This is a genomic window from Haloarcula sp. DT43 (assembly GCF_037078405.1).
In the GTDB taxonomy this organism is placed as follows: domain Archaea; phylum Halobacteriota; class Halobacteria; order Halobacteriales; family Haloarculaceae; genus Haloarcula; species Haloarcula brevis.
Genome location: NZ_JAYMGZ010000004.1, coordinates 1 through 115,343, shown reverse-complemented (window position 1 = coordinate 115,343; position 115,343 = coordinate 1). Strand labels below are relative to the sequence as shown.

Here is a 115,343-nt window from a genome sequence, read left to right as displayed (position 1 = left end):
CAGCGGAGACGCCCAGCACGCCGGCGAAGACGCCGACGAGCGAGAGGCCGGCGGCGACGACGTAGGTCACGAGCGACACCTGTCCAGAGTAGAGGGCTTCCCGGGTCTGGCCGGGGAGCCGCGAGAGGTAGGTGTCGATGCCCAGTCCCTTGTAGATGAGGAACACGCCGACGGCGGCGGCGATAGCGCCGACGGCGATGGTCGGGCTGGTGACGACGAGCAACAGCGGGAACGCGAGCATGATGACCCCGACGGGGACCAGCACCGTCTTGCGCAGTTCCTCGTCGGCCAGGAACTGCTTGAGCAGGTAGTACGTCGACTCGATGTCCCGGGCCTGGCGGACGACGACCCGGTCGACGGCGTCGACCTTGACGCGGCTCTCGATGATGGGGACCAGCCGCTCGTCGTCGGCGCTGTCGACGACGACGACCGCGGAGTCGGGGTGGTGTTCGCCGACCAGGTCGTCTATCTGGCGGGCGATTTCCCGGTCGGAGCCGACGCTGTCGCTCCCGCCGCCGACGACGGCGAGGACCGGTTCGGAGCCGTCGGCTTCGAGTTCGTCGGCGACCGCGAGCCCCTCCAGAAGGCAGTTGACCCGGCTGTCCTCCGGGTCGATGACCCCCGTCTGCGTGATGAGTTCCTCGACCGCGTCGCGGCCGACGACGGGACACGCCGCTGTGGCCGGCCCGTCCCTGTCGATACACACCACCAGCGTACTCACACTACGGCGAAGGCGGTCCCCGAATAAAAAACCTCCCGAGCCGTCGCTTCGGCACGCGGTTTCGTCGTACTCCCACCTCGTCGTTGAGTGGTCTCACCTCCTCGCCTGCACACCGGTTTCCCACTCTCGGGCGCCCTCCGCGGTTCTAGAGCAGTGCTGTGTCACGGGCCCACGAGAATACCTCGCTCGACAACCCGCCGAAACTGGTCCCGGAACCGACGCCGGTAGGTGGGCCCGGTCCCACAGTCGATAGGTGTATAGTTATCGGATACGTGTAAGAAACTATTGAGAATGGTCCACCGACTAATCAATCGGTTTCCAACGCCGGCGAGAGAGCCGGTATATATTATCGCTATTGATGGTCAGAGTGGAGCCGGTATCCGACAGCGGTTCGAGCGCAGTGAACTGTCGAACCCGATAGAGATGGTCTCCCCCGAGTCGATTTCGGGGCTGGAGACAGCGACTGCCGCCGGCGTCGTCTGTCTCTGTGCCGCCGGGCAGTCGGGCCGCGACGCCGGGGGTGACGAGCACAGCGGGACCGGGCGAACCGGCGTCAGTTCGGTCGTCGGGGACGTCGTCTCGGCCGAGGTCGACTGTCCGGTCTTCGCCGTCGGCGAGCGCGTGGACGTCGCCGCCGCCTACGACGCCGGGGCGTTCGACGTCGTCCCGCTGGATTTCACGGAGCACGCGGGGACGGTCGTGGACAAGGTCGCGCAGGCGCTCAGCCGCACACAGAACGAACGGCTCCTGTCCGGTGTGGTCGACGAGGCCGCCGACGGGATACTGCTCCACGACCCGGACACCGGGGAAATCCTCGCCAGCAACGACCGGTTCTACGGGATGCTCGGAATGGACCCGGCGACGCGGGACCTCACGTTAGAAGACATCACCGGGCACGACAGCGAGTTCACGAGAGACAGGGCGGTTTCGCTGGTACGGCAGGCCGCCGACGGGACGCCGACGACGTTCGAGTGGCGGGACCCAACCAACGAGGGCCGGGACATCTGGGTGGAGGTGAAACTCGAATCGGCGCGACTGGCTGGCCGAGAGTACGTCGTTGCCGCCGTGCGCGACATCGAACAGCGGAAGGAGCGCGAGCGGGAACTCCAGGAGAGCCGGGCACGGCTCCGGCGGTTGCACGAGATTACGGCCGACCCGGAGATGGACCTCGACGAGCGGGTGCAGGAACTCCTCGCGTTCGGCGCGTCCGCACTCGATATGTCGGTCGGTTTCCTCTCCCGTATCGACGAAGCGGCGGGCGATTTCGAGGTCGTCGAAGCGGCGGGCGACCACCCGCTCATCCAGGCGGGAGCGGAGAGCGACCTCGGGGAGACGTACTGTCGGAAGGTCGTCGAGGGGGAGTCCCTTGTCGCCATCGACGACGCCGAAACCGCGGGGATGACAGACGACCCGGCGTACGAGAAGTTCGGGCTCGGCTGTTACCTCGGCGCGGAAATCGTGGTCGACGGCGACCGCTACGGGACCCTGTGTTTCGCCGACGAGTCCCCTCGACGGGAGCCGTTCTCCGAGACCGAGCAGGCACTCATCGACCACATGGCGCAGTGGTTGCGCCAGGAACTGCAACAGCGGGAGTACGTCCGCGAAATCAGGGCGTCACAGGAGCGGGAGCAGCGCGTCATCGAACGGGTCGACGACGCGTTCTTCGCTCTCGACACCGAGTGGCGGGTGCAGTACGTCAACGACGCGGGCGCGGCGGTGCTCCGCGACGCGATGGACGCGGAGTACGCCAGGGACGACCTCATCGGACGGCACCTCTGGGAGGAGATACCGGACGCAGTCGAGACGGCGTTCTACGACCGGTACCACGAGGCGTTGGACGAACAGCGGTCGGTGTCGTTCGAGGAGTACTACGAACCGCTGGACGTGTGGTTCGACGTCCGCGCCTATCCGGACGAAGACGGGCTCTCCGTGTACTTCACCGACGTCACCGAACGGAAGGAGCGCGAGCAGGAACTGGAGCGCTACGAGACGATTCTCGAATCACTGGACGACGCCGTCTACGCCATCGAAGCCGACGGCACGTTCACGTACGTCAACCGACAGTACGCGTCGATGAAAGGCGTCGACCGCGAGCGGCTGCTCGGGACGAACATCTACGACTGGGTCGACGACGAGACGGCGGCCCGGGCCGACGCGGTCCGGCGACAGGTCGAGGACGGCGAGCGCGACGTGGGCGTCCTGGAGTACGAGTTCCAGTCGGTCGACGGGGAGACGACGCCCGTCGAGATGCGGTTCGCCCCGGTGGGGGAGCCGGGCGGGAGTAACAGGCGCGTCGGCGTCATCCGGGACATCAGCGAGCGGAGGGAACGCGAACGGGAACTGTACATCAAGCAGCGAGCGCTGGAGGAGGCGTCGATTCCGCTGACGCTGAGCGACCCGTCGAAGGAGGACAATCCGCTGGTGTACGTCAACAAGTCGTTCGAAGAGCTGACGGGGTACGATGCGACAACGGCGACCGGCCGTAACTGTCGGTTCCTGCAGGGGCCGGACACAGACCAGGAGACCGTCGACGAAATCCGGGCGAAAATCGAGGCGGAGGAGGACGTCTCGACCGAGATTCGAAACTACCGGGCCGACGGCAGCGAGTTCTGGAACTGGCTCAGTGTCACACCGATTTACGACGAAGACGGAACGCTGCTTCGCTACCTCGGGAGCCAACGGGACGTGAGCGACCGCCGTCGGAACCGACGGATTCGCAAGGAGCTGTTGTCGACGACCAACAAGTTGCTGAACGCGGAGTCGCGGGAGCGGCTCGCGGAAATCATCTCCGAGGCGACGGCGTCGGTTCTGGGCTACGACCTGAACGCCGTGTACCTCCGGAGCGACGAACCGCAGGACTCGCAACTCACCGCTGTCGCGTGGCCGGACCGCATCGAGCGACTCTACGACGGCGCGCTCTCGCCCGACCCGGCCGGGCCGGTCAGAGAAGCGTTCGAAACCGGCGAGCCGGTCATCTGGACCGCCACCGACGACGAGAGGGCCGGCGTGACCGAGCGGTACAATCCGGTGTCGTCGATGCTGGTCCTTCCGCTCGGGGACCACGGGGTCCTCGCGGTCGGGAGCACGGACCGGGGGACGTTCGGCGAGGCCGAGAAGAACCGCGCGCGATTGCTCACGGTGAACGCGACCACGGCCTTCGACCAGGTGGAGCGCAGACAGGAGCTCGAACGGTACGAGACGGTCTTCGAGACGGTCCGCGACAAGCTCTACGTCATCGACAACGACGGGTACATCGAGATGGTGAGCCAGCCCCTCGCAGAGGCGGCGGGCTACGACGCGGATGAACTCCGCGGCCACCACGTCTCGAAGGTGTTGACCGAGGAGACAGTCGACGACGGTGATGCACGCATCCTCGACCTCCTGGTGACGCCCGACGCCGTGAGCAGTACCTACGAGGGCGTACTGACCTGCCGGGACGGCGAGCGGGTCCCCGTCGAAATCGAGCTGTCACTGCTCCCCTACGACGACCGGTTCCAGGGGACGGTCGGAGCCGTCCGCGACATCAGCGAACGACGCGAGCGCGAAGAGGAGCTCCGCGTCGTCCGGCGGGCGCTGGACGAGGCCGGTATCGGCCTGGTGATGTACAACGGCGCCGGCCGCTTCGAATACGTCAACGACCACTACGCGCGACTGCTGGGCCGGACGCGGGACGACATCGAGGGCGCGCACGTCCGGGAGACGTTCGGGGAACTGGAGCAGGAGACGTTCTCCGCGTACCGGGAGTCGTTCATCCTGGGGGAGACGCGAACCGACGAGACGGAGCATTACCGCGGCGACGGGTCGACGGTCCCCGTGGAGACGGTCACCACAGCGGTCGAAGTCGACGGGACCGAACACCACATCCAGACCGTCCGGAAGATAACGGAGCGACGGGAGCGGCGGCAACAGACCGAGGTCCTACAGCGGCTCATCCGACACAACCTCCGGAACGACCTGACAGTGATTCTCGGCCACTCCGAGATGCTGGCGGAGACCCTCGACGGGACGAACGCGGGGGCGGCCGAGACAATCAACGGGGCGGCGAGCCGGCTGCAGGGCCTCACGGCGACGGCCCGGCGGGCACAGGAAATCATCGGCCGCGAGATAGTGCGGAAACCCGTCGACGTCGTGCCACTCCTCGAAGACGAGATTTCGAGGCTCCAGTCCGAGTCCGAGGTGACTGTCGAGACCGACCTGCCGGAGACACGCTTCATCCTCGCCGACACCCCGCTTCGGCAGGCGTTCCGGCAGTTGCTCACGAACGCCGTCGAACACAACGACAGCGCGCGGCCGACCCTCTGGGTCCGGATTCGGGCCGCTACGGACCGGGCCGGCTGGGTCGACATCGAAATCGCCGACGACGGCCCCGGCATTCCCGACCACGAAGTGGCGACGCTGACGGCCGGCGAGGAGACGTCGCTGCAGCACAGCAGCGGCATCGGACTGTGGATTATCAAGTGGGTCGTCACGCGCTACGGGGGCGACCTGGAGTTCGAGACGCGGGACCGGGGCGGAAGTCTGGTCCGAATCAAGCTCCCCGTCGCGGACCGGCAGGCCGAGGCCACGGTCGACAAATCGTCGGCGGACGTCGACAGATGAGACGCCGGTCGAGCCCTCCGGGTGCGGCCGGCCGGGAGCGCGCTGTCGCCACGGTTTTGTGTTCGGGCCGGAGTTGACCCCGTATGTCGCTCCGGGATACCGTCGATTACACCGCCGTGCTCCTCGTTCTCGCCGGACTCCTCTTCTGTGTCCCGCTCGTGGACATGTGGCAAGACGTTACGGCCGGCGGAAAGTCACCCCTGTCGACGCTCCTGGAGAACTCGATAGTCATGGCGCTGTCGGGCGGGTTCGTCTGGCTGAGTCTCTGGCTCTCCCGGAACGACTGGGAGCGGGAGTACAGCCAGCTCGTGGCGCGCTGGTCCATCCTCGGGACGGGCTGTGTCGCGCTGGCCTACGGCTGGGTGCTGGGGTTCCAGGTCGTCTTCCAGAACGATTTGAAGCCCTACGTCATCGCCGGGGACGGCATCATCATCGGCGGACTCGTCCTGTTTATCGCAGGCATCTACAACGCGCGGAGCAAGCGCGAAAGCGCGGCCCGGGCCGTCGAGCGGGACCGGTTCTCGGCCCTCTTCGACAACACGTCCGACGCGATGATGGCCGTCGAGTCGGCGACCGACGGGGCGGTAATCGCCGCCGTCAACGAGCCGTTCCAGCGGGCGTTCGGGGGCCGGACCGTGGGGTTTGTCGGACAGCCCGTCGTCGAGACGGTTTCCGAGTGGCTCCTCGCCCCGGAGCCGGCGGAGCAGGCGGCCGAGACACCGCCGTCGACCCGACTGGAGACAGTCATCGGGGAGCCGGACGAACAGGCGGAGCTCCGCGCAGCGACGGCGGACGGCCCCCGGGACTATCTCGTCACTTACGTCCCAGTCGGGGCCGGTCCGGACCAACACGACGAGGCCACGGGGTTCGTCATGTTCACGGACATCACTGCACAGAAGAAGCGCGAACGGCAGTTCGAGACCGTGAGCCGGGGGGCGGAGGGCCTGCTGAACGCGCGCTCGGTCGAGGGCGTCGTGGCTTCGACCCGGACGCTCATCGGCGAACTGTTCGATACGCTCGCCGTCGGCGTGTGGGAGTACGAGCCGGAGTCGGGAGCCTACCGACCGATTATGCTCACCGTCGGCGAGGGCGATAGCCGCCAAATCGAGGGTGTCCCGCCGGTGCCGGCCGCGGAACCGGGACGGGCCAGCGACGAGGCGGTCGGCCCGGACGGCGACGGCGCAGGTCCGGAAATCGACGTGGACGCGGTCGGCGAGGCGCTCTCGTCGGCCGGGATTCAGACGCACAGCACGTCGGTCAGGGACCTGCCCGGTACCCACGTGCTCACCGTCAGCCGGCCCGGGCCGGAGCTTTCGGACACCGAGCGGCATCTGCTCGACCTCCTCGTGGCGAACACGCGAGCGGCGATACACCGCGTCGAACGGGAGGAGGCGCTCACGCGCCGAAACGACCAGCTGGAGTTCGTCAACAGCCTGCTGCGACACGACATCCAGAACTCGATGACGATTATCAGGGCCCGCGGGCAGGCCCTCTCGGAGTCGCTCTCGGGACAGGACGCGGAGTACGCCCGGACGGTCGTGGAGCAAAGCGACGACGTCATCGACCTCATCGGACAGTTCCGGGTCCTGCTCGACGCCCTGACTGCGGTCGGCGCGGAAAACACGGAACCGGTATCGCTCTCGTCGGTGCTCGAAGAGCGAGTGGACACGCTCGAAACCACGTATCCCGACGTCACGGTCGAGACCGACATCCCGGAGGGCGTCACGGTCGAGGCAGACGAAATGCTCGGCAACGTCCTCGGCAACGTCCTGGACAACGCCGTCGAACACAACGATAGGGCCGAGCCCAGTCTCGAAGTGTCGGTAACCGTGCGGGACGACACGACCGCCGTTCGGGTCGCGGACGACGGGCCGGGCGTCCCCGACGCCGAGAAGGAGACGGTCTTCCGGCGCGGCAATCGCGGTCTCAAGGACGCCGACATCGGCTCGGGCTTCGGGCTCTTCTTCGTCGACACGATGCTGGAAAAGTACGGCGGCCAGGTCGCAGTCACCGACAACGAACCGCGGGGGGCCGTGTTCACGCTCTCGTTCCAGACCGCCGACTGACACGCCGCGTGTTCCCGACTGTTATTTACGTCCGGGGGCTGATTGGTGCGATAGAGACGCTTGGTCACGGACATGACGACGGAACAGGACCCGGTCGTGCTGGTCGTCGACGACGACGAAAAGCTCTTAGAGACCTACGAGATGTGGCTCGCTGCGGACTACGACCTCCGGACGGCCGCGAGCGGGGAGGAGGCGCTCGAGAAACTCGACGAGGCCGTACAGGTAGTGTTACTCGACCGGCTGATGCCGGGGCTGTCGGGGGACGAGGTGCTCGACCGAATCCGGGCGTCCGGCGTCGAGTGTCAGGTGGCGATGGTGACCGCCGTCGAACCGGACTTCGACATCGTGGACATGCCGTTCGACGCGTACGTGCCGAAGGCGCTGGACCGCGAGACGGTGAGAGAGACGGTCGACCGGCTCGTCGCGCGCGCCCGGTACGACGGGACGCTCCAGGAACACTACGCCGTCGCGGAAAAGCTATCCACTATCGAGAGCCGGAAGTCAGACGCCGAAATGGCCGAGAACCAGGACTATCAGGAGCTCCTGGAGCGGTTCGACGAACTCGACGAGCGGCTGTCGACGCGGGCGTCGAACCTCGACCGTGAGGACATCGTGAGCGGTATCGGCGACGTACCGGACGTCGACGTTTCCGGGACGGACGAGAGGGATTCACAGGGGGACTCTGCATGACAGACACTACTGACGAGCGGCCGTATCGGCTTCTCAATACGCTGGACGACCTCGAAATCCCGGCCGGGACGAGCATCCTCGTCACCGCGTCGGAGCCGGCCGGAACGGAGTTCCTGTTGCGACTGCTCGCAGAAGGCCGTCGGGAGGACGAGAACCTGCTCGTGCTGACGACGGATACGCCGGCCGGGGACATCACGGCCGACATCGCGGCGGCGGCGGGCGACGGCGGCGACCACGACGGCAACACCCGGATTATCGACTGCCAGACCGAGTCCATCGCCGTCGAGGACGATGCCGTGGTCACCCAGGACGTCAACACCCCACGCAATCTCACCGACATCGGTATCGGATTCAAGGACGCGTTCGACGACTTCGACGCCGCCGAAATAGACCGCACCCGGTTCGGCCTGGTCTCGCTCTCGGTCATCCTCTCGTACGTCGACCAGGAGACCGTCTACCGGTTCTGTCAGACCCTCACCCGGGGCGTCGACCAGGAGAACGCGCTCGGGCTCTTCCTGCTCAACATCGACGCACACGACGACGGAACGATTAACACGCTGCGACGGGCCTTCGACGGCGTCATGACGCTTGACTCGACGGACGGGGAACTGTCCGTTCGCCTGTCCGGCATAGACGGGATAGCGGAGGACTGGCTGACAGTCGACGAGTAAGCGGTCCGAGGCCGGGAGACTATCGCCGGAACGAGAGCCCCTCGACGTCGCCGTCGACGACGCCGGCGACGCCGGCACCGAGCGCGTACGCGACCGCCTGTGCGCCACCGCGGAGTTTGCCCGCCAGCCCGCGCTCCGGTTCGTACTCCTTGACCGTCACCGGTTCGCCGAGCCGTTGCTCCAGGCTCGCCTCGACCTCGTCTCGCGTCCCGAGCCGGTCGACGAGCCCGCGCGCCTCCGCCTCCTCGCCGAGGAAGACGCGTGCCTCGGTGTCTTTGAGCGTCTCGACGTCCATCTCGCGGCCCTCGGCCACGGTGTCGACGAACTGGTCGTAGTAGTCGTCGACGATGCCCTGGAGGTACTCGCGCTCGTCCTCGGACAGTTCCTTCAGCGGAACGCCGGCGTCCTTGTACTCCCCGGCCGTGAACTGCTCGTAGGAGAGGCCGAGCCGGTCGGCAAGCTCCTTGGCGTTGACCCGCGAGCCGACGACGCCGATTGAGCCGACGATAGAGCCCTCCCGTGCCCACAGCTCGTCGCAGCCGGCGGCGATGTCGTAGCCGCCGCTCGCGCACACGTCAGTCGCGTAGGCGATGGTCGGGCCGTCGAACGCCTCGGCGGCGATGCGGATGTCCTCGCTGGGGACGATTTCGCCGCCCGGCGTGTTGAGCTTCAGGAGCAGCGCCTCCGAGCCGCGGTCGCCGTCGGCGCGTTCTATCTGCTCGACGATATCGTCGGCGGACGCGCCGACCGGCGGACTGGTGATGCCGCCGCCACCGTCGCGGCTAATCGGCCCCTCGACGGCGACCTCCGCGACGTTGTGTGCCGGCAACAGCGACCCGGCGACGTTGCTGCCGATGCGCAACGCCCCGAGGAGGAGGGCAAGCAGCAACAGGACGCCGAGCAGTTCCGCCAGGTCGTCCGGGACCACGACGAACAGGAACCACCCCGCAACAGCCGCGAGGACGCCGATACCCGCGACCAGGAGCCCGCGGACGATGTCGTCTGCGTCCGCCATTACTGATACATCCCGAGCGGCCGGGCGCTCGTGCTCTCCTCCTGGTTCTCCTGGAGCTGCTGTGCGAGCTGGGCCTTTGCCCGGCCGATTTCCTCGGCCTGCTCAACCAGCGCCTCCGTGTCGATCTCGAAGTCGGTCAGCGGACTGATACCCGTCCGGAGGAGCGCCCGCGCCGCCTCCGGGTCTGGGAACCGCTGGTCAGCCTCGACGACGAGCGCGATGCTGGTCAGGCCAACCCGCTGTGACTCGTGGACCAGCGCGCCGGTGGGGCCGGTAATCGCGCCGTTCTCGGAGGGTGGCTCGACGTTCGCGTCCTGCAACATCGCCGCCCCGTCGCCGGTCGAGACGCCGTACACGTCGGGAACGCCGTCTTTCTCGGCGGGGCGGCCGCTGAGGAATATCGGCGTCACGTCGTTCGCCTCGAACCAGCTCACCATACAGCCGGCGAACTCCTTCGCACCGGACGGGGAGACGGGCGCGTCGCTCTGGAGGACGAGCAGGTCACGGTCCGCGTCCGCGTACAGGCGGACTGGCGGGCGAACCTCCGGGTCGTCCGTCCCGTACACGGCGATTTCAGGCAACCCCTCGCAGTGGGCCGACGCGTAGTACGCCATCCCGTACGCGTCGACGAGGTGGTCGGCGGCTATCTTGCCGACCAGACCGACCCCCGGTAGTCCTTCGACCAGTGTCGGCGAATCGAGCGAAATGTCGTCGCGGTGGACCTGTACGTGTGCCATACCTCAGGTATCGGCCGCCGACGGCTTGAAAGCCATGGGCCACGGGCGTCCGAAACCCACAAACCGGCCGCAAGCGAACGCCGGACAATGGAACCACTCGACCGCTACCGTCCCATCGTCGACGACTTCGAGGCGTTCATCGACGCGTGTGAACGCCCGTTACCGTCGGCCGTTCGGGTCAACACCATCAAAGCAACCGTCGAGCGGGTCCGGACAGCGCTCGCCGACGCGGGCATCGCCCACACTCCCGTCGACTGGCACGACGGTCTGTTCGTCCTGCCGGAGGACTCCCCCGGCGCGAACTGGCCGTACTTCCACGGCTGGATTCACGGCCAGGAAGAGGTGTCGGCGATTCCGGCGACCGTACTGGACCCCCGTCCCGGCGAGCGGGTCTGGGACGCCTGTGCCGCGCCGGGCAGCAAGACGACCCAACTCGCCGCCCTGATGGACGACACCGGCGAGGTCGTCGCGACCGACAACAACCTCGGCCGCATCTCGGCGCTGCGGACGAACACCGAGCGGCTGGGCGCGACGACGGTGGCCGTCACCCACGAGGACGGCCGCAACCACTCGCTCAAGCCCTTCGGCGGCGAGGGGTACGACCGCGCGCTCGTGGACGTCCCCTGCTCCTGTGAGGGGACAGTCCGCAAGAACCCGGACACGCTGGAGGACTGGTCGCTCTCCCACGTCGAGGGCATCTCCGGCGTCCAGAAGGGCGTCCTCAAACGCGCCGTCGAGGTGACCGAGGCCGGCGGCACCGTCGTCTACTCCACCTGCACGTTCGCGCCGGAGGAAAACGAGGCCGTGCTGGACTACGTGCTAGACGAGGCGGCCTGTGACATCGTCGAGTACGACCTCCCGCTCGACCACGCTCCGGGCGTCACCGAGTGGCAGGACGAGACCTACGACCCGAGCGTCGCCGACGCCAAGCGAATCTACCCCCACCACAACGACACGGGCGGGTTCTTCTGTGCGAAACTGGAGGTGCGAGCGGAATGAGCGACCAGAGTACGGAGTTCACGCGGCTCCCCGAGTCAGACGACGAGCGCGAGGACCCCGAGCGGGCGACTCGCGAGGAGGTCCTCGACTTCTGGCAGGACCGCTTTGGTGTGCCGCCGGAGACCTTCGAGGAGCGCACATTCTGGGAACGGGGAGCCGGCAAACTGTGGCTGTACAGTGGGACTCCGCCGTCGCCGGTGGACACCGAAGGGCTGGGGATGACGTTCCTGCGGACGCGCCAGGAGCACTGGAAGCCGACGCTGGAGGCCGTCCAGCGGTTCGGCGACCGCGCCTCGAAGAACGTCATCCACCTCGGAGAGGAGGCCGCTCGGGCGTTCGTCGCCGGCGAGGACCGGGAACTCGACTGGGACGGCGACTGGGGGTACCTCGTCGTCACCCACGACCTCGCCGGCGAGACCGAACCGGTCGGCGTCGGCCTGTACGTCTACGGCGAACTCCGGTCACAGGTCCCGAAGGGTCGCCGTCGAGACGTCTGAGTTCACCGTCCGTGCCGGTACGGTCACCCGCTGGGCGACTGTGCGGCCGCCGCGCCCTGCATCGCGTACAACTCCGCGTACGTCCCGCCGTCGTCGAGGAGTTCGGCGTGGCTCCCCCGTTCCGTGACCTGCCCGTCCTCGACGGTGTAGATTCGGTCGGCGTTGGAGACGGTCGAGAGCCGGTGGGCGTGCGCACACGACTCGGTAACACAGTGCAGACCAAGCGGCTGCGAAACCTCGCGTTCACGACCGATTTACACGAGATACTCGACAGTTTCGAGACACACGGTGTGCGCGGGCTTCCGTTCAAGGGTCCGGCGCTGTCCGCCGCTGCCTACGGCGACGCGACGGTGCGTGAGTACAACGACCTGGACCTGCTCGTCCATCCGGACGACATCCCCACCGCCGCGGATATTCTGGAAGAGCGGGGCTACGAGTGGCGCGAGGACACACCGCGACTGGACGACGCCGCGCTGCTTGGCGGTCCCGTGACGAAGTCTATCGTGCACGAGTACGAGATGCGAGGGCCGGAGTTCGAAGCGGAGCTCCGCTGGCGGGTGGGCGACGCCGAGCGCCCCTTCTGCTCACCGTTCGGTGACCTCTGGGACCGCCGCGACACGGTCGCGGTCGGCGGCCAGCCGCTCCCGGCGCTTGCACCGTCGGACCGGCTCCTCGCGCTGGCGTTCCACGGAACCAAGCACCGCTGGTATCTCCTGAAGTGGCTCTGTGATTTCGTCGCCGCGCTGGAGTCGGCGACAGTCGACTGGACCCGCGTGTTCACCCGGGCGCGGGACGGTGGCGTCGAGCGGAAACTGTTGCTCGGGGCTGCACTCGCTCGCGACGTCTTCGACTACGACCTCCCAGCACCGGTATCGGCCCGCCTTCGCACGGACGACCGCGCCACCGAGCTAGCGGAGACTGCCATCGAGTCGCTGGTCAGTGAGGAGCTACGGGCACCCACACGGCTCGAGACCGTACGGTTCTACATAGCCTCCAGCGACTCGCTGACCGCGCTGGTGCCGTTTCTGCTCCGGTACTCGGCGCTGCATCCGACCTATTCGGAGTACCGGTTTTGCCCGCTCCCCGGTCCGTTGCACCCGCTGTACTACGTCATCTGGCCGCTCCGCACCCTCCTCGAAACGACATCGGGCCGTCGACAGCGGGCCGAGGGACCGGGCGACGGCCCGGCATGACGCCGAGTCGCTCCCCTCTGTCCACGGACGACTGCCCGCATGCGAAGCGGCCGCCCTGCTGTGTCCGACGGGCCACTCACTCCCGTGGTTCGATAGTCCCGCCACCGAGCCCCTCCCAGGCGACCCGATAGCCCAGTCGTGCGAGCGCCGCGCTGTCGTCCGCGATACCGCGGTCGGCCAGTCTGTCACTGGCCGTTTCGTAGTCCATCCCGGGCTGGATGTCCGCGGCCAGTTCCTCCAGCACCGCAGGGGCGACGAGGGTGCGGCCGACCTGTTCGTGGGCCGGGAAAGCGACGCCCTCCAACGCGTCCTCGCTGACGCCGTACTCGCCGGCGAGGTCGGCGAGCGAGACGACCGGGGCGTCGGGCCGGAGTTCGTCGGGGATGGCCGCGGCGCTCTCGCGCACCAGCCGTTCCTCGTAGGGCCGTAGCGCGTCCCGCACGGCTTTCACGCTGACCGTCCCGGCGTACGGAATCGCCCTGGCGTCCGTCGCGTCGATTTCCTCGCCGACGCCGAGGGACTCGTCGACGGCGACAAGCAGCTCCACGTCCTCCAGCGCGTCGAGGCGAGCGAGCTTCTTCTCGACGTACTCCGGCGTCCAGAACCCCATAATCTCGAAGAAGACGCGGAAGGGGGCCTCGTCCGCCCCGTCGGCCCCGCGCCCGGTCTCCCGAACCCCCGTGTCAGCCCCGGGTCGCCAGTCGAAGGCGAAGTCCGGGATGACGACGTGTTCGCCTGCGGCCAGAGGCTCCGGCTCGCGGACGAGGTCCCAGTCGAGGTCCAATGCGGCGAACCGGCCCGCGAAGTCCGCTTCGACGCCGCTGTCGTAGCTCACCTCCGTTACCGGGTCGACGCCCGGGACGGAGACGTCCCCGTCCGAGAGGGTGAGTTCCCGCTCGGTGCCCCGGTCGTCGATGGTCGCGGTCAGTTCCCACTCGCTCGCAGCTGCCACCGTGCGCAGGAGGCGGGCGAACCGGGTGCCGTACCGCCGCGTGTTCGAGAACAGCGCGTCCGGCCCCGTGACGACGACCTCCCGACCCGTCTCGGTCCGGCGAATCTCGTACAGCAGCCGGAGGCGTTTGACCGCCGAGACGAGCGCCTTCGGGTCCGACGACCGGACCCGGACCTCGGTCGCGTCGAACAGCGCCGTCTGCGCCAGCGAGAGGTTGTACTGGGTCCGCAGTTCGGCCGGCCCCCAGCGGGAGTCGATGTCGGCAAGCACCTGCCGGGACTCCCGGTCGGCGTACAGCGCGTCGGCCAGCGCCGCGGCGTCCGTGCCGAAGTGGGCGGCCGCCTCGGCGAGGGCCTGCTCGCGCTCGGCTTCGCTCACGACGCCGATGTCCGCGGCGGCTTCGAACACCCGGCGACGGGCGCGGACGGGGTCGACCGGGGCCCGCGTCTCGAAGGTGGCTTCCCGCTCGACGAGCTTCGCCAACCCGCGGACGAGCTTGAAATCGTCGGCCTCCCGCTCCAGGTCCGCGAGCGCGGCCGCCAGCGTCTCGCGGGGCTCGCCGACGTGACCCTGGTAGATGCCGAGCACGCGGGCCGTGAGCCGCTCCGCATCGGCGTCGGCGAACTGCAGGTGATAGCCGCCGCCGGCCCGCGAGACGCGCAGGAGGTCTTTCGTCAGCACACGCGCATCTCCGCGGCGGAGCGACAAAAACACGGGGAGTCGCGGCGGCACGCCCACCAGTGGGCGGGCGGCGTCACCCCGCCCTGTCCTCGAACGTGACTTCGACGGCGGCGTCGCTCTCGATGGCCCGGCTGATGGCTCGTTCGAGGTCAGCGACGAGGGCCGGATACGCCCGGTCGGCGGGTCGGCTGACCGTGACGGCGACCTCCCGGTCCAGCTGGTAGACCGAGACGCCGCCGAATCGGGTCCGCACCGACTGGAGTCGGAGTCGCTCGTAAGACGCCTCGGACAGCACGTCCGTGACTGCATCGTTGACGGACGTTTCGACCTGCATCTGCTGGGCGGTGACCGTCCCGGCACCGGCGAACGCGACCAGCAGCGCCAGGGCGGCGACGACGGTCGGCGCGTAGGTTCGGACCGTCTCGACTGGGGTGCGGTCGGTCGCCCAGTCCACCGGCCGGAATCCGAGTCCCCAGAGGACGAGAAAGCCGGTGAGGTTGATGGACGCGACGTTGACCAGCAGGAGGATGCCCGCCCCGAGCGCGACGGCCGGCAGTTCCCACGCGATACCGACGCCGACGGCCGCGGCGGCGGGGATGAGCGCGGCGGCTATCATCACGCCGACGAGCGAGACCGGTAGCGCCGTCGCCAGCCCGAAGGCTCCGGCGGCCCCCGCACAGAGCCCGACGGCCAGCGAGAGAAAGCCCGGCGAGATGCGCTGGGCGATCTGCTGGACCGTCGTGACGCGGAGCTGTCCGGGGACGAACCCGCTGTGGCGGATGAACAGGCCGAACAGGGACGCGCTTCCGATGGCGACGGCGAGCCCGAGCAGTTGGTCCCGGACGCCGTCAACGATGAGCCGGCGGTCGCTGAGCGTCGTCCCGACGCTGGCGATGAGCGCGGAACCGACCTGCGGTGCGATGACCATCGAGCCGACGACGATTGCCGGCGAATCCAGCACCAGGCCCGCCGTCGCGACGATTGCACTCAGCACCGTCATCCCGTAGTAGGTCCCCTGTCCGGGGTTCATGCCGACTGCGCGACCGCGGAGCTCGTCGTGGGAGATGCGGTCCTCGTGCTGGCGGGCGGAGTCCGACTGGTCCGGTCGGGCAGTCTCGGCGTTCCCGACGACGGTGTACCGGTCGGCGTCGAGCCCGGTCGCTTCGAGGTCGTCTAGGACCTCGTCGACGGCCTCCGGCGGGAGCGGAAACTGCAACAGCCAGGCCGTCCCGTCGTCGCTCGCCTCTTCGGTCCGGACGTAGCTGATGTCCCGGTCGGCCAGCACGTCGCGGACGCCGTCGAGGTTGTCGTCCGGGACGCGGATGTGTATCAGCCGCACTCGGAATCACTCTGTGACATCGCGTCTCTCTGGGTCTCGGCGGACGGGAGCATAGTTATCGAGGGGATAAGCGTGCGGCCAGACCCCGCCGACCGCGCACTGCTGGCTATCTGCGTCGCCTGGCGACCCGCTCCTCGGCGGTCCCCTCGGTCACGAGTTCGTACAGCAGGGCCCGCCTGCCGTCGGCTTTCGGCCGGAGAATCCGGCCGAGCCGCTGGGTAAACTCCCGCTCGGAGCCACTGCCCGAGAGGACGACGGCGACGTTCGCGTCGGGCACGTCCACCCCCTCGTCGAGGACGTTCGCCGTCACGACCCGCGAGTACGTCCCGTCGCGGAACCGCTCTAATATCTCCCGGCGCTCGCTCGCGCCGGTCTCGTGGGTGATTGCGGGAATCAGGAACCGCTCGGAGAGGCGGTATACGAGGTCGGTGTGAGCGGTGAAGACGATGATTCGGTCCCCGCGGTGGCGGTCCAGAATCGTCGCCAGCCGGTCGACCTTCCGCTGGGCGTTCATCATCACCTCGCGGGCGCGCTGTTTCGCCAGCAGCGCCTCTCGGGCCGCCGGGTCCGACCCCGAGCGCTTGACCAGTTCCTGGTAGTCGCTGCCCGACCGCAGTTGGATGCCCGACTGTTCGAGATAGTCGGTGAACGTCCCCTGGTGGGCCTCGTAGCGCTCGCGCTCGTCGGGCGTGAGCGACACCTCGATGCGCTTGATGTCGTAGTCCGCGAGGTGGTCGCCGGCCAAGTCGTCGACGCCGACCCGCTGGACGAGCGGCCCGACGAGGTCCTCGACGACTTCGTGCGCGCCGTCCGGTCGCTCGAACGTCGCCGTCAGCCCGAGCCTGGCCGGCGCGGCGAGCAGGCGGGCGATGTCGCGGTACCCCTCCCCGCCGAGGTGGTGGACCTCGTCGAAGACGACGAGCCCGAACCGGTCGCCGAGTTCGTCGGCCCGCAGGTACGCCGAGTCGTAGGTCGACACGGTGATGTCTTCGATTCGCTGCTCGCCCCCGCCCATGCGGCCGACCGGGCGGTCGAACTCCCGCTGGAGTTCGCGTTGCCACTGCTCCAGCAGGTCGATGGTCGGGACCACGACCAGCGTCGGCGTCCCGAGCGCGACCATCGCCGCGATGCCGATGACGGTCTTGCCGCTCCCAGTCGGCAGTTCCAGACACCCCCTGTCGCCGGCGTCGCGCCAGGCGTCCAGCGCCACCTGCTGGTACGTCCGGAGGTCGTACGCCGTCGAGAGCGACAGCGACGGGAGCGCGAAGACGGCGTCGTCGTAGGCCACGCCCCGCTCGCCGAGCGCCGCCACGAGGTCGGCGTACCGGTAGGCCGGCGCTCGTCCCGTCTGGGACCGTCGGTCGTACTCGACGCCGGGCAGGTCCGCCGGCGGGCCCCCCGTCACGCGGACGGTCCCCGACTCGTACGTCAACTCCAGCACGCCCCGAGGTTCGGCGGTCCGCCCGATAACGCTTTCGCGGACCGCAGGCTGAGGCCCCCGGACGGTTCCGTTCAGCGAACGAACGGGACGCTACCGAGTGAAACAACAGTACCGTTTACGTCCTCTCGCACCGTCTACTCCGAACATGGACGACGCGCGAACGCCACTGCTTGCCCTGTTTCTGTCGGTAGTGCTGACCATCGCCGTCCTCCCGGCGAGTGCGGCCGGCGTACAGACGACACAGGAGACCGTCACCGTCGCCAAGGACGGCAGTGCCGACTACCGGTCGATACAGGCCGCCGTCGACGCCGCCGACAGCGGTGATACTGTCGAGGTCCGACCGGGCACCTACTACGAAGAAGTCCGAATCAACGAGAGCATCACCCTCGTCGCACCCGACCGAGCGATACTCGACGGGTCGCGGTTCGCCAACGGGACCGGCGTGACGGTGACCGACGCCGCCGCCCCGACCGTCACCGGCTTCACCGTCCGGAACTACCGTCTCGGCGTCGCCGCCAACGAAGCTACCGGCGACTGGACGGTCACCGAAACGACCGTCATCGCCGCCGACGTCGGCGTCTACGCACCGAACGCGACCGGGAACTGGACCGTCGCCGACGTCGCCGTCGCCCGGACCACCTACAGCGGCGTGTTCGCCCGCGGAACCACCGGCGACTGGACGATTCGTGACACCCGCTTCGTCGACGTCGGCGGCGACGGCGCAGACGTCCGTCGGTCGACTGGGGACTGGACGGTCACGGGGGTCGTCGTCGACCGCGCCGGCGCTGACGGCGTCGACGCGTCCGGGACGAGCGGCGACTGGACCGTCCGGAACACGGATGTCCGGCGGAGCGGCACCGGCGTCAAAGCTATCGACAGCGACGGCGACTGGACGGTGACCGACCTGACCGTCACCCGGAGCGACACCGGCCTCGTGACCGCGTCCTCCGGCGGCGCGTGGACGGTCACCGACGCCACGCTCGACACCCGGGACGTCGGCGTCTTCGCCGCCCGAACGACCGGTGCGTGGTCGATTCGAAACGCGACCATCGAGAGCGGGCACCAGGGCATCCACGCGGTCACGACGAACGCGTCCTGGACCGTCAGCGACGCGACGATTACCGTGACTGCGGAGCGAAACGCCGTCGGTGTCGACGCCCGCTCCGCGAGCGAAGGCTGGTCGCTCGAAGACGTCAGCATCGACAGCCCCGGTATCGATGTCGCGGAGTGACGATTACGTGGCGACCCCCCGTCTCGGACTCCCAACCCCGCCGCCAAAACGAAGGCCTTAATTAAAGCACCCCCCTCTCCCGAAGTGCGGGACCGTGGGGTAGCGGTATCCTCGGCGCATGGGGTGCGTCGGACCTGAGTTCGAATCTCGGCGGTCCCATACTCTGTTTTATCAGATGCCGACACCTGTACGCTTAGGTGTGCGAGCGTTCAGATTCCTTCGACGATTCGTCTGGAATTAAGTCGTTCTTTAAATACCTCTGAGAACCATAATAAGTCTGTCAAGAAGCTACGGCTTCTGATCGAAATTCGGCGTCGTCAGCAGTGGCCGTATCCACCCTGTGCGTTCGTCCCTGCAAGCCGACTCGTTGAGGACGGTGCGACTGATTCAGAGGTGCGTCGTGCAGTCCAAGAAGTCGACGACGAACTCGTGCGAGGTGGTTCCGATGAGTGACGCGGAGAGTCACGTAGAGCCTGCTGAGGAAAGCGACGAGAGTGAGATACCGAACTCCGGCCCCAGTCCGGCACAACGTGGTTCGACCCCTGAGAACCTACCTGAGGAACACAGGCCGAACCTCCCACACGTCGCGGACGGCGAGAGTACCGATTGGTCTCAGTACACGGCCTATCGGTGCGCCCACTGTCACGACAACTGCATCAACAAGATCGACTCGGACTACGCCCGGGCGAGAGAGTGCCGCCACTGCTACGCAGTTCCGGTACTCGACCGACACAGCGTCGACGACCCGGCGCTTGATCGGTAACTCCTCTGTCCGACGATGTGCCGAGGAGAGGACAGGGGAGTACCCGCCGTAGGTAGCCGACCCACCGTCCGACCAACCCAGTTTGTCGGCGGCTTGACCCCACAGGTTCGCGTTCCGGGAGAGGAAACCCCCCTTGCGGGGGTTGACTCGACCTCGCAGCTGCGCGTCTCTGCCAGCCCCCACAGGCCACCGAAAGCGAGGGCGCGGGAGAGCTGGCACGCCCGGCAGCGCAGCGGAGCGAGCAGCCCGGACCGGGCCGCGAGCGCCAATCGCGGCCCGCACCTGCTCGACCAGCCGGCAGCGACCCCTTGCGGGTCGACCCGGAAGCCCGAGCGTTTCCCCCGAACCCGGCGGGTGAGGGGAATCGTTACCGCGTTCACCTGTCCGACCAATGCCGTTTCTGCCCCCGCGGGGTCCCACGCATGAACAGCCGCGTGGAGCCGCCGGGACACCTGGGCGGTCTCGACCTCGCGGACAGATGTAACACTCCCGTCTTAGCAGACCTCCTGGAAGAGCGCGACCTCCTCGGCCACGGCCAGTTGCTCGATGGAACACTGACCGAACGCGACGAAGATCGTGTACGCATTGCGAAGTTCATTGCGGCGCATCCGGAAGGTACGCCGCTGTCTCACGTCGTTTCGTACGCAGTGAAGGGAGTGTCGCCTGAGACGTGCGAGCGCGTCGACGGTTCGGACCCGGACTACCAGTTTGCATACCGCTTCATCGACGACCTTGTAACCGATGACGACCCGTACGTGCGGAAATCCCGGTCGTCAGGCGTTCTTTTCGTGACCCCGACACTGCGGCTTCTTGACTTGATTACAGAAGGCATTACTCAAACAACCCAGACAGAGGGCCTGACGTATGATCGTGAGTTCCTGCGTAATTACCTCTCTCGCGTCGATTCTGTAGATGATGACCTGCGGGAGCTACTGAAGGACGGTTTTACATCCTACCTGAACCGCATCAAGGATTACAAACTGCTGTTCGATGTCCACTTTGTAGACCGGCGCGGCGGCGAGTCAACACAGCGGATGACGAAGGACTACAAAACCCGGTTCAACGACCAAGGCCGCGTCTCCAAGCAGTTTGCCCGGTTTAATGATGCGCTGGAATACGGCTACGAGAACGCTGAGAACGCCGTGCTGGTGACGCTGACGACCGACCCGAAGCGCCAAGACTCGCTGCTTGATGGAATAGATTCGATAAACGAGAACTTCAACCGGCTGTTGTCGTATTTCGACTCGGACCCGTCGACGAAAGCCAATACCCGCGACCCGGATGTTCCCGGCTGGCGTCCCGATCTCGATAGTGAGGTCACCGGGCGACCGCGTGACCGACCGGACTACATCAAGGCGCTGGAGTTCACTGAGAAAGGATACCCGCACCTGCATGTGCTGTTCTTCGACGTGCCGACCCGCCAGCAAGACGGACTGCCGTGGCTGTGCGATAAACCGGAAGTAGCCGCGAAATGGGCCGACTACGGCCAAGGCGAGATCGTCGACGTATACCCGCTGACGTACCGCGACGACCTCGACGAGCTGGAACCAGAGTTCCAGAGCGACGAGGGCTTCGTCGACTGGTATCGCTTCGGTGACCACGATCACGGCGAAGAGTGGGTCCGAGAACGGACCCGTTCGCACGAGTTGATCGAGTTCGGCGACGACGGCCACGAAATGGAGTCAACCGCTGGTGCGTATCTCGGCAAGTACCTGAGCGCGACGTTCGGCTCGCTGCTTGACGCGACGGAGTCCTTTGAGCAGAGCGACGACGACCGAGAGACGTACGCTGACAAAGCGGCGACGTGGAAGCTCGCGCTGTACTGGGCGACGAACCGTCGGTTCTGGTCTTGTTCGGTTTCGATTACGGAAGGAATCGACCCGAACGATCACCTGCAAGACCCGGACGTGCGCGAAGCCGTCCGCTGGTGTTCGCTCGACTCCGTACAAGCCGCGAGCGAGAGCGAGATACGAAACGACCTCGCGCGTCGGCAGTGGGACGATCTCGACGATCTCGACGCTGCCGTAGAGCGCGCAATTTCCGATGTCGAACAGCCGCAGGTACGTTCAACGTTGCCTGAAGAGGCTACTTTCAGGTGTGTTGTTGACTACATCGGTGCCTATGCGTATTGGGACCTGCCGGATGATGCAACGGCAGACAGATTACAAGAATTTGAAGCCGTTGAGAGCTGTTCTGTAGTTAATGATAGACATTCAACCAATACTCATGATAAAATTCACCCAATTCTGGATGTGTGGAATTAGCTTGTCCCGATTTTTTATATAGAGCTAGCATCAATAATTGTTTAATGAATGAATCTACCTTTCATTATGATGGATACTTGGTATTTACTCCAGTTTTGATTAGGACGAAGAATATTCCTGCAACAAATATACCAAATATCGATGAGATCATATCACAACTACCTGAATTCCATTCTGGAGATCCATCAGCACCCGCTGAAGGGTTTGAAGAAATGAAGATTAGAAAATATATAGAAAATGATAATAAATTATCAGGGGCCATCAAAAGAGAATTAAAGGATTTGACTGCTGTCACATATAATGTCGAATCTTATCATGAAGAAACAGCATTTGTTGATCAAGAACGCAGGGAAGTCTATGTTCGAGAAGTAGAATCTGCTGAAGTGTATTTTTTTGATTCGAATATTGCGTTACTCAGAGGTAAGCAGTCGATTGTAAATCAAGCCATTAGTGCAATTCAGAGAGTGCATTCAGAAGAGATACTAATTGAGAATATCGAATTCACACCTGATTTCATGTCACACATATATGAAGAATTCAATGACGTATTTTCCGATAATATAATTCAGCCAAACGAGATTTCAGAAGTACAGTTTGAGGGGTTTGACAATATTTCCACGATGAAGATCTATTCCGGTGATTTGAAATCAGAACTGACCAACCGATATCAGAATATGTCAGAAGGGCAGATAAACTATATCACCGTGAAATATTATATTGACAATATAGACACAGCCATCCAAATTCAAAGTGATCGACTTCATGTGAAGGCGTCGGAGGGAGCCATATCAAGAATGACTGATTTGGCAAGAATGATTTATTCTATCTACTTTTGTAAGAGAATTTCCAATATTGCAGTAGAGTATGAGGGAGTCCAAACACGATAACCATGTCCCCTCGAATTATAGAATCTGTAATTACGAAATCACACAATCCAACATGGGGAAAAATAGCAGTTGGAACAGCAGGTCTTTCAGCTGTTGTTGGGTTAATATTGACAGAAACAGCTGCGCAAATAGTAACATTTTCAGTCGCAATTTTAGCGTTTATTATACCAATTATTATTCGCAAAACACAGAGTGGGATCAAGATAACTTGTCTTCAAACACGACCTCCCAACTCTGTAGAGAATCATCATAACGGACGATTTAGAGTATCCCACGGAATTGGCCACTTAGAAACGTATTTTGATATCCCAGATTGGGCCACAGAGTTTGATATATCTATAGAAAGTGATCCGGCAATTGACATTGTTCCTTGGGATAATAAACCCGATTCTGTCAGATTGGAGGGGAACCACCTCAAATCTGATCAAGATCTTAATGGATTCCCGATTACTCTCAAAATAGTGGGCGAACCGGATGAGATTGCAGAAGGAGAATATAAGTTAGAGTTCAAAGATATGAAGACTAAAAAGACAATAAAACGAATAGAATTAAAAGGAGATCCAGATCCTCCTGAAGATTTGGATACTGAGCAAATTGAACCGGAAGAAGCTGAAGAATGGGGTGTAGCCCAGTGACTTCAGTTTGTATTTTTGAATTTAGCCTTCTCAGTCGTTTGCTCGTTTTTTCCCCCTTTCTGAAAGCCACCAAACTAACACTTTACCGCCTCTCTTCGAGCATATAAATCCCTCTTCTTCCAGTTCCCGTAATCGAGGTAGAGTCCCTTGGTTTGAAAATCCGATAAGATTTGCGACTTCTCCAGTAAAAAGCACCGGATCAGAAGATTTCTCGAACACTCGTAATATCTCAATGTCGTCAATTGTTTCTTTACGTCCACCAGCCATATTTAATCCTATTTGTGAAACATAGCTGTTCAAAATATATCTGTGTTAGGGTCTTGAAGACAGTTAGTTTAGTAGAAACAACTAAGTTCACTCAATGTTATGCCCTGAGTAGGAAGCCACAGTAACTGAGAATTTAGCGGACCCGGTGCTGCAACACCGGCCCGCTGTGGCTCCCGTGGACCAAGCACGGAAGCATGTTGGCAGACACAACCGCGAGGATTAAACCCCTCGCTCGACCCCGCCGGAGGTTATCCGGCAGTCGTGTTAGTTTCTCAAGAGTGGATTCAGAAAGCCGGATAAACGCAGTAATCAGTGGGCCTAACCCCACGGTTCCACTTTCACCCAACCGAGACGGTCCGGTTTATACGTGCAATCAGCAGTCAGGAGTGGATGACTGCCCCGTCAAATCTGAAATCGGATTCGCTCGTCCGCCCTCGAAACAGAACCGGATGCCCCATCCGAGAGGGACACCGATGAGTGACGATCTCCAACCGCTTGCCCCGCGGCAAGCACTGGAGATGTGGATAGACCGGCAGAAAGCCGAGAAAGCCGACGAGACGGTTCAGAGCTACTACTACCGTGTTCGGCAGTTTGTCGACTGGCTCGACGAAGAGGGCATCGACAACCTGAACGACCTCACCGGGCGCGACGTGTTCCGATACGACTCCGACCGGCGTGCTGACGGGCTAACGAAGAACGCCCTGAACACGCAACTCGGGACGATCAAACTGTTTCTGGACTTCTGCGTCGACGTAGAAGCAGTCCCGCCGGTACTGCCCGCGAAAGTCGACGTGCCGACCCTCTCGAAGGCAGAACGAGCGAACGAGGAGAAACTGACGGCGAACCGTGCCGAGACGATTCTGCACAAACTGGAACAGTTCGACTACGCCAGCCGCGACCACATGCTGTTCGCGCTGGCGTGGCATACTGGTGCTCGACTCGGTGCGCTTCGTGCGCTCGACCTGGACGACTGCTACCTGACCGACGACGATCTCGACCGACTGGCCCACCGGGACGGACTCACCGACGAGGAACTCGAACAGTTCGACGTTCCGTTCGTCTACTTCTGCCACCGGCCTGAGACGGATACGCCGCTGAAGAATCAGGAGGATGGTGAGCGGCCGGTTGGCCTGTCCGAAGAGATCGGGCAGCTGCTCGAAGACTACATCGAGGTGACCCGCGTCGAGGTCGAGGACGAACACGGGCGCAAGCCGTTGTTCTCTAGCAAGCGCGGAACCGGTCGGATGTCGAAGGGCGCGATTCGCTCGCGTTTCAATATCATCACCCAGCCGTGCCGTTTCGGGACGTGCCCGCACGACCGCGATACGGAGACCTGCGAGGCGCTGGAACACGGCTACGAATCGCGTTGCCCGTCGGCCCGTTCTCCACATCGGATTCGGACAGGTTCGATTACGCATCACCGTGATGAAGGCTGGCCGCCGGAGGTGCTGGCCGAGCGTGTGAACGCGACCCCGGAGGTCATTCGGACGCACTACGACCAGCCGGACCTTCTGAAGCGGATGGAATCGCGCCGTAGCTACATCGACTAACCGCAGTTCACAGAGTACCCATGAGTCACAACCACGCGTACCCACGGATGAACAGCTCTAGAGACGAATCGCGGCACTCGGCGGTCCCACTTCATCTTTCCTCAGATTCCGACACCTGTACGCTTAGGTGTGCGAACGGCCAACTTCCTTCGAGTGTTCGGCTGAAATTTAGTCGCTCTTTAAATACCTTCGAAGTATATACTACTGCCAAGAAACGCACCTTTTCACCGGACTACGTCAGCGGTCTCTGGGGTGGTCGTTCGGGCAAGCAGGGACCCGCAGACAGTTATAGCGACATTTAGCCGACAGTAGCGAACGCTTTCCTTGGCAAACCCATACACACACGTTCTTATTCTCGATGGACTACGCACAGCTATGTGTGTACTGGCACACATACTCAGGGACGAATCGTCGCATAGAGGGCCAGCCGTCGCGGTAGGGGCTTCGATAACCTGCAGGTTCGTGTCGAGCTACACGTAACCGCCCTGTTCTCGATTCCGTGTCCGGCGCGTGACTGCCCCAACGTGGCGGCGTCTGGGGCGACGACGGGCGAGACCGATTTCCTCTACACTTTTGTGACGCCGATAGCAATCGGGGGGTATGGGAAAGGCAAACGACGTAGACTACGCTGACCTGCACGACCCGAACGCGGAGTACACCATGCGGGAGCTCTCCGCGGAGACGATGGGCGTCACTGCGAAGCGCGGCGGCGGCCGCGACGTGGAGATTACAGACGTACAGACCACGATGGTCGACGGGAACTTCCCGTGGACGCTCGTTCGCATCTACACGGACGCGGGCATCGTCGGCACGGGCGAGGCCTACTGGGGCGCGGGCGTTCCGGAACTCATCGAGCGGATGAAGCCGTTCGTCGTCGGCGAGAACCCCCTGGATATCGACCGCCTCTACGAGCACCTCATCCAGAAGATGTCCGGCGAGGGGAGCGTCGAGGGCGTGACCGTCACGGCTATCGCCGGCATCGAGGTTGCGCTGCACGACCTCGCGGGCAAGATACTCGAAGTGCCGGCCTACCAGCTGCTGGGCGGCAAGTACCGCGACGAGATGCGCGTGTACTGTGACTGCCACACCGAGGAGGAGGCCGACCCCGAGGCCTGCGCAGACGAGGCCCGCCGCGTCGTCGACGAACTGGGCTACGACGCCCTGAAGTTCGACCTCGACGTGCCCAGCGGCCTGGAGAAAGACCGCTCGAACCGCCACCTCCGCCCGGGCGAAATCCGACACAAGGCCGAAATCGTCGAGCGGGTCACCGAGGAAGTCAAGGACGAGGCCGACGTGGCCTTCGACTGTCACTGGACCTTCTCGGGCAGTTCCGGCAAGCGCCTCGCCGAGGCCATCGAGGAGTACGACGTGTGGTGGCTCGAAGACCCCGTCCCGCCGGAGAACCTCGAAGTCCAGGAAGAGGTCACGAAGTCGACGAACACGCCGATAACCGTCGGCGAGAACCGCTATCGCGTCACTGAGGAGCGACGCCTCATCGAGAACCAGGCCGTCGACATGGTCGCGCCGGACATGCCGAAGGTCGGCGGCATGCGCGAGACGCGGAAGGTCGCCGACGTGGCGAACCAGTACTACATCCCGGTGGCGATGCACAACGTCTCCTCGCCGATTGCGACGATGGCCAGCGCTCACGTCGGGGCCGCGGTCCCGAACTCGCTCGCCGTCGAGTACCACTCCTACGAACTCGGCTGGTGGGAGGACCTCGTCGAGGAGGACGTCATCGAGGACGGCTACATCGAGATTCCGGAAGAACCGGGGCTCGGGCTCACCCTCGACCTCGACGCCGTCGCGGACCACGTCGTCGAGGGCGACTGGGTCTTCGACGAAGCGTAACGGCGGTCCACCTTCTGGTGTTGATTGGACCGGGCGACGTGGTGGTCGCCCGGGGCGACGCGGCGGTGCGGTATCGAACTCTCCTCGCAGTTCCGTTTCGGAGCGATGTCCGACGGTGGCCCCGTCAGACAGAGCGGGGTCAGTCTCCGAACCGGTCGACGACCGCACCCCTGTCGATTTTGTCCGGGCCGCTTGTCGGCATCGTCTCGACGAACGCGATTTCGCGGGGGTGTTTGTACCGGGCCAGGCGGCCGTCGAGGAACGCTCGCAATTCCGCGAGCGTCAGCGGCCCGTCGCCGCCGTCGTCCGATGCGGCGGTCGCGGGTTCGACGACGGCCTTCCCGACCTGGCCCCACGTGTCGTCGGGGACCGGAATCACGACGACCTCGCCGACGGCGGGGTGGTCGGCGATGGCGTCCTCGACCTCCGCGGGGTAGACGTTCTCGCCGCCGCTGACGAACATGTGCTTGGTGCGCCCCTCGATGTAGAAGTAGCCGTCGGCGTCGACGCGGGCGAGGTCGCCGGTCGACACCCAGCCGTCGCCGAACGTCTCGGCGGTGGCCTCGGGGTCGTCGAGGTACCGGTCGGCGGCGTGGGGCGAGCGCAACTGGAGTTCGCCGACCGCCCCGCGTTCCACCGTCGGAGGGTCGGCGTCCGTATCGTCGCCGACTGCCACGACCCGCGCGTCGACGTGCATCGCCGGTTTGCCGACGGAATCGGCCTTCTCGCGGGGCCACCCCTCGGGCATCGCGAAGTTGTTCGGGCCGCACTCGGTGAGGCCGTAGCCCTGCGAGAGGTCGACGCCGCGGTCCCACCAGGCCTCCATCACGCTCTTGCGGCAGGGGCCACCGCCGGACTTGGCGAAGCGGAGCGTCGAGAGGTCCGTCTCCGGCCAGCGGTCGTGGTCGGCCATCAGCCGGAGCACGGCGGGGACGGCGACCAGCACCGTCCCGCCCTCCCGCTCGACGATGTCCAGCACGTCGCCGGGGTCGAACTCGCGGGCGATGACGACGGTGCCGCTCATATGCCACAGCGGGACGGTGAGAACGTTCCAGCCGCCGGTGTGGAACATCGGGAACACCATCGGCGTCACGTCGTCGGCCCGCAGGCCCCACGCCGTGATGGTGTTCAGGGAGTTCCAGACGACGCCGCGGTGGGTTATCTCCGTTTCCTTCGGCGTCCCGGTCGAGCCGCCGGTGTGGAGCAGGAGGTGCGTGTCGCCGGGGGCCGGGGCCGCCGTCTCGACGGGCGCGTCGTCCTCGGGGAGGGCCGAAGCGTAGGGCGTGCTGTCGAGCGTCGCGACCGAGGGCGCGCCGCCGGTGGCAAGATGGAGGAGGCGGGGAGCGGCCACGTCGGCGTTCTCCAGGGCGGTCGAGACAGTTTCGGCGAAAGGTGTCTCGACGACGAGGAGTTCGGGATCGACGCGGTCAAGGAGCACCGCGAGTTCGGGGGGTGCGAGGCGGTGGGACAGCGGGGCCAGCCGGCTGCCGGTCTTGCCGGTGGCGAAAAACAGGTCGACGACGGCGGGGCGGTTCCGCGAGACGACGGCGACGGTGTCGTCGCTGCCGACGCCGTCTTGCCGGAGCAGGCGAGCGGTCCGGTTCGCGCGCCGGTCCAGTTCGGCGTAGGTGAACCGCCGGCCGGTCGTCGCGTCCACCAGTCCCTCGCGGTCCGGGGTGAGTGCGGCCCGGCGGTCGCTCCAGGCACCGACCCACTCCTGTGGCGTGCGCTCAGACACCGTCGACGAACTCCCGAATCTGTGTGGTGACGCGCTCGTGCTCCTCGATGAACAGCAGGTGCGGGCCGCCGTGGACGGTGACGAAGTCGGCGTTGGGCAGCCCGCGGGCCAGCAGTTCCCCGTTCTCGTAGGGCACCACCTCGTCGGCGGTCCCGTGGATGACGAGGCACGGCTGCGTGATTTCACCGAGACGGTCCGACGCGTCGAACGCCTGGACCGCCGCGCCTTGCCACTCCAGTGCCCGGTCGCTGGCGTCGCTGTCGATGCGCCAGTCGACGATGCGTTCGATGAGGTCCTCGTGGGCGTCGATGAACGCGTCCGAGAGCGCCGGCCGCATCTTGTACCGCCGGAGTTCCCGCTCGCCGAGGCCCTCTGGCACGTCGAACATCCGCTGTTGGGTCTCCTCGGGAACCGGCTTGGCCTCCGGACCGCCCGGGGAGGTACACATGAGCGTCAGCGACTGCGCCCGGTCGTACTCCAGGGCGTACTGCTGGGCTATCATCCCGCCCATGCTGGCCCCGACGATGTGCGCCCGCCCGATGCCGGCGTCGTCGAGCACGGCCTCCAGGTCCCCGGCCATCTGGCTCATCGTGTACGGGCCGTCCGGCTCGTCCGAATCCCCGGTGCCGCGGTTGTCCCACACCACGGTCTGGTACTCGTCGACGAGCCCCTCCTGTTGCCACAGCCACATCCAGCGGCCGTACCCGATGCCCTCGACGAAGGCGACGGTCTCGGCGTCCGGCGGCCCGTCACGTTCGTAGGCGATGTCGACGCCGTCGTTGGTCGCGTATTGCATAGTGGGCAATTCTGGTTGGAAATCCTTCAAGTGGTCCGGTTTCGGGCTCATCGTGGTTCCGCCGCCGGCGTCGGTCGGGCGGTCCGGCGTCGGTTGCACGGTGTCGGTCGTCCCACGTCGGGAGCGTGCCGGCCGCGCCGGCCAGCCCGATGCCCAGCGTCAGGCCGAACGTCAGCAGTAGCCGTTTCCCGCGACCGGATTCTTCACGAACGTCTATCCCTGATACGCCGTTTCAATAGTGTTTTAGGGCTCGCTTCTGGAAAAGATGGTATGACTTTGCACGCCAGAGAGATAAACCAGGACGTACGGGAGCTGGGCGCACTCCTGGGAGAGGTACTCGAGGCACAGACGTCGACCGAGGCGTTCGAGACGGTCGAGACTATCCGGAACTCGTGTATCGACTACCGCCGCGGGGACGCCGAGACCAGGGACGAGGTCCACCGGGCGCTGAACCGGCTGAACCCGGAGACGCAGGACATCGTCGCACGCGCGTTCACCACCTATTTCGAACTTATCAATCTCGCCGAGGAACGCGAACGGGTCCGGGAAATCCGCGAGGGGAGCCAGGAGGGCGTCCTGGCCGACAGCGTCGAGGAGGCCGTCCGCGACCTGGCCGACCGGGGTGCGGCCCCCGAGGAGTTCGAGCAGGTGCTCGAAGACGTCCTCATCCAGCCGACGTTCACGGCCCACCCGACCGAAGCTCGTCGGAAGACGGTGAAAGCGAAGCTCCGGTCGGTCGCCCGCGACATCGAGCGGCTCGACGAACGGCGGCTCACCGACCGCGAGCGGAAGCGCATCGAGCGCGACCTCGACGCCGAGGTGACGAGCCTCTGGCAGACCCCGCAGGTCCGTGACCGCCGCCCGGAAGTCACCGACGAGGCGCTGAACGTCCAGTGGTACCTGGAGAACGTCCTCTTCGACGTCATCGACGAGGTGTACGACGAACTCGAAGCCACGCTCGACGACGTCTACGACGAGGACATCGACGTCGACACCCTCTACGAGTTCCGCTCGTGGGCCGGGTCCGACCGCGACGGCAACCCCTTCGTCACCACCGAGGTGACCGAGGAGACCCTGGAGCGCCAGCGCGAGACCGTCCTGCCGCTGTACCGCAACAAGCTCAAGGAACTCTCCGGCGTGCTCAGCCAGGACGCCTCGAACATCGCGACCGACGCGCTGTTCAACGAGCGACTGGACCGCCACAAGTCCCGGCTCCCCGGCGTCGCCACCGAGGCCGAGGAACGCTACCCCGACGAGCCCTACCGCCAGAAGCTCCGGCTGATGCGCGAGTCCGTCGTCCGGGTCAGCGACGTCCGGCAGGGCGGCTACGAGAACGAGGCGGAACTGCTGACGGACCTCCGGGTCATCGCCGACAGCCTCCGGGAGAACGACGCGGAGGTCATCGCCGAGGCCCACGTCGACCCGCTCGTCCGCAAGGTCGAGACGTTCGGCTTCAACCTCGCCAGCCTCGACCTGCGGGACCACCGGAAGATGCACACCGACGCCATCGCCGAGGCCGTCGACCGGCAGGGCATCGACTACGCGGCGATGGACGAGGACGAGCGCGTCGAGTTCCTGACCGAGGCCATCCTCCAGGACAACACCGTCATCGACATGGCGGACACCGAGGGGCTATCCGACGACGCGACGCGGGTCCTCGACCGGTTCCGCGCGACCGCCGACTGGCAAAACGAGTTCGGCATCGACGCCATCGACACCTACGCCATCTCCTGGTGTGAGGAGCCCAGCCACGTGCTCGAGGTGCTGTTCCTGGCCGACCAGGTCGACATCGTCGACCTCCCCGGCTACTGCGGGTTCGACATCGTCCCCCTGCTGGAGTCGGAGTACGCCCTCTCCGGCGCGCGACGTATCATGGGCACGCTGTTCGAGAACGAGGCCTACTCCCAAGCCCTGGAGGCCCGGGACAACGTCCAGGAAATCATGCTGGGCTACTCCGACTCGAACAAGGAGAACGGCTTCCTCGCCGCCAACTGGTCGCTGTACAACAACCAGAAGCGGCTCGCAGGCATCACGAACGACTACGACGTGGAGATGCGCCTGTTCCACGGCCGCGGCGGCTCCATCTCCCGCGGCGGCGGCCCGATGAACGACGCCATGCTGGCCCTGCCAAACGAAACCGTCACCGGCCAGATAAAGTTCACCGAGCAGGGCGAGGCTATCGCGGAGAAGTACGCCAACCACGACATCGCCGAGCGCAACCTCGAACAGATGCTCAACGCCCAGATTCGGGCGCGGAAAAACGCCATCGAGGAACCCGTCGAGGAGATTCCCGACGAGTGGGAGTCGGCGATGGAGACGGCGTCCGACGCGGCCCGCGAGGAGTATCAGGACCTCCTCGAAACGGACGGTTTCGTCGAGTTCTTCGAGCAGGCGACGCCCATCACCGTCATCGAGAACCTCAACATGGGCTCGCGACCGGCCTCGCGCAGCGAGGACCGCAGCGTCGAGGACCTCCGGGCTATCCCGTGGGTGTTCTCCTGGACGCAGGCCCGCTGTATCCTCCCCGGCTGGTACTCCATCTCGACCGGACTGGACGCCTACCTCGAGAACGGCGGCGACATGGAGACGCTGCAGGAGATGTACGAGAACTGGCCGTTCTTCCGGACGAAACTCGACAACGCGTCGCTGGCACTGGCCCGGACGGACCTCGAAATCGCCGAGGAGTACGCCGACCTCGTCGACCCCGACCTCCGCGAGCGCATCTTCCCGCGCATCGTCGAGGAGTACGAGGAGACCGTCGACAAGGTGCTCGAAATCACCGGCCAGGACGGCCTGCTCTCGCGCGACTGGCTGGAGGAGAACTTGGAGCGTCGGAACCCGTACGTCGACCCGCTGAACCTCCTGCAGGTCCGCCTGCTCAAGCAGTCCCACCGCACCGAAACCGAGCGCCGGACCCTGCGGCTGACCGTCCAGGGCATCGCGGCCGGGATGAAAAACACCGGGTGAGGCGTCGACGGATGTGCGGTGGCGATAGCCCCCATCGAAGGATTTAGGCGTCTTCCCTCGGAGTAGCCGATATGGGACTCGAAACTGTTCTTCTCGCAGTCGGGCCGAACGACGCCGACCGAATCGACGAACTCGCCGACGCCGTCCTCGACATCGCGGGGCCGGCCGGCGCGACCGTCGTCGTCGCACACGTATTCACCGACGACCAGTACGACGGCGTCGTCGACCGACTGGAGTTCGAATCGACCGGCGAGGCCAACCCGAACGAGGTCGCCGACCGTCACACGACCGTCCGGGAGCTTCTCAGCCGGTTCGAGGACGCCGGCCTGTCGACCGAGGTCCGCGGTGCCGTGGGCAACCACGGCGAGCAAATCGTCGACCTCGCCGAGGCGACGGCGGCCGACCTCATCGTCGTCGGCGGCCGCAAGCGCTCGCCGACCGGCAAGGCCGTCTTCGGCTCCACCGCACAGGAAGTCATGCTGAACGCGCCGTGTCCGGTCACGTTCGTCCGCGGCGAAGAGTAGGACGGTTCGTTCGTTACTCGACCAGCGCGGCTTCCAGCAGTTCCAGCGGGTGTCGAATCTCGTAGCCGCTGCCGTGCTCCATCTGCATCGCACAGGTCGGGCACTCTGTCATGCCGGTCTCGCCCGCGGCGTGGTCCATGTGCTCGAACATCTCCTCACCGATTGCCATGGACTTCTCGTACTTCTCCTCCTTCCAGCCGTAGGTGCCCGAGATACCGGAACAGGAGTCGCCCACGTCCTCGACGTCGACGCCGTCCAGGTCGCGGAACAGTTCGACGGCCTGGCGGTCAAGCCCCTGATTCCGTGAATGACACGGGGCGTGGTAGGCGAACTCCTCCGCGAGGTCGCCGTCGACCTCCGCCTCGCGGACCTCCTCGCGGAGGTCCTCGTGGATGCGCAGGTACTCGACGGCCTCGAAGGTGTTCTCCGCCACCTCATCGATGCCGTCGATGTCGAACAGCTCGGGGTACTCCTGGCGCAGCGCCATCGAACACGAGGTACAGGAGGCGATGGCGTGGTACCCCTCCTCGACGAGGTCCGCCATCGAGGAGACGTTCGTCTCGGCGTGGCGGCGGGCGTCGTCGAGCATGCCGTTGGCGAACATCGGCGTCCCCGAGCACTTCTGTTTGGGCGCGACGACTTCGTAGCCGAACGCCTCGTACACCCGCACCATCGCCTTGCCGACCTCCGGCGTGTTGTAGTTGGAGTAACAGCCGTGGAAGTACGCGACCTTCTTGTCGGCGTCCGCGGGGAGGCCACGTCGCTCCCGGGCGGCTCTGGCGTTCTCTCTGGACTGGGCCTGGCCGCCGCGGTCGGCCCACCACTCGCGGAAGGTCTGCGTCGCGAACTCGGGGAAGTCACGCTCGCTCGTGACGCCGAGCGTCTTCTCCATGAGCCAGCGGGCCGGCCCGAAGTTCATGGCGGCGTTGGCCAGCCGCGGGACCTTGCTCGCGAAGAACGCGGAAGTGCGGTAGTTCGCCAGGATGCGGTTGCGGACGTACTCGACGGAGAGCTTGTCCATCTGCTCGCTGACGTACTCCCCGCGGGCGGTGTTGTGCATCTGGCTGAGCGGGACGCCCGACGGGCAGGCGTTGTCACAGCGCATGCAGTTCGAGCAGTCCATCACCGAGTCGTCGACGTCGTGGTCGTCGTCGGACTGCTTGAGCCGCCACTGTTCGGGGCCCTGGAACTTCGGGCCGGGGAAGTCGTCGTCGACCTCCGCGACGGGGCAGTTCGTGTCGCAGGTCGAGCATTTGTAACAGGAGTCCGCGCCGGGCCGGAGGTCGAAGTCGTCGCTGTCGGGGAAGACGTCGACCGGTTCGAACTCCTCGCCTGTGTTCGGTGCTACCGGGTCAAACTCTGATGGGGATTCAGCGTCGCTCATCGTGCCTCCTGTGCGGCGCGCTGGCCCGCCGCGTAGCCTGTCGCAATCGAGACCCCGCTGCCGGACTTCTCGGCGGCGAAGTCGTAGCCGCCCAGCACGGAGCCGGCGGCCCGCAGGTTCTCGAACTCGCTGTGCTCGCTCGCGTCGAGTGGCCGCAGGTCGTCGTCGGTCGCCACGCCGTAGCGGGCGAACTCGTGGTCGCCGAACAGGTCGCCCTCGAACCAGTCGTAGCGGTCCGACGCGTGGGGGACGTGACAGTCGAAGACGGGCTCGTACACCCCCTCGCGGTCGGACTCGACGCCCTTGCCGACGAAGCCGCCGGTGGCGAGGACGTACTGGTCGGCGCTGTTGGGAATCTTCGCCCCGTTTTTCTCGATGAATACCCGCTCGATGCGGTCCTCGCCCTCGAAGTCGACGACGGGGTTGCCCGTCTCGATGCTGGCCCCGGCCTCGTCAAGCGCCGAGAACAGCGCGTCCTCTAGCCGGAGACCGGGCAGCGACGGCGGCCCCATCGGGACCTCGAACACGTCGACGCCGAGGCGGTCGCTCAGTTCGGCCCGTATCTCGCCGGGGTTGTCGTCGCCGAGAATCGCCGGGAAGCCGACCCGCTCCTCGTCCTCCAGAAGCGGGTTCACGCGCTGGGCCAGCGCCTCGCGGGCGGGGACCATTCGCCCGCGGACAGCCACCTCGCTGTCGGTGTCGAGGAGTTTGGCGTACCGCGTCACCTTCGCGTCCGCCCGCAGGTCGCCGGGGAACCGAATGGTCTCGCCGCGCACGTCGAAGGGAACGCCCGCCGCGTCGAGATGGGCGGCGACGTGGGGCGCGTCGAAGTCGACCATCTCCTCGATACCGACGAGCAGCGTGTCGCGGGCGTCACTGGCGAGGCCGGCGCTGGCTCCGGCCGGGTAGCGGGCGGTCGGTTTGACCGTCCCGCCGTGGGTCGGCAACAGTGCGTTCGCGTCCGTGTGTCCGCCCTCGTAGGTCGGGACCGCCTCGTCGAACAGCGACAGCGCCTCCCGGACCGTGTGGACGCCCACCTTCCGGTACGGGTGGGCGTCGGGCAGGGACGGGATGGCCTCGAACGGGTCGGTCAGGGGGCCGGCGCCGTCGGGCGTGTAGCCGAGCACGTCCACCAGCCCCGAGGCCTGCCGGAGCGTGCTCTGCTTGTACGAGACCAGCCGCACGTCGGCCCCCTCGCGGGCGGCCGCCAGCGCGCCGGTCAGTCCCGCGAGGCCGCCGCCGACGACGAGCACCTCCGACTCAATAGCCATCCGTCCCTCCGTCGGCGGCCACGTCCGCGCTGTCGACGCCGCCCGCCTGACTGCGGCCGGTGTCGAACGCCGAGAAGTCGACCGGCTCGCCGTCGGCCGGGTCACGGTCGCGGTTCTGCGTGGTGGCGTGCAGCGCGTAGTTCAGCGCCGCCTGCGAGAGCTGTTCGCCCCACAGCGCGTGGCGCTGGCCCTTCCAGCGCTCCTGGAGCAGCTCGTCCCAGGCCTCGCGGACGACGCTCTCGTCGTACGCCGTGTGGAGTTCGCTCGCCATTCGGTGCGAACAGAAGCCGCCCTGGCAGTTGCCCATCGAGGCGCGGGTGCGGATGCGGACGGCGTTGAGGTCCGAGCCCGAGCCCTCGATGGCGTCGTGAATCTCCGCGCGGGTGACGCCCTCGCACTCGCAGACGGTGGGGTTCGGGCCGTCGGTCTTGAGCACCTCGTCGGCCCGGGAGCCGAGTCGCTCGATGCTCCGTCGGCCGATGGGCGAGCGCAGACCGAACTCGTCCATGTAGTCCCGGAGCACGGAGAAGTCCTCGCTGCCGGGCAGGGGTACGTCAGCGGTGCGGCAGTCGGCGTCGATGCCGAACTTCCCGCAGACGTGGTCGCTTATCTGCTCGCCCATCATCCGGTAGGTGGTGAACTTGCCGCCGACGATGCTGGTCATGCCGGGCAGGTCGTCACGCTCGTCGTGGTCGAGCAAGAAGAAGTCCCGCGTGATGTCCGTCGGGTCCGTGCTACCCACGTCCGGCGGTTCGTACAGCGGGCGGACGCCCCAGAACGAGCGGATGGTGCGGGCGTCTTCGAGCATCGGAATCAGCTCCGAGAGGGTGTCTATCATCATGTCGACCTCCCACTGCTCCTCGGGGTAGTCCTCGGGGTCCTCCACCTCCTCGTCGGTCGTGCCGAGGATTGCGGTCGTCTCGTGGGGCACGACGATGTCGGCGTCGCCTTTCGGCCGACAGCGGTTGATGACGGTGTCGACCTGCCGGATGTTCATGATAGTCATCACGCCCTTGGAGGGGCGGACCTCGATGTCCAGGCCGGCCATGTCGCCGATGCGGCCGGCCCACGCGCCCGTCGCGTTCACGACGTAGTCGGCGCGGATTTCCTCGGTCCCGCCCTCGGTCCCGTGGACGCGCTTGCCGGGGCCGGAGTCGTGTTCCACCTCGATGCCGACGACCTCGCCGCTCTCGACGAGGAGGTCGGTCACTTTGGAATGAGTCTCGATGCGCGCGCCGTGTTCCTGTGCGCTCGCGGCGTTGGCGACCACCAGCCGGAACGGGTCGATGGCCCCGTCGGGGACGGAGATGGCCTTGTCGATGTCCTTCGCCAGGTGTGGCTCCATCGCGCGGGCCTCCTCGCCCGAGACGACCTCCGCGGGGATGCCACACTCCTCACAACCGCTGAGCTTCTGCTGGAAGTACTCCTCGGCGTCTTCCGGGCGCTTGACGAACAGGCCGCCCGTCATCTCGACGCAGTGGCTGGCGATGTCCCGCAGCACGCGGTTCTCCTCGATACACTCGGTCGCGCTGGCCTGGTCCGAGACGGCGTAGCGCCCGCCGCTGTGGAGCAGCCCGTGCATCCGACCGGTGGTCCCGTGGGTCAGGTTGCCCTGTTCCACGAGGGTCACGTCGAGGCCGCGCATCGCGAGGTCCCGCGCGATGCCCGCTCCAGTCGAGCCGCCCCCGATGACGGCGATGTGTGGTGTCGGTCCCATCTATCTCTCCGTGGGTTTGGAGCGCATACACTTCACTTTACCGTTGCTGGTGCTTGGACAGTAAATTTTCTATGTAATCATGAGGGATACGGAGCGGCGCTACTGTTGACTGTGAACGTGAGACACATTCATTCCTCCTGACTTATCTGCCCAGTGGGTGTGCGTATTTGAGCGAATGGCGACTCTAAAAACATATTTTCAACGAGAGAGACGAAAATAATTTTCTCGTTCAACGATGCCGGACTCAGAAAGATAGTTACTGACGGCACCGCGCTAACAGTAACTATCATATATTTTGATACTTGATTGCTGCCGAGAACGTGTTGGCCCTTCGGCCAGCGGGAGCGACCAATGAGTAAATGGAACCCATTCGATTCGGACGACGACCGGCCCGACGAGGGGCACACCGACGGCGGTGTCACGGAGGACCGAACCGACGCCGACGCGGCAGTACCGTCCTCTCGGGCGGAATCAGCGACTGATAGCCCGGCAGACGACCGCGAGCAGACGGAACTGGAGGCCCGGTGTGAGCGATTGACGGCGGAACTCGAACGCGAGCGGGCCGACCGGCGCGCGCTCGAAACCGCCGTCGACCACCTCACGGAGGTCGCCAGAGCGAACGCCGACGGCGACCTCACCGCCACGCCCGGACAGCCGCCGGCAGAGGCCGCCGAACCGCTCTATGACGCGTACGGCGAACTGCTCCGGGAGTGGACCGACACCGTCGACCGGATGGCGTCGTTCAGCGAGCAGGTGACCGCCGCGACGGCGCAGGTCGACGCCTTCGAACTCGCGACCGGGACGGCAGCCGACGCGGACGGAACCGTCGTCGAGTTCTGGCACGCGATGGGCGGCGAGAAGGCGTTGCTGCTGGAAGAGCTCGTCCGCGAGTTCGAATCACAGACCGACGGTATCAGCCTCGAACTGCGGTCGAAGAGGAGTTACCGCGGCACGCTCGACGCGACGCTCGCCGCCGCCGAGCGCGGTGACCCGCCGGCAATCGCACAGATATTCGAAATCGGGACTACGCGTGCGCGCGACAGTGGGCATTTCACGCCCGTCGAGGAACTCCTCCCGGCCGCCCACATCGACTCACTGCTGGACCCGGTGACGAACTACTACCGCTTCGACGGGCGGCTCTACGCGCTGCCGCTCAACGCGTCGAACCCGGTGATGGCCTACAACCGCGACGCGTTCAGGGCGGCGGGGCTTGACCCCGGTTCGCCGCCGGAAACCTTCGCTGCCGTCCAGCAGGCGGCCGAACGGCTCGTCGACCGGGATGCCGTCGAGACGGGAATCACATTCGCGAACTACTCGTGGTTCGTCGAGCAGTGGTGCGCCGAGGCCGACCAGTTCCTCGTGGACCGGGACAACGGACGGTCCGGGCCCCCGACGGAGAGCTATCTCGACGGCGCGTTCGCCCGCGACCTGTTCGAGTGGTGGCAGGGCCTCGACGCCGACGGGCTGTACCACGACCCCGGCATCGAGGCCAGGGGCGCGGCCCGGACCCACTTCTCCGAGGGCGACTCCGCGATGCTGATAGGGTCGACGCCGTCGCCGAGTTCCTCACCTGGCTCACCGAACCGGCCCAGCAGCGCCGGTGGCACCAGGAGACCGGCTATTTCCCGGTCCACGAGGAGACGATTCCACGGCTCCGGGCCGACGACTGGTTCGAGCACAACCCCCACTACAGGACCGCGTTCGACCAACTTATGGAGACACGGGACACCACGGCAACACGGGGCGCGCAGATAGGGCCGTTCGACACGGTCCGGACGGTCGTCGAGGACGCCGTCGACAGCATGGACGGTCCCGATTCCGTCCCTGCCACGCTCGAACGGCTCGACGAGCAGGTCGGAAAACAACTCGAAAGCTACTGTTCCGGCCGGTAACGCCGTCTTCACCCTTCTTTACTAGCTAAACATCACCATTAGTAATCTTTATAATGGTTCACTATGTTGTTTACTGTCAAGGTGGTAGCTTTCATAAACAAGCTACCCCCACCACGGAGAACACAACAATGGCAGACACATACGTTGGCGCGATAGACCAGGGAACGACCGGCACCCGCTTCATGGTATTCGACCACAGCGGCCAGGTCGTTGCGAACGCCTACGAGAAGCACGAACAGATATACCCGGAGCCCGGCTGGGTCGAGCACGACCCCGTCGAAATCTGGGAGAACACGCAGGAGGTCGTCACACAGGGGCTGGCCGACGCGGGCGTTGGTGCCGAACAGCTCGAGGCGCTGGGCATCACGAACCAGCGCGAGACGACGATTGTCTGGGACAAGGAGACCGGCAAGCCGGTCCACAACGCCCTGGTCTGGCAGGACCGCCGGACCACCGACCGCGTCGAAGAGATTCAGGAGGAGGACAAAGTCGAGTGGATTCGGGGCAAGACCGGTCTCGAGTGTGACGCCTACTTCTCGGCGACCAAGACCGAGTGGATTCTCGACAACGCCGAGCCGCTCAAGATGCAGAGCTCGCGCGGGGCCGACCTCCGCGACCGGGCCGAAGACGGCGAGCTCCTGATGGGGACCATCGACGCGTGGCTCATCTACAAGCTCACCGGGAACCACATCACGGACGTCTCGAACGCCTCGCGGACGATGCTGTACAACATCCACGACATGGAGTGGGACGACGAACTCCTCGAGGAGTTCGGCGTCCCGGAGTCCATGGTGCCCGAGGTCCGTCCGTCCTCCGACGAGAGCCTGTACGGCCACACCGACGCCGACGGCTTCCTCGGAGAGGAAGTCCCCGTCGCGGGCGCGCTGGGCGACCAGCAGGCCGCGCTGTTCGGCCAGACCTGCTTCGACGAGGGCGACGCCAAGAACACCTACGGGACCGGCTCGTTCTACCTGATGAACACCGGGAACGAGGCCGTCGAGTCCGACCACGGCCTGCTGACGACGGTCGGCTTCCAGATGTCCGGCGAGCCCGTCCAGTACGCACTCGAAGGCTCAATCTTCATCACCGGCGCGGCAATCGAGTGGCTCGAAGACGTGGACCTCATCAACAACGCCGCACAGACGGCCGAACTCGCCCGCTCGGTCGACTCGACTGACGGCGTCTACATGGTCCCCGCGTTCACGGGACTGGGCGCGCCCCACTGGGACGGTCGCGCACGCGGGACCATCGTCGGGATGACCCGCGGCACCCGGAAGGAACACATCGTCCGTGCCACGCTGGAATCCATCGCGTACCAGACCCGCGACATCGCGGAGGCGATGGAGGCCGACTCCGGTGCCGAGACGACGTCGCTCCGCGTCGACGGCGGTGCCGTCAAGAACAACTTCCTCTGTCAGCTCCAGTCCGACATCATCCAGACGGACATCGCCCGCCCGCAGGTCGACGAGACGACCGCGCTGGGCTCGGCCTACGCGGCCGGCCTCGCCGTCGGCTACTGGGACACCGTCGACGAGCTCCGGGACAACTGGCAGGTCGACAAGGAGTTCTCGCCGGAGATGGACGCCGAGCAGGCGGACAAGATGTACTCCCGCTGGGACGACGCCGTCGACCGCTCCCGCGACTGGGCACAGGAGGAATAACCCATGATAGAGAGTCTGCCCATGCAGATTCCTGTGTTCGGGATGGGCGTCGCGGACCTGCTGTTGCTGATAATCGCCGCCTTCGCCGGCGGTGCCTTCGGCGCGGCGCTCGGCGCGCTCCCGGCGTTCTGTTTCACCGGCTTCATGGTCATCGCCGGCCAGGCCGTGGCGATTCTCCGCGGCAGCCTCGTCGGCCAACTCGGCGAACTCGGTAGCGGAGCCCTCGCGACCGGCGTGACCGGTGCAATCGCGTTCGGTCCCGTCTTCGGGCCACACGTCTCCTTCGCCGGCGGTGCCGCGGCGGCCGCCTACGCCGCCAAGAGCGACGGGATGTACGAGCCCGACGACGGCGACTACCACCCCGCGAAGGACATCGCGTACGCGCTCGGGACCCGCCCGGACATCCTCGCTGTCGGTGGTCTGTTCGGTATCTTCGGAATGGTCGTTCGCCAGGTCTCCGGCGGGCTCGCGCTCCCGTGGGACCCGATTGCGCTGGGCGTCGTCCTCTCGGCCGTTGCCCACCGCATCGCCTTCGGCTACCCGCTCATCGGTGCCGGCAGTCGGAACATCCTCGACATGTCGCCGTTCGAGAGCGGCGAGAAGCGCATGGCAACGGACGGGGGCACGGCGGCCGACGGTGGAACCGCCGAATCGTACCGCCTGGCCGTCGAACCGTGGCTCCCCCACCAGTACAAGTGGGCGAATGTCGCGATGATAGGCCTCGTCACCGGCCTGCTCGGCGGCTGGATAGCCATCCAGACCGGCAGCGCCTTCCTCGGCTTCGGCATCTCCGCCGCGAGCCTGACGTTCCTGAACCTCGGCGTCGAGAAGATTCCGGTGACCCACCACATGACCCTGCCCGCGAGCACGGCCGCGTTGGCCGTCTTCGGCGGGACGCCCGAGACCGGCACGATGGCCGCCGTCATCGCCATCATCGTCGCCGGTGTGTTCGGTGCCTACGGCGCGCTCGCCGGCGAGGTCATCCAGCGCGTCTTCTACGCACACTCGGATACGCACTTCGACCCGCCCGCGGCGGCTATCGTCGTCGCGACGTTCACCGTCGCCGTCCTGGCTATCGTCGGCGTCTTCGGCGGGTCCTCCTGGGTCCCCACGCTGGGACTCGTCTAAAGCGGCACCTCTATATTTACCATCCACACGCTAGTACACATATCTCTCCGAACGATGGATATTGAAGCGAGAATCAAGCGTCGACAACGCCGGAACGGTGAGCCGCGGCTCATCCAGGACTACGAGGCCATCTCGCCGGTCGTCCACATCGAGGAGCCGGCCGACCGCGGTCCGGTCCTCGAACGGCTGCTGGACCACCTCGACCCGGTGTTCGACGGCCAACTGCCCCCGAACGCGTACGTGTACGGCCCCCACGGTTCGGGGAAGTCCGCGGTCATCACGGCGCTTTTCGCCAATCTGGAACAGCTTCCGACGGAACAGCAGGCGATAATCCACACGACGACCCGCGCGCAGCCGCCGACCTCGCCGTCGTTCGTCTACGTGAACGCCCGCGAGACCGCCAGCGAGTTCGCGTTCTACCACGCGATTCTGGACTCGCTCGTGGACGAGGCGGTGCCGGAACACGGCATCGGGACGGAGACGCTCCGGTCCCGGCTCCACGAACTGGTTCGGGAGCAGCGCACGGGCATCGTCATCGCGGTCGACCACGTCGGCGAGCCCGAAAGCATCCAGGCCTCGGCTCTCGTCGACCTGTTCGCCGGCCTGCCCAGCAACGTCAGCTGGCTCGCCATCGGCCGCGAAGACCCGTCTTCGACCGAACTGACGCGGTACACCGCCGAGTCAATCGGCATCGAGCGCTACCGGCGGCAGATGCTCGTGGACGTGTTGATGACCAGAACGTCGAGCGGGCTGGCCCAGCAGGGGCTGGACCACAGTCTGGCGAGACACATCGCCGACTGGGCCGACGGGAACGCCCACGACGCCCTCGCCGCGCTGTTCATCGCGGCGGAACTGGCCGAGGAACGCGGCCAGGACCGCATCACGCAGGCCAACGTCGACGCGGCCATCGCGGAGGTGCCCGTCCCCTGTATCTCGCTGGGCATCGTTCTCTCCCTGCCGCGAAACCGACAGACGGTCCTCCGGGAACTCATCGACCTGGAGGAGAGCGAACGGTCGTCGGTGACGGCGACGACGGAAGCGATTGCCTCCGCCGAGTCGGTCGACCTCTCGGCCGGGACCGTCAAGCGGTTCCTCTACGAGATGGCCGAGTCGGGCATCGTCGACCGCGTCGAGGCGACGACCACCAACGGCCAGGGCCGGCCGCCGAGCCGGGTCGAGCCGCGGTTCCCACCGACGGCCTTCCGGCGGCTGTACGACTTACAGCAGTAAGCCGACGCGTTCTCAGACTCGCTGTGACGGGTCGCCGGTACCGCCGGTCAGCGCCGACGCCAGCGCGCCCCGAACCACGACGTCGTCGCCGAACTGCGTCAGCTGGATGTCCGGGATGTTCGACATCACCATGTCCTCAAGCCGGTTCCGGATGGGGTCTAGGACCTGCTCGGGGTTGTTGAGCGCCACGGCCCCGCCGACGTAGACGACCAGCGGCGCGTAGGCGTGGACGATGTTGGCGACGCCGATTGCGTTCCAGTGGCATATCTGGTCGAGGACGTGGGACGCGAACTCGTCTTCCCCGGCGTACTCGAAGATGTCCGACGCAGAGAAATCCTCCGTTTCGATGGGGAGCGCCGTGTCGACGGGGTCCTCGCGGTGTAATTGCGTGGCGTACCGCGGGATGTTCTCGCCCGAGCAGTACGCCTCCCAGTGGCCGTCGTGCCCGCAGCCACAGGTCATGAACCCCTGGGGGTCGATGGTCAGGTGGCCGACCTCACCGGCGTTGCCGTCCCAGCCCGACAGGATGTTCCCGTCGACGGCGACGCCCGCCCCGACGCCGGAGGAGATGGTGAGATACACCATGTCGTCGGGGCTCCGGTCGGAGTAGAACCGCTCGCCGATGACGCCCGCGTTGGCGTCGTTGTGCAGCGACACCCGGTCGCTGCCGATGAGGTTCTCGACCGGGCCGGTCAGCGGAATCCGGTCGATGGTGTCGGGGAGATTCGCGGGGTTCTCGACGACGCCCTCGGCGAGGTCCAGCGGGCCGAAGGAAGCGATGCCGGCGGCAGTCACGTCCGTCGGGTCTATGTCGGCGGCGTCACAGGCCTTCCGGAGCGCGTTCAGGACCGCCTCCGTGACCGCGATACCGGACGGTCCACGCGGTGTCTCAGTTTTGTGTGACGCGACTAGCGAACCTGTCTCGTCACCGATAACAGCGCGAATATGTGTCGCTCCGAGGTCGACCCCTGCGTAAGCGCCCATGCTGGTCGAAGGGTTGCCCCACCGATACTTAACTACACAGATTCTACTGCGGTCAGTAGTCCCGCTCCGAGCCCGAGATGTCCTCGCGCCCGACGGCCTCCTCGTAGACGACGCCTCGCTCGGAGTCAAGCGTGACGGTCGAGCCGTCCGAGACGCTCTCGGGCAGGGCCGCGTTCGAAATCATCGGAATCGAGAGCTCGCGGGCGACGATTGCGGCGTAGCTCGTGACGCCCTCGTGGGCGTCGATGATGCCGCCGATGCGGCTGGTGTCGCCGACGAACTCGCCGTCGAACCCCTCGGGCACCGCCAGTATCGCCCCGTCGGGGACGTTCGACAGGTCGCCCGGCGACTCGCGGGGCGGGGCCGCCGAAAGCCGGTGGACCGGCCCGGTCACCAGCCCCTCGACGATGGAGCGGCCGCTAGCGACCGTTTCGGCCGCGACGTGGACCTTCAGCATGTTCGCCGTGTTCATCCCCTCCAGTTCGGTCATCATCCCCGAGATCACGACCACCGTGTCCCCGCTGTCGGCGGCCTCGGTGTCGAGCGCCGCCTGGACCGAGGTCTGGATGATGGCGTCGGCCCCCTCCGTGGTGTACTCGGTCGTCACTGGCCTGATGCCCCAGGAGAGGGCGAGCTTCCGCCGGACGCGCTCGCTCGGCGTCGACGCCACGATGGGAATCGAGGGCCGGTACTTCGCCGATTTCAGCGCGGTGTACCCGGACTCGGAGGCGGCGACGATGGCCGACGCGCCGATGTCCCTCGCGAGAAACCGCCCGGAGCGGGCCAGCGCGTCCGTCCGGGTGTCGCCGGCGTTCGGCACGCGCTGTTCGCGTGACTCGGCGTACTCCTCGCTTTCCTCCACGTCGCGGATGATGCGGTCCATCGTCTCGACGACGCGGGTCGGGTGGTCGCCGATTGCCGTCTCGCCGGAGAGCATGACCGCGTCGGTGCCGTCGAGGACGGCGTTGGCCACGTCCGAGGCCTCCGCGCGCGTCGGTCGCCGCGAGTGGACCATCGAGTCCAGCATCTCCGTCGCGGTGATGACCGGGACGCCGGCCTCATGACACCGCCGGATGATGCGCTTTTGAATTATCGGCACGTCCTCCAGCGGGCACTCGACGCCGAGGTCGCCGCGGGCGACCATCACGCCGTAGGCCTCGTCGATTATCGAATCGAGGTTCTCGACGGCCCCGGCGCGTTCGATTTTGGCGATGATGGGGATGTCGACGCCGCGCTCTTCGAGGGCCTGATTGATTTCGTAGATGTCCTCGCCGTCGCGGACGAAGGAGGCGGCCACGAAGTCGGGTTCCTTCTCGGCAGCCACGTCGAGTTCCTGCTCGTCGTTTGCCGTAATCGTCGGGAGTCCCAGTTCGACGCCGGGGACGTTGACCCCCTTGCGGGCGGCCAGTTTGCCGCCGTTCTCGACGGTCGCGTACACCGTCTCGCCGTCGATACGCTCGACGGTCGTCTCGATGCGACCGTCGTCGAGCAGCACCCGGTCGCCCGGCTCGACCGCCGTAATCGACTGCGAGAGGCCGACCTCCTCCGGCGTCGCGTCGTCGCCGACGACGTATCGGACCGTGGAGCCCTCGGTGAGCTGAATCGGCGCGTCGATTTCGGCGGTCCGTACCTCCGGCCCCGGCATGTCGAGCATCGCCGCGACCGGTTCCGCGACCGCCTCGTCGACCTCCCGGATGCGGTCTATCATCTCCCGGCGGTGTTCCGGCGAGCCGTGGCTCGCGTTGAGTCTGGCGACGGACATCCCGGCCTTTGCGAGCGACGCGATGTCATCGACCGAGTCCGACGCGGGACCAAGGGTGCAGACAATCTTCGCGCTACGCATCATGGCCACCACGTCCAGCGGTTCTCGATTTACAGAGTTCGTAGTTAATCATGCATCGACGTTCCCAGCGAGGGGATAAGAAGCTTGCTGGACGCCGTAGCTACCGCGAGATGGCTTCCGTGTCGCCGCTGAGAATCGACCGCACTTCCTCGGGCGAGACGACGGCGATGTCGCCCGGAATCGTCCGTTTGAGCGCGGCCGTCGCGGCACCCCAGGCGAGCGCGTCCGGGACCGACTCCCCGGTGAGGTACTGGGAGAGGAAGCCGCCGACGAACGAGTCGCCGGTCCCGACCGGGTGCGCGTCGGTCGACTCGAAGGTCGGCTGCTCGACGACGGTGCCGTCGGCCAGCGCGAGCGCACCGTCGCTCCCCCGCGTAATCACCGTCGCCTCGAACCCGTACTCGGCGGCGAGGTCCCGCGCGACCGACTCCGCATCGCCGGTCCGGTTGAGCACGACGTCGGCGTCGCGTTCGGCGACCACGAGCACGTCGACGGCCGGGAACAGTTCGGTCAGGACCGCCCGCGCTTCAGCGGGGGACCAGAGCTTCGAGCGGTAGTTCAGGTCGAAGCTCGTGGTCGTCCCCGCCTCCTGGGCGAGCGAGAGGAGGTCGGCGGTCGTCGATTCGAGCGTCTCCGAGAGCGCGGGCGTGATGCCGGAGGTGTGGAACCCGGCGGCGTCGGCGATGGTCTCGGTGGGAAGCTCCGCCGGCGTGGCGGTCGTGACACTGGCGTTCCCGCGGTCGTATATCACCTCGTTCCCCCGGGGCGGGCTGCCCTGTTCGAGGTAGTAGGTCCCCTGTCGGGCGCTGGCCGAGTCGTCCCAGGCGACGTCGACCGACACGCCGTGGTGCCTGAGTTCGCCGGTGACCCGTCGGCCCACCGGCGAATCCGGGAGCTTCGAGGTCCACGTCGCATCGAGACCGAGTCGCTGTGCGGCGACGGCGACGTTCGACTCCGCGCCGGCCGCCCGGACCGCGTACCGGTCCGCCGTCTCCAGTCGCTCGTCGTCAGGCGGCGACAGCCGCAGCATCGTCTCGCCGAATGTGACTAACTCCGTCATACCGGACGTTCCTCTTGGGTATGTATAAATCCCGGAGAAGCGCTCGCTTTGCGGGGCTGTTAATCACTTCTTACCGGACCATGGTGTCCGAGTTCGTATTTCTCCCGTGGAGAATTGGTGTTAGCGTGCCTCTCCAAAAGCTTATGTACGCTAGTAATTACATTTGTCATTATGGATTTCGGGAGAAACGGAGGTGGGGACTCCGTCTTTAGGCGGGTCCTACTACGGTCAATCGGGGCGTCCGGGCTGGTCGGACTCGCCGGTTGTGGCGGTAGCGAAGGGGTGACCGGCGGTGGTGGGACGACACCGACGCCGGTCGGGAACTATCCGGTGTCGGGGGACTCGGTGACCTTCGGCATCAACGTCGCCTCGTCCGGGACGTACTCCCCGGCCGGTCAGCAGGAACGCCGCGGGGTCGAACTCGCGGTCAAACACATAAACAGCGGCGGCGGGTGGGTGTCGGCCGGCAGTTACGAGTCGCCCCTGGACGGCGACGGACTTCTCGGCAAGGCGGTTGAGTTCGCCGTCGAAGACACGGGCAGCAGTTCGGACACCGCTCGGCGGAACGCACGGCGACTCGTCGACAGCGAGGAGGCCATCATGCTCGCCGGCGGCACGTCCAGCAATTCCGCAGCGGCGACCCAGGAGGTCGCCGCGCAGAACCAGGTCGTCTACATGTCGACGACGGCCCAGGCGGGTTCGCTGACGGGGGCAGCCTGTAACCGGTACTCGTTTCACGAGATGGTCAACAGTCACATGACCGCGGAGGCGCTGGCCCCGGTGCTGCGTGCCGAATACGGGACGGACGTCAATTATGCGAAGTTCTTCGAGCAGAGCGACTGGGGCGCGGCGTTTCGGGACGACATGGACCGCGTTCTCGGGGACCTGGGCTGGTCACCCGTCTGGGAGTACAACGCACAGGCCGGAACGAGCGACTACTCCCAGTACGCCGCGGACATCGAGTCGGTCGACTTCGACGCGATTGTGCTCGGCTTCCGTGGTTTCGACGCAGTGAACGCCCTCAGAGCGTTCCGGGAGGCGTACCCGGACGCCGACATCGTCCTGCCGCTGGCCTCGCTGGCGGTCGCCCGGACTGCGGGCGATGCCATCGACGGCGTCGTCGGAACCGTCGCCTGGAGTCCGGCCATCGACTCGCCGCTATCGGACGCCTTCCGGGAGGCGTTCCGGGAGGAGTACGGCAGTACGACGGGGTCCTCGGATTCGGCCGTCCCGTCCGGCCCGGCACACGTCGCGTACACGCAGACGCTCCAGTACGCCAGCGCCGTCGAGCGTGCGGGGACGTTCGACCCCAGAGCGGTCATCACGGAACTCGAAGGGCACGAGTACGACGCCGGACTCGGCCCGCAGACGCTCCGGCGCTGTGACCATCAGGCGATGCGGCGAGTCCCGGTCGTCAAGGGGAAATCGGAGGTACAACACTCCTACGGGACCTACTACAGCCTCGTGGGAGAGCCAACAGCGGTGCGGTACGCGTGCGACAGCGGTCCGGCGGCCGACTGCTCACTGGGGGAGAGCTAACTATGAGCGCAGACGACATCCGACCGACAGACGGTACCGGAGAGGACTCGGACGCGTCGGGCGGGATTCTGGCCGCAGTGGTCCCGGATTTCGTCCGGCGGAACTTCGCGCTGAAGTTCGGCATCGTTCTGTTCGTCATGGCGCTGTCGGTGGGACTCGTCGGCCTCGCCGCGACGGAGCAAGTCAGGAACTACACCGAGCAGCAGGTGCTGAGCGACTACGAAAACGCCGCGGCACAGGAGGCGGACATCCTGTCGCAGTGGGTGGACCGGAACAGGCTGTCGACGCAGTTCGTCTCCGCCGACGACGTCTGGGCCAGCAGCGACACCGACGACATCGAGATAGAACTCGACAACCGAAAGGCTGCCCTGTCTGCGGACGCCGCGAACATCCACCTCGTCGAGCGCGGGGTCGGCCAGTCGGACGTCGTCGCGAGCACGTCCAACTCGGAAGTGCTGGCGACGTCCCCGCTCGGGTCGACGGGCAGGGCGTGGCTGACCGAATCGAGCTTCGAAACGGCGAGCGACGTCGTCGTCTCCGACGTCTACCAGACCCCCTCCGGACCAGTCGTCGGGTTCGCCAGTCCCGTCGACGCCTCGCAGAACCGATATCTCCTCATCGAGTACTCGCTCGGCGAGATAGCGAACTCCTTCCAGGGTAGTGCCAGAGCCGATGGCGGGTTCACGCAGGTCGTCAACAGGTCGGCAGTCGTCATGATAGACGAACCAAGTGACGGGAGCCGCGGTCTGGGCGAGAGCACGCTCCAGCCGTACAGTTCGAGCGCCCGCGCCACCGAGGTCCTCGACGCGGCGAACGCCCTCCGCTCGTCGGACCAGCAGTCCGGTGTCGACGACAGCATGCCGGGGACCGACGTGCTCGGGGAGCGCTACACTGTCGGCTACGCGCCGATTCAGGGGACCGACTGGGTCGTTCTCGTACACGCACCCAACTCCGCGGTGTTCGGGTTCGTTCAGGACGTCCAGCAGTACGGACTCGTCGGCACGGCGCTGATGGTGTTGCTCATCGCCGGCGTCGGTGCGGTGCTGGGATACAACACGGCGACGTCGATAGACAGGCTGACCCGGAAGACTGACCAGATGCGACAGGGGAACCTCGACGTCGACATCGCCACCGCCCGTATCGACAACGTCGGGCGGCTCTACAGCGGGTTCGCCGACATGCGTGACGCGCTCAGAGAACAGATAGACGAGGCCGAACGCGCCCAGAAGGAGGCGGAAGTCTCCCGGGCCGAAGCGCTGGAAGTCAACAGATATCTCCAGCGCAAAGCCGAGGAGTTCTCCGACGTGATGGAGGCGACGGCCGCCGGGAACCTCACCGAGCGGATGACCACCGACGGCGAGAACGAATCGATGGACCGCATCGCCAGCGAGTTCAACGGCATGGTCGACGAACTCGAAAAGACGGTCGGCCAGCTGGACAGTTTCGCCGACGAGGTCGCGGAATCGGGCGAGATCGTCCTCACGAGCGCCGAGTCCGTCCGTGACGCGTCCGAGCAGGTGGCCGAGTCGACACAGAAGATATCCGACGACGCCTCCGACCAGAAGGACCGCCTGGCCGCCATCTCCAGGGACCTCGACGCTCTCGTCGACACCCTCGAAGAACTGGACGCGAACAACCCGGAGGTCGACCTGAGTGACTCGCTCGAACGGTTCCAGACGGTCGCGACCACGCTGCAGTCGGCCGCCGAAACGAGCGACCAGATGATGGCCGAAACCCAGACCGTCGCCGGTGCGGCCGAGGAGCAGGCCGCGGAACTCAACGAGGTGTCCGCGCGTGCCGAACAACTCAAACGCTACGCGAAACCGCTGGGTGACATCCTGAACCGCTTCGAGACCGAGGCCGAACACGAGTTCGTCTTCTCCGGCGGGCCGTCACAGAGCCTGAGCGAAGAAGAGGAGTAGCCTCTCTCCGCTCATCGAAACCGATTTTCGCGCCGACGGCGTACCGACTGCAATGAACGACGACGCGGGCGACATCTCCCGGGCGGAACTCGCCGAGTACTGCCGGACCCAGGCCGCGATTCTCGCTGGTCATCTGGAACGACTCAGCGCGGAGCTTTCGGATTTGCTCGAAGAAATCGACCGGGACACCGCCGACGCCCGCGCCGCTCTGGCTGAGGGCCCCGACGCGGACGCCGAAGCGACGGTCGCGGATATCGAGGCCAAGCAGGGCCGAGCGCAGGCGAAACAGGCCGAGATAGACGAGTACCGCGCACTCGCGGACGGATACACCGAACTCGCCGAGGACCTCGCCGACGGCTCCGGAAACCTCGAAGCGGTTCTGGAGTTCGAAATCGACACCGACGCGCCGACGTATTTCGACGCCGAGACGACGATTCTGGGCGTGGCGACCGGAAGCGACGACGAGTAGCGGGTCGGACGACGGCTGGTCGACAGGCCGAGTCACAGGCCGTGGCTGTCTCCCGGAACGGCATCGAATCGCGCGCAGCGCCCTGCAGTAGTCGGGACTGGCCTCTTCACTGCATCGGACCCGATTCGGCACGTTCGCGTTTGGTTGTTGTCCGATTGCTCCAACAGCGTTAGCCGGTGAGCTTCCCCTTCATGTATGTGATGCCGGATGCGGGTCGCCAGGGCACAGATTACGATGTTAAGCAGGACCAGCCTCCGACGCACCCGTGGCGTCGCAGGCTCTCCGTTTCGTCGCGGAATCTCATCAGCCGCTTCCCCGCTAACGGAAGATGAACAACAAACGCCAAATGCAGAATATTAACTCACATCTAATTCAATACTGATAGAAAAGCTTAACAATATGTGCGTATAGGTGTGGTGCATGGGTACATCTGACAGTAAACGCGGTCGGCGGTCGTTCCTGAAGATTGCCGGTGCAACAGGTGCGACTGGTCTCAGTAGCCTCGCTGGCTGTACCGTCTTCAGCAGTGACAGCGGGTCGGACACGGTCACTATCGCGGCCGCCGTTCCGGAAACCGGGCGGCTGGCCCCGGTCGGCAACGAAATGCTCGCCGGCTACGAGCTCGGCGTGGAGATGCTCAACGAGCGCGACAACGTCGACCGGGAAGTCGAACTCCTCGTCAGGGACGACGAGAGCGACGCCCAGACGCTCCGCCAGCAACTCCAACAACTCACCAGCAACAACGATGTGAACATGATCTGGGGGAGTTTCTCCAGCCCACTCGTCATGTCGGGGTCGGCGTACGCCGAAAACCAGGGGCTACCGTTCCTTGCGGTCGCCACCTGCTATCAAGAACCGCTCGTCTCCGGGAACAAAGAGTGGACGTACACGCCGTTCCCGAAGACGCGCGATGTCACGCGCGCGACTAGGGGGATACTCGAACTCATCCCGGCGAGCGAGCGTCCACAGACGGTCGGTATCTGGGAGGAGAACTCCGGCTGGGGTGCCGAGATGGCGAACGCTTGGGACTCGACCCTCTCGGACGCGGGCTACGATATCGGGATGCGGGAGACGTACAACCCCGGCAACGAGGACTTCTCGACGCTCATCTCACAGACCGAAAACGCCGGAGTCGAAGCGCTCGTTGCGTGCCCGCAGCCGCCCGACGGTATCACTGCCATGAACCAACTGAACAACTCCGGCTACATGCCCGATTTCATCGAGTTCGTGCGTGCCGCGGACCCACAGGCGTGGTGGTCGGCGCTTGGCGAACAAGGGAACTACGTCACAATGTGCCCGGGCTGGGCATCTGGAATGACCGGCAACGGCAACGAAGCGTTTCTGAGCACGTACGCTGACCGGAACGACGGCGAGACGCCGCGCGTGATGGTCGGCGTCGGCTACAATCTCGCACAGACGACCGAGCAGGCGCTGGTCAGCGCCGGGAGCCCCGACCCCGAGAGCGTGCGGGCGTCGCTCGATGAGACGGAATTCAGCACTGTCATCGGTGACTTCGGCTTCGATGAGTACGGGATGCCCGTCGAGGGCCAACTCTCGGCCGCGAGCGCACAGTGGTGGGACGGCGAGCAGCGCCTCGTCTACCCGCAAACCGAACAGGCCGCCGAACTACAGCACCCCATAGAGTGAGCGCCGGGCGTCGCTGTACCGGCCACCCCAAACAGGGTGGCGTCCGTGAGGACAGCGAGTCCGACGGTATCCACGCTGACTGAGACGGCGTGTCGCGGACGAATTCGTCCGGACTCGTCTGCAGGCGTGTCGGCGTCGTGTTCGGTGACGCGACTCGCTGAACTCGTTTTAGTTAAGCAAATAGCGCTATTCACAAAACAACGTAACCAATAATTTAAATATATTGATTACGTTGTGTTATTATGATGGGAGAGAACGAGATAGAGAGTGTGGCCGTGCTCGGTGCGGGAAGCATGGGCCACGGTATCGCTGAACTCGCCGCCATTGCGAGCTACGACGTGGTGCTTCGAGACATCGAAGACGACCTTGTCGATGACGGCCTCGAACAGGTGGAGTGGAGCCTCGGCAAGCTCGAGGAGAAAGGCAATCTCGACGAGTCAGCCGACGACGTACGCGCCCGCATCTCCGGCGAGACGGAGCTCGAAGCCGCCGTTTCCGACGCGGACCTCGTCATCGAGGCGATTCCCGAAAACCTCAGTCTGAAGCGCGAGACGTTTGCCGAAGTCGACGACTACGCGCCCGAGCGCGCCATCCTGGCGTCGAACACGTCCGGCCTGAGCATCACCGAAATCGGAGCAGCGACCGACCGCCCAGAACAGGTCGTCGGCGCGCACTTCTTCAATCCGCCGGTGAAGATGAACCTCGTCGAGGTCGTCCACGGCGAACGGACCAGCGAGGCGACCCTCGAAGCCATCCACGCGTTCGTCGCCGACCTCGACAAGCGCGCTATCGACGTCAAGCGGGACGTCCATGGGTTCATCGTGAACAACGTCATGCTGCCGTTCATCGAGGAGGCAGCGTGGATGCTCGCGGACGACGGGACCACGGTTCAGCGAGCCGACGCCGCGATGGTCTACCAGCGCGGCTACCCGATGGGGCCGTTCGAACTCGCAGATTACACCGGCATTGACATCGCGTACCACTTCCGCGAGGACACCGACCTCGACTCGCCGCCGACCATCGCCGAGAAGGTCGAGGCGGACCACCTCGGGAAGAAGACCGGCCAGGGGTTCTACGACTGGGAGGCCGACGGCCCTGACTACGAACCGGGCGATGGCGAGGGTTTCGACTGGCTGCGCATCGAGGCCCGAATGGTCAACGAGGCCGCACGGCTCGTCGGCAACGACGTCGCGACGCCGAACGACATCGACCTCGGCAGCAGATTGGGCGCGCGCTTTCCGGAGGGCGTCTGCCGGCTTGGCGACCAACTCGGCCTCGACAGCGTCCTCGACAAACTCCAGACGCTCTACGAGGAGACGGGTGCTCGACGGTTCGCGCCGGACGACTACCTCGTCGAACTCGTCGAGAACGGCCACACAGGCGTCGACGCCGGCCGCGGCTTCCACGACTACGCCGGCGATGGGCCCTACCAGTACATCAACAAGTCGCTGGACGACCGTGGGGTCCTCGAAATCGAGTTCGACCGTCCGGAGCGGCTGAACGCGTTCTCCGAGACGATGTTCGGCGAGGTGAAGGAAGCCCTCGACAACGCCGACACCGACGAGGTGTCCTGCGTGGTGTTTTCGGGCGCCGGGCAGGCGTTCAGTTCCGGCGCGGACATCACCGGCTTCATGACCTCCGAACCCACCGAGCTGATGGACGTCGACGAGACGATTCAGGCCATCGACGAGTTCGAGCGCCCGACGCTCGCGCGCATCGACGGCTTCTGTCTGGGCGCGGGCTTCGAGATAGCGCTGGCCTGTGACCTCCGGCTCGCGACGGAGAGTTCCTCGCTGGGTGCGCCGGAAATCAACCTCGGGCTCATCCCGGGCGGCGGCGGCACCCAGCGGCTCACCCGCATCGTCGGGGAGGGCCGCGCGAAGGAACTCGTCTTCCGCGGCGAGCAGATTTCCGCCGAGCGCGCCGCCGACTGGGGACTGCTCAATCGCGCCGTCCCGGAGTCCGAGTTCGAGGAGACGGTAGAGGAGTTCATCGATGACCTCGCAAACGGCCCGAAGACGGCGCTGAAGGTCGCAAAGCGCGTCATCGACGACGGACAGGACGCCAGCCTGCAGGCGGGCCTCGACTCGGAGAGCCAGGCCTTTGGCCTGCTCACGACCACGGACGACATGGTCGAGGGCGTGACGGCGTTCAGAGACGACCGCGAACCGGAGTTCGAGTGATGACACGGAGCGCTGCAATCGTCGGCGGCGGCCACGCCGACTGGGGGAAACGTGAAGCGACGTGGAAGGACCTCGCACAGGAGGCCGGAAAGGCCGCCTTCGACGACGTGGACGGCCTCGGGCCGGACGACGTCGAAGGGCTGTTCGTCGGCGCGGTACAGCCCGAGCGATTCGCCTTCCAGAGCCACGTCGCCCCGCTGGCCGCGGAGCTGCTCGGCATCGACGTCACGAAGATGATATCACGCACTGAACTGGCGTGTGCGAGCGGGCAGGCGGCGCTCCGGTACGCGTGGCTCGCCATCGCCAGCGGTCAGCTAGACGTGGCGCTCGTGCTCGGCGTCGAGAAGATGAACCTCGGCGACGACTACATGGCGGAGACCCAGTCGGGCATGACGAACGTGCTCGACCGCGAGTTCGACGGCGTCAACGGCCTGAACGCGCCGTCCTTCTTCTCGATGTTCGCCCAGCGCCACATGCACGAGTACGGCACCACCCGCGAACAGCTCGCGAAGGTGAGCGTCAAGAACAAACGCCACGCCGCGAACAACCCCTACGCGCAGTTCCAGCAGGAGGTCAGCGTCGACGACGTGCTGGACTCCTATCCGGTCGCGCCCCCGCTATGCCTGCTTGACTGCAGCGGTATCACGGACGGCGCCGCCGGCCTGCTACTCGTCAGCGAGTCGAAGGCCCGCGAACTCACGGACACCGCGGCGTACGTCACGGGGAGCGGCCAGTCCTGCATGGCGAGCAACTCCATCAACAACCTGCCGTCGATGTCCGCGTGGCCCCAGGCCACCGTCGCCGCGGAGGAGGCCTACCACCAGGCCGGTATCGACGACCCAGTCGAGGAGCTCGACGTCGCGGAGATTCACGACTGCTTCTCCGTCAGCGAGATTATCGAGTACGAGGACCTCGGCTGGGTGGAGAAAGGCGAGGGCGGCCAGTTCATCGAGGACGGGCGCAGCGAACTCGACGGCGACATCGCCGTCAACCCCCGCGGCGGGCTCCTGGGCTGTGGGCACCCGCTGGGTGCGACCGGCGTCTCGCAAGCGCTTGAGGTGTACAAGCAGTTCACCGGCGAGGTCGAGTCCGCCCGACAGGTGCCGGACAGCCCGGAGACCGGCCTCATCCACAATCTCAGCGGCAGCGGTAGCGTCCACAGCGTGATGACGCTCGCGAGGGACCCACAATGACCGACCACACCAACCACCCCGACGACGAACCGCCGCGGACGACTGTCTCGGTGCCGGAGACAATCGAGATGCCGCGTCTGCTCGACTTCTACGAGCTGCAGGATGCCGACCACACGCGGATTCACGAGTTCTACGACCGCCTCAGCGACGGGTCGCTGTCCACGACGGCGTGTCGGGACTGCGGTGAGCGCCACTTCCCGCCACGGGTCGTCTGTCCGGAGTGTACGAGCGACGACCTCGAGTACGTCTCGCTGCCCCACGACGGCACGCTGTTCGCGTTCGCCGCCGTCAGGGGCGGCGGCCCGGTCGGGATGGACACGCCGTTCGTCACGGGCGTCGTCGACCTGGACGGCGTCGACATCCAGCTGTCGGCCCACATCGACGGCGTCGGCTACGACGACCTCGCCATCGGCGATCCCGTGACGCTGCAGGTCGTGGACATCGACGGTCCGACTGACCGGGACAGGGTGTTTTATCGATTCGTGCCACGGGATGATACAGCATGACAATGGAATACGACCTCACGATAACGAAGCTCCTGGAGCGGGCCCGCGACCTCTTCGACCACAAGGAGATAGTCACCGCGCTCCCGGACGGCAGCACACACCGCTACACGTACGGCGACGCCTACGAGCGCATCAGTCAGCTCGCGCACGCGCTGGACGACTACGGGATGGCGGACGGCGACCGCTCGGGCGTGATGGCGGTCAACCACTACCGTCACTTCGAGCTCTACTTCGGCCCCTCCTGCAGCGCGCGCAGCATCCACATGGTGAACCACCGGCTGCCGGAACACCACCTCGTCGAGATAATCGAGGAGGCCCAGGACCGGCTGATGTTCGTCGACCCGCAGTTCGTCGACGTCCTCGAACCCGTCGCGGACGACCTCGACAGCGTCGAGCAGTACGTGGTTCTCGGCGGCCACACCGACGTCCCGGACACGTCGCTGGAGTCGGTCACCGACTACGAGTCGTTCATCGACGGCTACGACACCGACTACGACTGGCCCGCCATCGACGAGGACACTGAGAGCGCGCTCTGTTACACGTCCGGCACCACCGGGCTGCCGAAGGGCGTCCAGTACACCCACCGGGGCCAGTTCCTGCACACGCTGATGCACAGCCACGTCGACGTGTTCGGCGTCAGCGAGACCGACACCGTGATGCCGGTGGTGCCGATGTTCCACGTCAACGGCTGGGGGCTCCCGTACACGACGACGTTTACCGGCGCGAAAATCGTGCTCCCGGGCCAGCGGACCGACCCGGACGAACTCCTCCCCCTGATAACCGAGGAGGCGGTTACCGTCGCGGCCGCGGTCCCGACCGTCTGGATGGAGGTCGACCGCCTCATCGAGGACGCCGACTATCTCGGTCCGGACGCGCTGGACTCGCTTCAGGACGTGCTCATCGGCGGGAGTTCCCCCCCGGCGTCGCTCATCCGGAAGTTCGACGAGGTCTACGACGCACCCATCAGTCAGGGCTACGGGATGACTGAGGCCTCGCCCCACCTCGCGAACACACTGATGACGACGGAGATGCGGGAACTGCCCGAAGCGGAACGGGACCGTCTCCGGATGAAAGCGGGCATCCCCGCGCCGGGCGTCCAGGTTCGACTCCGCGACGAGAGCGGGGAGCCGGTGCCCCACGACGGCGAGACGCCCGGCGAAGTGCAGGCACGGGCCCCGTGGCTTGCCGGCGAGTACTACCAGCGCCCGGACGCGACGCGAACGTCGTTCACGCAGGACGGGTGGTTCCGGAGCGGCGACATCGCCACCGTCGACGAGTACGGCAATCTCGACGTGGTCGACCGCCTCGACGACGCCATCAAGAGCGGCGGCGAGTGGATTTCAAGCATCGAACTGGAGAACGCCCTCGTCGGTCACGATGGGGTCGAGGAAGCCACCGTCATCGGCGTGCCCCACGACAAGTGGCAAGAGCGCCCAGTTGCGTACGTCGTCGCAGCCGACGCCGTGACCGCCGAGGACCTCCGGGACTACCTGCTCGCGGAGTTCCCGAAATGGTGGCTCCCGGACCGCTTCGAGTTCATCGACCAGGTGCCCAAGACAACCACTGGGAAGTACAACAAGAAGCGACTCGCCGAACGCTTCGAGGCGGAGTACGGGTCGCTGCCTATCGAGGAGTAGGGCGGCGACGCGAGCGCCGCAGAGTTAGAACTGGTAGTCGTCTTCGCCGTCGAGGTAATCGAAGAGGTCCGGGCTGGCACCGAACTCAAGGACGTTCGTCATCACACTCGTGCGGACGTTCAGCACCGTCTTGCCGTGGTTCTTGTAGAACTCGTGGAGCCAGCGCTCGCCGTGTTCACGCGTCGGAAAGAGCATGATAGACTTCCACTGGTACTCGCCGTCCGACAGGAAGTACATGAGCGTGTGTTCGTCGTCGCGGATTTTCTCCATCGTGTTGCGCCACGTGTCCGCGAAGTACTCGGGGTTGAACTTGAATTCGAACAGTTCGAATATGAAGTACTCCTCGTTTGGAACGATTGCTTCCCGGAACACACCCGCCTCACGCATGTTGCGGATGGACTCGTTGACAGTGACGTACGAGACATCGATGCCGTACTCGTCTTCGAGGATTTCGGCGAGGTCACGGGAAGAGATACTGGAGTTTTTCGCAAGCTCTCGGAGGATGTAGACGTCCCTCTCTTTGAAATCGTATGCCGGCGTATCGTTTGCCATACACACCTCTATCCGGGTACCGATGTTAAGATTCAGGAATTAGATACCGGCAGTTGACCGTTCTGCGAGGTCGTCAAATACGGCGTGATTGCGTCGGTTTCTCGCGAGTTGTACCCTTTCGGGTACGAGTTCTGCGCTTCTACGCCCCACCTTTGGTATAGCACTATACAATTTATACGTTCCGAGCGAATCATTCGTCATCAGCCGGAGATTACTATCGGTAATCAGATATCGACGTGAGGAGCACTGTTGTACCTGCTGCGTCGGACGGCCGGTGACCTGCAGAAGCCCGCTACGAATTGAACGTGTAGTCGGCGAGGTACTTGACCAGATAGAAGCCACCGACGAGGCAGACACTCATGACCACCAGTACAATCGCAATCATAAACAGGAGAACGAGGGCGTCGTTAGCCATCGAACCCACCCGCCCGAGATGTGTGGCGTCGGGAGCGCATACACTGCCTTTGACCTGGACACGCTAATGCGGCCGGGTTTCGAGCCACCGGCCACAGGTCGACGCCCGATAGTCACACCGCTCGACGCGAGCTAGACTGGACTCGTGACGAGTCGGGTACTAGAGCGTGCCATCCGTGCGACATTGTCGGCCCGCCTCAACAACTCTCACCCGCTCGACCAGGGCCGACCGACAGGTCAGCACGGGTAGTTCTGAGTGCTCTCGTGGCCTCACCGCCGATGGCTGTAGCAGTACTTCCCGGAACGTCTCCGATACGTGCCGGCGATACTTGAGTCGAAGTCTCATTCTGAAGCCGATGAGAATGCGGCGTCTTTCGTCCGGAGCATCAATCCGTGCCGAGGCGTAAATCGGGGATACGGAATGTCCCGGGGACTTCATCAATCGTCCGGATACCATCACTATAGCGAACCGGATTGGCGGAGCAGCAGAGACAGACTGTGTGATGTTGACACAGAATATTGGATTCTGGGACCACGCCGGAGCTGTCGGGAGTGCCGTGGGTATTTCAGAGTGCCTGTGAGACCAGTAGCGCCCAGTTGCCGTGCAAAAAGAGACTACCACCGGGGTCAGGCAGGCATTCACACTCTGGTTGACCCGGTGCGTCGACGGTATTGTACAGATTGTCGACCCGGTGGATTCCGCGCTGACACAATGACGAATGAGCCTCTTCCGACCGACTGCCTCAAGGGTCATATTCGTCTGCGTCGTGATAGTCAATCATCAGATTCGGATGTCCAAACGCAGTGCCTGAGACCATATTTTATTTGTGAGTGTGAGCCCACTCTCGCCAAAGCAGTCAGCGAATGTTCAGTTAGGGGGTGAAAGGGTGGCAAATAGGGTACTATACGCACAAATAAGTGTGTTTATCAGCGAGCTTGGGACTACATTGAAGTTCCAGGGATTCGAGGGGGTGATATGGCCAGTGACAGCGAGCGAGCGACGGTCCGGACGTACATCCCGGCCTACCAGAAGGACCAGTGGCAGACTCACGCCGAGGAACTGGACATGAGCCAAAGCGAGTTCGTCCGAACGATGGTCCAGGCGGGCCGGCGCGGGTTCGAACCGGCGGTCGAGAATGACGGTTCGGACTCCGAAGAGAGCGAGGCCGAGGAACCCCGTTCTCCGGACGCTACCCCTGGGGGTGACGCTCTGAAAGACCGGGTGCGCGACATCCTCTCTGACGGCGACTACTACGAGTGGGACGACCTCCTCGCGGAACTGACCGACGACATCAAGGAACGTCTCGAAGAGACACTGCAGGAACTGCAGTCCGAAAACGAAGTCCAGTACAGCGGGCGACACGGGGGGTACGTTCAGGACGAATGAGCACGGATGCGACTGCGCCCGACGCCGACTCGGACCCCGTCGGGTACTTCCTCGACGACATCACGTACCACGGGAAGAGCGACCGGACCCGGGCGTCCTACGAGCGGGTGCTCCGGGACTTCGAGTCCTACCTGACCGACGGTCGCCAGCCGGTTCCCGTCCGGGAGGCGTCACATCGCGACTGCATGGCATATGTCCACAATCTCCGTGGTACCGTCGAGGAGAGTACCGTCGCGACCTACGCCTCCTACCTCCACCGGTTTTTCGCGTACATGACGCAAGTGGGAGTCTTCGAATCGAATCCGATGGCGCTGGTCGTAGAGGAGATGGACGAGTCCATCAACACCGACCCGACCCGCCGGGAGATAGACCTCCCGTCGATGCGTTCGTTCGTCGACCGTGTCTCCCACCCCCTCGAGCGGGCTGTCGTCGTGACACTGCTGAAAACCGGCATGCGGGCCGGCGAACTGTGTAACCTCGACGTCCGGGACCTCAACCTCGACACGCCCGGCCCCAGACCGGATGTCTCGGTTCGAGCGGGACTCGAAGGGCGTCCGGATTCGCTGTTCGTCGCGACGGAACCGACCCGCGGCGAGAAAAGCAACGGTGAACGGCGGACGGCGTCGAACAAGCGCAAGCGCGAGACGACGGTCCCCGTCGACACGGAACTGGCGTCCGTGCTGCGGCGCTGGCTCGCGATTCGCCCGGATACGCAGTCGGCTGCGGAACCGCTGTTCGTGTCCACGAGCGACAGCTGGGGGGTGCGTCTCACCCCGAACATGGTCCATCACATCGTCGAGTCACACGCCCGCGAGTTCGGGTGGTACACCGACGGCGGAGGTGCCGAAGAGAACGTCACTCCACACTACTTCCGGCACTTCTTCACGACGCACCTCCGAGACCGTACCGGAGACCGCGGCGTCGTCAAGTATCTCAGAGGCGACGTGGCACAGGACGTCATCGATACGTACACTCACGAATGGGGCACCCGCATCAGAGACGTGTACGAAGCCGAAATCTACTCACTGCTGTGAGGGTACGGTGGGTTCTCGGTGTTCCTGTCAGCGTTCGTGACGGTCTGCAACACACTCGTAAACGCTATAGCGCTATACAAAATAGGGCGTGCTGGTCCCGTGTGTTCGCCCATGGCGCGAGGGGCGCACACCAGATTTACGGGGCGGCGGACGAATGACCAGTTATGGTTCTTGACCTCCGGGTCAAGGCGCATGACCCCATTTGCCCCGTCTCTCGGCGGCGATTGAACGGGCTGCCACACCGGAGATTCGCAACTCGTACGACGCCGACACGTTCTTCTCGGACTCGTTCGTCCGGCGCCACACCGAGTTCGAGTCGGTCGACGAGTTCTGTCGAGCCGGCCCGTGCGAGCGTGATTCCCCCGGTGGCATCCAGCGCCTCTCCGCCGAGGACCGCGACGAATTCGTGGCGGCGACGACCGAGTTCGAGACGTGGTCCGAGATGAAAGAGAGCGCGGCCGTGACAGACCTCGTCACGCTCACCAATACCTGATTACCCCAGCTCCGGAACCGCGGCGAGCGCGTGATACAGCGCGAAGCTGACCGCGGCACCACCGACCATAGAGACAATCCACGCTCCGACCGTGTAGCCGGTCTCCCTGGGAGAGACGCCGTTCGACTCGGACGAGCCGGCGACGAGACCGACCAACAGCGCCCCTTTGAGGGTCGAGATGGCGTTCGCGCCGACGGCCGGCGCGATGGGGGCGGAGTTGCTGTTCGCCCCGACGGTAAACGCCATGAACAACGAGGTGACGAGCGCGACGACGACAATTACGATGCCCGAGGACATCCGTGGCGGCGACGCTTGCTGCGGTGATTGACGGCTCAGTCGTTAGTGCCTTGATGTTCAGCCTCGTTACTAGTTGGGGGTACAACGGGGCCCGGAGGCAACGCCACTATCGGTCCACTTCCTGCCAGTACCGACCATTCTTCGTCACAGTGTACCGATGCCGTGACCTCGGTTCTCGTGGCGTCCAACGGCCCACAGCCGGGGTGGAACCCCACGACGGGGACCGGGACCGGTACTGTCCGGAGCGGCGGCGTATATAAACACCCTTTCGGAACAAAGCGGTGTTGACCGGTAACTAAAACACTTATTGTTGTTACCGAACGATACGGTAGCATGTCAACGACGCCTGCGCAGGACGGCACGCAGTGGTTCCTGCATACATGGCGAGACCACATCCTGGAGCCGATAGAGACGGCGCTCTCCGTGCTCGACGTGGAACACACGGAGTTGACGGCCGAGCAGGACGGTCTCGAAGAGTTCCTCGAGCGGTTGCGTGCCGTCGACCCCGCCGAACAGCCCTCCTCCCCCGTCGGCGCGCGCCAGCAGTCCGCCTCCGACCCCGTCGAGAGACTACGTGACGCCTACGCGGACACGGTCCTCGCTGTCGACCACTACGAGTCCGTCTACGACGAGTCGCTGGTCGAGAACGTCGCCATCGAGTTCGGGCCGGACTACGCGGCGCTGTTTCACCCCGAGACGAACGTGCGGTTTTCGCCCCCGCTGAAGCAGTCGCTGGTCGCTGCGGCCGAACAGGCTGTCGACGAACGGGCCGCGCTTGACCGCGCTGTGCGGCTGGAACAGGAGGCTATGCGGGAGCACCGAAGCAGCCTCCAGGGGATACTCGATGCGCTCGATAGCACCGTCGTGCCCGAGTGGTACCGCGAGACGTTCCGGAACGACGTCGGGGCGCTCCTGGAGGACCGCCAGGAACAGCTCCACTCCAGCGTCCACCGGTTCGAGACACACGAGTTCTGCGCGTACATGTACGAGGAGCAACTCTGGACGTACCCGGTGTTGACCAGCCTCGCACGGTTCCAGGAATCAGTCGACAGTTGACGGCGGTCCACACCGGCTCCGCACGGGAACTGTCCGACCGGCCGACCGGGGCAGTCAGAGGACGACGACATGCCTGGTGCGTTCTGTGACAGGTGACATCGGACAACACCGTTCACTGTCGCGACGAACATATTCGCCCCGCTTCCTGCGGAATGAGAGCACGGTTCCCCATATATACAGGTAGGTCTTCGAGTTGCAGCCGTGAGCTATCATGGAAACGCGTAGAACATTCGTACGTGGCCTGGGCGTCGCGGCCGGCGTCGCCCTGGCCGGCTGTTCGTCGAGCGGCGGGTCAGAAAGTAGCGGTGACGGCGACTCGGGCGGCGGCAGCGACGGGTCAGACGGCGGCGACACCGAAACGAGCGGCGGTGGCGGCGGGTCCGAGTGGACCCAGACGAGCACCGTCGAGATGACGGACGAACTGGCCTACGAGCCGAAGAAAATCCAGGTCGAGGCGGGCACGACGGTCACGTTCGAGAACGTCGGCAGCATCGGCCACACAGTGACGGCCTACGAGGACAGGATTCCCGACGGCGCGACGTACTTCGCGTCCGGCGGGTTCGACTCCCAGCAGGCCGCGAAAGACGGCTACAGCAACGGCACAGAGGGAAACATCCCGGAAGGCGAGAGCTACGAGGTCACGCTGGAGACGACGGGCACCTACGAGTACTACTGCATCCCCCACGAGATGAACGGGATGGTCGGCCAGATAAAGGTGGTCTGACATGAGCGAGAACGAAACCCCACGCGACCCGAACGAAGTACTCGAAGAGTACGAAGAAACGCTCGATTCCGTGCTCGCGGAGGTCGAGGCCCCGGAGGAGGCGGCCGAGGACGACGACCTCTCGCTCGGCCTGCCCGGCCTCTCGCTGGGCCGCCGTGACTTCATGAAAGCCGGCGTGGCCGCCGGTGCGATGGGGTCGGTGGCCGGCTGTTCGGGGCTGACCGGCGGCGACGGCAGCGCCGCCAGCCAGTCGACGCCGTCGAGCGGCGGCGCGAGCCACACGGTCGAGCCGGGCGAACACGACGAGTACTACGGCTTCTGGTCGGGCGGCCACTCCGGCGAACTGCGGGTCGTCGGCATCCCGTCGATGCGGGAACTGACGCGTATTCCGGTGTTCAACACCGACTGTGCGACGGGCTATGGCTTCACCGACGGTACACAGGAGATGCTCGAAGAGGGCGGCGGCTACTCCTGGGGTGACAACCACCACCCGAACCTCTCGGAGACGGACGGCGACTACGACGGCGAGTACCTGTACGTCAACGACAAGGCGAACGGCCGCATCGCCCGCGTGAACCTCACGTACTTCGAGACGGACGCCATCACGGACGTGCCGAACATGCAGGCCATCCACGGCTGCTGTGTCCTCTCGCCCGACACGAAGTACGTGCTCGGCAACGGCGAGTTCCGCGCGCCCCTGCCCAACGACGGGGGCGACGTGGCGAACCCCGACAACTACACGTCGCTGTTCGTCGCCGTCGACCCCGAGTCGATGGAGACGCAGTGGCAGGTCACGGTCGACGGGAACCTCGACATCGTCGACACGGGCAAGGAAGGCCGGTGGGCCATCGCCTCCTGTTACAACAGCGAGGAGGCCACCGACATCCAGGGGATGACCCGCGACGACCGGGACAACGTCAAGGCCTTCGACATCCCGGCCATCGAGCAGGCCGTCGAGAACGGCAACTACGAGGAGGTCAACGGCGTCCCCGTCGTCGACGGCACCCAGAGCAGTTCGCTCAATCAGGGCGACCGCCCGGTCGTGAAGTACATCCCGACGCCGAAGAGCCCCCACTGCGTCGAGGTCGGTCCGAACGGCGACTACGCCTTCATCGCCGGGAAGCTCTCCCCGACGGTGACGATGCTGGACCTGGAGGCGCTGGCCGACTCCTCCGACCCCGAGGAGGTCGTCGCCGGGCGGCCGCGCGTCGGGCTCGGACCGCTGCACACCACCTTCGACGGGAACGGCCACGCCTACACGTCGCTGTTCATCGACTCCCAGGCCGTCAAGTGGGACATCCAGGCGGCCGTCGAGGCCGAAGAAGGGTCCGAAGACCCGATCATCGAGAAGCAGGACGTCCACTACAACCCCGGGCACATCCAGGCGCTGGAGGCGATGACGACCGACCCGGACGGCGAGTGGCTGGTCAGCCTCAACAAGCTCTCGAAAGACCGGTTCCTCCCGGTCGGTCCCATCATGCCCGACAACGACCAGCTCATCCACATCGGGCAGGGCGAGGAGTCGATGGAACTGGTCGCGGACCACCCGGCCTACCCCGAGCCACACGACTGCGTCTTCGCCCACAAGGACAAGATAGACGCCAAGAAGGTCTACGACAAGAGCGACTACGAGCAGACCTACATCACCGAGGAGGACTCCGGCGTCGAGCGCACGGGCGAGAACAGCGTCCACGTCAAGATGACGACCAAGCGCTCGGAGTACGGCCTGCCGGACTTCACGGTCCAGGCGGGCGACGAGGTCAGGCTGTCGACGACCAACATCGAGGGCGTGCAGGACATCATCCACGGCGTCGCCATCCCCGAACACGACATCAACTACGCCGTGGCACCCCAGGACACCCGCGAGGTCACGTTCACGGCCGACGACCCCGGCGTGTACTGGATATACTGTACGTACTTCTGTAGCGCCCTGCACCTGGAGATGCGCAGCCGGATGATAGTCGAACCGGCGGAGGACTAGCCGCGCCACCCTTCCGGAGGTGTCCAGTCATGGAACGACCCACCCTCGACGACTTCCGCGAGGTCAGGCGGGGCCTCCCCGTGCTAGCGGCGGCGCTGTTCGTCGCGGCGCTGGCGTTCCCGATGTGGCACATCAGCGTCGACGCCGTCCAGTACCCCAGCACGACGCTGCACGTCAATCTGTACGCCTACCCGCGGCTGACCGGAGACTACACCGAGATGGCCCGGCTGAACCACTACATCGGGTTCTACTTCCCGGACCCGGTGTTCCTCGAACCGAACTACCCGGTGGAGGCGCGGGCCATCGACGTGCCCGAGTGGTCGCTGGGGCCGCTGGCCTTCGTCGCCGTCTCGCTGCTGTCGGTGTTCGTCGCCGTCGCGCCCACCGCCGAGAAGCTCAAGCGCGGCCTGACCTACCAGTTCGCCGGGACGGTGCTCGTGTTCACCGTCATGCTCGCCGACATCCAGTTCCGGCTCTGGCAGGCCGGTCACACGCTCGACCCCGACGCGCCCGTGATGGGCGTCACCGGCTTCACGCCGCCGCTGTGGGGCCGCTACCAGGTCGCCAACATCACCAGCGTCTCGCGGTTCGCCGCCGGCGCGTACATGGCCGCCACGGCCGTCGGACTGCTCGCGGTCGCGTACTACTACCGCCACCAGTCCGTGACCTTCGGCGACCTCCCGGCGCGGCTACGGGACGGACTGGGCGGCCTTCCCGAGGCCGTTCGTGACCGCCGCGGCCGCGACGGCGACGACGAGGACGACGCCCCGCACCGCCCGACGACTACCGCACCGGAGACCGACCACTCATGAGTCCACTGTCCCACGATTTCGAGCGCGCGTTCGCCGTCGGCACCGCGGCACTGCTCGTGCTGTCGGTCGTCGCCGTCGGAGTCGCCAGCGCCGACAGCACCCGCGACGACCTCGCCTTCGACCCCGACGTCCCCGACACCGGGTCGTTCAGCGCCCCGACGGCCGACGGCACCGCGACGGTCGACGGCGAGACCTACGACAGCGCACAGGCGGCGGTCGACGCCGCCGACCCAGGTGACACTGTCCGGCTCGACGGCCGCTTCGACGAGACCGTCGCCGTCGACACGGCGAACCTCACGCTGGCCGGGAGCGGGCCCGGAACGGCGCTGCTGCACGGCGACGGCGAGGGCGACGTGCTCACCGTCGACGCGCCGGGCGTCACCGTCGCCGGCCTCTGGGTCCGCAACAGCGGGTACAGCACCGCCGAGAACGACGCCGCGGTCTACGTGAACGCCAGTCGCGTCACCGTCCGCGACAGCCGCGTCACGGACATGACCTTCGGCGTCTGGCTGAACGGCGTCAACGACGCCCACATTGTGAACAACACCGTCGTCGGCCGGGCGGACATCGCCCGCCTGACCGACCGCGGCAACGGCATCCAGATATGGAAGACCGAGGACAGCGTCGTGCGGAACAACGACATCACGGCGGTCCGGGACGGCATCTACTACAACTGGGCCAAGGACGTGGTCACCAGCGGCAACGCGATGTGGGACCTCCGCTACGGCGTCCACTACATGTACTCCGACGACTGCGCCCTGCGGAACAACACGGCCTTCGACAACGACGCCGGCTACGCGCTGATGGTGTCGAAGCACCTCGTCGTCGCCGACAACGTCGCGGTGAACAACACGGGCCAGTCCGGCCACGGCATCCTCGTCAAGAGCATCGACGACACGGACATCCGCGGGAACCATCTCGTCGGCAACGGCAACGGGCTGTTCGTCTACAACTCCGTCAGCAACCGTATCGTCGGCAACCTCGTCGCCGGTAACGACGTCGGCGTCCACATCTCCGCCGGCAGCACCGAGGAGACGGTGTACAACAACAGCTTCGTTCGGAACGACCGGCCGGTGCTCGCGGTGATGAACGACCAGGTCCACTGGAACGAGAGCGTCGGCAACTACTGGTCGCGAGCGAACCCGACCGACGTCGACGACGACGGCGTCGGCGACACGCGCTACAAGCCGGCCGGGACGGTCCAGCAACTGACCGCCGAGCAGCCCGCGGCGCGGGTGTTCGCCAGCAGCCCGGCGTTCGACGCCGTCCGGCTGGCCGAGTCGTCCGTCCCGGTCGTCCGGTCGCCCGGCGTGGTCGACGCCCGCCCGCTCACCGAACCGCCCCACGAGGACTGGAGGAACTACTATGAACGTGATTGAGGTCGACGACGTATCGAAAGCCTACGGCGACGTGCAGGCGCTCGACGGGCTGACCCTCGCGGTCGAACGGGGGACGACCCTCGGCGTGTTCGGCACGAACGGGGCCGGCAAGACGACGCTGTTCAAGCTGCTCGCCGGGCTGAACCGGCCCGACGAGGGCAACGTCTCCGTCGCCGGTACGGACCCGACCGACGAGACCGCCGTCCGCGAGCGGGTGCGCTACCTGCCGGAACACGCCGGCTTCCCGCCGAGCCTCACTGGCCGCGAGATACTCCGTTTCCACGCTCGGATGCGCTCGGTTCCCCGCGAAGACCGGGCCCGCCACGTCGAGCGCATCCTGCACACCGTCGGGCTCGCGGACGCGGCGGACCGGCGCGTGGGCGGCTACTCCAACGGGATGAACCGCCGGCTCGGGCTCGGCACGGCGCTGGTCGGCGAGCCGGCCGTGCTCGTCCTTGACGAGCCGACCGCCGGTCTCGACCCCGACGGCATCCGGGCGTTCCACGGGGTCGTCGAGGCCCTGGCGACCGAGACGGACGTGACCATCGTCTTCTCCTCGCACGCGCTCGGGGAGATACAGCGACTCTGCGAGGAGGCGGTCGTCGTCGCCGACGGACGGGTGGCGGCGGCGGGACCCGTCGAGGAACTCCGCCGCGCCGCCGCCGACGAAGTGACGCTGTCGCTGTCGCTCGCCTCCGAGTCGACGGCAGTGGACGCGGCGGCCCTGCTCCGAGACCACGGTTCCGCGACGAGCGTCGCTCGCGCGGGAACCGACGTGACGGCCACGGCCGCGCCGGCCGACGCCTACGACCTGCTCACCGCCGTCGGCGGGACCTGCGACATCGACCGCTTCGAGGTCCGCGAGCCCGGGCTGGAGGCCGCGTTCCACGAGGCCGTCGGGGCGGCTGACGGCGACGACCGCACCGGTGCCGACAGTACGGCGACTGCAGCCACCGAGGACGCGGGAGGTGAGCCGGCGTGAGCGAGGACGGTTCCCCGACGGACCCGGCCCCCGACGGCGGCGTCTCGGCCGAGACCCCGGCCACCCGGTTGCACGACGGCGGAACCGAGCGCAGCGAGTCGGCGCTCGCGGGCCTCGCCGACAGCAGCCTGTTCACCCTCGCTCGCCGGGAGTACCGGTTGGCGGTCCGGAGCCGGTGGGCGCTCGGCGTCGCGCTGCTTTTCGGCCTCTTCACCACTGCCGTCGTCCAGTTCGGTGCGAGCGCGGTCGGCCCGGGCCGCTTCGACGCGGTCGTGGCGACCATCGCGGAACTGGGCGTCTACCTCGTCCCCCTGACCGCGCTGGCGGTCGGCTACGACGCCGTGGTCGGGGCCGACGAGCGCGGGTCGCTGGAACTCCTGCTCGCGCTCCCGGTGACCAAAGGCCGTGTGGTCGTCGGCACCGCCGTCGGGCGGGCGGCAGTGCTGGCCGGCGCGATGTTGCTCGGCTTCGTCCCCGGCGCGCTGTTGACCGTCCGCTACCTCGGTATCGGCAGCGTCGGTCCCTACGCGACCGTCGCCCTCGCGGCGGTGCTGACCGCCTGTGCGATGCTGGGCGTGGCGGTGCTGGTCTCGACGGTCGCGCGGACGAAGACCCACGCGCTCGGAGCCGCGCTTGCCATCTGGCTGTGGGTCGCGCTGTTGCACGACTTGGTGGCGCTGGGTGCCGTCGCGGGCTTTGACCTCGGCTCTGGCGCAGTCGCCGCGGCGATACTGCTCAACCCCGTCGACTGCTTCCGCGTGCTCGCGCTCACGCAGGTGGACGTGGTCGCCGGCGGCTTCGGCGGCGTGCTGGCACAGGCCGGACTGACCGCGCCGGCGGTCGCCGCGGCGCTCGCGGCGTGGGTCGTCGTGCCCGTCGGCGTCGCCGCGAAGCTCATCGGGCGGCGGCGGCTCTGAACCGCCGTCAGACCGACTGCAGCGCCGTCGCGTCCGGGTCCTCGAACAGCCCGGCGACCCGTTTCGTCGTCTCGGTCCGTTCGTGGGCGTTTTCGAGGAGGACGGTCTCGCTGGGGAACAGCTGCTCGCCGAGTTCGAGGCCGTGGTCGCGGGCCGTCGACCCCGTGACGGTGAGGTAGACGCCGAGACCGGTCGCCGCGATGCCCGCTTCCTCCTCGCTTTCCTCGGTGGGGTACGTGAATGAAACCCCGTCGAGCGCGCTCGTCCCGAGGACGGCCTCGACGAGCCGCTCGTAGCGGGGCGAGATACAGAGGTCGCCCTGGTAGTTGGTGACGAAGGTCCGGTCGAGAGGCCGGTCCTGGGTGTCGAGCACCTCCGGCGTCGCAAGCAGCGTGTGGTACACCGTATCCCCCAGCCCGGTCACCACGCGAACGTCGGTGTCGAGCGGGTCGATGCGGTCGTTGATTTCGTCGATGGCGGTCAGCGGGTCGTCGCGGAGCTGGACGACCTCCTCGAGGACGAGGTCGGCGCTGTCGAACCCGAGCGCGAACTCGTGGGTCCGCAGGGCGCGAAACGGCTCCTCGCGGCCGACCAGTTGCACGTCGCCGTGGTCGGTCGGGACGGTGACGCTGTCGAAGACGATGCGCCGCGGCATCCCGTCGCGGTCGTCGCGCAACAGCGTGTACTCCGGCTTGTACGGCTCATCGAGCGAGGAGTAGTCGCTGATGCGGTGGTACACGTCCGCGACCGCGTCCTGTTTGCCCTTGGTGACGGCCTTCTCGTAGCGGAGCGTCGAGATTATCTCGTCGGCCAGGTCGGCGGTTCCCGTGGGCCCGGCGAGTCGCTCAAGCACTGCTTCGAGGGGCCGGCCCTTGCGCGGCACGGCCACTCTCGTCGTCGTCATTATGCAGGCACAGACGGGGGACCGGTAAAACGAGTTCGGTTAATCGCCGCCGCCGATGACCGACGACAGCTGCTCGCGCCACTCCTGGAGGTCCTCTATCTCTGACTCGGTTTCTTCGAGCCGGTCGGCGAGTTCGCCCTCGCGGACGGCTTCGATGTCGTCTTCGAGGTCGTCGAGGCGTGTCTCGACGCTCTCGACCTCCTCGGAGAGTTCCTCGACCTGCTCCGAGGCGTCGGTGGCCGTACTCGTCGCCGACTCGACCTCGTCCTCGAACCCGGCCAGTGTCTCCTCGAACGAGTCGAGGCGCTCGCCGAACTCCCGAATCATGTCCTCGCCGGTCCCGTTCTCTTCGAGGAATTCTTCGAGGGCGTCGGTGTAGGCGCGGAGGTCGGCGATGTCGCTCTGGATGCGCTGAATCCGGGCGTCGTTGACGCCGCCGGTGTCGCTGCCGTCCTCGGAGACGGCGTCGAGCGCGCGCTTGAGCAGTTTCACGTCCTCCGGGGCGACGTTCTGGTCGCGGATTTCCTGTGCCATCGTGGCGACGACGGCCCCGGACTGGACCTCGGAGTCGGCCGGTGCGGCGTTGCTCTCGGCCGGGGCCTCGACGCCCGAGTCGGCGTTGTTCGGGTCCGAGAGGTCGAGCGTCTCGATGTCCTCCTCGTCCTCGTCTTCGAGGCCGGGCACGCTGTCGGCGTCACCGGCGATGACGTCCCGGACGGCGTCGTCGCCGCCCCCGACGAGGTCCTCCTCGTCCTCGTCCAGCGGGGGCTCGACGCTCTCGATGTCGGGCTCTGTCAGGAACTTCTCGACGTCGTCGGTGCCCGTCGCACGGATGCCGTAGACGGTCGTGTAGTCGGCCTCCGGCTCCAGTTCCTTCTCGAAGGCGATGCGGTCCTCGTTGATGTCCCAGTACTCGCTGCCGTACTCCGGGTGAAAGCCCAGGTCCTCGACGGCCACGTCCTCCGGGACAGTGTCGACCAGCCGGACCGTCACCGGAGCGGACCGGCGTGACGTGAGGTTGAACGCAATCGCGGGCACGGGGAACTCGTCCGCTTCGAACCGCTTTGTCACCGTCACGCCGTCCGAACTGACAGTGACTTGGTCGTAGGCTTGAGAATTGCTCATGGTCAGTATGGTTTCAGCAATAGTATTAAAGGTACGTACCCGACCAACATTTACGTCTTTTTTCTTCCCGACGCCGGTTAATATAACTGAGCGGGAAATAGCTCAGTAATGCGGACAGGTCGTAAACCGGGCATGGCGGCGGGTTCGCCTGCGTGGCGGTCGCGGACCGCTCTCAGGCCAGGTCGAATCGGTCGCCGATTTCAACGATTGAGAGCGTCGACGGATAGTCGAAACTGCTGGCGTGGTTGTGCAACACGGTCGGCTCGGTCGTCATCCCCTTCCACATGTCCCAGTGGGTCGGGACGAGCGTGTCCAGTTGCAGTTCGTTGGCGGCCTCGATTATCATGTTCTCGTCGTTGTACCACTTCGTCCGCACGGGCTCGCCGGTCTCCTTGTCGTCGATGTTCCCGACCGTCCCGAACGCGAGGACGCCGACGTCGATGTCGTACCGTTCCCCGACGGATTCGAACTCGCCGGGGCGGGCGTCGCCGCCGTGGAAGAACGTGCCCGAGTCGTGCTCGAACACGTACGACACGGGGTGGTCGGCGTCGGGGTCGTTGGCCGGCTCGACGTGGACCGTCAGGTCGCCGATGTCGAGCGTGTCCCCCTCCGAGACCTCGTGGAGCTGGTCGTCGGTGACGGCGTAGTTCTCCAGCCACGCCTCCTCCCGGACGACGTCGTGGCCGCTGTCGGTCGTGTAGTAGTCCGCGCCCGTCCCGGCGAGAATCGGGGCCTGGGACGGCCCGTGGACGTGGTCCGTGTGTTCGTGGGTGCCCAGGACCGCGTCGCACTCGGTGACGTCCTCGGGGTTGAACGGCACCGGCACCATCCGCACGGTCCGTGGTGGGTCGCCGATGCCGAGATACGGGTCGACGAAGACGGTCGTGCCGCCGCTCGATTTCAACACGAAGCCGTTACAACCCAGGTACCACAGCGCCAGTCCGTCGGGGGTCGCCGACTCCACGTCGCGGAGGAGCCAGTCCGCCCAGTCGGATTCGACTGTCATGTCCGGAGATGCTACGCCCGGTCGCTAAGGTGTTTCGAAGACGCCGGTCGGCAGTGTGAGACGCCGGCCGACTCTCGGCGTCTGAGAACCGGGGCCTCAGTTTATTTCCTAGCTGTGTGAAACGTCACCTGTATGTACGACAGCATCCTCCTTGCGTCCGACGGCACAGCGGCATCGACCAACGCCGAGTCCCACGCGATTACCCTCGCAGGAGACCACGACGCGACCCTCCACGTGGTGTACGTCGTCGACGAAGACGTGTACACGGCCTACAGCGGCGACGAGTACGTCGACGAGTCGGAGGGGCCGGAACACGGCCTCGAAGAGACGGGACAGGAGACGCTGGCCCGGATACGGGCCGACGCGGAGGCGGCCGGCGTCGAGGTGACGACGACCCTGAAACACGGGCGGCCGGCCGAATCCATCATCGACGCCGCCGACGAGGTCGACGCCGACGTGCTCGTCCTCGGGACCAAGCGCCGGCCGGCGGAGTACCGGAGCCTCCTTGGCAGCATCACGGACAAAGTGCTCAGGCTGACCGAGCGGCCGTCGGTCGTGGTAAAGACCGAAGTCGAGGAGTGACGACCCGACGGGTCCCTCCCGGGCGGTAACTACCGTCGGGGCCGGCGCGTTCGACCGGCGATACTCCGGAAAACGGCTCAGTCCTCGCAGCAGCCGCCGGCCTTCTGGCCGAAGTCGACGGCCAGTTCCTCGGAGACGATTTCGTTGAGTTCCTGCAGACGAAGTTCGAGTTCGTTCTGAGCCTCCAGGTAGTCGCTCATCACGGGGATGTCGTGGAGCTCCTCCTGCTTTTGCTGGACCTTCCGGAGGTCCTCCTGGGAGGCGTTGCCGGTCTGGCGGGCGAGCATGAACTCCTCGCGTATCTGCTCGAACTCCTTGATGGCCGCCTGGGCCTCGTCGTGGTTCTCGACGGCGTCCTTGGTCTCCTTGAATCGCTGGTACACCGGCAGTTCGGCTATCGCTTCGCCGAACTCCGTGGCGAGCGCCTCGACGTGGTCACCGTCGATATCAGCGGCGGTATCAGTCTCGATGCTCATCACGCCAGGCTATGGACTCGGGCGGTATAGGCCTGCCGAAACCGGTGTGCGACGGACCGGTGAGACCGGGGACTCGACAGTCCCATTGCTTCAAGTCCCCTCGCGGAGTTGACAGGCTATGCAACTGCTCGACGGTATCGCCGCCATACTCGCCGTCTTCCTCTATCTCCTCATACTGGCAGTGCTGTCGTTCGGAATCCTGTTCGGCATAGCCGCCACGATGGGCGTCGTCGGGTCGGTGCTCTCGGTGCCGCTCCTGTACGTCCTGCCGGACGTGCGCCGGTTCCTGCTCCTCGCGTCCGGAGGCGCGCCCGACGACCGGACGCCGCCGTGGCGCGTCGCCTTCCGACTCCGGTACCTCCTCCTGTCGGCGGTCTTCGGGGTCGGCTACGGCGTCGTCTTCCTGCTTCTGTTCATCCCGGTCCGTGAACTGGGCTTGATACGCGCCAGCGTCGGTCCCGTACCGCTGTTGGTTGGCATTCCCCTGTCTTTCGTCGCGGTGGCGGTGGCACTGGCGGTCGGTATCCAGCGGTCGTCGAGCGCCTGGACGGACGCGACCGACAGCCGCTCGGTGCTGGTCCAGTGGGTCGTGTTCGTGACCATCGTCGTGACGCTCGGGACCGCCGTGCCTATAGTGGCGTCGCGGCTCTAACCGGCCGCGTCTCTCGGTATCGCCGTACGCAGCCGCGAGCGACCGCTGTGCCGATACGGGCCGGGCGACGGCGGGCGAGTCGCCACCGGAAGCAGCGAACTGTGACGAAGCGGGCTCGGTTCGGGCGTTCGGGTCGCTCGACGAAACACGGGGGTTATGCCGCTCGAACGGATACAACGGTGCAATGAGTCAAGAGCGGACCGAGGGCGACCTCCGGAACACCGGGCTGTCGCTCAAACACGACCGCGAGTGGGACTACGAACTCGACCGCATCGTCGAGGCCGTCGAGGAACGGGACGCCGAGAAGGTCGGACTGCAGTTCCCCGAAGGGCTGAAACGCCGCGGCCCGTCCGTGGCCGACGACCTGCGGGAGGAACTGCCCGATGACGTGACCGTCCTGCTCTCGGGCCAGCCCTGTTACGGGGCCTGCGACCTCGACACGTACATGATGCGCCGGACGGACGTGTTCGTCCACTTCGGGCACTCCCCGATGAAGGAGTCGGACAAGATTATCTACGTGCCGCTGTTCTCGAACGTCGACGTCTTCCCCATCATGGAGCAGGCCCGCGAGGAACAGCTCGCGGACCCGGCCGAGGACCCCGACGTGGGGCTGGTGACGACGGCCCAGCACATGAACAAGTTCGGCGAGATGCGCGAGTGGCTCGAAGACCGGGGCTACACGGTCCACACGCGCCGCGGCGACGAGCGGCTGACCCACGAAGGGCAGGTGCTGGGCTGTAACTACGCCAGCGCCGACGTGGACGCCGACCAGATGCTGTACGTCGGCGGCGGGAAGTTCCACCCGCTCGGGCTGGCGATGGAACACCCCGAGAAACACGTCGTCATCGCGGACCCGGTCAACAACGTCGTCACCGTCGCGGACACGGAGAAGTTCATGAAACAGCGCTACGGCGCGGTCCACCGCGCGATGGACGCCGAGTCCTGGGGCGTCATCTTCTGTACCAAAATCGGGCAGGGCCGCTGGGACACGGCCCAGGAAATCGTCGAGAACAACGACAACGCCTACCTCATCACGATGGACGAAGTGACCCCGGACCGCCTGACGAACTTCGGGATGGACGCCTACGTCAACACCGGCTGTCCGCGCATCACGACCGACGACGGCCCGCAGTTCAAGAAGCCGATGCTCACGCCCGGCGAGTACGAAATCGCCATCGGCGAGAAGCCCCTCGACTCCCTGGAGTTCGACACCTTCCACGGCACCTGGTAGCCGTTCTCACTGCTGAGAACAGCGGGAGTACAGTCTTGTACTCCGGCAGTCGAAACCCCGTATGGCTTCTACTGAGGACGGGGTCATCTATCGGGACGTTTTCGAGGCGAATCCGGACCCGATTATGGTCCACGACGCCGACACCGGGACGGTCGTCCGCGCCAACCGGGCCGCGGGCGAACTGCTCGGGTGCGCGCCGGAGGATATCGTCGGGATGCATGTCGGCGAGTTCAGTCCTCCGGGGTTCTCCACCGCGGACGCGAACGCACTGATAACGGAGGCGGCCGAATCGGGGTCGGCCGAGGTCGAGTGGACGACCGAGGGCCCCGGCGGCACGGACCAGTTGGTCGAAGTGACGCTCGAACGGGCGACCCTCGGCGACGAGACGCGCGTCGTGGCCTTTATCCACGACGTGACCGACATCCGCGAGCGGGAACAGAAACACGTCGAGCAGGGCGAACAGCTCCGGACCCTCGTGGAGAACCTCCCCGTGGTCGTGTTCACGCTCGACCCGGACGGCGTGTTCACCTACTCGGCCGGCAAGGGGCTGGAAAGCCTCGAATTAGCGCCCGGCGAACTCGAAGGGGCGTCGGTGTTCGAGGCCTACAGCGAGTACCCGGACATCATCGACGCCGTCGAGCGAGCCCTCGGCGGCGAGGAGGTCCGCGTGACACAGGCGGTCGGCGACCTCGTCTTCGAGACGTGGTATCGGCCGGTGTTCGACGACCGCGGCCGGCTCGTGCAGGTCGTCAGCGTCGCCAGGGACATCACCGACCTCAAACGGCGCGAGGAGCGCGTCGAGGCGCTCAGCGAGGCGACGAACGAGCTACTGTACAGCCGCGCGGAGACCGCGGCCGCGGACACGGTCGTCCACATCGCACAGCGCATCGTCGACCAGCCACTCGCCGCGATGTGGACCTACGACGACGAGGACGACACGCTCTACCCAATCGGCGCGACGGCAGCGGCGACCGACTTCGCCGGCGTGGATGCGCCCGCGGACCTCCCGGCGATGGGGCCCGAGAGCGCCGAGAACGATATCTTCCACGGGGGCGAGCCGACCGTCATCGAGGACTATCAGGAGCTGTCGAACCCCTCGGCACCGGAGCTGCCGATGCGGACGCTCCTGTGCCTCCCGCTCGACGACCGGGGGCTGCTGTGTATCGGCTCGGAGACAGTGTCGTCGTTCGACACCGACGAGCGGTTCCTGCTAGAGATTCTCGCGGGCACGGCGGCCGCCGCGCTGGAGCGTATCGAGCGGGAGACGCGGCTCAAAGCGAAGCAGGCAGAACTGGAGCGGTCAAACGAGGCGCTCCAGCAGTTCGCCTACATCGCCTCCCACGACCTGCAGGAACCGCTCCGGATGGTATCGAGCTACGTCGACCTGCTGGACAGCGAGTACGGCGACGACCTAGACGAGGAGGCCGCCGAGTACATGGCCTTCGCCGTCGACGGTGCCCACCGGATGCAGGACATGGTCAACGCCTTGCTCCGGTACTCGCGGGTCGAGACGACCGCCAGCGACTTCGAGGAGACGGCCCCCGGCGCGGTGCTCGACCGGACGCTCGATTCCCTGCAGATGCGAATCGAGGAGGCAAACGCCACCGTCACCGCCGGGACGCTGCCGCCCGTCGAGGCCGACCCGGACCAGGTCGGGCAGGTGTTCCAGAACCTCCTGGAAAACGCCATCCAGTACGCCGCGGAAGCCGGCATCGACCCCCGCATCGAGGTTCGCGCGGAGCGGGACGAGGACGACGTCGTGTTCACCGTCTCGGACAACGGGCCGGGGATTCCGGCGACGGACCGCGAGGACGTGTTCGACATCTTCCACCGGACCGGCGCACACGACACGGCGGGCACCGGCATCGGCCTGGCGGTCTGCCAGCGAATCGTCCTGCGTCACGGCGGGCGCATCTGGGTCGAGCCGTCCGACGAGGGGGCGACGTTCAAGTTCACCTTGCCCGCGGTGGCGGAGGTGACGAGCGATGACTGAGTCCGCGGAGGGCCGGCCGGTCGAGATTCTGCTGGCCGAGGACAACCCCGGGGACGTCAAACTGACCGAGAAGGCCCTGGAGAAGGGGAAGGTGCTGAACAACCTCCACGTGGTCAACGACGGCGTCGAGGCGCTGAAGTTCCTCCGGCAGGAGGGCGAGTACGCGGACGCGAGCCGCCCGGACCTGCTGTTGCTCGACCTCAACATGCCCCGAAAAGGGGGCCAGGATGTCCTCGAAGAGATGAAAACCGACGAGTCGCTCCGGCGGATTCCGGTCGTCGTGTTGACCAGCTCCGAGGCCGAGGAAGACATCGTCGAGTCGTACAATCTCCACGCGAACGCCTACCTGACGAAACCGGTGGACTTCGACGGGTTCGTCGACGTCGTGAGCAGCGTCGAGGAGTTCTTCCTGACGGTCGTCAAGCGGCCGCCGAAGTAACGATGCCGGAGACGGTTCATCTCGACGTGCTCCTGGTCGAGGACAACCCCGGGGACGCCCGCCTCGTCGACCACCACCTGAAATCGCCGGCCGTGGCGCACTTCGTCGACGACGTGACCGTGTCCCACGTCGAGTCGCTGGCCCCCGTCGCCGAGCGGTCCGGGGCGACGTACGACGTGGTGTTGCTGGACCTCGGTCTGCCCGAGTCGACGGGGCTTGCGACGCTCGACCGGGCGACCGAGATGGTCGACGCTGCGCCGATTATCGTGCTCACCGGGATGCAGAACCAGGAGATGGCCATCGAAGCCATCAACCGCGGGGCACAGGACTACCTGCCGAAGGCGGACCTGGACGGCGATCGGCTCGTCCGGGCGCTCCGGTACGCGGTCGTCAGGAGCCGCCAGCAACGCGCCATCCAGCGCCAGACTGACCAGATGGACTTCTTCAACAGCATCCTGCAACACGACATCCTCAACGGGATGAACGTCATCCGGGCCCGGGGCGAACTCCTCGAAAGCGAGCTCGAAAGCAAGGAGCGGGAGTACGCATCGACCATCGTCCAGTGGAGCGACGACCTCATCGACCTCACCGAGAAGGTCCGGTCGGTGCTGGAGACGGTCACGGACGAGGGTGGGCGGGACCACGAACACCGGGAGCTACAGACCGTCCTCGCCGCCGCGGCGGAGCGCGCACAGTCGGTCAGCGACGAGTGTACCGTCACCGTCGAACCACACTCGGTCACAGTCATCGCGGACGAACTGCTCGACGACGTGTTCGGGAACCTCTTTCTCAACGCGGTCGAACACGGCGGCCCGGACGTGACCATCGACGTGACGACGGCGGTCGAGGACGGCGTCGTGACGGTCTGTATCGCCGACGACGGCGACGGCGTCCCGGACAGCGAGGCCCGCCGCATCTTCGAGCGCGGCGAGAAGGGCTCCGAGTCCGGCGGCACCGGCTTCGGTCTCTACTTCGTGGACACGATGGTGCGGAGCTACGGCGGCGACATCTGGGTCGAGGACAGCGACCTCGGCGGAGCCGCCTTCTACGTCGAACTCCCGCACGCGTCGCTGTAGCCGCCGGTGCTTTCGCGCCGGCCGACGGCGTTTCAACTCCTGAGAACCGGAGGCGAATATTCAATTCCACCGAGGGAGACTCGTCGATATGGACGACCGGCCGGAGGACGTCGAAGACGGCGATTCGGCGGAGCGCGACCGATACCTCGCGGCCATGCAGGACCTGACTGCAGCGATGGCCGCCGGCGGGTCGTCGTTTCGGGAGCGGGTCGAACCGGTCCTGGCCGTCGGTCGGGAGCACCTGGGGTTTCCGAACGGGCACATCGCAGTCATCTCCGGCGGCGAACACGAAGTCGTCGCCAGCAGCGGTCTGTCGGCGGCGATTGTGCCGGGGGACAGGACACCGCTTTCGGAGACGTACTGCAGACACACGCTCGAAGAGGCCGGTATCTACGTCGTCGCCGACGCGAGCGAGTCGATGCCGACAGACCCCGCCTACGAGCGGTTCGGGCTGGAGGCGTACGTCGGGACGACGCTGCAGGCCGACGGCTCGGAGTACGGGACGCTGTGTTTCGTCAACGACCGCGAGGCGATTGCGGACCTCACCGACTGGCAGCGGACGCTGTTCGAACACCTGACGCGGTGGGTGGAGGCAGAGATAGAGCGCGAGCAGACCGTCAGGACGCGCGACCGGAGCCAGCGCCTGCTCGAAGCGACGTTCAACTCTCCGGAGACGTTCATCGGTATCCTCGACGCGGACGGGACCCTCGTCAGGGCCAACGAGACCGCGCTGGAGTTCATCGACGCCGAGGCGGAAACGGTCTTCGGGGACCCGTTCTGGGAGACGCCCTGGTGGACCCACGACGAAGCCGTCGCGGACCGCTGTCGGGACGCGGTCGAGCGGGCCGCCGGGGGTGAGATAGTCCGGTTCGAGGCGGAACACGTCGGGGCCGACGGCCAGCGTATCTCGACCGCCGTCGTGGCCAGGCCGGTCTCGGCCGAGGGCACCGTCCGGAAGCTCGTCGTCGAGGGAACGGACATAACGGACCGCAAGCGCCGCGAAGAGCAGATGGAGTTTTTCAACAGCGTTCTCAGACACGACATCCTCAACGGGATGAACGTCATCGAGGCCCGCGCGGAGACGCTCGCGGACTCGCTGGAGGGGACACGGGCCACCTACGCCGAGACGATTCTGGACTGGAGCCGGGACATCGTCGACCTCACACGGAAGGTCCGGAGCGTCCTGAGCACGATGTCGGAGGACGGGCTGACCGACGCGGCGTCAGTTGAACTGGCTCCGGTCGTCGAGCGAGCGGCGGACAGGGCAGCCTCGATGGACGAGAACGGGTCGGTCGAAACTGACGTTCACCGGGGGGTCGACGTCGTGGCCGACGACCTCCTCGACGACGTGGTCGGCAACATCCTGACAAACGCCGTCGAACACGGCGGTCCGGCCCCGACAATCGAACTGACGACGGAACTCGACGGGTCGGTGGTGCGCCTGCGCGTCGCCGACGACGGCCCCGGGATACCGCCCGCCGAGCGCGAAGCCGTCTTCGAGAAGGGCGAGTACGGGAGCCAGTCGCAGGGGACCGGGTTCGGACTCTACTTCGTGTCGGTGATGGTCGACAGCTACGGCGGCGACATCTGGGTCGAAGACAGCGACCTCGGCGGAGCCGCCTTCTACGTCCAACTCCAGGTGTCATAACTACTGGGCATTTCCAAACGTTTTTGAATGAATTGGGCGTATCTCCGGCAATGCCGACAAAGAGTGCGCTCGCCCAGCAGCTCGCCGTCGTCGCCGGGTTCGACAACCCACGGGCCAGTCTCGAACAGTACCGGACACCGCCGGACCTGGCGGCGCATCTCGTCCACACCGCGGACCTCCAGGACGACATCCAGGGGCGGACGGTCGTCGACCTCGGCTGTGGCACCGGCATGCTGGCGCTGGGTGCGGCGCTGCGGTCGCCGGCCCGGGTCGTCGGGCTGGACATCGACCCCGCGCCGCTGTCGACGGCGCGGGCTAACGAGCGGAAGGTCGGGTCGACCACGTCGGTCTCGTGGGTCCGGGCGGACGCGACGGCGGCCCCGCTGTGTCCCCCCGTCGGCGAAACCACCGTCGTCATGAATCCACCGTTCGGCGCGCAGTCGGACAACGAACACGCCGACCGCCGGTTCCTCGAAACCGCCGCGGCCATCGCGGGCGTCTCCTACTCGATTCACAACGAGGGGAGCCGGTCGTTCGTGGAGTCGTTCGCCGCCGACAACGGCGGCGAGGTGACCCACGCCTTCGAGACGGAGTTCGACCTGCCGCGGCAGTTCGACTTCCACGAGTCGGACCGCCGGGCCATCACGGCGGAAGTGTACCGCATCGACTGGACCTAGCGGTCAGTCTGGCGGCGCTGCGCGACCTTGACGCGGGTGTCGCCGGTCCCCGCGTACAGCCGGGTCCGGTTCCGCTTGACGGTCAGGCCGCCGATTCGCGTCTGCGTCATGTTCGCCGGTAGCGGCGCTTGCCCGACCGTCTCGTTGCCCCGGGTGACGACCACGTCGAACCCGTTTTCGCGGGCCGCCAGCGTCACGTTCCGGCCGTCGAGTGTCAGGTCCGCCGTCGACGGTGCCGAGGTGTAGGCCGTCCGGGCCCGGCTGTCCTGGCGTCTGAGCTGGACTCGGTAGACGCTGGTGTTGCCGACAACTGCCCAGTCCGTCCGGGTCGCGTACACCGACTCGCGCCAGGTCGGCCCGCCGACCGTGACCCGTTCCTCGCCGTCGACGGCCAGTTGGCCCGGTTGGACGGCGACTATCCAGACATCTCGGTCCGCGCTGGCGACGATGACGCCGCTCGCGTTGACGCTCGTCACCCCCCGTGTGGGCATCCAGATTCCCTCGAAGTACGCGTTGGGTACGTCCTCATCGTAGGTTACCACGTAGTCCCTGACCTCGATGCCGTCCTCGGGGAGCTGGTCCGCCCGGATGTCGACGACGTTGGTCGGGACGGCGGCGAGACTCAGCGCGGCGAGGACGACCAGCAGGACCAGCACCGCGAGCGAGGCCGGCCGCCGGTCGAAGGTCGGCCGGAACCGACGGTCGGAGCCGACGGTAGCCGCCGCGACGACCAGCGCCAGGACGAACACGAGCGCCGTCCCAGCCCAGCGAAACAGCCGGAACCGGCCGCCGCCGAGCGGGAGGTACACCGCCCACAGCCCCTGTGCGACGGCGAACACGAGCGTCGCAAAGAACACCCGGAGCGTGTCGGGGCGCTCGTCCCGGTGCCACAGGAGCGCGAGGGCGACGACGACGCCAGCCAGGATGCCGATAGCGTGGCCCTGGATGGCGACGTTGGACCACCACGGCGTCACGAACCGGGTCTGCCCCGACGCCGTCGACACCGGGTAGCGAAGCGCCGAATAGAGGAGGTCGAGCACCCGGGAGCCGAGCAACGCGCCGAGAAACAGCGTCGGCCGCGTCACGAGCGCGAACCCGGCGAGGGCGAACACCACGCCGGAAAAACCCACGACCGGCCCGATGGCGAACACTGCGGAGAACACGCCGACGGCGAACATGGCGGCGGGGACGGCCAGAATCCGGGCCAGAGGGTTCGTTCGGAGCGACGTGAACGTCTGCACGCCGCGCTCCCGAGGGTAGTGGCCCCAGACGTACTCCGCGACCGTTCCGTACACCAGCGTTCCCATGAGGTTCCCCGTGAGGTGGCCCTGGCTACCGTGGGTGAACGCCCCGGTGAGCATCCCGAACGGGTAGAAGTACGACCACGTCCGGAAGGGCGTCACGAGCGGGTTTCGCGGGTGCCACCACGCGCCCTGCAGGAACAGGTACACCGCCGTGACGGCGGCCATCGTCAGCAGCGTTCCCCACGGGACGCCGAGGAAGAGCCGCGCCCGGGCGCTGGTCCCCGGTCGGGCGTCGGCCAGGCGTCGGACCGCGAGGAGGACGCCGAGGACCACGGCGAGGACGACCGCTTCCTGCCACGGGAGCCAGCCGGGTGCGGCCGGCGTCGGCAGCGACTGTATCATTCACGCACAGTTCGGGTACGGGGCGGCTTATGGATGACGGCGACCGGAGGTCAGAACAGGGTCAGACCGACGCTGTAAGGCCAGGCCGTGCCGGCCGCGGCAAGCAGCGCCAGCGCGCCGCCCGCGAGGGCGACGTTCTTGAGGAACCCCGTCATCTCGTCCTGCACCTGGTCCTCGGGGACCGCCCAGAAGTCGTGCATCGTCACCGCGGAGACGAGGAGGAAGGTCGCGAGCGCGCCCGCCGCGAGGACGGGGAAGGCACCGAGGACGACGGCGACGCCGCTGACGACGAGCAGGCCGCCGCTCGCGTAGACGGACGCCGCAGGTGCCGGTAGCCCCTTGGCCTCGGCGTAGGGGGCCAACTGCTCGGCGCTGCTGAAGTGGTTCAGGCCCATGAACGCGAGGACGCCGCCGAACAGCAGGCGGGCGAGGAGGAACAGTTCGGCCGCGCCCGCGGTCTCGAACGCCATCAGGCGCTCACCTCCGTGGCGTCGGCGGTTGCGGTGCGGTGCTGTGAAACGACGTATTGTGGTTTCATTACGTTACTTGGTTCGTATCCGAACCTATATGTACGTTCCCGGACAAGGAGGATACCAGATAGCACCGATGTCATCTGAAGTCTTCACCGCGGCGGACGAGGAAGAGGAGAGCGGGCCCTGTGCCGTCATCGAGTCGCTGGAACAGATAGGGTCGCGCTGGCGGCTGGTCGTGCTCCACGAGCTCCAGAACGGCGAACAGCGGTTCAACGAACTCAAACGCGCCACCGACGCCAGTTCGCGCACCCTCTCGCGGGTCCTCGACGACCTCCAGGAGATGGGCTTCGTCGACCGGCGACTGGAGGAGGACGCCCCCGTCGCCACGTACTACCAGCTCACGCCGAAGGGCGAATCCCTCTGTCCGGTGTTCGACGAAATCGAGGACTGGGCCGAGGAGTGGCTGGCCGGCTGCCAGGGATGACCTGACAACACAGACTTTTCTATCCCCCGGCCCCATCGCTCTATCAATGGGAGTACGGCCACCAGCCGACAACAGCGACGAGCCAGACGTCATTGAGTTCGGTATCGCTGCTCTCGACGCCCGTCTGACCGACGTGGAGATAGCGTATCCCGCGACCGCGGCGGAGGTCCGCGACGCCGCCGGCCACATCACGGTCCCGTTCGACGCGTCGGGCCATTCGATGACCGTCGCCGAGGCGCTCGAAGAGACGAACGCGACACAGTTCGACAACGAGCAGGAACTGCTCAACGACCTCCACCCGATATTCGAACAGAAGCGAGAGGCCACCAGAAACAGCATTCTCTCCCAGCTGCGCGCGCTGGTCCCGTTCTGAGCTACTCGTCAGGCTGGTGTGGCGACACCACCGCGTCCGCCTCCGCGTCGTCGCCCCGCTGGTCCTCGAACACGTCCGTCGACGCGGCGTGACTCTCCCGGCTGAGCTGGACAGCGATGTCTTCCAGCCGGCGCGTCTGCTCGCGGTTCACCGCCACGAGCATGTCCGACAGGACGCCGAACATGAGCAGCTGAATCCCCAGCAGGATAGCGAACGAGCCGATGACGGCGATGACCTCGTGTGAAATGCTGTTGACGACCCAGTCGTAAGCGACGTACGCCCCGAGCAGGAAGCCGACCACGGTGCTTCCGAGGCCGACGCTGCCGAAGTAAAACAGCGGGTTGTTGGTCTTCGCCATCTGGTACAGCGTCAGGATGATGGTCGCGCCGTCCCGGAACGGCCGGAGGTTCGTGTCGGACTCGTCGGGGCGGGGCTGGTAGGTTATCGGCACCACCGCCGTCGAGATGTTGTGTTTGACACACTCGACGGCCATCTCCGTCTCGATGCCGAAGCCCGAGGCCGTCAGCGAACTCCGCTGGAAGGACTGGCGCGTGAACGCGCGATACCCCGAGAGGATGTCGGTGAGGTCCCGGCCGTGAATCGTCCCGAAGGCGCTGTTGATGACGCGGTTGCCTATCTGATTGAGTTTCGTCATCGCGCCGGGCTGCATGTTCGCAAACCGGTTGCCGATGACGTGGGCGGCCTGACCGGACAGCAGCGGTTCGAGCAGCCGGTCGGCCTCGTCGGGACGGTAGGTCGCGTCGCCGTCGGCCATCAGGACATAGGGCTGCTCGACGTGGCGGGTGACGGCCTCTCTGACGGCCTGTCCCTTCCCCGAGCCGGACTGCTCGACGACCCGCGCGCCGGCCGCTTCGGCGATGTCCCGCGTCCCGTCGGTCGACCCGCCGTCGACGACGAGGACGTTGTCGAACCCCTGCTCGCGGAACCCGGACACGACCGACTCGATGGTCTCGGCCTCGTTGAATGTCGGCAACAGTATACAGACGTCGTCTCGGTCGGCCATCGTCCCAACGTCGGCCACGGGGAGGCAAATAAATGCGGGTCTGCCGTCAGTCGTCCCGCTGCTCGCTCATGTGCTCCCAGACCTCCGCACAGCCACAGCCGTCGTCGATATCTGCCAGGTGGTCCTCCTCGGTCCGGGCCGGGTCAGTTGTGTTACTCACTCTGCGAGTAACTACTCGCCGCCACCCACTAATAGGTTTGGACGGCGGGCGACGCCTTTTACGGTCCCTGCCGCACATGGTCGTGTATGAGCGACCCAGCGGACGTGTTCGACCTGGTCGGCCTGACCGAATACGAGGCGACGGCGCTGGAACAGTTGCTCTCGCTCGGTCGAACGACGGCCCCCAACCTCGCGGAGGCCAGCGGCATCCCGAAGGCCCGCGTCTACGGGGTGCTGGAGTCGCTATCCGACCGCGGCTTCATCAAAGTGGTCCCCGGCCGCCCCAAGGAGTACCAGCCCAAATCCCCCGAGGAAATCCTCGACCGGGCCGTCGAGAACCACCGGCAGTCCTACGAATCGTTCGCCGCCGACGTCGAGTCCCACCGGGACGCCTTCCTCGCCGAGTACGGACCGCGGTTCGAGCGGGCGAGCGAGGACATCTCGCCGACGGCCGAACTGTTCCACGTGGTCGACGTGGGCGAGCCAAGTGAACGGGAGACCAGACGGCTGTACGACGACGCCGACGAGACCCTCCGGGTCATCACCAATAGCTTCGCCTACCTCGACAGCGTCGAGCGGGCCCTGGCCGAGACGCTGGACCGTGGAGTCGAGGTCAGCGTCCTGTTCTTGCACCCCGACCGGCTCCCGGCGGAGAAGGCTGCCGTCCAGGCCGATATCGTCGACCGACTGCGCGACGACTACGCCGCCGTCGACCTGCGGTTCAGCACGGAGAAGCTCCCGTGGCGCGGCACGCTCGTCGACCCGAGCATGGACTACGACAGCGGCGAGGCAATCCTGCTGGTCGAGGAGCCGGACGTGCCCAACCACATGCGCCAGGCCGCGATTACGGACAACGGCTCGTTCGTCGCCGGCATGAAGCGGTACTTCGACTTAATCTGGGAGTACGAGAGCGTCGCGTCGCCGACTCAGACGTAGCCGAGGTCTTCCAGCCGCTGGTAGGTCCCGTCGTCGAGGTCGTCGAAGTCCTCGCCGGCCGTCTTGACGCCGCGGTCCTCGATGGACTCGAACGCGCGGTCGACGCGCTCCGCGCCGTCGTCGGACACCTTGTACGAGACCTGGGCGTCGCGGCTGACCACCGTCGCCGCGCGGTCGCGGTTGGTGCAGTGCTTGCGAACTCCCTCGTCGTCGTTCTCGAACACCGCCCGGGAGATGGCCGTCCACGGGGAGAGGTCGTCGACGTACGCGCCCGCCCGCTCCTGGAGCGGCTCGTCGAGCCCCACCGCGGTAGCGAGGACGGGGCCGTCGGGACAGAAGCCCGCAGACGGGTGTTCGCCCTCCCGAACGCGGTTCACGACCCGCGGGAACTCCACTAGCGACGCGGGGCGGTCGACGCGCCGGGCCTCGGTCTGGCCCGGATAGCGGACGATGAGTGGGACGTGGAGCACGCTGTCGTGAATCGCCACGCCGTGTTCGGCCACTCGGACGCCCGGGCGAACGTCGCTCGGTTCGCCGAAGCCCTCGCCGTGGTCGCTCGTGACGACGACCAGCGTGTCGTCAAGTTCGCCGCGCCGTTCGAGCGCCGCGACGAGCCGTTCGAGTTCCGCGTCGGCCTGGCGAATCCCGCCGTCGTACAGCGACTCGACCGCCTTCTTCTGCCACCAGGGTCGGTGGCCGCCGTTGAACTCCCACTTCTGGTCCTCGAAGGACGACTGGAGGGCGGCCGCTCTCGACCCGCCCCACTCGTCGTACTCCGGCAGCGGCTCGTAGGGGATGTGGGGGTCCATCAGATTGAGGCAGGCCGCCCACGGGCCGTCCTGGCGGTCGCTCCAGTCCAGCAGCGCGTCGACGTAGACGTCCGCCGGCGTCGAGGCCCTGACGCTGTCCGGGAGGAACCGCTTGTAGTCCGACTGGAGCTTCGTCGCCACGCCGTTGGCCAGCGACCGGAGCGGCGCGTCGTCGGTCAGCGCGAGTCTGACGAACTCCGCGTACTGGCCCCGCCCCTCGTTGGAGACGAACTCGTGTGGATTGACGGCCTCCGGGAACGGGACGTTCCGCGCGCCGACGATTTCGTCGAACCCGTCGCGCAGGCCCACGTCGACCGCCGTCAGCCAGTCGTTCTCGGTGAACACGCCCGTGCCGTAGCCGTCCTCGCGCAACTGCGAGAATATCGACGCCGAGGGGTCGAGCCGGTGGCCCGCCGAGACGACGCCGTGTTCTTCGACGTGCAGACCGGAGAAGATGCTCGCGTGGCTCGTGACGCTCCGGGCACCGGGGGCCCGTGCCTGTTCGTACAGCGTCGCGCGCTCGGCGGCGAACGATTCGAGGAACGGCGTCGTCTCGTTGACGTGGCCGTATGCGCTGCAGTTCCGTGCACGGGCGCTGTCGAGGACGACTAGGAGGACGTTCGGGTCGGCCGACATGGCTACATGTACCCGAGGTCTTCGAGGTGTTCCTTGACTTCCTCGCCCGAGCGGTCGCCGTCCTCGGTCGCCGTGACCTGCGGCGTCGACGTGTGGTCGTTCTCGTCGAGTTCGGCCTCGATGGCCGCCCGGACGTCGACGACGCTCTCGATGGCGTCGACCATGTCGGCGTCGGTCCCAGCGACCATCGCCTCGTCGGTGTGAACGCCGTCCTGCAGACCGTGGTCGCTGACCAGCAGCAGTTCGTCGTCGTCGCCGAGGTCGTCCCGGACCTCGCCGACGAACTCGTCGAGTTCCTCGTAGGCGCGGTCCTGCAGCGAGGGCTGTTCGTAGGCGACGTGGCCGATGAGGTCGAGCCCGCTCGTGTAGGCGAACACCAGTTCGTGTCGGCCGCCCCTGAGCGCCCGGCGTGCGCGGGCGAGGCGGACCATCGACATCTCCAGGCACTGTTCGTAGAACAGCGCCGGGTCCGTCGAGGAGTGGCCGCCCTTCGCTTCGAGGTCCCGCTCGAAGAGGTCCCCGAGGTTCCGCCGGAGGCTGTGCTCGCGGTCCTCGGAGTCGGGGTCGACCACGTAGTTCGGGATGCCGATGGGAGCCGCTTCGCGGCCGTCGAAGACCGTCGTCAGCCCGTGCTCCTCGTAGTAGGTCGCCGGAATCCGGAACGCGTCCTGTTCGGTGTTGTTCAGGAGCCACGCGCCGAGACGCGTCTGGAGCCCCGACGGAAGGAGGTAGTCCGCGGCGGCGCTGCCGAACCGGAGGACGGGATTCTCCCAGGCGACGCCGTCCTCGAGCGTGATGCCGTGCTCCGGCGGCGTCAGGCCGGTGATTATCGTCGGCCAGAGTTCGTGCGTGCTGGGGCCGCCCTCGACGCTCCGTATCGTCTCGATAGCGTGGTGGTCGGCGAGGGTCAGGTTCGGATGCGCCGTCGAATCGACTAGTTCGGGGTCGAGTGCATCGATACCCAGCACTACGAGGACCATATCTACCCCGAACGTCTCAGTCGATGGCTTAAGGCCTTTCGATGCACGCGGTACGCTCACCCGGCTAGCGACCGGTACACGTCGAGGTACTCCCCGGCTATCTTCCGCCAGTCGTACTTCTCCTCGACGCGGGCCCGCGCCTGTCTCGATATCCGCTTCGTGAGTTCGTAATCGGAGAGCAGCGTGGTGACGGCGTCCGCGATTGGCTCGGGTGACTCTCTCGGGACGACGAACCCCTCCTCTCCCTCACGGACCATCTCGCGCGCCCCGGAGATGTCGGTGACGACGACCGGACAGCCCGTCGACATCGCTTCCAGACGGACGAGGGAGAAGCTCTCGGACCGGGACGGGTGGACGAAGGCGCGCGCCCGCGACAGATGGTCCCGGACGATGGACTGCTCGACGTAGCCGTGAAAGGTGACGTTCTCCGAGAGGTCGAGCCGTTCGACCTGCGCGCGCAGTTCTTCTTCGAGCGGCCCGTCACCGAAGACGTTGAGGTGGACGTCGGGGTGTTCCCGTCTGATTCTGTCCAGTGCCTCGAAGAGGACGTCGTACCCCTTCCGTTCCCGGAGGCTCCCGATGGCGACCAGTTCCTTCGTGTCGGCGGGTTCGCTGTACTCGAAGAAGTCCGGGTCGACGCCCAGCGGAATAGTTCGAAGCTTCGACTCGTCGACGAACTCGCTGTACACCTCCCGGCCCTCCTCGTGGACGACGACGACCCGGTCCGCGGCGTCGAGCGTCCGCTCGAACAGGTCCATCCGGGGCGGGTCCAGGATGGCGTCCCGCGTCGCGTCGACAGCCGCATGGAGCGGGTCGGTGAGCGGTCGCGGCAGGTCTGTTCCGACCCAGGAGGAGACCATTCGATTGAACTCCTCGGCCATAATCGCGTGGCCCGCCTGGCAGGGCCCGACGACGACGGGGACGTCGCCCTGCAGGCCCGAGACCAGGAGCGGATTGAACCACCGATAACTGAGGTTCATGTGGTGGTAGATGTCCACGGGTCCGTGGCGCAGCTCCCGCAGGAGCGTCCGATATAGTTTCGCGTAAAAGGAGACCCTGTTCGAGCCGCCCAGCGGGTGTACGGTGACGTTGTCCGGGGCAAGCGGGTCCGAAACCGTCCGCGTGTACGTATCGACGGTGAAGCGGTCGTCATGGAGGTTGTTCAGGAGGTTGTAGCTCTTCCCGTATTCGTCGTTGTGCATATCCGCTTTGGTCGGCCCGACGAGAACCCGCGGCATGGGTGGTGATGGAGTAGTCGCGGATAAAACCGTTGCGTCTGTCGCTAACCCGTCCAGCGGATAGGGACGAGACGGAGAACATAATAACCCGACAGGAAAACAGGGCGCACACGATGGACATCGACCGGGCGAGCGTCACCATTTACGCCTCGAACCTCCTCCTGAGTCTCCTGGGGTTCGTCGGCACCGCATACTTCGCGCAGACGCTCGGCGGGACGGTGCTCGGGATTTTCTTCACGTTCGACGCCGTGATGAGCGTCGTCGAGACGGCGACCCGGTTGGGTGTCGATACGGGCATCGAGAAGCGGATGAGTGAGGCCGGACAGGAACGCCGGGGCGCGTACCTGACTGCCGGCTATCTGATAACGCTCGTGCCGATATGCATCGTCGCGGCCCTGCTCTTCCTGTTCCAGGACTGGGTCACCGCCTACATCGGCGTCGCAATCGTCCCGCTGCTCGTCGTCCTCATCGTCTCCAGTACCGGCCGCTGGCTCATCGGCGCGGCCCTCCGCGGCGAGGGAGCGGTCGCGCGGGCTTCGGTCATCGAACTGTTCGGGGAGGCGGTCAGGGTGGCGACGAGCGTCGCTCTCATCGCGGTCGGCTACGAGATCTTCGCGCTCCTGTACGGCGTCCTCGTCGGCATCCTGTTCAAGTTCGTCGTGTTCTACGTCTCGCTGTCGAGCGACATCGTCTGGCCGACGATGGACACCGTCAGGGACCTCTGGGGGTTCTCGAAGTTCACGTCGTTCAACAGCGTAAGTTCGCTGGCGTACAACTGGGCCGACACGCTGGTGCTGGCGTACTTCGCTTCGAAGACCGCCGTCGCGGTGTACGAGGCGTCATGGAAGGTTAGTGTCGTCGCGGTCATGGCGAGCCAGGCGCTGAGCCGGGCGGTGTTCCCCTCAATCAGCGAGTGGGCGTCGCGCGACGAGTACGGCCGTATCGAGACGGCGCTCAGCGAGGGGTTCACGTACGGCCTCCTGCTCGTCATTCCGGCCGTGGTCGGTGTGGCGATACTCGCCGAACCGTTCATGGAACTCGTCTACGGCTTCGACACGGGCGGGCTGATTCTCGTCCTCCTGATGGCGGAAAAGCTCCTGCAGGCCCCGAGAATCCTGATTCAGCGGACGCTCACGGGTATCGGAAAGCCGAACCTCGTGTTCCGGACGGCCGCGCTGACCCTCGTCGCGAACGTCGTTCTCAATCTGTTGCTCGTCCCGGAACTCGGGTCGGTCGGGGCCGCGGCGGCGACGATAACGACAGTCGGCATCGCGCTCGTCGTCCAGGTCGTGTACCTCCGGCGGTTCATCACCGTGACGGCGAACTGGCGGGCCCTCGGCAGGCAGACAGTGACGGCGCTGGCGATGGGGGCAGTCGTGTACGCGGCGGCGACCGTCCTGCCGCCGTCGACGCTCGTGACGCTCGGCGGCCTCATCGCGCTCGGCGTCGTCGCCTACGGCCTCGGCATGGCGACGGACCACGAAATCAGGGAGCGCGTGTTACAGATGGTGTAGCGCCTACCGACGACACGCGGCCAGTATCGACCGGTACCGTTCGCAGGCCGCCTCGAAACTGTACTCGGTCGCTATCAGGTCGCGGCCGTTCTCGCTGATGCTGTCCAGGTCGTCCCGGTCCAGAATGTCGAGCACCGTCTCCCGGAGGGCCGCCGGCCGCCGCGAGTCGAGCAGGAAGCCGGTTTTCCCCTCGCGGACAACATCGGGGACGCCCGAGACCGGCGAGGCCAGTACCGGGGTCCCGCAGGCCAGGGCCTCCAGAATCGTCGTCGGCAGCCCTTCAGTCGGCTGTGACGGCAACACGAGCAGCGAAAGGTCGTTCAGTTGCTCGGGCACGTCGTCGTGGTCAACCCAGCCGGTGAGTTCGACCGTGCCACGTTCGATGTCCGCCGCGAGTTCGGCCTCCAGCCAGTCCCTGAGGTCGCCGTCGCCGATGAACCGGAAGGTGACGTCCTCAGGCAGGTCGGCGGCGACGGATGCGAGTTCGCGGACGCCTTTCTCCTCGTCGAGTCGGCCGAGGAACCCGACGACGCGGTCCCGGTCGGCGTAGGGTCGCCGGACGCGGAACTCGTCTGTCCGCACGTAGCGCGCGCCGGTCGGATACACCGTCGGCGCTTCCGGATGTAGCGCCAGTTGGCGGGCCATCCCCGGCGTGTAAGTGACGACGCCGTGGGCAGCGGCGAATCCGGCCCGTTCCAGCGCACGCACCGCGCCGGCGAGCCCGGCGGCCACCCGGTCCGGCAGCCGCTGCTCCCAGTTCAGTCGGAGCGTCAGCGGCACGTCCCCGCGCGGTTCGACGAGGACGGTCTTCCCAAGCAGGCGAGCCGCGACGATGGGGAGCAGGTACGACGTCGCGCCGAAGAACAGCACCACGTCCTCGTCTCGGTCCGCGATAACCCGGCACATCCGGAGCTGGTTCAGCAGGAACCGGACGGCGGCGGTGACGACCGACTCGCCCGCGCCCTTCCGGGTGAGTTCGACGAGTTCGTGCCGGTCGCGTATCTCAGAGTCCGCGGGCAGGTCCGCCGTCACGAGCGAGACGGTCGTCACGGCCGACAGGATGTCGAGCAGGCTCCGGGTCGCGTTCTCGCCGGCGGCGGCCAGCGGGTGGGTCACGACGCAGACGCTCGGGAGCGAGTCCTCACTCACGGTTTCCGGCCCCGCTCGTCGTCACGGTCGCGCACCTCACCGTCACGTCCCGGCCCTGTGTACGGCGGGGGCGCGCCAGCAGTGGAGTCCATGCGCTTGTCATCAGCAGGTCGGTTCATCGTCTATCCGCTTCAGCACAACGATAGTCGGGTTCCCGTCCTCGGGGAACGAGGCGAAGCCGGCGCTGTCCCTGAACTTCCGCTCGGCGCTGAGTTCGGTGTCGACCGGCGGCCCGAACGTCCGGACGATTTCGTAGTCCTCTTCGGCAAACAGCGCCGACATGCGCTCGGTCACGCTGGGGTACACTGACGGGTCCTTGAAGAACCGGAAGTAGTGGTAACTGGAGAGGACGACGTAGTCGGGCGCGTTACAGTCCAGTCGTTCGAGCCCGGGCTGCCAGTTCTCGCGGGGGAACGACGAGTGGATGACGTACCGGTTCACCGTGGGTTCCTCGGGGAATTCCGGGAGGTAGACGCGCTGGGAGTACACGTCGACGGTGTCGGAACCGTCCAGATTGGCGTGGGTCCACGCCGTCGCCTCCTGCCGTGACTGACTGACGTCGGCGACGCCGGCGACGGTGTGGACGCCGGAGAAGACGACGACCAGCGTGAGCAGTCCGGTGCCGGCCATCCGAACCGACCGCCTAGACCGCGTTAACTCGGCCCCGGCGACGCCGGCGAGAACCGCGAGAATCGGGAACAGCGGCATCACCCGCGGGAACTGCGTCATGTTCCCCTGGATGATGACCGAGAAGTACGGGACGGCATAGAGGAGCAACAGCCAGACCGCGTTGTCGAGGGTCCCCCGGATGAGGAAGACGACGACGAGCAGCACGGACAGCATCGCGAACAGGAACAACGCGATGCCCTGGCCTTCGGCGAGGTGTGCGAACTGGATGAGCCATCCGGGGTCCGACCAGCTGTACGAGACGTCGCTCGTGCTCCGAACGACGTATCGGGATATCTCGTTGGCCCACGAGCCCGGGTGGACGAATATCGATGGCGTCGTCGTGACGTATCCGAGTATCGTTAGCGCCGGGTATTTCCAGGCCGTCGTGACGAACTCGACGACCGATCCCGACTCACCCCAGTGGCGCTCGATGATGACGAGCGCGAGAGGGGCGACGAGGAGCCCGGCGGTCGCCTTCGTCGACGCGGCCAGGCCGGCGACCAGCGCGGCGGCCAGCAGCGTCCTAGTATCTCGAGAGTGAAACGCACGGACTGTGAGCAGAAATCCGAGCATCAAGAAAAACGTCATCGGGACGTCCTCGGTCGCGTAGTGGGCCGTGAGGACGTACCCGACGGTCGTCGTGAGGAACACCGACGCGAGGACGCCGGCGCGGCGGTCCAGGAGTTCACGCCCGAGGTAGTAGACGACGACGACAGTGCCGGCACCGAACACGACGGAGACCAGCCGGCCGGCCAGTAACACGTCGTAGAACGCCCGGAGGAGGTCCGGGGACACGCCCCAGCTCGGTGAGCTACCAACGCTGGCCGCGCCGGAGATGATGTCGCCGAACTGCCCAGTCGTGAGCCAGTACAGCGTCACCGGGACGAACGAGAGCGCGAGCAGGTAGAGGTGGAGGTTCCCGCCCTTCCGGAAGTTGTCGATGAAGGGGTTCTGTTCGTATCCCATCCTGAGCGCCAGTTCGATAGCGCCGGTCTCGTCGGGAAAGGTCAGGTGCGGGCGGAGCCGCCAGGTTCCAAAGACCATCAGCAGGAACGCAGCGAGCGCGATGAACGGCACGAACGGCTCGCGCCGGACCGACTCGCGAACTCTGTTCCACAGCCTAGAGGGCATTTCATCGTGCTTGACCACTGACTGTTATAGTCTGTGCGGTTCCGGGAGACGGTAGCCAGATTGCGGCTACGGAGTCACGTTCTCCCGCGCCTGTCCCCGCTACTCGTGCCAGCCCAGACCGCACTCTAAGAGCCTGAAGATGCTGATATTGGTGACTTCGGGACGGTCGTGACACGTAGCAAATGGCAACTGTTAATAAATGCGCATCTTGTAGCACATACAGAGCCTCAGCATGGCAAAGACAGGGAGCATGCCGGATGGGTCGGTCGTAGCAGCGAGAGACACCGACAGTGACGTCCAGACGTCTATCGTGCTTCCTGCCTACAACGAGTCCGAGAACCTGGAGCCGCTGATAGACGAAATACAGTCCACGTTCCGTGACAATACGACGTACGGACCCTACGAGGTAGTGGTGGTCGACGACGGGAGCACGGACGGGACGGCCGAGACGATACGGCAGTTAGCGACGGACCGCGACGAGGTGACCGGGGTCTTGCTCCGGCGCAACTTCGGGCAGAGCGCCGCCCTGGCCGCCGGCATCGACTACGCCACGGGGGAGTACATCGTGACGATGGACGCCGACCGGCAGAACAACCCGGCGGACATTCCGAAGCTCCTCACGAAACTGGAGGAGGGCTACGACTGTGTCAGCGGCTGGCGGCGCGACCGGGACGACCCGCTCTCGAAGACGATTCCGTCGGCGATACAGACGCGGCTGGCGAAGCTCACCGGACCGGACATCCACGACTTCGGGTGTACGCTGACCGCCTACCGGGCCACCGGACTCAAGGAGATAGACCTCTACGGGGAGGGCCACCGGTACATCCCGGCGAAGCTACACAAGCGGGGGTACAGGATAACGGAACTGCCCGTCGACCACCGACCGCGGACCGCCGGCGAGACGAAGTACGGGATGAAGCGGCTGGTCAAGGGGTTCGTCGACCTCCTGTTTCACGTCTTCTGGAACCGGTTTTCGACCCGGCCGTCGCATTTCTTCGGCGGTATCGGGCTCGTCCTGATGACGGCCGGTGGCCTCATCGGGTCACACATGGTGTTTCTCAAGTACGCCTTCGGACAGTCGCTGGCACCGCACGTCCCGCGGCTCATCCTGACCGTCGCGCTGGTCCTGTTCGGCGTCCAGCTGGTGATGTTCGGGTTCCTCGCGGAGATGATAGTGAAACAGCAGTACCGGGACGAGCGACCGTACCGCGTCAACGCCGTCATCGGTGAGGACTGACAATGCAAGATTTCGACTCACACGCCATCGAGAACGTACTGCTCGTCAGCATCGACTGTCTCCGCGAAGACTGGCTCCAGCGGGGCATCTCGGAGGGCATCGTTCCGACGCTCGAACGGCTGGCGACGGAGGGGTTGTACTTCGACCAGGCGTTCACCGTGGCAAACACGACCGACCCGAGCCTCACGTCGTTCATGACCGCCTCGTACCCTCACACTCACGGCGTCCAGGAGAACGGCTGGGGGCTCGACGAGTCTGTCCCCGTGCTCGCGGAGTCGGTACAGGACGCGGGGCACGACACGTTCGGCGTCGTCAGCGTCGACCACCTCAGCGACGAGCACTCGGGACTGGGACGGGGGTTCGACGAGTACTGTGACGGCGGCGGCTCCTACGATACGCTGTACCCGATTCTGAGCCGGATATACGACACGAAGACGTTCAACACGGTGTTCGGCGCGGTGAAGGACATCGGGACGGAGCAGTGGAACCTCAAGTCACTCCTGCGACAGACGGGCCTCATCAGACTGCACTGCCGAACGGCAAAGAGCGTGACACAGGACGCCGTCGACCAGCTCGACCGCGTCGACGGCCCGTTCTTCGGCTGGGTCCACTACTTCGACATGCACGAGCCGCGGAACTACGACCGTGGCGACCTCGACACACACGACGAGTACACGGCCGCGATGAAGCTCGTCGACGGGTACGTCGAGCAGTTGCTCGACGAACTCGAAGCGCGAAACCGCCGCGAGGAGACGCTGGTGATTCTCACGGCCGACCACGGGGAAGCGCTGGACGACCACGGCTACACGGGCCACGGCCGCCAGCTCTACGACGAGGAACTGCACGTCCCGCTCGCGTTCCACCATCCCGACATCGACGCGGAGACCGTCTCCGACCAGGTCCGGACAATCGACATCGCGCCCACGGTGTGTGACCTGCTGGGCGTCGACGTCCCGGACGCGTTCGAAGGGCGGAGCCTCCGTGTGAACGACGACGGCACGCCGCCGGGCGACCGCGACGCGTTCCTGACCGCCTATCCGGAGTTCGCCGAGTCTATCGGCCTCCGCACGCCGGGGTGGAAGCTCATTCGTGAGGGGACCGACCACGAACTGTACGACCTCTCGGCGGACCCTGACGAGACGAACGACCTCGTCGCCGCCGGCGCGACCGACGGGACACCGTACGACGACCTCCGCGAGAAGCTCCAGGCGTGGGACAGCGCCGGAAGCGACATCAGCGACCAGGACGTCGACGCCGACACTCAGGAGATGCTGAAAGACCTCGGCTACGTGGACTGACCGCAGGACTCAAGTGTTTCTCAATCGGTGCTGGTAGCAATGAGGGATGTCATCTTCGTTACTGCGGACTCCGTCCGTCACGATTTCCTGGACGCGATGGAGTTCGTCTCTACGTTCTCGAACCACCGGGGCGTGACCGGGGCCCACTACACGCGGCCGAGCCTCGCCAGTATTCTGACCGCCTCCTATCAGGGGGCTATCGAGTCCCGCGCGATGTCCCCGACGGTCGCAGAAGCGTTCTCCCGGACCGGGTACACGACAATTGGCCTCTCCTCGTCTCCCCACACCGACCCGCGGTTCGGGTTCGACGCCGGGTTCGACGTCTACGAGAACTACTGCGAGGCGGGCAACCGCGGGAACCCGCTCAGACAGTTCGCCTCCCAGTTCGACCTCATCCGGAAGGTCTACCACCGCTTCCGGCCGCCCCACGCGAAGCTATCGAACCGGCTCCCCGACGACGAACTCATCGACAACGCCATCGCGGCGTTCAACGACGAGTCGGGGCCGCGGTTCATGTGGCTCCACCTGATGGGCACGCACCGCCCGTACGGCCTCGGTGACGACGCCGTGCCCAAGGAGATAGACCGGAAGGCGCTGTTCGCCCCCGAGAAGCTCAGTGCGGACGAGAAGGAGACGATTACGCGGAAGTACCGCCAGACGCTCTCCCGGGCGGACGCCGAGATAGAGCGCCTCGTCGACTCGGTGGACTCGTCGGACCCGCTCGTGGTGTTCAGTTCGGACCACGGCGACGAGTTCGGCGAGGACGGGCACTACTTCCACCAGCCACAGCGGCGACGGGTAGTCGACGCGCTGACCACCGTGCCCGTGGCGACGAACGACCTCTCGCTGTGTGAACCGCTCAGCGTTCTCGACATCGCCCCGTCGCTGCTGGGCGAAGTCGGCGGCGAGATTCCGTCGGCGTGGCACGGGAAAGACGTCCGCGAGACGCCCCGGGACCAGACGCTCACCATCGCCCCGTGGCACGGAACGACGACCGTCGCGTGGCAGGACTTCGAGACGAAAATCGTGAGCCGCGACGCCGACGTGTCGATGGTGCGGAACGGCGAGACGGTCGCCGTCGAGCGCGATAACGTCGACGAGGACCTCAAGCAACAGATGCGCGACCTCGGTTACGTCGAGTGATGGCCGATGACGAAAGCATCCTGAAAGGCTACCTCTCGGTGTTCACCGGCGACCTCGGCCGGCTCCTGACCTTCGCCGTCTTCATCCCGTTGCTGGTCCGTACCGTCGGCGAAGACGGGTTCGGGACGTACGCGCTCGTGATGGCGATTTTCCTCCCGAGCCGGAAGATACTGAACCTCGGGCTGTTCGAGGCGACCAAGACCTACGCCTCGCGGGAGAACGGCGAGGAGCGAGCGAGCGTCGTCACCACGTCGTTCGCACTCCACATCGGGAGCCTCCTCGTCGGGATTCCGGCGCTGGCCGGGCTCATCAGCTGGGTTACCGACGGGACGCTCCAGACGGCGCTGTACCTGATGCTCGGTGCGGTCGTCGGGGAGCAGTTGTACTACTTCGGACGCGGCGTGCTCCACGCCTACAAGCGGGAGGAACTCGCCGAGCCGCTCGTCCCGGCCCGGTCGGTCATCCTCGCCGTCGTGGGGCTCGCGCTCGCCGGGGCCGGGTACGGCGTGCCGGGAGTCTTCGCCGGGTTCGCGACCGGGTTTTTGCTCACCGGGCTCCTCTCGACGGCGCTGGCCTTCCGTGAGGCCGCCGTACTCCCCTCGATACGTGGCCTGGCTCTCCGGACCTACACGCGGCCGCTCGTTCGGTTCGGGGCCCAGTCGATGGTGCTCACGCTCCTCCTGACCAGCATGTACAAGGTCGACATCCTGCTGGTCAGCCACTTCTGGGACGCGGCGACGACCGGCCACTATCGGGCGGCACTGCAGGTCTCTGAGTTCATGTGGGTCGTCTCGGTTGCGATGGAGATGGTGATGATTCAGTCGACGGCGGACCTCTGGGCGGACGGGCGGATAGACCGTCTCACGTCGCTGCTGTCGCGGCTCCTCCGGTACGTCGTCGTCCTCACCGTACTGCTCGTCGCCGGCGTGTTCGTCCTGGGCGAGCAGTTCCTCACCGTGTACTTCGGCGCGCCGTACGAGGCGAGCGTCCGACCGTTACAGGTGCTCCTGCCGGGCGTGCTCGGGTTCGCTATCGCACGGGTCATCTGGCCGGTGTTACAGGCCGGCGGACACCTGCGGCAGTTACTGTTCGCGACCGGCGTGTCGGTGGTGGTGAACGTCGTCTTGAACGTGGTCCTGATACCGCGAATCGGCATCGTCGGCGCGGCCATCGGTACCTCGACCGCGTACGGGCTCATGGCGGTTACCCACGTGGTGGCGGCGCGCAACGTCGGTCTCAGGCCGCTCACCGGGTTCCCGGCGGCCCGAGTGCTCGCTCTCGGCATCGGCACGACCCTGCTGTTGCTCGCACTGGAACCGTACGGGCCGTGGTTCGTCGACCTGAGCGTGCTCCCGCTCGTGGGCCTCGGCGTCTACGCGCTCGGCAGCCACGTCTCCGGCGTCCTGACGTTCGGCGAGGCCACCGAGGTACTGGACTCGGTACTGAACTGAGTCCGGCGGGACGCGACACCGGCCGGACCTATCGCCAGACGTACATCCCGTAGAGGTAGCCGACGCCGACGCTACCGGTGAGCAGAAACAGGAAGCACAGTTGCAGGACGGCCCCGAGCGACGGGGATTCGACGAGATTTCGGAGACGCGACGGCGCGAACCGGAACAAGAGGTCCCCGAGGAAGTCCGACTCCGCGCCGGTCGACTCCGGAACGAACACCTCCATCCCGCGCTTGGAGTAGCCCTGCCAGAACGCGCGGTCCACGAGCCACCCGGGGTCGGTCCGGTAGTCGAATATCTTGTGCGCGACCAGGGCGTCGGGCGTGTAGTACACCCCTTCGTCGTACTCGGTTCGCAGGCGCGCGCAGAGTTCCGTCTCGCCGCCCTGGAGGTTCTTCTCGCCCTGTCGGCCGCCGATATCGTCCTCGAAGCCGCCCAGGTCCAGGAACACGTCCCGGTCGAAGGAGATGTTCGAGCCGAAGGTGTTGCGCACCACGCCGGGTTCGTCGGGGTCGCCGTTCGGGCCGAACCCGCGGTGGGTGACGCCGATGAGCCAGTAGAACTCCTCGGGGAGGAACGCCGGTTTGCCGGCGACCCACGCCGGCGTCATCCGGCCGCCGACCGCGAGCGCGTCGTGCCGCTCGTAGGCATCGACTAACGCCGCGACCCACGCCTCGTCGGCGACAGCGTCGTCGTCGATGAAAGCGACGACGTCGCCGGTGGCGACTTCGGCCCCGTTGTTCCGACTCTCCAGCAGGCCGACGTTCTCGTCGTTACAGTGGGTCAGGACGTCGTCCCGGTCGCCGAACTCGGACTCGTACTGTTCGTACACGTCCCGGTCGCCGTCCGAGACCAACACGAGTTCCACGTCGTCGTAGGTCTGGGCTAGGACGCTCTCGGCCGCCGCCCGACAGTCGCCGTACCGCTCCATCGTGTGCGTACAGAGCACGACCGAGACTCGCATGGTCGGAGGTGTGGAACCGGTGCTGTTAGGCGTTTCCATCCTCCGCCCGCACAGAGGTCAAAAGGCTTATGCGCGCCTTGGCAGTTTTTCCGTGCAATGAGTCAATCACGGGGCTATCTTGACGACAACCCCGAACTCGAGTCCGCCCTGGAGTGGGCCGAGCGCTGGTACCACATTCCGGTCCTCCTGGTACTGCTCGGGTTCATGCTGTGGAATCGCGTCCGGAGCTGGCAGAACTTCATCGTCGACGGCGAGGTGCTTTTCAGCGGCAACGACGCCTGGTATCACTACCGCTCGACGCAGTACGTCGTGCAGAACTGGCCCTCGACGATGCCGTTTGACCCGTGGACGGCCTTCCCCTACGGCACCAGCAACGGCCAGTTCGGGACGCTGTTCGACCAGCTAATCGCGACCGCGGCGCTGATTGTCGGGCTGGGGTCGCCCAGCGACCAGACGGTCGCTATGACGGTCCTGCTCGCGCCGGCCGTGTTCGGGACGCTCGTCGCGGTCCCGACGTACCTCATCGGACGGCGACTCGGCGGCCGCATCGGCGGCGTGACCGCGGTCACCGTGCTCGCGTTCTCGACGGGGTCGCTCTTGCAGCGCAGTCTCGTCGGGTTCTCCGACCACCACGTCGCCGAGGCGCTCTTCCAGGTCCTCGGGGTCCTCGGCGTCATGGTGGCGGTCAGCGTCGCCGCGCGGGACAAGCCGGTCTACGAGCAGTTCCTGGAGCGGGACGTCAACGCGCTGCGGGACACCATCAGCTGGTCCGTGCTCGGCGGCGTGGCGATTGCGCTGTATCTGTGGGTCTGGCCGCCCGGCGTGCTCCTGCTCGGTATCCTCGGCGTCTTCTTCCTCGTCCGGCTGTGTCTCGAGTACGTCCACGACAGTAGCCCGGAACACACGGCCATCGCGGGCGCGATAACGATGACGTCGGCGGCCGTGCTAAGTGCGTCGCGGGTTAGCGTCATAGACATTACCGCAACGTCACAATCGCTGCTACAGCCCGGGCTCGCGCTGGCAGTCGCCTTCGGCTGCGTGTTCATGGCGTGGCTGGCCCGGTTCATGGAGCAACGCGAGTACGGCCGGTACGTCTACCCCGCGACCGTGTTCGGAATCCTCGCTTTCGGGGCCGTGCTGATGGCCGTGCTGACCCCGAGCCTGTGGGAGTTCTTCAGCCGAAACGTCATGCGGGTCGTCGGGTTCAGCATCAGCGAGACGGCCGGCACCGTCGGCGAGGCCTCGCCGCTCCGGAACGCCGGCGTCCTGTTCGACCGCCACGGGTTCGCCGTCATCGTCGCGGGCATCGGCGGCCTCGTCCTGCTCGGGAAGCAGTTCCTTTCGGACGACGCGCCCGCAGAGGAGCTACTGGTCGTCGTCTGGGCGCTGTTCATCCTGCTGGCCACGTTCACCCAGCGGCGGTTCGCGTACTACCTCGTCGCGCCGATTGCGGTGCTGTCGGGGATGCTCGTCAGTCGCTTCATCGTCTGGTTCGACCTCAGCGCCGACGACGGCATCGAGTACTATCAGGTCCTGACCGTCCTCACAGTCATTCTCGTCATCGTGGTCCCGCTGTTTGCCTTCGGTGCGTCGCCGGTCGAGGCGGGCTCCACCGGCCCCGATCAAAGTATCCAGGCTTGGGACGAGAGCCTGCAGTGGATGGAAGGGAACACGCCCGCCGAGGGAGCGTACGGCTCCGGTGGTGAGGCGACGCTCGACTACTACGGCACCTATCAGAAGCAGGACGACTTCGACTACCAGGAAGGGCAGTACGGCGTCCTGTCGTGGTGGGACTACGGGCACTGGATTACCACCAGGGCCGAGCGGGTCCCGAATGCGAACCCGTTCCAGCAGGGGACTGACACGGCCGCGCCGTTCCTCATCGCACAGAACGAGACACGGGCGAACAATATCCTCGACAGCACGGACGAGGACGACGCGAAGACGCGCTACGTCGCCGTCGACTGGATGATGGCCGAGACCAACGGCAACATCGGCGGGAAGTTCTTCGCCCCGCCGGCGTTCGTCGACGGAGCCCAGACCAGTGATTACTACAGTCGGCTGTATATCCAGTCCCAGGGTGGGCTCCAGCAGGTGACGTTCCAGCGGCAGGCCTACTACGAGACCACGGTCGCCCGCCTGTACCGCTTCCACGGGAGCGCCGCCGAGCCCCAGCCGATTGTCATCGACTGGGAGAACAAACAGACGAGCCAGGGCGTGCAGTACCGCGGCGCGCCGACCAACGAACAGGAGCCGGAGGGCCAACAGCAGGGCCAGGTAATCCGCCAGTTCCAGTCGCTCGAACAGGCCCGTCAGTACGTCGAACAGGACGCGACCTCGCAACTCGGCGGCTACGGCGACGCGCCGAGCGAGCGGGTGCCGGCGATGGAGCACTACCGCCTCGTCGGCTCCAGCGAAACCGAGGCGTTCCCGAACAGTCCGCAGTACCAGCACTCTGCCTGGACGAAGATTTTCGAGCGCGTCCCCGGTGCGACGGTGGACGGGAGCGGGCCGGCCAACACGACGGTGCGGGCCGCCGTGCGGATGTACAACCCCGCGACGAACGAGACGTTCATCTACCGTCAGCGGACCCGGACCGACCAGAACGGGAACTTCGAGATGACCGTGCCCTACTCGACGACCGGCTACGACGAGTGGGGGACCGATGAAGGGTACACGAACGTGAGCGTCCGCGCCGAGACCCAGTACCAGTTCACCGCGGTCGGAACCGCGAACGGGAACCGGACCGGGTTCACCGGCACGACCGACGTCACCGAGGGGCAGGTCATCGGCGAGGACGACGACGCCGCGACCGTCGAACTCGAACCGATATCGCTACAGCAGGGCGGCGAGTCCCGCGCCCCGATGGCCGCGGACACGGCCGACGCGGGCACGTAACGGTCAGCCCAGTCGGTCGAACTGATTTGCACGCGTCGTCGGAGCCAGTGTTACCCGGTCGTCGACGGCCTACGTTCTACCGGCGTATCCTGCGGGAGAAGTGAGGGCGTTTACTCGGCCAGCGGATTGAACGTGCCGTTGATGTCCCACTCGTGGAGACAGTGCGGGTCCCCGGACCGCTTGGTGCCGTCGTCGGTGACGATACGCCAACTGTGTCGCTCCGGGTCCCACTCGTCGACCCGCCCACACCGCTCGCACTCGCGTTCGCGTGGGGTGACGATTTCAGCCATATCTGGTGCAAGCGCGTGGGTCGTTATCAGGCTGCCGGTCCCTGACGGGACGGCGGGCCCGGACCGCCCGCCAGCGGCCACGGTAGCGCGAGCGCCGCGGCGCTCAGAAGTCCGGGAGGTCGTCCGCGCCGACTTCCTCAGCCTCCCAGTCGAGGTACTCCTCGGCCAGCACCTCGCAGACGACCTGTCCGAACTCGGTCAGCCCGGCGTTGATACCGGAGACCGTGCCCCAGGAATCGATGTCCGGGTGGATGTTCCGCTCGCGCCAGTCTTCAGGCAGCCCGGGGGCGTGATAGCCCACGCGGCCGGCGAAGGAGTCCCAGAAGAAGTCGAACTCCTCGAGGAGTGCCAGGTCGGTGACGATTGCCCACTGGTCGGCGTCGAGTGACGCGTCGGCGGCCCACTCCTCGAAGGCCTCCGCCCAGGCCCCGTCGTCGAGGGCCTCGGCGAGTTCGGCGCGCCGGTACTCGTCGCCCTGCACGTCCGCGTCGTCGTACTCGTCGGCGGCGACGCCGGTGGAAAGCTCCGGCCGCTCCGGCGTCTCGACATCGAGTGTCATAGTCGCCGTACGTGGGGGAGCCGAATAAAGCTCAGCGCTTCGCTTCGCCCTCGAGGGCGCGCTGTCGCAGTCGCTCGCCGCGGTCGGTCGCCGCGCTCACGTCGGGGACGGTGGTCGGGTTCCGGTCCTCGTCGACGGCGACGTACACCGAGTACGACTCCGTCGTCGACTCGGCCTCGCCGGTTCTGGGGTTCTCCCGGGCGGCCCGGAGCCGTACCTTGACGCTCGTGTCGCCGGTGTCGTAGACGAACGCCTCGACGAGTGCCGTGTCGCCGACGGGGATGGGGCGCTTGAAGTTGACCTGGTCCATCCGGGCGGTGACGCAGGTCTCGCCGGCGAAGCGCATCGCCGACATCGCTCCGAGTTCGTCCATCCACTTCAGGACGTTGCCCCCGTGTGTCGAGCCCAGGTGGTTCGAGTGGTTGGGCTGGACCATCCAGCGGTTCTCGATGTAGGTATCCAGTACCGTCGGCATGGCGCGAGATTGGCCGGGGCCTCGGTTGAGTCTGTCGAACGGGCCGCAAAAACGTATCGTGTAAGACGGCGACTACGCGGAGACGTACTGCGCTTCCCACTCTTTCCGGGCGTCGAGTTCGCGCTGGCCGCGCTTGGTCAGGGTGTAGAAGTTCGTCCGGCGGTCGCGCTCGCCCTTCTCGATGAGGGCCTTCTCGACGAGCGTGTCAAGGTTCGGATACAGGCGGCCGTGGTTGACCTCGCTCTCGTAGTAGTCCTCGAGTTCTTCCTTGATAGCTAACCCGTGGGGCTCGTCGAGCCCGGCGATGACGTACAGCAAGTCCCGCTGGAATCCAGTCAGGTCATACATCGTATACCCGATACAGTTTGTCCCCATACATATCAGTCTTTTGAATCGGGTGGGTATCCGTGTTTCAGCGGATGGCGGTACCGTCCCGTAGTTACCACACCATCTGTGGCTGTATTAACACGAGAGTCGGTAATAGCTTCGCGGTTCGAGAGAAACATTCAATGGTGCGAACATGATTTCGCCCGGCGATTCGAGGCGGCCAGGCGGACCCGACAAGGGTAAAGGAAGCGAATGTGTAACGCGGGTGATGACCGAACACGCGGAGTCGGCGGCGGACGAGTTCCCGGAACCGTCAGGGGCGGGGCGCGTCGACGTCGTCGGAACCGCCCACGTTTCCGAACACAGCGTCAGGGAAGTGGAATCAGCCATCGAAGAATCCGAGCCCGACATCGTCGCCGTGGAACTCGACGAGGGCCGGTACCGTCAGATGAAGGGCGAGACGCCCGACGACCTCGACGCGAGCGACCTCCTGCGCGGGAACACCGTCTTCCAGTTTCTCGCCTACTGGATGCTGTCGTACATCCAGACACGGCTGGGCGACCGCTTCGACATCGAGCCCGGCGCGGACATGAAGGCCGGCATCGACACCGCAGAGCGGCTGGGCCTGGGCGTCGCGCTCGTCGACCGGGACATCCAGACGACCGTCCAGCGGTTCTGGGCCCGGCTGACCGCCGTCGAGAAGCTCAAGCTCGTCGGCAGTCTCGCGGCCGAGATGGGGCCGCCGCTGACCGTCGGGCTGACCGTCGGCGCTGTCTTCGGCGGGATGGTCGCCGTCGTCGCCGGGGCCTTCGGCGGTCCGTTCATCGTCCCGGGCGGGACCCTCGCGGGGGTGCTTCCGGGCGGTCTCGCCGGGACGGTCGAGGGACTGCTCGACACGCTGTTGCTCGTCTGTGTCGTCGCGGCGGGTATCGGCGTCCCTATCGCCGCGCTGTTGACCCGGTTCCGAGGCGAGGCCGACGTCGAGGAGTTCGACATGGAGACGCTCACGGACACCGACGTGGTCAGCGCGATGATGGAGGAGTTCCGCCAGTTCTCCCCCGGCGGCGCGGAGGCGCTCATCGACGAGCGGGACGCGTTCATCGCCCACCGGCTCGTCGCCCTCCGGGAGGCCGGCTACCACGTCCTCGCCGTCGTCGGGGCCGGCCACCGCGAGGGCGTCGAGCAGTATCTCGACAACCCGGAGACGCTCCCCCCGATGGAGTCGCTCGTCGGCACCGAGGGCGGCCGTCGCGTCTCGCTGTACAAGCTCGTCGGCTACGGTTTCGGCGTCGTCTTCCTCGCGTTCTTCGGCCTGCTCATCCTCGGCGGCGCGAGCCAGGCGGTGCTCCTGGAGCTTTTCGTCGCGCTGGTCGCCGTCAACGCCGTGCTGGCCGGCGGGCTGGCGAAAGTGGCCGGCGCACATTGGTCGAGTGCGGCCGCCGCCGGCGCGTTCGGCTGGCTGACGAGCCTGTTCCCGCTGCTCGCGGCCGGCTGGTTCGCCGGCTACGTCGAACTCCGATACATCTCCGTCAACATCAGCGACATCGCGACGCTCAACGAGATACTCAACGACCAGGAGTCGCCGATTATGGACCTCGTCAGCCGGATGCGTGCGGTGCCGCTGTTCCGGCTGATTCTCGTCGTCGCACTGACGAACGTCGGTAGCGCAATCGCGTCGTACGTCGTCTTCCCGGTCCTGATTCCGTACATCTCCTCCGACATCGGCGGGATGCAGGGCGTCTCGCGCCTGCTCTGGCAGGGCGTCCGCGAGGGGACGCGGATACTCGTGGGGGTGCTCTGATGGCTGGTCGACGACAGCGAACGACTTCAGACCGGACCATCGGTGGCCTCAGCTTCAGCGGGCGGGAACTCCGGGACCTCCTCGTCGCCTGGCTCGCGCTCGGACTGGCGTTTACCTTCTTCCTCGAACGGCAGTTCCGCCGCATCGTCTTCGGCCAGTTCGGCGGCCTCTCGGGGGCCGAAATCGCCAGCACGTTCGCGGTCAGCCTGCTGACTGTCGGCGTCGGCTTCCTGTTGCACGAGCTGGCCCACAAGGTCGTCGCCGTCCGCTTCGGCCAGATAGCCGCGTTCAAGGCCGACTACCGGATGCTCGGGTTCGCGGTCCTGGGCGGTCTCGTCGGCTTCCTGTTCGCCGCACCGGGCGCAGTCGTCCACCGCGGCCGCCTGACGGCCAAACAACACGGCCTCATCGCCGTCGCCGGTCCGGTGACGAACCTCGCGCTCGCCGTCGTCTTCCTCGTCCCGTTCGTCGCGTCGCTCCTGTCGGGCACGGGCGGGTTCCTCTGGGAAGTCGCGCAGATGGGGCTGCAAATAAATCTCCTGCTTGCCGGCTTCAACATGCTTCCCTTCGGCCCGCTGGACGGCCGAACGGTGCGACAGTGGAGCACCCCCGTGTTCCTCGCTGTGGCGGTGCCGTCGATTCTCCTCGGGATTGGTGCGCTGTTCGTCCTCTGAGACAGGCTCCGCCGGAACGACGCTCTTTTGCCCGCGCCACGCGCGCTCTCGGGTATGACCGACAGCGAGTCCGCGGACGACGGCGAGGAGGGACTGACCTACGCGGAGACCGGCGTGGACATCGACGCCAGCGAGGCGGCGACGAAGGCGCTCATCGGCGCGGCCGGCGAGTTCGAGGGCGACTACGCCGGGCTGGTCGACATCGGGGAGCAGTACCTCGCGCTGGCCACCGACGGCGTCGGGACCAAGCTCCTCGTCGCCGAGGCCATCGACGACTACTCGACCATCGGCATCGACTGCATCGCGATGAACGCCAACGACCTCATCGCGGCCGGCGTCGAGCCGGTGGCGTTCGTCGACTACCTCGCGGTCGAGACGCCGGACGAGGAGACGAGCGAGGACATCGGCGCGGGGCTCCGAACGGGGGCCGAGCGGGCCGGCGTGGCGCTGGTCGGCGGCGAGACCGCTGTGATGCCGGACGTCATCAAGGGGCTTGACATCGCCGGGACCTGCGCCGGACTGGCCCCGAAAGACGCCGTTTTCCCCGGCGAGGCCGAGCCCGGCGACGCCATCGTCGGCTGGCCCTCGTCGGGCATCCATTCGAACGGGCTTACGCTGGCGCGCGAGGCGGTCACGCGCGACCACGAGTACTCCGACCCGTTCCCGCCGAACCCGGACCGGACAATCGCCGAGGAACTGCTGGAGCCGACCCGCATCTACAGCGAGGTGCTGGAGCCGCTCCGGGCCAGCGAAACCCACGCGGCCGCTCACGTCACCGGCGGTGGCTGGACGAACCTCACGCGGATGGGGGACTACCGGTACGAGATTACGGACCCCTTCGAGGCCCAGCCCGTCTTCGAGTTCGTCCAAGAAGAGGGCGAGGTGACCGACGAGGAGATGCACCGGACGTTCAACATGGGGACCGGCTTCGTCGCCGCGGTACCCGAGGCCGACGCCGACGCAATCGTCGACGCCAGCGAGGACGCACGCGTCATCGGGGAAGTGACTGACGGGGACGAGACGGTCGCGGTCCGCGGGCTCGAACTCGCCGAGTGAGACGCCGGGCGAATCAGGCCGAGAGGATGTCTTTGCCGGCGGTCTCCTCCGCGATGCGTATCTGGAGCGCCTGTCGGATGTGGTATCTGGCCGCTTCGGTCTCGGCGTTTTCGAGGGCCTTTTCGAGTTCGGCGTACAGTGGGTCGCTGGGATTGGGCATGTCGCTACATCTCTCGTTAGTGAGAACGAACATATACCCCTGACACCGTTTTCGGTGTTAAGCCACTCCTACGGGGAGTACGGGGCCACTATCGGCGTTTGCGTTTCTGAGAATTGGAGTTAGCTGACCGTACGCGCGATGTCCGCTTCCGTTATGACACCGATAGTTTCCCCGCCCTCGACGACCATCACGGCGGCGTTGTGGTTCAGGTACGCGTCGACTTCGTCGATGGGAGCGTCGGGTTCGACGGTCGCGATAGACTCGTTCATCACTTCCGCCACCGGGAGGTCGCCGACGTTCTCCTCGGGTCGCTGCCGGATGTCGGAGTTGCCGATGAGTCCCTGCGGGGCCCCGTCCCGGATGACGGGGACCTGCGAGTACCCCTTCTCGTCCATCAGGTCCTTCGTCTGGTGGACGGAGTCGTCGGGCGCGACGCCGACGACGGGGGAGTTCATCAGGTCGCGGGCCTTGACGATGCCGCCTTCGGCCTCCTCGAGCGCAGTCACGATGCGGCGCAGCGTCGACAGCCGCGGGTCCACGTCACCGCCCTCGATGCGGGCGATGAGGGGCTGGGAGACGTCGGCCCGTTCCGCCAGTTCGCTCTGGGTCAGTCCGAGTTCGTTGCGGCGCTCCCGCAGGTCCTGCGGCGTCGGTAAGTCCATGCCTGTTAATAACCCTCGGTAATATAAAAAGCCCACGGCTACCGGGGTCCCGCGGGACAGCTGGAGAACGGGTTACGCTTCCGCGCCGGCCTCGTCTTCGTCGGCTTCGGTCTCGAATACCTCGACGACCTTCAGCGGGACGTCCCGGAGCGCGCCGCCGATTTCGCTCTTGGCGATTCGCTGCGCGTGCTCGGGGGACTCGGCGTTGAACACGTCCATCTCGAGCACCAGCCCGACCAGCGCCGTGTCGGCGGCGATGAACGCCGAGTCGAACGGTTCGCCACAGGCCGGACAGCCGGTCGCGCCGACCTCAACCTCGACGTAGTCCATCTCCGCCTCGTTGAGTCGCTTCCCCGCTTCGCTCACTGCGACACCGATGGCGTCGTCGATGTCGTCTACGTCACGAACCAGCCAGGCTGCTTCCATCGCCACGAGGTAGTTCATATGCTACATCTCGGGGCCCGACTATTCGTTAGTTTTGATTCGCCACCGGTGCGCACGTCACCCTTACTATCTCCATAACTTATGCGAACCAACCGCCTGACGCACGCCCCTGTTACGTCAAATCGGGGTGTCGTCCGGAACTGGGCCGGTTCTCTCGGGGCATTCGACAAACCGCAAGACAGCGGCCGGATTATTCTTCACAATCGATAACAACCGACTGGAACCGGGCGGCAAGAATTATATACTAGAACCCCTCTGAATCGACCGAGGAAGATGGTAGCCCGACTGTACACCGCAACGCTGTTCGCACTGTACCAACTCACCCTGCTGCTGGGCATCGTACTGCTCCCGGTGGCGATGGTCACGGAGCGGCTCGGTCTCCGACTGCCGATAGACCGGGCCGTGTCGGGGCTCAACGAGGCCTACGACCAGGCGAGCGCGTAGGCCGGCCCGGCCGACCGGCGACCGACTGCGGTGGTGGCGGTCAGACTCACCAGGAAAAGAGGTTTTATCAGCGCCCGACTGGTATCGGACGGTAATGCGAGATATGACTCCGGGGCCGGACCTTTCTGGACCCCAGACTGCCGACGAGTTCCAGAGCGACCCGTACGCGCCCGAGGTCGGGTCCCTCCCCGACCAGTCCGCACAGGATTCGGAGAAGGTGAACAAGACCGGGACGACCACCATCGGCATCAGCACGTCCGAGGGCGTCGTCATCGCCACGGACATGCGCGCGTCGCTGGGCGGGCGCTTCGTCTCGAACAAGAACGTCCAGAAGGTCGAGCAGATTCACCCCACCGCGGCGCTGACCCTCGTCGGCAGCGTCGGCGGCGCGCAGTCGTTCATCCGGACGCTCCGCGCCGAGGTCAACCTCTACGAGGCCCGCCGCGGCGAGGACATCACGATGCAGGGGCTCTCGACGCTGGCGGGTAACTTCGCCCGCGGCGGCCCCTTCTTCGCCATCAACCCCATCCTCGGCGGGGTCGACGACGACGGCCACCACGTCTACTCTATCGACCCGGCCGGCGGCGTCATGAAGGACGACTACACCGTGACCGGCTCCGGCCTGACCGTCGCCTACGGGACCCTCGAAGACCGCTACGAGGCGGACATGACCAACGAGGAGGCCAAGGAGGTCGCCGCCGCCTCCATCAAGGCCGCCGCCGAACGCGACACCGGGTCCGGCAACGGTATCTACCTCGCCGACGTCACGAACGAGGGCGTCGACATCAACGGCTACGACTTCGACGAACTACTGTAAGCTGTCTTCTTCGGAGCTTCTTTGCCGCCCGTCGGTTCCGACTGGGACCGCAACGCTCGACCGCCGTCCGCACGGCGACCCTGAACTGGCGTGCGAACGAGAGAATTATACGGTCGGCTTCCGCATCGCCGGTATGGAACTGTTCGGGACGGCGGGAATCCGCGGCGATGTCGTATCGAAGGTGACGCCGGACCTCGCGTTGCGGGTCGGACAGGCCACCGGTCGGGACGGCGAGACGTTCGTGCTGGGGTACGACGGCCGGGTGACGTCCCCGGCGCTCGCCAATGCGATGGCCGCCGGCCTGCAAAGCGCCGGCGCGCGCGTCGTCAGAATCGGCCGCGTCCCGACGCCGACGCTGGCCTACGCCTCGCAGGGCCGCCACGGCGTGATGATTACCGCGAGCCACAACCCGCCGACGGACAACGGCATCAAGGTGTTCGCCGACGGCACCGAGTACGACGACGACGACGAGACGCGCATCGAGGACCGCATCGAGGGCGGCACAACGCCGGCGGCCTGGCGCGACTGGGGCGAGACGGAGTCGGTCGACTACCTCGACGACTACCGCGCCGCCATCGCTGATTACGCCGAGTCGCTCGGGGGCGACCCCGCCGAACTGACGGTCGCCGTCGACTGCGGGAACGGGATGGCAAGCGTGGCGACGCCGCAGGTCCTCCGCGAACTGGGGGCCGACGTGCTGGCGACGGAGGCGAACGTCGACGGCACCTTCCCCGGCCGCGAGAGCAAGCCGACGCCGGAGACGCTGTCGGACTTCCGGAGATTCGTCGCCGACACGGACGCGGACTTCGGGTTCGGCCACGACGGCGACGCCGACCGCATCGTCGTCGTCGACAGCGACGGCGACGTGATTCACGAGGACACGATACTCGCGGTGCTCGCCGAGCACTACACGCGGGCAGCGGACGTCGCCGACCCCGTCGTCGTGACGACGCCCAACGCCTCGGGCCGCATCGACGAGCGGGTCGAGGCCGCCGGCGGCCGCGTCGAGCGCATCCACCTCGGCTCGCTCCACGTGGGCATCGCCGACGTTCGCGCGGCCGCCACCGACGAGACTGAAGTCGTCTTCGCCGCGGAACCCTGGAAGCACATCCACACCGCGTTCGGTGGCTGGATAGACGGCGTGGCCAGCGCGGCCGTCCTGACGCGCCTGTTCGCCGCGGAGCGCGTCGCCGACAGGCGGGCCGTCGTCTCCGAGCGGCCCTACGAGAAAGTGAGCGTCGAGTGCCCGGACGACGCCAAGGCGGAGACGATGGCCCGACTCGAAGCCAGCCTGCCGGAGACGTTCCCCGAGGCCGACGTCTCGACCGAGTACGGGGTCCGCCTCGCCTTTTCCGACGGGTCGTGGACGCTCGTGCGCCCGAGCGGCACCGAGCCGTACGTCCGGGTGTACGCCGAGAGCGACGACATCGACGCGCTGGTCGAGACGACGACGCAGGCGGTCCGGGACGCCGTCGCGGCCGTCACCGCCGCCGACGCCTGAGACCGACAGAATTTCTACGCGGCCCGCCGACGCCCAGTGCATGGAAGACCTCCTTGCGGCGGCGAGAGATGCCATCGACGAGGCGTACGTGCCCTACTCGGAGTACACCGTCGGCGCGGCGCTGGAAACGAGCGACGGCAGCGTCTACACCGGCTGTAACATCGAGAACGCCAACTACAGCAACAGCCTGCACGCCGAAGAAGTCGCCATCGGCGCGGCGGTCAGCGACGGGCACCGGTCCTTCGAGCGCGTCGCGGTCACCTCGGGCAAGCGCGACGGCGTCACCCCCTGTGGGATGTGCCGCCAGACGTTCAGCGAATTCTGCGACGAGTCGTTCGAAGTCATCACCGACGGCGACGAGCCGACGGTGTACGAACTCGGAGAGCTCCTGCCCTCGACAATCACCAGCGACCACCTCGACAAATGACGGGCGACAGCGAGGACCCGAACGACGACGTCCAGTACCACCTCGAAGTGAGCGAGACGGACGTGGCCGACAGCGTCCTGCTCCCGGGCAACCCCGAGCGCATCGAGAAGGTCGTCGACTACTGGGACGACCACGAGGTCGTCGCCGAACACCGCGAGTACCGCACGGCGACGGGCACCCACGAGGGGACGCCAATCTCCGTCACCTCGACGGGCATCGGCGGCCCGTCGGCCGCTATCGCGCTCGAAGAACTGGCCCGGGTCGGCGCGGACTCGTTCATCCGGGTCGGCTCCTGTGGTGCCATCCAGGAGGACGCCAGCATCGGCGACCTCGTCATCACGACCGGCGCGGTACGACAGGAGGGGACCAGCAAGGAGTACGTCCGCGAGGACTACCCCGCCAGCGCCGACCACCGCGTCGTCTCGGCGCTCGTCGCCGCCGCCGAGGAACTGGGCTACGACTACCACCTCGGGGTCACCTGTTCGACGGACAGTTTCTACGCCGGGCAGTCACGCCCCGGCTTCGAGGGCTTCGAGGCCAGCGGCAGCGACGAGCGCATCGCGGCGCTACAGGAGGCCGGCGTCCTCAACTTCGAGATGGAGGCCGCGACGATTCTCACGCTGGCGAACCTGTACGGCCTGCGGGCCGGCGCTGTCTGTACGGTGTACGCGAACCGCGTCACCGGCGAGTTCCGCACCGAAGGCGAGCGCAAGGCGGCCAAGTGCGCCAGCCTCGCCGTCTCGTACCTGGCAGAGATGGACGCCGCTGTCGAAGAAGCCGACGCCGACGGCTGGCACGCCGGTCTGTCTATCGAACGCTAGGGTTCTCTACAGCTGCTAGCCGCGAGCGGCCGCTTTGCGGTCGTAGAAGGAGTGCGGTGGCTGTACAGTCGCGGTGCGGTAAAACCAGCATACCGCGCTTCCGGCGCGGTTTCAGGCGAATCGCGGAGCGATTTGCGCCTTTTTCGCCCACGTGTTTCGAGGAGTGGGTGGCGCGGTCAGCGCGACCCCGACGCTGAAAAAGGTGGTCTCACATGTCGGGCCAGGCCTTCGCGGCCCGACCCACCCCGGTCACGTCGTTAATCCACCGGGCGGCGATGGCTTTCTTCAGCAGCTTCGCCGGCAGGCCGCCGAAGGTTTCGATGGGCACGTTCATCACGTCGTGGGCGACCGCTTTCTCTCCGACGGATACGACCGTTCCCTTGTCCTTGTGCGTCCACGTCTTCAGCGGCTGGCCGCGCACCGCGCGAGCCAGGTTCTCGCCGGCGACTTCGGCGGCTTGCCAGGCGGCCTGGGCCGTCGGCGGCGCGGGCTGGTC

General features: G+C 66.0%; 98 protein-coding genes, 1 tRNA gene and 3 pseudogenes (1 of these 102 running past the window's edge). 64 read left to right on the top strand and 38 right to left on the bottom strand.

The window, feature by feature from the left end:
* Positions 1-721, bottom strand: partial view of a DUF373 family protein gene (locus VI123_RS15195; RefSeq protein WP_336338915.1) — the 5' portion only. It extends 401 nt beyond the left edge of the window; 721 of the gene's 1,122 nt are visible here — the first part of the coding sequence; its start codon is at positions 719-721; its stop codon lies off the left edge, out of view.
* Between the two features lie 423 nt (positions 722-1,144).
* Here VI123_RS15195 and VI123_RS15190 point away from each other — a divergent pair, with 423 nt between their 5' ends.
* From VI123_RS15190 to VI123_RS15175, 4 genes are all read left to right on the top strand, one after another.
* Positions 1,145-5,320 carry a PAS domain S-box protein gene (locus tag VI123_RS15190; RefSeq protein ID WP_336338914.1) on the top strand — a complete coding sequence of 1,392 codons (4,176 nt, stop codon included), beginning with the start codon at positions 1,145-1,147 and terminating at the stop codon, positions 5,318-5,320.
* An 83-nt stretch (positions 5,321-5,403) separates the two neighbouring features.
* On the top strand, positions 5,404-7,386 hold the full coding sequence (locus VI123_RS15185; RefSeq protein WP_336338913.1) for a sensor histidine kinase: 1,983 nt from the start codon (positions 5,404-5,406) through the stop codon (positions 7,384-7,386).
* Between the two features lie 72 nt (positions 7,387-7,458).
* A complete protein-coding gene (locus VI123_RS15180) occupies positions 7,459-8,076 on the top strand; it encodes a HalX domain-containing protein (protein WP_336338912.1) in 618 nt (205 codons plus the stop codon).
* Positions 8,073-8,747 carry a DUF7504 family protein gene (locus VI123_RS15175; protein WP_336338911.1) on the top strand — a complete coding sequence of 225 codons (675 nt, stop codon included), beginning with the start codon at positions 8,073-8,075 and terminating at the stop codon, positions 8,745-8,747. The genes VI123_RS15180 and VI123_RS15175 overlap by 4 nt, the downstream gene beginning before the upstream one ends.
* 19 nt (positions 8,748-8,766) lie before the next feature.
* Here the strand turns inward: VI123_RS15175 and sppA are convergent, their stop codons facing one another.
* Together sppA and VI123_RS15165 are read right to left on the bottom strand one after the other, a co-directional pair.
* A complete protein-coding gene (gene sppA, locus VI123_RS15170) occupies positions 8,767-9,762 on the bottom strand; it encodes a signal peptide peptidase SppA (RefSeq protein ID WP_336338910.1) in 996 nt (331 codons plus the stop codon).
* Positions 9,762-10,499 (bottom strand): proteasome assembly chaperone family protein, encoded by a 738-nt coding sequence (locus VI123_RS15165; protein WP_336338909.1) that lies wholly within the window; start codon positions 10,497-10,499, stop codon positions 9,762-9,764. The genes sppA and VI123_RS15165 overlap by 1 nt, the downstream gene beginning before the upstream one ends.
* Positions 10,500-10,586: 87 nt before the next feature.
* On the opposite strand from VI123_RS15165, the gene VI123_RS15160 reads away from it, so the two are divergent.
* The 3 genes from VI123_RS15160 (at position 10,587) to VI123_RS15150 (ending at position 13,188) form a co-directional block, all read left to right on the top strand.
* Positions 10,587-11,498 (top strand): RsmB/NOP family class I SAM-dependent RNA methyltransferase, encoded by a 912-nt coding sequence (locus tag VI123_RS15160; protein WP_336338908.1) that lies wholly within the window; start codon positions 10,587-10,589, stop codon positions 11,496-11,498.
* Positions 11,495-11,995, top strand: coding sequence for a DUF7122 family protein (locus VI123_RS15155; RefSeq protein ID WP_336338907.1), 501 nt, complete (start codon positions 11,495-11,497; stop codon positions 11,993-11,995). The genes VI123_RS15160 and VI123_RS15155 overlap by 4 nt, the downstream gene beginning before the upstream one ends.
* Before the next feature lie 212 nt (positions 11,996-12,207).
* Positions 12,208-13,188, top strand: a complete 981-nt coding sequence (locus VI123_RS15150) for a nucleotidyltransferase domain-containing protein (protein WP_336338906.1) — start codon at positions 12,208-12,210, stop codon at positions 13,186-13,188.
* Between the two features lie 76 nt (positions 13,189-13,264).
* Here VI123_RS15150 and VI123_RS15145 read toward each other — a convergent pair whose 3' ends face one another.
* The 3 genes from VI123_RS15145 to VI123_RS15135 all read right to left on the bottom strand — a co-directional run bounded on the left by VI123_RS15145 (position 13,265) and on the right by VI123_RS15135 (position 17,601).
* Positions 13,265-14,821: a DUF790 family protein gene (locus VI123_RS15145; protein ID WP_336338905.1), complete on the bottom strand. Its 1,557-nt coding sequence runs from the start codon at positions 14,819-14,821 to the stop codon at positions 13,265-13,267.
* A gap of 73 nt (positions 14,822-14,894) precedes the next feature.
* Positions 14,895-16,160 carry a TIGR00341 family protein gene (locus VI123_RS15140; protein WP_336338904.1) on the bottom strand — a complete coding sequence of 422 codons (1,266 nt, stop codon included), beginning with the start codon at positions 16,158-16,160 and terminating at the stop codon, positions 14,895-14,897.
* A gap of 106 nt (positions 16,161-16,266) precedes the next feature.
* Positions 16,267-17,601: a DEAD/DEAH box helicase family protein gene (locus VI123_RS15135; protein ID WP_336338903.1), complete on the bottom strand. Its 1,335-nt coding sequence runs from the start codon at positions 17,599-17,601 to the stop codon at positions 16,267-16,269.
* 145 nt (positions 17,602-17,746) lie between these two features.
* On the opposite strand from VI123_RS15135, the gene VI123_RS15130 reads away from it, so the two are divergent.
* The 8 genes from VI123_RS15130 (at position 17,747) to VI123_RS15095 (ending at position 27,049) form a co-directional block, all read left to right on the top strand.
* The gene (locus tag VI123_RS15130; protein WP_336338902.1) at positions 17,747-18,832 is read left to right on the top strand and encodes a right-handed parallel beta-helix repeat-containing protein; all 1,086 of its coding nucleotides are present in this window, start codon (positions 17,747-17,749) and stop codon (positions 18,830-18,832) included.
* 88 nt (positions 18,833-18,920) lie between these two features.
* Positions 18,921-18,991: transfer RNA gene (locus VI123_RS15125), tRNA-Pro, on the top strand.
* A gap of 286 nt (positions 18,992-19,277) precedes the next feature.
* The gene (locus VI123_RS15120; RefSeq protein WP_336338901.1) at positions 19,278-19,595 is read left to right on the top strand and encodes a hypothetical protein; all 318 of its coding nucleotides are present in this window, start codon (positions 19,278-19,280) and stop codon (positions 19,593-19,595) included.
* 422 nt (positions 19,596-20,017) lie between these two features.
* Positions 20,018-21,859: a hypothetical protein gene (locus VI123_RS15115; RefSeq protein ID WP_336338900.1), complete on the top strand. Its 1,842-nt coding sequence runs from the start codon at positions 20,018-20,020 to the stop codon at positions 21,857-21,859.
* Positions 21,860-21,903: 44 nt separating this feature from the next.
* On the top strand, positions 21,904-22,746 hold the full coding sequence (locus VI123_RS15110; protein WP_336338899.1) for a hypothetical protein: 843 nt from the start codon (positions 21,904-21,906) through the stop codon (positions 22,744-22,746).
* Between the two features lie 2 nt (positions 22,747-22,748).
* Entirely contained in the window at positions 22,749-23,381 is a 633-nt protein-coding gene (locus VI123_RS15105) for a hypothetical protein (protein WP_336338898.1), read from the top strand.
* Positions 23,382-24,121: 740 nt separating this feature from the next.
* The gene (locus VI123_RS15100; RefSeq protein WP_064287945.1) at positions 24,122-25,198 is read left to right on the top strand and encodes a tyrosine-type recombinase/integrase; all 1,077 of its coding nucleotides are present in this window, start codon (positions 24,122-24,124) and stop codon (positions 25,196-25,198) included.
* A gap of 600 nt (positions 25,199-25,798) precedes the next feature.
* Positions 25,799-27,049 (top strand): mandelate racemase/muconate lactonizing enzyme family protein, encoded by a 1,251-nt coding sequence (locus VI123_RS15095; RefSeq protein WP_336338897.1) that lies wholly within the window; start codon positions 25,799-25,801, stop codon positions 27,047-27,049.
* Between the two features lie 139 nt (positions 27,050-27,188).
* Here VI123_RS15095 and VI123_RS15090 read toward each other — a convergent pair whose 3' ends face one another.
* Positions 27,189-28,787: an AMP-binding protein gene (locus tag VI123_RS15090; RefSeq protein WP_336338896.1), complete on the bottom strand. Its 1,599-nt coding sequence runs from the start codon at positions 28,785-28,787 to the stop codon at positions 27,189-27,191.
* Positions 28,780-29,634, bottom strand: a complete 855-nt coding sequence (locus VI123_RS15085) for an alpha/beta fold hydrolase (protein ID WP_336339397.1) — start codon at positions 29,632-29,634, stop codon at positions 28,780-28,782. The genes VI123_RS15090 and VI123_RS15085 overlap by 8 nt, the downstream gene beginning before the upstream one ends.
* Before the next feature lie 219 nt (positions 29,635-29,853).
* On the opposite strand from VI123_RS15085, the gene ppc reads away from it, so the two are divergent.
* Both ppc and VI123_RS15075 read left to right on the top strand, forming a co-directional pair.
* Complete coding sequence (gene ppc, locus VI123_RS15080; RefSeq protein WP_336338895.1) at positions 29,854-32,550, top strand: phosphoenolpyruvate carboxylase; 2,697 nt, start codon at positions 29,854-29,856, stop codon at positions 32,548-32,550.
* Between the two features lie 71 nt (positions 32,551-32,621).
* A complete protein-coding gene (locus VI123_RS15075; protein ID WP_336338894.1) occupies positions 32,622-33,074 on the top strand; it encodes a universal stress protein in 453 nt (150 codons plus the stop codon).
* 13 nt (positions 33,075-33,087) lie between these two features.
* On the opposite strand, the gene VI123_RS15070 is transcribed toward VI123_RS15075, so the two are convergent.
* Genes VI123_RS15070 through glpA form a run of 3 tightly spaced genes read right to left on the bottom strand, consistent with a single transcriptional unit; the run spans position 33,088 to position 37,446 of the window.
* Positions 33,088-34,458 (bottom strand): anaerobic glycerol-3-phosphate dehydrogenase subunit C, encoded by a 1,371-nt coding sequence (locus VI123_RS15070; protein WP_336338893.1) that lies wholly within the window; start codon positions 34,456-34,458, stop codon positions 33,088-33,090.
* Entirely contained in the window at positions 34,455-35,729 is a 1,275-nt protein-coding gene (gene glpB / locus VI123_RS15065) for a glycerol-3-phosphate dehydrogenase subunit GlpB (RefSeq protein WP_336338892.1), read from the bottom strand. Before glpB ends, VI123_RS15070 begins: the two co-directional genes overlap by 4 nt.
* Positions 35,719-37,446 (bottom strand): anaerobic glycerol-3-phosphate dehydrogenase subunit GlpA, encoded by a 1,728-nt coding sequence (glpA, locus tag VI123_RS15060; protein WP_336338891.1) that lies wholly within the window; start codon positions 37,444-37,446, stop codon positions 35,719-35,721. The genes glpB and glpA overlap by 11 nt, the downstream gene beginning before the upstream one ends.
* A gap of 351 nt (positions 37,447-37,797) precedes the next feature.
* Here glpA and VI123_RS15055 point away from each other — a divergent pair.
* From VI123_RS15055 to VI123_RS15035, 4 genes and pseudogenes are all read left to right on the top strand, one after another.
* Positions 37,798-39,338, top strand: a pseudogene (locus VI123_RS15055) (extracellular solute-binding protein).
* Positions 39,339-39,466: 128 nt separating this feature from the next.
* The gene (gene glpK / locus VI123_RS15045) at positions 39,467-40,999 is read left to right on the top strand and encodes a glycerol kinase GlpK (protein WP_336338888.1); all 1,533 of its coding nucleotides are present in this window, start codon (positions 39,467-39,469) and stop codon (positions 40,997-40,999) included.
* 3 nt (positions 41,000-41,002) lie between these two features.
* The gene (locus tag VI123_RS15040; RefSeq protein WP_336338887.1) at positions 41,003-42,127 is read left to right on the top strand and encodes a hypothetical protein; all 1,125 of its coding nucleotides are present in this window, start codon (positions 41,003-41,005) and stop codon (positions 42,125-42,127) included.
* A 54-nt stretch (positions 42,128-42,181) separates the two neighbouring features.
* On the top strand, positions 42,182-43,357 hold the full coding sequence (locus VI123_RS15035) for a Cdc6/Cdc18 family protein (RefSeq protein WP_336338886.1): 1,176 nt from the start codon (positions 42,182-42,184) through the stop codon (positions 43,355-43,357).
* A 12-nt stretch (positions 43,358-43,369) separates the two neighbouring features.
* Here VI123_RS15035 and VI123_RS15030 read toward each other — a convergent pair whose 3' ends face one another.
* The 3 genes from VI123_RS15030 to kdgK1 form a co-directional block, all read right to left on the bottom strand.
* Positions 43,370-44,341, bottom strand: a complete 972-nt coding sequence (locus VI123_RS15030) for an ROK family protein (protein ID WP_336338885.1) — start codon at positions 44,339-44,341, stop codon at positions 43,370-43,372.
* Positions 44,342-44,393: 52 nt separating this feature from the next.
* A complete protein-coding gene (gene pyk / locus VI123_RS15025; protein ID WP_336339396.1) occupies positions 44,394-46,184 on the bottom strand; it encodes a pyruvate kinase in 1,791 nt (596 codons plus the stop codon).
* Positions 46,185-46,284: 100 nt separating this feature from the next.
* The gene (kdgK1, locus tag VI123_RS15020; protein WP_336338884.1) at positions 46,285-47,244 is read right to left on the bottom strand and encodes a bifunctional 2-dehydro-3-deoxygluconokinase/2-dehydro-3-deoxygalactonokinase; all 960 of its coding nucleotides are present in this window, start codon (positions 47,242-47,244) and stop codon (positions 46,285-46,287) included.
* A 330-nt stretch (positions 47,245-47,574) separates the two neighbouring features.
* Here kdgK1 and VI123_RS15015 point away from each other — a divergent pair, with 330 nt between their 5' ends.
* The 8 genes from VI123_RS15015 (at position 47,575) to VI123_RS14980 (ending at position 58,340) form a co-directional block, all read left to right on the top strand.
* Positions 47,575-48,783: an ABC transporter substrate-binding protein gene (locus tag VI123_RS15015; protein WP_455429076.1), complete on the top strand. Its 1,209-nt coding sequence runs from the start codon at positions 47,575-47,577 to the stop codon at positions 48,781-48,783.
* A gap of 2 nt (positions 48,784-48,785) precedes the next feature.
* Positions 48,786-50,705 carry a HAMP domain-containing protein gene (locus VI123_RS15010; protein ID WP_336338882.1) on the top strand — a complete coding sequence of 640 codons (1,920 nt, stop codon included), beginning with the start codon at positions 48,786-48,788 and terminating at the stop codon, positions 50,703-50,705.
* 52 nt (positions 50,706-50,757) lie between these two features.
* On the top strand, positions 50,758-51,174 hold the full coding sequence (locus VI123_RS15005) for a hypothetical protein (RefSeq protein ID WP_336338881.1): 417 nt from the start codon (positions 50,758-50,760) through the stop codon (positions 51,172-51,174).
* A 420-nt stretch (positions 51,175-51,594) separates the two neighbouring features.
* Positions 51,595-52,821: an ABC transporter substrate-binding protein gene (locus tag VI123_RS15000; RefSeq protein WP_336338880.1), complete on the top strand. Its 1,227-nt coding sequence runs from the start codon at positions 51,595-51,597 to the stop codon at positions 52,819-52,821.
* A gap of 245 nt (positions 52,822-53,066) precedes the next feature.
* On the top strand, positions 53,067-55,004 hold the full coding sequence (locus tag VI123_RS14995) for a 3-hydroxyacyl-CoA dehydrogenase/enoyl-CoA hydratase family protein (protein WP_336339395.1): 1,938 nt from the start codon (positions 53,067-53,069) through the stop codon (positions 55,002-55,004).
* Positions 55,004-56,197 (top strand): thiolase C-terminal domain-containing protein, encoded by a 1,194-nt coding sequence (locus tag VI123_RS14990; RefSeq protein ID WP_336338879.1) that lies wholly within the window; start codon positions 55,004-55,006, stop codon positions 56,195-56,197. Before VI123_RS14995 ends, VI123_RS14990 begins: the two co-directional genes overlap by 1 nt.
* Positions 56,194-56,703, top strand: a complete 510-nt coding sequence (locus tag VI123_RS14985) for a Zn-ribbon domain-containing OB-fold protein (protein WP_336338878.1) — start codon at positions 56,194-56,196, stop codon at positions 56,701-56,703. Before VI123_RS14990 ends, VI123_RS14985 begins: the two co-directional genes overlap by 4 nt.
* Before the next feature lie 2 nt (positions 56,704-56,705).
* On the top strand, positions 56,706-58,340 hold the full coding sequence (locus VI123_RS14980; protein WP_407067015.1) for a long-chain-fatty-acid--CoA ligase: 1,635 nt from the start codon (positions 56,706-56,708) through the stop codon (positions 58,338-58,340).
* A gap of 24 nt (positions 58,341-58,364) precedes the next feature.
* Here VI123_RS14980 and VI123_RS14975 read toward each other — a convergent pair whose 3' ends face one another.
* Both VI123_RS14975 and VI123_RS14970 read right to left on the bottom strand, forming a co-directional pair.
* Complete coding sequence (locus VI123_RS14975; RefSeq protein WP_336338876.1) at positions 58,365-58,892, bottom strand: winged helix-turn-helix domain-containing protein; 528 nt, start codon at positions 58,890-58,892, stop codon at positions 58,365-58,367.
* Between the two features lie 292 nt (positions 58,893-59,184).
* Complete coding sequence (locus VI123_RS14970) at positions 59,185-59,307, bottom strand: hypothetical protein (RefSeq protein ID WP_336338875.1); 123 nt, start codon at positions 59,305-59,307, stop codon at positions 59,185-59,187.
* Positions 59,308-60,282: 975 nt separating this feature from the next.
* Here VI123_RS14970 and VI123_RS14965 point away from each other — a divergent pair.
* The 3 genes from VI123_RS14965 to VI123_RS14955 all read left to right on the top strand — a co-directional run bounded on the left by VI123_RS14965 (position 60,283) and on the right by VI123_RS14955 (position 62,220).
* Complete coding sequence (locus VI123_RS14965) at positions 60,283-60,693, top strand: DUF5805 domain-containing protein (RefSeq protein ID WP_336338874.1); 411 nt, start codon at positions 60,283-60,285, stop codon at positions 60,691-60,693.
* Entirely contained in the window at positions 60,690-61,727 is a 1,038-nt protein-coding gene (locus tag VI123_RS14960) for a tyrosine-type recombinase/integrase (protein WP_336338873.1), read from the top strand. The genes VI123_RS14965 and VI123_RS14960 overlap by 4 nt, the downstream gene beginning before the upstream one ends.
* A 202-nt stretch (positions 61,728-61,929) precedes the next feature.
* Positions 61,930-62,220 carry a hypothetical protein gene (locus VI123_RS14955; protein WP_336338872.1) on the top strand — a complete coding sequence of 97 codons (291 nt, stop codon included), beginning with the start codon at positions 61,930-61,932 and terminating at the stop codon, positions 62,218-62,220.
* Positions 62,221-62,355: 135 nt separating this feature from the next.
* Here VI123_RS14955 and VI123_RS19330 read toward each other — a convergent pair.
* A pseudogene (locus VI123_RS19330) lies at positions 62,356-62,517 on the bottom strand (inorganic phosphate transporter); the annotation flags it as partial.
* Positions 62,518-62,850: 333 nt separating this feature from the next.
* On the opposite strand from VI123_RS19330, the gene VI123_RS14945 reads away from it, so the two are divergent.
* The 7 genes from VI123_RS14945 to VI123_RS14915 all read left to right on the top strand — a co-directional run bounded on the left by VI123_RS14945 (position 62,851) and on the right by VI123_RS14915 (position 70,368).
* On the top strand, positions 62,851-63,573 hold the full coding sequence (locus tag VI123_RS14945; protein ID WP_336338870.1) for a DUF7260 family protein: 723 nt from the start codon (positions 62,851-62,853) through the stop codon (positions 63,571-63,573).
* Positions 63,574-63,784: 211 nt separating this feature from the next.
* Positions 63,785-64,297: a plastocyanin/azurin family copper-binding protein gene (locus VI123_RS14940; RefSeq protein WP_336338869.1), complete on the top strand. Its 513-nt coding sequence runs from the start codon at positions 63,785-63,787 to the stop codon at positions 64,295-64,297.
* Between the two features lies 1 nt (position 64,298).
* Positions 64,299-66,278 carry a TAT-dependent nitrous-oxide reductase gene (gene nosZ / locus VI123_RS14935; protein WP_336338868.1) on the top strand — a complete coding sequence of 660 codons (1,980 nt, stop codon included), beginning with the start codon at positions 64,299-64,301 and terminating at the stop codon, positions 66,276-66,278.
* A gap of 29 nt (positions 66,279-66,307) precedes the next feature.
* Positions 66,308-67,090 (top strand): hypothetical protein, encoded by a 783-nt coding sequence (locus tag VI123_RS14930; protein WP_336338867.1) that lies wholly within the window; start codon positions 66,308-66,310, stop codon positions 67,088-67,090.
* A complete protein-coding gene (gene nosD, locus VI123_RS14925) occupies positions 67,087-68,469 on the top strand; it encodes a nitrous oxide reductase family maturation protein NosD (RefSeq protein WP_336338866.1) in 1,383 nt (460 codons plus the stop codon). Before VI123_RS14930 ends, nosD begins: the two co-directional genes overlap by 4 nt.
* Positions 68,456-69,451 (top strand): ABC transporter ATP-binding protein, encoded by a 996-nt coding sequence (locus tag VI123_RS14920; RefSeq protein ID WP_336338865.1) that lies wholly within the window; start codon positions 68,456-68,458, stop codon positions 69,449-69,451. The genes nosD and VI123_RS14920 overlap by 14 nt, the downstream gene beginning before the upstream one ends.
* Positions 69,448-70,368 carry an ABC transporter permease gene (locus tag VI123_RS14915; protein WP_336338864.1) on the top strand — a complete coding sequence of 307 codons (921 nt, stop codon included), beginning with the start codon at positions 69,448-69,450 and terminating at the stop codon, positions 70,366-70,368. Before VI123_RS14920 ends, VI123_RS14915 begins: the two co-directional genes overlap by 4 nt.
* Positions 70,369-70,375: 7 nt before the next feature.
* Here the strand turns inward: VI123_RS14915 and VI123_RS14910 are convergent, their stop codons facing one another.
* The 3 genes from VI123_RS14910 to VI123_RS14900 form a co-directional block, all read right to left on the bottom strand.
* Positions 70,376-71,272: a hypothetical protein gene (locus VI123_RS14910; protein ID WP_336338863.1), complete on the bottom strand. Its 897-nt coding sequence runs from the start codon at positions 71,270-71,272 to the stop codon at positions 70,376-70,378.
* 39 nt (positions 71,273-71,311) lie between these two features.
* A complete protein-coding gene (locus VI123_RS14905; protein ID WP_336338862.1) occupies positions 71,312-72,397 on the bottom strand; it encodes a hypothetical protein in 1,086 nt (361 codons plus the stop codon).
* A 172-nt stretch (positions 72,398-72,569) separates the two neighbouring features.
* Positions 72,570-73,403, bottom strand: a complete 834-nt coding sequence (locus tag VI123_RS14900; protein ID WP_336338861.1) for an MBL fold metallo-hydrolase — start codon at positions 73,401-73,403, stop codon at positions 72,570-72,572.
* A 132-nt stretch (positions 73,404-73,535) separates the two neighbouring features.
* Here VI123_RS14900 and VI123_RS14895 point away from each other — a divergent pair, with 132 nt between their 5' ends.
* Positions 73,536-73,985, top strand: coding sequence for a universal stress protein (locus VI123_RS14895; RefSeq protein ID WP_336338860.1), 450 nt, complete (start codon positions 73,536-73,538; stop codon positions 73,983-73,985).
* A 77-nt stretch (positions 73,986-74,062) separates the two neighbouring features.
* Here the strand turns inward: VI123_RS14895 and VI123_RS14890 are convergent, their stop codons facing one another.
* The gene (locus VI123_RS14890; protein ID WP_008309674.1) at positions 74,063-74,461 is read right to left on the bottom strand and encodes a YlbF family regulator; all 399 of its coding nucleotides are present in this window, start codon (positions 74,459-74,461) and stop codon (positions 74,063-74,065) included.
* 118 nt (positions 74,462-74,579) lie between these two features.
* Here VI123_RS14890 and VI123_RS14885 point away from each other — a divergent pair, with 118 nt between their 5' ends.
* The 7 genes from VI123_RS14885 (at position 74,580) to VI123_RS14855 (ending at position 82,177) form a co-directional block, all read left to right on the top strand.
* Complete coding sequence (locus tag VI123_RS14885; protein WP_336338859.1) at positions 74,580-75,113, top strand: hypothetical protein; 534 nt, start codon at positions 74,580-74,582, stop codon at positions 75,111-75,113.
* A 184-nt stretch (positions 75,114-75,297) separates the two neighbouring features.
* A complete protein-coding gene (gene dph2, locus VI123_RS14880) occupies positions 75,298-76,344 on the top strand; it encodes a diphthamide biosynthesis enzyme Dph2 (protein ID WP_336338858.1) in 1,047 nt (348 codons plus the stop codon).
* 61 nt (positions 76,345-76,405) lie between these two features.
* Entirely contained in the window at positions 76,406-78,337 is a 1,932-nt protein-coding gene (locus VI123_RS14875; RefSeq protein WP_336338857.1) for a PAS domain-containing sensor histidine kinase, read from the top strand.
* On the top strand, positions 78,330-78,776 hold the full coding sequence (locus tag VI123_RS14870) for a response regulator (protein WP_336338856.1): 447 nt from the start codon (positions 78,330-78,332) through the stop codon (positions 78,774-78,776). The genes VI123_RS14875 and VI123_RS14870 overlap by 8 nt, the downstream gene beginning before the upstream one ends.
* A 2-nt stretch (positions 78,777-78,778) precedes the next feature.
* A complete protein-coding gene (locus VI123_RS14865; RefSeq protein WP_336338855.1) occupies positions 78,779-79,852 on the top strand; it encodes a hybrid sensor histidine kinase/response regulator in 1,074 nt (357 codons plus the stop codon).
* Between the two features lie 88 nt (positions 79,853-79,940).
* Complete coding sequence (locus VI123_RS14860) at positions 79,941-81,500, top strand: sensor histidine kinase (RefSeq protein WP_336338854.1); 1,560 nt, start codon at positions 79,941-79,943, stop codon at positions 81,498-81,500.
* Between the two features lie 50 nt (positions 81,501-81,550).
* The gene (locus tag VI123_RS14855) at positions 81,551-82,177 is read left to right on the top strand and encodes an METTL5 family protein (protein WP_336338853.1); all 627 of its coding nucleotides are present in this window, start codon (positions 81,551-81,553) and stop codon (positions 82,175-82,177) included.
* Here VI123_RS14855 and VI123_RS14850 read toward each other — a convergent pair.
* Positions 82,174-83,823, bottom strand: a complete 1,650-nt coding sequence (locus VI123_RS14850; protein ID WP_336338852.1) for a rhomboid family intramembrane serine protease — start codon at positions 83,821-83,823, stop codon at positions 82,174-82,176. The two genes, VI123_RS14855 and VI123_RS14850, sit on opposite strands and share 4 nt — an antisense overlap.
* Before the next feature lie 50 nt (positions 83,824-83,873).
* Entirely contained in the window at positions 83,874-84,293 is a 420-nt protein-coding gene (locus VI123_RS14845; RefSeq protein ID WP_336338851.1) for a DoxX family protein, read from the bottom strand.
* Between the two features lie 136 nt (positions 84,294-84,429).
* Here VI123_RS14845 and VI123_RS14840 point away from each other — a divergent pair, with 136 nt between their 5' ends.
* Together VI123_RS14840 and VI123_RS14835 are read left to right on the top strand one after the other, a co-directional pair.
* Complete coding sequence (locus tag VI123_RS14840) at positions 84,430-84,780, top strand: winged helix-turn-helix transcriptional regulator (protein WP_336338850.1); 351 nt, start codon at positions 84,430-84,432, stop codon at positions 84,778-84,780.
* A gap of 46 nt (positions 84,781-84,826) precedes the next feature.
* Positions 84,827-85,153, top strand: a complete 327-nt coding sequence (locus VI123_RS14835) for a DUF5789 family protein (RefSeq protein ID WP_336338849.1) — start codon at positions 84,827-84,829, stop codon at positions 85,151-85,153.
* A 1-nt stretch (position 85,154) separates the two neighbouring features.
* Here the strand turns inward: VI123_RS14835 and aglJ are convergent, their stop codons facing one another.
* Complete coding sequence (gene aglJ, locus VI123_RS14830; RefSeq protein WP_336338848.1) at positions 85,155-86,177, bottom strand: S-layer glycoprotein N-glycosyltransferase AglJ; 1,023 nt, start codon at positions 86,175-86,177, stop codon at positions 85,155-85,157.
* 246 nt (positions 86,178-86,423) lie between these two features.
* Between aglJ and VI123_RS14825 the strand changes: the two genes are divergently transcribed.
* Positions 86,424-87,272: a TrmB family transcriptional regulator gene (locus VI123_RS14825; RefSeq protein WP_336338847.1), complete on the top strand. Its 849-nt coding sequence runs from the start codon at positions 86,424-86,426 to the stop codon at positions 87,270-87,272.
* Here VI123_RS14825 and VI123_RS14820 read toward each other — a convergent pair.
* From VI123_RS14820 to VI123_RS14810, 3 genes are read right to left on the bottom strand one after another with little or no spacing between them, the layout of a single operon-like run.
* Entirely contained in the window at positions 87,263-88,717 is a 1,455-nt protein-coding gene (locus VI123_RS14820; RefSeq protein ID WP_336338846.1) for a sulfatase, read from the bottom strand. The two genes, VI123_RS14825 and VI123_RS14820, sit on opposite strands and share 10 nt — an antisense overlap.
* A gap of 2 nt (positions 88,718-88,719) precedes the next feature.
* On the bottom strand, positions 88,720-89,697 hold the full coding sequence (locus VI123_RS14815; protein ID WP_336338845.1) for an alkaline phosphatase family protein: 978 nt from the start codon (positions 89,695-89,697) through the stop codon (positions 88,720-88,722).
* A gap of 56 nt (positions 89,698-89,753) precedes the next feature.
* Positions 89,754-90,935: a glycosyltransferase family 4 protein gene (locus tag VI123_RS14810; protein ID WP_336338844.1), complete on the bottom strand. Its 1,182-nt coding sequence runs from the start codon at positions 90,933-90,935 to the stop codon at positions 89,754-89,756.
* Positions 90,936-91,048: 113 nt separating this feature from the next.
* Here VI123_RS14810 and VI123_RS14805 point away from each other — a divergent pair, with 113 nt between their 5' ends.
* A complete protein-coding gene (locus VI123_RS14805; protein WP_336338843.1) occupies positions 91,049-92,449 on the top strand; it encodes a flippase in 1,401 nt (466 codons plus the stop codon).
* Between the two features lie 3 nt (positions 92,450-92,452).
* Here the strand turns inward: VI123_RS14805 and VI123_RS14800 are convergent, their stop codons facing one another.
* A complete protein-coding gene (locus VI123_RS14800) occupies positions 92,453-93,598 on the bottom strand; it encodes a glycosyltransferase family 4 protein (protein WP_336338842.1) in 1,146 nt (381 codons plus the stop codon).
* A gap of 102 nt (positions 93,599-93,700) precedes the next feature.
* Positions 93,701-95,398 (bottom strand): ArnT family glycosyltransferase, encoded by a 1,698-nt coding sequence (locus VI123_RS14795; RefSeq protein WP_336338841.1) that lies wholly within the window; start codon positions 95,396-95,398, stop codon positions 93,701-93,703.
* Positions 95,399-95,630: 232 nt separating this feature from the next.
* On the opposite strand from VI123_RS14795, the gene VI123_RS14790 reads away from it, so the two are divergent.
* The 4 genes from VI123_RS14790 to VI123_RS14775 are packed head-to-tail and all read left to right on the top strand — an operon-like array spanning position 95,631 to position 100,527.
* On the top strand, positions 95,631-96,635 hold the full coding sequence (locus tag VI123_RS14790) for a glycosyltransferase family 2 protein (protein ID WP_336338840.1): 1,005 nt from the start codon (positions 95,631-95,633) through the stop codon (positions 96,633-96,635).
* A gap of 2 nt (positions 96,636-96,637) precedes the next feature.
* Positions 96,638-97,933 carry a sulfatase gene (locus VI123_RS14785; protein ID WP_336338839.1) on the top strand — a complete coding sequence of 432 codons (1,296 nt, stop codon included), beginning with the start codon at positions 96,638-96,640 and terminating at the stop codon, positions 97,931-97,933.
* A gap of 39 nt (positions 97,934-97,972) precedes the next feature.
* Positions 97,973-99,076 (top strand): sulfatase-like hydrolase/transferase, encoded by a 1,104-nt coding sequence (locus VI123_RS14780; protein WP_336338838.1) that lies wholly within the window; start codon positions 97,973-97,975, stop codon positions 99,074-99,076.
* On the top strand, positions 99,076-100,527 hold the full coding sequence (locus tag VI123_RS14775; RefSeq protein WP_336338837.1) for a lipopolysaccharide biosynthesis protein: 1,452 nt from the start codon (positions 99,076-99,078) through the stop codon (positions 100,525-100,527). The genes VI123_RS14780 and VI123_RS14775 overlap by 1 nt, the downstream gene beginning before the upstream one ends.
* A gap of 28 nt (positions 100,528-100,555) precedes the next feature.
* Here VI123_RS14775 and aglG read toward each other — a convergent pair whose 3' ends face one another.
* Positions 100,556-101,491 carry a glucosyl-dolichyl phosphate glucuronosyltransferase gene (gene aglG, locus VI123_RS14770; RefSeq protein ID WP_336338836.1) on the bottom strand — a complete coding sequence of 312 codons (936 nt, stop codon included), beginning with the start codon at positions 101,489-101,491 and terminating at the stop codon, positions 100,556-100,558.
* A gap of 96 nt (positions 101,492-101,587) precedes the next feature.
* Here aglG and VI123_RS14765 point away from each other — a divergent pair, with 96 nt between their 5' ends.
* Complete coding sequence (locus VI123_RS14765; RefSeq protein ID WP_336338835.1) at positions 101,588-104,389, top strand: oligosaccharyl transferase, archaeosortase A system-associated; 2,802 nt, start codon at positions 101,588-101,590, stop codon at positions 104,387-104,389.
* Positions 104,390-104,499: 110 nt separating this feature from the next.
* On the opposite strand, the gene VI123_RS14760 is transcribed toward VI123_RS14765, so the two are convergent.
* The 4 genes from VI123_RS14760 to VI123_RS14745 all read right to left on the bottom strand — a co-directional run bounded on the left by VI123_RS14760 (position 104,500) and on the right by VI123_RS14745 (position 106,061).
* The gene (locus VI123_RS14760) at positions 104,500-104,679 is read right to left on the bottom strand and encodes an HEWD family protein (RefSeq protein ID WP_336338834.1); all 180 of its coding nucleotides are present in this window, start codon (positions 104,677-104,679) and stop codon (positions 104,500-104,502) included.
* 103 nt (positions 104,680-104,782) lie between these two features.
* Positions 104,783-105,238, bottom strand: a complete 456-nt coding sequence (locus tag VI123_RS14755; RefSeq protein ID WP_336338833.1) for a hypothetical protein — start codon at positions 105,236-105,238, stop codon at positions 104,783-104,785.
* 31 nt (positions 105,239-105,269) lie between these two features.
* Positions 105,270-105,713, bottom strand: coding sequence for an acyl-CoA thioesterase (locus VI123_RS14750; protein ID WP_336338832.1), 444 nt, complete (start codon positions 105,711-105,713; stop codon positions 105,270-105,272).
* Positions 105,714-105,785: 72 nt separating this feature from the next.
* The gene (locus tag VI123_RS14745; RefSeq protein WP_137682230.1) at positions 105,786-106,061 is read right to left on the bottom strand and encodes a PadR family transcriptional regulator; all 276 of its coding nucleotides are present in this window, start codon (positions 106,059-106,061) and stop codon (positions 105,786-105,788) included.
* Positions 106,062-106,308: 247 nt separating this feature from the next.
* On the opposite strand from VI123_RS14745, the gene VI123_RS14740 reads away from it, so the two are divergent.
* The 3 genes from VI123_RS14740 to purM are packed head-to-tail and all read left to right on the top strand — an operon-like array spanning position 106,309 to position 109,571.
* Complete coding sequence (locus tag VI123_RS14740) at positions 106,309-107,841, top strand: TraB/GumN family protein (RefSeq protein ID WP_336338831.1); 1,533 nt, start codon at positions 106,309-106,311, stop codon at positions 107,839-107,841.
* Positions 107,841-108,515: a site-2 protease family protein gene (locus tag VI123_RS14735; protein WP_336338830.1), complete on the top strand. Its 675-nt coding sequence runs from the start codon at positions 107,841-107,843 to the stop codon at positions 108,513-108,515. The genes VI123_RS14740 and VI123_RS14735 overlap by 1 nt, the downstream gene beginning before the upstream one ends.
* Positions 108,516-108,569: 54 nt before the next feature.
* On the top strand, positions 108,570-109,571 hold the full coding sequence (gene purM, locus VI123_RS14730; RefSeq protein WP_336338829.1) for a phosphoribosylformylglycinamidine cyclo-ligase: 1,002 nt from the start codon (positions 108,570-108,572) through the stop codon (positions 109,569-109,571).
* A gap of 13 nt (positions 109,572-109,584) precedes the next feature.
* On the opposite strand, the gene VI123_RS14725 is transcribed toward purM, so the two are convergent.
* The 3 genes from VI123_RS14725 to VI123_RS14715 all read right to left on the bottom strand — a co-directional run bounded on the left by VI123_RS14725 (position 109,585) and on the right by VI123_RS14715 (position 110,837).
* Positions 109,585-109,764 carry a hypothetical protein gene (locus VI123_RS14725; RefSeq protein WP_336338828.1) on the bottom strand — a complete coding sequence of 60 codons (180 nt, stop codon included), beginning with the start codon at positions 109,762-109,764 and terminating at the stop codon, positions 109,585-109,587.
* A gap of 86 nt (positions 109,765-109,850) precedes the next feature.
* On the bottom strand, positions 109,851-110,393 hold the full coding sequence (locus tag VI123_RS14720; protein WP_336338827.1) for a CBS domain-containing protein: 543 nt from the start codon (positions 110,391-110,393) through the stop codon (positions 109,851-109,853).
* 72 nt (positions 110,394-110,465) lie between these two features.
* Positions 110,466-110,837 carry a DUF555 domain-containing protein gene (locus tag VI123_RS14715; protein WP_336338826.1) on the bottom strand — a complete coding sequence of 124 codons (372 nt, stop codon included), beginning with the start codon at positions 110,835-110,837 and terminating at the stop codon, positions 110,466-110,468.
* A gap of 273 nt (positions 110,838-111,110) precedes the next feature.
* Here VI123_RS14715 and VI123_RS14710 point away from each other — a divergent pair, with 273 nt between their 5' ends.
* From VI123_RS14710 to VI123_RS14690, 5 genes are all read left to right on the top strand, one after another.
* Complete coding sequence (locus VI123_RS14710; protein WP_336338825.1) at positions 111,111-111,281, top strand: hypothetical protein; 171 nt, start codon at positions 111,111-111,113, stop codon at positions 111,279-111,281.
* A gap of 94 nt (positions 111,282-111,375) precedes the next feature.
* Positions 111,376-112,098, top strand: a complete 723-nt coding sequence (psmB, locus tag VI123_RS14705) for an archaeal proteasome endopeptidase complex subunit beta (protein ID WP_336338824.1) — start codon at positions 111,376-111,378, stop codon at positions 112,096-112,098.
* A gap of 133 nt (positions 112,099-112,231) precedes the next feature.
* Complete coding sequence (locus VI123_RS14700) at positions 112,232-113,599, top strand: phosphopentomutase/phosphoglucosamine mutase (RefSeq protein WP_336338823.1); 1,368 nt, start codon at positions 112,232-112,234, stop codon at positions 113,597-113,599.
* A gap of 40 nt (positions 113,600-113,639) precedes the next feature.
* Positions 113,640-114,026 (top strand): cytidine deaminase, encoded by a 387-nt coding sequence (cdd, locus tag VI123_RS14695; protein ID WP_336338822.1) that lies wholly within the window; start codon positions 113,640-113,642, stop codon positions 114,024-114,026.
* Positions 114,023-114,847: a nucleoside phosphorylase gene (locus tag VI123_RS14690; RefSeq protein ID WP_336338821.1), complete on the top strand. Its 825-nt coding sequence runs from the start codon at positions 114,023-114,025 to the stop codon at positions 114,845-114,847. The genes cdd and VI123_RS14690 overlap by 4 nt, the downstream gene beginning before the upstream one ends.
* Positions 114,848-115,055: 208 nt before the next feature.
* On the opposite strand, the pseudogene VI123_RS14685 reads toward VI123_RS14690, so the two are convergent.
* A pseudogene (locus VI123_RS14685) lies at positions 115,056-115,343 on the bottom strand (NAD(P)/FAD-dependent oxidoreductase); the annotation flags it as partial.

Coding starts and splice junctions, on each gene's coding strand:
- VI123_RS15190 (WP_336338914.1), top strand. CDS start 1,145: ATGGTCTCCCCCGAGTCGATTTCGGGGCTGGAGACAGCGACTGCCGCC.
- VI123_RS15185 (WP_336338913.1), top strand. CDS start 5,404: ATGTCGCTCCGGGATACCGTCGATTACACCGCCGTGCTCCTCGTTCTC.
- VI123_RS15180 (WP_336338912.1), top strand. CDS start 7,459: ATGACGACGGAACAGGACCCGGTCGTGCTGGTCGTCGACGACGACGAA.
- VI123_RS15175 (WP_336338911.1), top strand. CDS start 8,073: ATGACAGACACTACTGACGAGCGGCCGTATCGGCTTCTCAATACGCTG.
- sppA (WP_336338910.1), bottom strand. CDS start 9,762: ATGGCGGACGCAGACGACATCGTCCGCGGGCTCCTGGTCGCGGGTATC.
- VI123_RS15165 (WP_336338909.1), bottom strand. CDS start 10,499: ATGGCACACGTACAGGTCCACCGCGACGACATTTCGCTCGATTCGCCG.
- VI123_RS15160 (WP_336338908.1), top strand. CDS start 10,587: ATGGAACCACTCGACCGCTACCGTCCCATCGTCGACGACTTCGAGGCG.
- VI123_RS15155 (WP_336338907.1), top strand. CDS start 11,495: ATGAGCGACCAGAGTACGGAGTTCACGCGGCTCCCCGAGTCAGACGAC.
- VI123_RS15130 (WP_336338902.1), top strand. CDS start 17,747: ATGGACGACGCGCGAACGCCACTGCTTGCCCTGTTTCTGTCGGTAGTG.
- VI123_RS15120 (WP_336338901.1), top strand. CDS start 19,278: ATGAGTGACGCGGAGAGTCACGTAGAGCCTGCTGAGGAAAGCGACGAG.
- VI123_RS15115 (WP_336338900.1), top strand. CDS start 20,018: ATGAACAGCCGCGTGGAGCCGCCGGGACACCTGGGCGGTCTCGACCTC.
- VI123_RS15110 (WP_336338899.1), top strand. CDS start 21,904: ATGAATGAATCTACCTTTCATTATGATGGATACTTGGTATTTACTCCA.
- VI123_RS15105 (WP_336338898.1), top strand. CDS start 22,749: ATGTCCCCTCGAATTATAGAATCTGTAATTACGAAATCACACAATCCA.
- VI123_RS15100 (WP_064287945.1), top strand. CDS start 24,122: ATGAGTGACGATCTCCAACCGCTTGCCCCGCGGCAAGCACTGGAGATG.
- VI123_RS15095 (WP_336338897.1), top strand. CDS start 25,799: ATGGGAAAGGCAAACGACGTAGACTACGCTGACCTGCACGACCCGAAC.
- VI123_RS15085 (WP_336339397.1), bottom strand. CDS start 29,634: ATGAGCCCGAAACCGGACCACTTGAAGGATTTCCAACCAGAATTGCCC.
- ppc (WP_336338895.1), top strand. CDS start 29,854: ATGACTTTGCACGCCAGAGAGATAAACCAGGACGTACGGGAGCTGGGC.
- VI123_RS15075 (WP_336338894.1), top strand. CDS start 32,622: ATGGGACTCGAAACTGTTCTTCTCGCAGTCGGGCCGAACGACGCCGAC.
- VI123_RS15070 (WP_336338893.1), bottom strand. CDS start 34,458: ATGAGCGACGCTGAATCCCCATCAGAGTTTGACCCGGTAGCACCGAAC.
- glpB (WP_336338892.1), bottom strand. CDS start 35,729: ATGGCTATTGAGTCGGAGGTGCTCGTCGTCGGCGGCGGCCTCGCGGGA.
- glpA (WP_336338891.1), bottom strand. CDS start 37,446: ATGGGACCGACACCACACATCGCCGTCATCGGGGGCGGCTCGACTGGA.
- glpK (WP_336338888.1), top strand. CDS start 39,467: ATGGCAGACACATACGTTGGCGCGATAGACCAGGGAACGACCGGCACC.
- VI123_RS15040 (WP_336338887.1), top strand. CDS start 41,003: ATGATAGAGAGTCTGCCCATGCAGATTCCTGTGTTCGGGATGGGCGTC.
- VI123_RS15035 (WP_336338886.1), top strand. CDS start 42,182: ATGGATATTGAAGCGAGAATCAAGCGTCGACAACGCCGGAACGGTGAG.
- VI123_RS15030 (WP_336338885.1), bottom strand. CDS start 44,341: ATGGGCGCTTACGCAGGGGTCGACCTCGGAGCGACACATATTCGCGCT.
- pyk (WP_336339396.1), bottom strand. CDS start 46,184: ATGCGTAGCGCGAAGATTGTCTGCACCCTTGGTCCCGCGTCGGACTCG.
- kdgK1 (WP_336338884.1), bottom strand. CDS start 47,244: ATGACGGAGTTAGTCACATTCGGCGAGACGATGCTGCGGCTGTCGCCG.
- VI123_RS15010 (WP_336338882.1), top strand. CDS start 48,786: ATGAGCGCAGACGACATCCGACCGACAGACGGTACCGGAGAGGACTCG.
- VI123_RS15005 (WP_336338881.1), top strand. CDS start 50,758: ATGAACGACGACGCGGGCGACATCTCCCGGGCGGAACTCGCCGAGTAC.
- VI123_RS15000 (WP_336338880.1), top strand. CDS start 51,595: ATGGGTACATCTGACAGTAAACGCGGTCGGCGGTCGTTCCTGAAGATT.
- VI123_RS14995 (WP_336339395.1), top strand. CDS start 53,067: ATGGGAGAGAACGAGATAGAGAGTGTGGCCGTGCTCGGTGCGGGAAGC.
- VI123_RS14990 (WP_336338879.1), top strand. CDS start 55,004: ATGACACGGAGCGCTGCAATCGTCGGCGGCGGCCACGCCGACTGGGGG.
- VI123_RS14985 (WP_336338878.1), top strand. CDS start 56,194: ATGACCGACCACACCAACCACCCCGACGACGAACCGCCGCGGACGACT.
- VI123_RS14980 (WP_407067015.1), top strand. CDS start 56,706: ATGGAATACGACCTCACGATAACGAAGCTCCTGGAGCGGGCCCGCGAC.
- VI123_RS14975 (WP_336338876.1), bottom strand. CDS start 58,892: ATGGCAAACGATACGCCGGCATACGATTTCAAAGAGAGGGACGTCTAC.
- VI123_RS14970 (WP_336338875.1), bottom strand. CDS start 59,307: ATGGCTAACGACGCCCTCGTTCTCCTGTTTATGATTGCGATTGTACTG.
- VI123_RS14965 (WP_336338874.1), top strand. CDS start 60,283: ATGGCCAGTGACAGCGAGCGAGCGACGGTCCGGACGTACATCCCGGCC.
- VI123_RS14960 (WP_336338873.1), top strand. CDS start 60,690: ATGAGCACGGATGCGACTGCGCCCGACGCCGACTCGGACCCCGTCGGG.
- VI123_RS14945 (WP_336338870.1), top strand. CDS start 62,851: ATGTCAACGACGCCTGCGCAGGACGGCACGCAGTGGTTCCTGCATACA.
- VI123_RS14940 (WP_336338869.1), top strand. CDS start 63,785: ATGGAAACGCGTAGAACATTCGTACGTGGCCTGGGCGTCGCGGCCGGC.
- nosZ (WP_336338868.1), top strand. CDS start 64,299: ATGAGCGAGAACGAAACCCCACGCGACCCGAACGAAGTACTCGAAGAG.
- VI123_RS14930 (WP_336338867.1), top strand. CDS start 66,308: ATGGAACGACCCACCCTCGACGACTTCCGCGAGGTCAGGCGGGGCCTC.
- nosD (WP_336338866.1), top strand. CDS start 67,087: ATGAGTCCACTGTCCCACGATTTCGAGCGCGCGTTCGCCGTCGGCACC.
- VI123_RS14920 (WP_336338865.1), top strand. CDS start 68,456: ATGAACGTGATTGAGGTCGACGACGTATCGAAAGCCTACGGCGACGTG.
- VI123_RS14910 (WP_336338863.1), bottom strand. CDS start 71,272: ATGACGACGACGAGAGTGGCCGTGCCGCGCAAGGGCCGGCCCCTCGAA.
- VI123_RS14905 (WP_336338862.1), bottom strand. CDS start 72,397: ATGAGCAATTCTCAAGCCTACGACCAAGTCACTGTCAGTTCGGACGGC.
- VI123_RS14900 (WP_336338861.1), bottom strand. CDS start 73,403: ATGACAGTCGAATCCGACTGGGCGGACTGGCTCCTCCGCGACGTGGAG.
- VI123_RS14895 (WP_336338860.1), top strand. CDS start 73,536: ATGTACGACAGCATCCTCCTTGCGTCCGACGGCACAGCGGCATCGACC.
- VI123_RS14890 (WP_008309674.1), bottom strand. CDS start 74,461: ATGAGCATCGAGACTGATACCGCCGCTGATATCGACGGTGACCACGTC.
- VI123_RS14885 (WP_336338859.1), top strand. CDS start 74,580: ATGCAACTGCTCGACGGTATCGCCGCCATACTCGCCGTCTTCCTCTAT.
- dph2 (WP_336338858.1), top strand. CDS start 75,298: ATGAGTCAAGAGCGGACCGAGGGCGACCTCCGGAACACCGGGCTGTCG.
- VI123_RS14875 (WP_336338857.1), top strand. CDS start 76,406: ATGGCTTCTACTGAGGACGGGGTCATCTATCGGGACGTTTTCGAGGCG.
- VI123_RS14870 (WP_336338856.1), top strand. CDS start 78,330: ATGACTGAGTCCGCGGAGGGCCGGCCGGTCGAGATTCTGCTGGCCGAG.
- VI123_RS14865 (WP_336338855.1), top strand. CDS start 78,779: ATGCCGGAGACGGTTCATCTCGACGTGCTCCTGGTCGAGGACAACCCC.
- VI123_RS14860 (WP_336338854.1), top strand. CDS start 79,941: ATGGACGACCGGCCGGAGGACGTCGAAGACGGCGATTCGGCGGAGCGC.
- VI123_RS14855 (WP_336338853.1), top strand. CDS start 81,551: ATGCCGACAAAGAGTGCGCTCGCCCAGCAGCTCGCCGTCGTCGCCGGG.
- VI123_RS14850 (WP_336338852.1), bottom strand. CDS start 83,823: ATGATACAGTCGCTGCCGACGCCGGCCGCACCCGGCTGGCTCCCGTGG.
- VI123_RS14845 (WP_336338851.1), bottom strand. CDS start 84,293: ATGGCGTTCGAGACCGCGGGCGCGGCCGAACTGTTCCTCCTCGCCCGC.
- VI123_RS14840 (WP_336338850.1), top strand. CDS start 84,430: ATGTCATCTGAAGTCTTCACCGCGGCGGACGAGGAAGAGGAGAGCGGG.
- VI123_RS14835 (WP_336338849.1), top strand. CDS start 84,827: ATGGGAGTACGGCCACCAGCCGACAACAGCGACGAGCCAGACGTCATT.
- aglJ (WP_336338848.1), bottom strand. CDS start 86,177: ATGGCCGACCGAGACGACGTCTGTATACTGTTGCCGACATTCAACGAG.
- VI123_RS14825 (WP_336338847.1), top strand. CDS start 86,424: ATGAGCGACCCAGCGGACGTGTTCGACCTGGTCGGCCTGACCGAATAC.
- VI123_RS14820 (WP_336338846.1), bottom strand. CDS start 88,717: ATGTCGGCCGACCCGAACGTCCTCCTAGTCGTCCTCGACAGCGCCCGT.
- VI123_RS14815 (WP_336338845.1), bottom strand. CDS start 89,697: ATGGTCCTCGTAGTGCTGGGTATCGATGCACTCGACCCCGAACTAGTC.
- VI123_RS14810 (WP_336338844.1), bottom strand. CDS start 90,935: ATGCCGCGGGTTCTCGTCGGGCCGACCAAAGCGGATATGCACAACGAC.
- VI123_RS14805 (WP_336338843.1), top strand. CDS start 91,049: ATGGACATCGACCGGGCGAGCGTCACCATTTACGCCTCGAACCTCCTC.
- VI123_RS14795 (WP_336338841.1), bottom strand. CDS start 95,398: ATGCCCTCTAGGCTGTGGAACAGAGTTCGCGAGTCGGTCCGGCGCGAG.
- VI123_RS14790 (WP_336338840.1), top strand. CDS start 95,631: ATGGCAAAGACAGGGAGCATGCCGGATGGGTCGGTCGTAGCAGCGAGA.
- VI123_RS14785 (WP_336338839.1), top strand. CDS start 96,638: ATGCAAGATTTCGACTCACACGCCATCGAGAACGTACTGCTCGTCAGC.
- VI123_RS14780 (WP_336338838.1), top strand. CDS start 97,973: ATGAGGGATGTCATCTTCGTTACTGCGGACTCCGTCCGTCACGATTTC.
- VI123_RS14775 (WP_336338837.1), top strand. CDS start 99,076: ATGGCCGATGACGAAAGCATCCTGAAAGGCTACCTCTCGGTGTTCACC.
- aglG (WP_336338836.1), bottom strand. CDS start 101,491: ATGCGAGTCTCGGTCGTGCTCTGTACGCACACGATGGAGCGGTACGGC.
- VI123_RS14765 (WP_336338835.1), top strand. CDS start 101,588: ATGAGTCAATCACGGGGCTATCTTGACGACAACCCCGAACTCGAGTCC.
- VI123_RS14760 (WP_336338834.1), bottom strand. CDS start 104,679: ATGGCTGAAATCGTCACCCCACGCGAACGCGAGTGCGAGCGGTGTGGG.
- VI123_RS14755 (WP_336338833.1), bottom strand. CDS start 105,238: ATGACACTCGATGTCGAGACGCCGGAGCGGCCGGAGCTTTCCACCGGC.
- VI123_RS14750 (WP_336338832.1), bottom strand. CDS start 105,713: ATGCCGACGGTACTGGATACCTACATCGAGAACCGCTGGATGGTCCAG.
- VI123_RS14745 (WP_137682230.1), bottom strand. CDS start 106,061: ATGTATGACCTGACTGGATTCCAGCGGGACTTGCTGTACGTCATCGCC.
- VI123_RS14740 (WP_336338831.1), top strand. CDS start 106,309: ATGACCGAACACGCGGAGTCGGCGGCGGACGAGTTCCCGGAACCGTCA.
- VI123_RS14735 (WP_336338830.1), top strand. CDS start 107,841: ATGGCTGGTCGACGACAGCGAACGACTTCAGACCGGACCATCGGTGGC.
- purM (WP_336338829.1), top strand. CDS start 108,570: ATGACCGACAGCGAGTCCGCGGACGACGGCGAGGAGGGACTGACCTAC.
- VI123_RS14725 (WP_336338828.1), bottom strand. CDS start 109,764: ATGTTCGTTCTCACTAACGAGAGATGTAGCGACATGCCCAATCCCAGC.
- VI123_RS14720 (WP_336338827.1), bottom strand. CDS start 110,393: ATGGACTTACCGACGCCGCAGGACCTGCGGGAGCGCCGCAACGAACTC.
- VI123_RS14715 (WP_336338826.1), bottom strand. CDS start 110,837: ATGAACTACCTCGTGGCGATGGAAGCAGCCTGGCTGGTTCGTGACGTA.
- VI123_RS14710 (WP_336338825.1), top strand. CDS start 111,111: ATGGTAGCCCGACTGTACACCGCAACGCTGTTCGCACTGTACCAACTC.
- psmB (WP_336338824.1), top strand. CDS start 111,376: ATGCGAGATATGACTCCGGGGCCGGACCTTTCTGGACCCCAGACTGCC.
- VI123_RS14700 (WP_336338823.1), top strand. CDS start 112,232: ATGGAACTGTTCGGGACGGCGGGAATCCGCGGCGATGTCGTATCGAAG.
- cdd (WP_336338822.1), top strand. CDS start 113,640: ATGGAAGACCTCCTTGCGGCGGCGAGAGATGCCATCGACGAGGCGTAC.
- VI123_RS14690 (WP_336338821.1), top strand. CDS start 114,023: ATGACGGGCGACAGCGAGGACCCGAACGACGACGTCCAGTACCACCTC.